The 103,528-nt window shown below is 34.8% G+C and carries 83 protein-coding genes and 3 tRNA genes (1 of these 86 only partly in view); 60 read left to right on the top strand and 26 right to left on the bottom strand.

Features of this window, described 5'->3' with window-relative positions; all coding sequences use genetic code 11:
- The first annotated feature begins 714 nt into the window (after nt 1-714).
- The 3 genes from CF599_RS01260 (at nt 715) to CF599_RS01250 (ending at nt 6,220) form a co-directional block, all read left to right on the top strand.
- Nucleotides 715-3,813: a TonB-dependent receptor gene (locus CF599_RS01260; RefSeq protein ID WP_121964227.1), complete on the top strand. Its 3,099-nt coding sequence runs from the start codon at nt 715-717 to the stop codon at nt 3,811-3,813.
- A gap of 12 nt (nt 3,814-3,825) precedes the next feature.
- Nucleotides 3,826-5,355: a RagB/SusD family nutrient uptake outer membrane protein gene (locus tag CF599_RS01255; protein ID WP_121964226.1), complete on the top strand. Its 1,530-nt coding sequence runs from the start codon at nt 3,826-3,828 to the stop codon at nt 5,353-5,355.
- 208 nt (nt 5,356-5,563) lie between these two features.
- Entirely contained in the window at nt 5,564-6,220 is a 657-nt protein-coding gene (locus tag CF599_RS01250) for a response regulator transcription factor (RefSeq protein WP_121964225.1), read from the top strand.
- 229 nt (nt 6,221-6,449) lie between these two features.
- On the opposite strand, the gene yihA is transcribed toward CF599_RS01250, so the two are convergent.
- Together yihA and CF599_RS01240 are read right to left on the bottom strand one after the other, a co-directional pair.
- Nucleotides 6,450-7,070, bottom strand: coding sequence for a ribosome biogenesis GTP-binding protein YihA/YsxC (gene yihA / locus CF599_RS01245; RefSeq protein ID WP_121964224.1), 621 nt, complete (start codon nt 7,068-7,070; stop codon nt 6,450-6,452).
- A 1-nt stretch (nt 7,071) separates the two neighbouring features.
- Complete coding sequence (locus tag CF599_RS01240) at nt 7,072-7,839, bottom strand: alpha/beta fold hydrolase (protein WP_121964223.1); 768 nt, start codon at nt 7,837-7,839, stop codon at nt 7,072-7,074.
- A 354-nt stretch (nt 7,840-8,193) separates the two neighbouring features.
- Between CF599_RS01240 and mraZ the strand changes: the two genes are divergently transcribed.
- The 26 genes from mraZ (at nt 8,194) to CF599_RS01110 (ending at nt 36,073) form a co-directional block, all read left to right on the top strand.
- A complete protein-coding gene (mraZ, locus tag CF599_RS01235) occupies nt 8,194-8,649 on the top strand; it encodes a division/cell wall cluster transcriptional repressor MraZ (RefSeq protein WP_121964222.1) in 456 nt (151 codons plus the stop codon).
- Nucleotides 8,642-9,553: a 16S rRNA (cytosine(1402)-N(4))-methyltransferase RsmH gene (gene rsmH, locus CF599_RS01230; protein WP_121964221.1), complete on the top strand. Its 912-nt coding sequence runs from the start codon at nt 8,642-8,644 to the stop codon at nt 9,551-9,553. Before mraZ ends, rsmH begins: the two co-directional genes overlap by 8 nt.
- Nucleotides 9,550-9,909 carry an FtsL-like putative cell division protein gene (locus tag CF599_RS01225; RefSeq protein ID WP_121964220.1) on the top strand — a complete coding sequence of 120 codons (360 nt, stop codon included), beginning with the start codon at nt 9,550-9,552 and terminating at the stop codon, nt 9,907-9,909. Before rsmH ends, CF599_RS01225 begins: the two co-directional genes overlap by 4 nt.
- Nucleotides 9,900-11,903, top strand: coding sequence for a penicillin-binding protein (locus CF599_RS01220; protein ID WP_121964219.1), 2,004 nt, complete (start codon nt 9,900-9,902; stop codon nt 11,901-11,903). The genes CF599_RS01225 and CF599_RS01220 overlap by 10 nt, the downstream gene beginning before the upstream one ends.
- Nucleotides 11,900-13,357 (top strand): UDP-N-acetylmuramoyl-L-alanyl-D-glutamate--2,6-diaminopimelate ligase, encoded by a 1,458-nt coding sequence (locus CF599_RS01215; RefSeq protein WP_121964218.1) that lies wholly within the window; start codon nt 11,900-11,902, stop codon nt 13,355-13,357. Before CF599_RS01220 ends, CF599_RS01215 begins: the two co-directional genes overlap by 4 nt.
- Nucleotides 13,358-13,375: 18 nt before the next feature.
- Nucleotides 13,376-14,587, top strand: a complete 1,212-nt coding sequence (mraY, locus tag CF599_RS01210) for a phospho-N-acetylmuramoyl-pentapeptide-transferase (protein ID WP_121964217.1) — start codon at nt 13,376-13,378, stop codon at nt 14,585-14,587.
- Between the two features lies 1 nt (nt 14,588).
- The gene (gene murD / locus CF599_RS01205) at nt 14,589-15,920 is read left to right on the top strand and encodes a UDP-N-acetylmuramoyl-L-alanine--D-glutamate ligase (RefSeq protein ID WP_121964216.1); all 1,332 of its coding nucleotides are present in this window, start codon (nt 14,589-14,591) and stop codon (nt 15,918-15,920) included.
- Between the two features lie 5 nt (nt 15,921-15,925).
- Nucleotides 15,926-17,161: an FtsW/RodA/SpoVE family cell cycle protein gene (locus CF599_RS01200; RefSeq protein ID WP_121964215.1), complete on the top strand. Its 1,236-nt coding sequence runs from the start codon at nt 15,926-15,928 to the stop codon at nt 17,159-17,161.
- 27 nt (nt 17,162-17,188) lie between these two features.
- Complete coding sequence (gene murG / locus CF599_RS01195; RefSeq protein ID WP_121964214.1) at nt 17,189-18,283, top strand: undecaprenyldiphospho-muramoylpentapeptide beta-N-acetylglucosaminyltransferase; 1,095 nt, start codon at nt 17,189-17,191, stop codon at nt 18,281-18,283.
- A gap of 2 nt (nt 18,284-18,285) precedes the next feature.
- Nucleotides 18,286-19,629, top strand: a complete 1,344-nt coding sequence (murC, locus tag CF599_RS01190; RefSeq protein ID WP_121964213.1) for a UDP-N-acetylmuramate--L-alanine ligase — start codon at nt 18,286-18,288, stop codon at nt 19,627-19,629.
- A 17-nt stretch (nt 19,630-19,646) separates the two neighbouring features.
- Nucleotides 19,647-20,384: a cell division protein FtsQ gene (locus tag CF599_RS01185; protein WP_121964212.1), complete on the top strand. Its 738-nt coding sequence runs from the start codon at nt 19,647-19,649 to the stop codon at nt 20,382-20,384.
- A gap of 10 nt (nt 20,385-20,394) precedes the next feature.
- A complete protein-coding gene (gene ftsA / locus CF599_RS01180) occupies nt 20,395-21,822 on the top strand; it encodes a cell division protein FtsA (RefSeq protein WP_121964235.1) in 1,428 nt (475 codons plus the stop codon).
- A gap of 13 nt (nt 21,823-21,835) precedes the next feature.
- Nucleotides 21,836-23,893, top strand: coding sequence for a cell division protein FtsZ (gene ftsZ / locus CF599_RS01175; RefSeq protein WP_121964234.1), 2,058 nt, complete (start codon nt 21,836-21,838; stop codon nt 23,891-23,893).
- A gap of 85 nt (nt 23,894-23,978) precedes the next feature.
- Complete coding sequence (locus CF599_RS01170; RefSeq protein WP_121964211.1) at nt 23,979-24,431, top strand: GatB/YqeY domain-containing protein; 453 nt, start codon at nt 23,979-23,981, stop codon at nt 24,429-24,431.
- 10 nt (nt 24,432-24,441) lie between these two features.
- A tRNA-Arg gene (locus tag CF599_RS01165) sits at nt 24,442-24,515 on the top strand.
- A 721-nt stretch (nt 24,516-25,236) separates the two neighbouring features.
- Entirely contained in the window at nt 25,237-25,656 is a 420-nt protein-coding gene (locus CF599_RS01160) for a CBS domain-containing protein (RefSeq protein WP_121964210.1), read from the top strand.
- Nucleotides 25,657-25,878: 222 nt separating this feature from the next.
- Nucleotides 25,879-26,343 (top strand): GAF domain-containing protein, encoded by a 465-nt coding sequence (locus tag CF599_RS01155; RefSeq protein WP_121964209.1) that lies wholly within the window; start codon nt 25,879-25,881, stop codon nt 26,341-26,343.
- Nucleotides 26,344-26,529: 186 nt separating this feature from the next.
- Complete coding sequence (gene rpsO, locus CF599_RS01150; protein WP_121964208.1) at nt 26,530-26,799, top strand: 30S ribosomal protein S15; 270 nt, start codon at nt 26,530-26,532, stop codon at nt 26,797-26,799.
- Between the two features lie 169 nt (nt 26,800-26,968).
- Nucleotides 26,969-29,125, top strand: a complete 2,157-nt coding sequence (locus CF599_RS01145; RefSeq protein WP_121964207.1) for a polyribonucleotide nucleotidyltransferase — start codon at nt 26,969-26,971, stop codon at nt 29,123-29,125.
- Between the two features lie 472 nt (nt 29,126-29,597).
- Nucleotides 29,598-30,983 carry an NAD(P)-binding domain-containing protein gene (locus tag CF599_RS01140; protein WP_121964206.1) on the top strand — a complete coding sequence of 462 codons (1,386 nt, stop codon included), beginning with the start codon at nt 29,598-29,600 and terminating at the stop codon, nt 30,981-30,983.
- Between the two features lie 185 nt (nt 30,984-31,168).
- Nucleotides 31,169-32,032, top strand: a complete 864-nt coding sequence (locus CF599_RS01135) for an RNA polymerase sigma factor RpoD/SigA (RefSeq protein ID WP_002987652.1) — start codon at nt 31,169-31,171, stop codon at nt 32,030-32,032.
- A gap of 69 nt (nt 32,033-32,101) precedes the next feature.
- Nucleotides 32,102-32,470: a hypothetical protein gene (locus CF599_RS01130; protein WP_121964205.1), complete on the top strand. Its 369-nt coding sequence runs from the start codon at nt 32,102-32,104 to the stop codon at nt 32,468-32,470.
- Between the two features lie 241 nt (nt 32,471-32,711).
- Nucleotides 32,712-33,584 carry an AraC family transcriptional regulator gene (locus tag CF599_RS01125; RefSeq protein WP_121964204.1) on the top strand — a complete coding sequence of 291 codons (873 nt, stop codon included), beginning with the start codon at nt 32,712-32,714 and terminating at the stop codon, nt 33,582-33,584.
- Nucleotides 33,585-33,683: 99 nt separating this feature from the next.
- Nucleotides 33,684-34,046, top strand: a complete 363-nt coding sequence (locus CF599_RS01120) for a hypothetical protein (RefSeq protein ID WP_143824781.1) — start codon at nt 33,684-33,686, stop codon at nt 34,044-34,046.
- Nucleotides 34,047-34,176: 130 nt separating this feature from the next.
- Complete coding sequence (locus CF599_RS01115) at nt 34,177-34,977, top strand: MbnP family protein (protein ID WP_121964202.1); 801 nt, start codon at nt 34,177-34,179, stop codon at nt 34,975-34,977.
- A gap of 61 nt (nt 34,978-35,038) precedes the next feature.
- Nucleotides 35,039-36,073: a cytochrome-c peroxidase gene (locus CF599_RS01110; RefSeq protein WP_254050213.1), complete on the top strand. Its 1,035-nt coding sequence runs from the start codon at nt 35,039-35,041 to the stop codon at nt 36,071-36,073.
- Between the two features lie 202 nt (nt 36,074-36,275).
- Here CF599_RS01110 and lysS read toward each other — a convergent pair whose 3' ends face one another.
- The gene (gene lysS, locus CF599_RS01105) at nt 36,276-37,976 is read right to left on the bottom strand and encodes a lysine--tRNA ligase (protein ID WP_121964200.1); all 1,701 of its coding nucleotides are present in this window, start codon (nt 37,974-37,976) and stop codon (nt 36,276-36,278) included.
- A gap of 188 nt (nt 37,977-38,164) precedes the next feature.
- Between lysS and CF599_RS01100 the strand changes: the two genes are divergently transcribed.
- The 3 genes from CF599_RS01100 to rpe all read left to right on the top strand — a co-directional run bounded on the left by CF599_RS01100 (nt 38,165) and on the right by rpe (nt 39,790).
- Nucleotides 38,165-38,329: a YqaE/Pmp3 family membrane protein gene (locus CF599_RS01100; protein ID WP_121964199.1), complete on the top strand. Its 165-nt coding sequence runs from the start codon at nt 38,165-38,167 to the stop codon at nt 38,327-38,329.
- 11 nt (nt 38,330-38,340) lie between these two features.
- Entirely contained in the window at nt 38,341-39,054 is a 714-nt protein-coding gene (lipB, locus tag CF599_RS01095) for a lipoyl(octanoyl) transferase LipB (RefSeq protein WP_121964198.1), read from the top strand.
- A 73-nt stretch (nt 39,055-39,127) separates the two neighbouring features.
- Entirely contained in the window at nt 39,128-39,790 is a 663-nt protein-coding gene (rpe, locus tag CF599_RS01090) for a ribulose-phosphate 3-epimerase (protein ID WP_121964197.1), read from the top strand.
- 122 nt (nt 39,791-39,912) lie between these two features.
- On the opposite strand, the gene groL is transcribed toward rpe, so the two are convergent.
- The 7 genes from groL to miaB all read right to left on the bottom strand — a co-directional run bounded on the left by groL (nt 39,913) and on the right by miaB (nt 46,856).
- Nucleotides 39,913-41,538 carry a chaperonin GroEL gene (groL, locus tag CF599_RS01085; protein WP_121964196.1) on the bottom strand — a complete coding sequence of 542 codons (1,626 nt, stop codon included), beginning with the start codon at nt 41,536-41,538 and terminating at the stop codon, nt 39,913-39,915.
- An 84-nt stretch (nt 41,539-41,622) separates the two neighbouring features.
- The gene (groES, locus tag CF599_RS01080; protein ID WP_121964195.1) at nt 41,623-41,898 is read right to left on the bottom strand and encodes a co-chaperone GroES; all 276 of its coding nucleotides are present in this window, start codon (nt 41,896-41,898) and stop codon (nt 41,623-41,625) included.
- 150 nt (nt 41,899-42,048) lie between these two features.
- Entirely contained in the window at nt 42,049-42,423 is a 375-nt protein-coding gene (gene secG, locus CF599_RS01075; RefSeq protein ID WP_121964194.1) for a preprotein translocase subunit SecG, read from the bottom strand.
- Nucleotides 42,424-42,428: 5 nt separating this feature from the next.
- The gene (locus tag CF599_RS01070; protein ID WP_121964193.1) at nt 42,429-43,568 is read right to left on the bottom strand and encodes a tetratricopeptide repeat protein; all 1,140 of its coding nucleotides are present in this window, start codon (nt 43,566-43,568) and stop codon (nt 42,429-42,431) included.
- A 20-nt stretch (nt 43,569-43,588) separates the two neighbouring features.
- Nucleotides 43,589-44,092: an LptE family protein gene (locus CF599_RS01065; RefSeq protein WP_121964192.1), complete on the bottom strand. Its 504-nt coding sequence runs from the start codon at nt 44,090-44,092 to the stop codon at nt 43,589-43,591.
- Between the two features lie 2 nt (nt 44,093-44,094).
- On the bottom strand, nt 44,095-45,384 hold the full coding sequence (locus tag CF599_RS01060) for a sigma-54-dependent Fis family transcriptional regulator (RefSeq protein WP_121964191.1): 1,290 nt from the start codon (nt 45,382-45,384) through the stop codon (nt 44,095-44,097).
- Between the two features lie 23 nt (nt 45,385-45,407).
- Nucleotides 45,408-46,856 carry a tRNA (N6-isopentenyl adenosine(37)-C2)-methylthiotransferase MiaB gene (miaB, locus tag CF599_RS01055; RefSeq protein WP_121964190.1) on the bottom strand — a complete coding sequence of 483 codons (1,449 nt, stop codon included), beginning with the start codon at nt 46,854-46,856 and terminating at the stop codon, nt 45,408-45,410.
- Between the two features lie 307 nt (nt 46,857-47,163).
- Between miaB and CF599_RS01050 the strand changes: the two genes are divergently transcribed.
- Nucleotides 47,164-47,730: a hypothetical protein gene (locus CF599_RS01050; RefSeq protein ID WP_121964189.1), complete on the top strand. Its 567-nt coding sequence runs from the start codon at nt 47,164-47,166 to the stop codon at nt 47,728-47,730.
- A 2-nt stretch (nt 47,731-47,732) separates the two neighbouring features.
- Nucleotides 47,733-48,287 carry a hypothetical protein gene (locus CF599_RS01045; protein WP_121964188.1) on the top strand — a complete coding sequence of 185 codons (555 nt, stop codon included), beginning with the start codon at nt 47,733-47,735 and terminating at the stop codon, nt 48,285-48,287.
- Between the two features lie 125 nt (nt 48,288-48,412).
- On the opposite strand, the gene CF599_RS01040 is transcribed toward CF599_RS01045, so the two are convergent.
- From CF599_RS01040 to CF599_RS01030, 3 genes are all read right to left on the bottom strand, one after another.
- Nucleotides 48,413-49,216 carry a helix-turn-helix domain-containing protein gene (locus tag CF599_RS01040; RefSeq protein WP_121964187.1) on the bottom strand — a complete coding sequence of 268 codons (804 nt, stop codon included), beginning with the start codon at nt 49,214-49,216 and terminating at the stop codon, nt 48,413-48,415.
- Nucleotides 49,217-49,218: 2 nt separating this feature from the next.
- The gene (locus tag CF599_RS01035) at nt 49,219-49,500 is read right to left on the bottom strand and encodes a putative quinol monooxygenase (RefSeq protein WP_121964186.1); all 282 of its coding nucleotides are present in this window, start codon (nt 49,498-49,500) and stop codon (nt 49,219-49,221) included.
- 133 nt (nt 49,501-49,633) lie between these two features.
- Complete coding sequence (locus tag CF599_RS01030) at nt 49,634-50,770, bottom strand: DUF6266 family protein (RefSeq protein WP_121964185.1); 1,137 nt, start codon at nt 50,768-50,770, stop codon at nt 49,634-49,636.
- A gap of 1,041 nt (nt 50,771-51,811) precedes the next feature.
- On the opposite strand from CF599_RS01030, the gene topA reads away from it, so the two are divergent.
- From topA to CF599_RS00990, 8 genes are all read left to right on the top strand, one after another.
- Nucleotides 51,812-54,346, top strand: coding sequence for a type I DNA topoisomerase (gene topA / locus CF599_RS01025; RefSeq protein ID WP_121964184.1), 2,535 nt, complete (start codon nt 51,812-51,814; stop codon nt 54,344-54,346).
- A gap of 6 nt (nt 54,347-54,352) precedes the next feature.
- Nucleotides 54,353-55,495: a formimidoylglutamase gene (locus tag CF599_RS01020; RefSeq protein WP_121964183.1), complete on the top strand. Its 1,143-nt coding sequence runs from the start codon at nt 54,353-54,355 to the stop codon at nt 55,493-55,495.
- Between the two features lie 119 nt (nt 55,496-55,614).
- Nucleotides 55,615-57,015, top strand: a complete 1,401-nt coding sequence (gene gldK, locus CF599_RS01015) for a gliding motility lipoprotein GldK (RefSeq protein WP_121964182.1) — start codon at nt 55,615-55,617, stop codon at nt 57,013-57,015.
- Between the two features lie 33 nt (nt 57,016-57,048).
- Nucleotides 57,049-57,720: a gliding motility protein GldL gene (gene gldL, locus CF599_RS01010; protein WP_121964181.1), complete on the top strand. Its 672-nt coding sequence runs from the start codon at nt 57,049-57,051 to the stop codon at nt 57,718-57,720.
- A gap of 28 nt (nt 57,721-57,748) precedes the next feature.
- Nucleotides 57,749-59,311, top strand: coding sequence for a gliding motility protein GldM (gldM, locus tag CF599_RS01005; protein ID WP_121964180.1), 1,563 nt, complete (start codon nt 57,749-57,751; stop codon nt 59,309-59,311).
- A 37-nt stretch (nt 59,312-59,348) separates the two neighbouring features.
- Nucleotides 59,349-60,236, top strand: a complete 888-nt coding sequence (gldN, locus tag CF599_RS01000; RefSeq protein ID WP_121964179.1) for a gliding motility protein GldN — start codon at nt 59,349-59,351, stop codon at nt 60,234-60,236.
- Between the two features lie 58 nt (nt 60,237-60,294).
- Nucleotides 60,295-61,356, top strand: coding sequence for an FAD-binding oxidoreductase (locus tag CF599_RS00995; protein WP_121964178.1), 1,062 nt, complete (start codon nt 60,295-60,297; stop codon nt 61,354-61,356).
- 12 nt (nt 61,357-61,368) lie between these two features.
- Nucleotides 61,369-63,282, top strand: a complete 1,914-nt coding sequence (locus CF599_RS00990) for an ABC-F family ATP-binding cassette domain-containing protein (RefSeq protein ID WP_121964177.1) — start codon at nt 61,369-61,371, stop codon at nt 63,280-63,282.
- A gap of 156 nt (nt 63,283-63,438) precedes the next feature.
- On the opposite strand, the gene CF599_RS00985 is transcribed toward CF599_RS00990, so the two are convergent.
- A tRNA-Met gene (locus CF599_RS00985) sits at nt 63,439-63,511 on the bottom strand.
- 309 nt (nt 63,512-63,820) lie between these two features.
- On the opposite strand from CF599_RS00985, the gene CF599_RS00980 reads away from it, so the two are divergent.
- Nucleotides 63,821-64,264 (top strand): hypothetical protein, encoded by a 444-nt coding sequence (locus CF599_RS00980; RefSeq protein ID WP_121964176.1) that lies wholly within the window; start codon nt 63,821-63,823, stop codon nt 64,262-64,264.
- A gap of 32 nt (nt 64,265-64,296) precedes the next feature.
- Here CF599_RS00980 and CF599_RS00975 read toward each other — a convergent pair whose 3' ends face one another.
- From CF599_RS00975 to CF599_RS00965, 3 genes are all read right to left on the bottom strand, one after another.
- Nucleotides 64,297-64,869 carry a hypothetical protein gene (locus CF599_RS00975; RefSeq protein ID WP_121964175.1) on the bottom strand — a complete coding sequence of 191 codons (573 nt, stop codon included), beginning with the start codon at nt 64,867-64,869 and terminating at the stop codon, nt 64,297-64,299.
- A 79-nt stretch (nt 64,870-64,948) separates the two neighbouring features.
- Nucleotides 64,949-65,021 (bottom strand) — tRNA-Met (locus tag CF599_RS00970).
- Between the two features lie 76 nt (nt 65,022-65,097).
- Nucleotides 65,098-65,754, bottom strand: coding sequence for a CatB-related O-acetyltransferase (locus CF599_RS00965; RefSeq protein WP_121964174.1), 657 nt, complete (start codon nt 65,752-65,754; stop codon nt 65,098-65,100).
- Nucleotides 65,755-65,912: 158 nt separating this feature from the next.
- Between CF599_RS00965 and era the strand changes: the two genes are divergently transcribed.
- From era to CF599_RS00950, 3 genes are all read left to right on the top strand, one after another.
- Entirely contained in the window at nt 65,913-66,800 is an 888-nt protein-coding gene (gene era, locus CF599_RS00960; RefSeq protein ID WP_121964173.1) for a GTPase Era, read from the top strand.
- Nucleotides 66,801-66,867: 67 nt separating this feature from the next.
- Complete coding sequence (der, locus tag CF599_RS00955) at nt 66,868-68,178, top strand: ribosome biogenesis GTPase Der (protein ID WP_121964172.1); 1,311 nt, start codon at nt 66,868-66,870, stop codon at nt 68,176-68,178.
- Between the two features lie 60 nt (nt 68,179-68,238).
- A complete protein-coding gene (locus tag CF599_RS00950) occupies nt 68,239-70,983 on the top strand; it encodes a TonB-dependent receptor (RefSeq protein WP_121964171.1) in 2,745 nt (914 codons plus the stop codon).
- Between the two features lie 268 nt (nt 70,984-71,251).
- On the opposite strand, the gene CF599_RS00945 is transcribed toward CF599_RS00950, so the two are convergent.
- Genes CF599_RS00945 through CF599_RS00925 form a run of 5 tightly spaced genes read right to left on the bottom strand, consistent with a single transcriptional unit; the run spans nt 71,252 to nt 74,437 of the window.
- Nucleotides 71,252-72,076, bottom strand: a complete 825-nt coding sequence (locus CF599_RS00945; RefSeq protein WP_121964170.1) for a YgcG family protein — start codon at nt 72,074-72,076, stop codon at nt 71,252-71,254.
- 6 nt (nt 72,077-72,082) lie between these two features.
- Nucleotides 72,083-72,523: a TPM domain-containing protein gene (locus tag CF599_RS00940; protein WP_121964169.1), complete on the bottom strand. Its 441-nt coding sequence runs from the start codon at nt 72,521-72,523 to the stop codon at nt 72,083-72,085.
- An 11-nt stretch (nt 72,524-72,534) separates the two neighbouring features.
- On the bottom strand, nt 72,535-73,119 hold the full coding sequence (locus CF599_RS00935; protein WP_121964168.1) for a LemA family protein: 585 nt from the start codon (nt 73,117-73,119) through the stop codon (nt 72,535-72,537).
- Between the two features lie 11 nt (nt 73,120-73,130).
- Nucleotides 73,131-73,460, bottom strand: coding sequence for a MerR family transcriptional regulator (locus CF599_RS00930; RefSeq protein ID WP_121964167.1), 330 nt, complete (start codon nt 73,458-73,460; stop codon nt 73,131-73,133).
- Nucleotides 73,460-74,437, bottom strand: coding sequence for a M23 family metallopeptidase (locus CF599_RS00925; RefSeq protein WP_121964166.1), 978 nt, complete (start codon nt 74,435-74,437; stop codon nt 73,460-73,462). Before CF599_RS00925 ends, CF599_RS00930 begins: the two co-directional genes overlap by 1 nt.
- Before the next feature lie 226 nt (nt 74,438-74,663).
- On the opposite strand from CF599_RS00925, the gene alaS reads away from it, so the two are divergent.
- The 3 genes from alaS (at nt 74,664) to CF599_RS00910 (ending at nt 79,104) form a co-directional block, all read left to right on the top strand.
- A complete protein-coding gene (gene alaS, locus CF599_RS00920; protein WP_121964165.1) occupies nt 74,664-77,291 on the top strand; it encodes an alanine--tRNA ligase in 2,628 nt (875 codons plus the stop codon).
- Nucleotides 77,292-77,512: 221 nt separating this feature from the next.
- On the top strand, nt 77,513-78,469 hold the full coding sequence (locus tag CF599_RS00915; protein ID WP_121964164.1) for a GSCFA domain-containing protein: 957 nt from the start codon (nt 77,513-77,515) through the stop codon (nt 78,467-78,469).
- A 2-nt stretch (nt 78,470-78,471) separates the two neighbouring features.
- Nucleotides 78,472-79,104: a DUF4230 domain-containing protein gene (locus CF599_RS00910; RefSeq protein WP_121964163.1), complete on the top strand. Its 633-nt coding sequence runs from the start codon at nt 78,472-78,474 to the stop codon at nt 79,102-79,104.
- Here CF599_RS00910 and CF599_RS00905 read toward each other — a convergent pair.
- The 3 genes from CF599_RS00905 to CF599_RS00895 form a co-directional block, all read right to left on the bottom strand.
- A complete protein-coding gene (locus CF599_RS00905; protein WP_121964162.1) occupies nt 79,099-80,850 on the bottom strand; it encodes an aromatic amino acid hydroxylase in 1,752 nt (583 codons plus the stop codon). The two genes, CF599_RS00910 and CF599_RS00905, sit on opposite strands and share 6 nt — an antisense overlap.
- 260 nt (nt 80,851-81,110) lie before the next feature.
- Nucleotides 81,111-81,668 carry a DUF4136 domain-containing protein gene (locus CF599_RS00900; RefSeq protein ID WP_121964161.1) on the bottom strand — a complete coding sequence of 186 codons (558 nt, stop codon included), beginning with the start codon at nt 81,666-81,668 and terminating at the stop codon, nt 81,111-81,113.
- A 19-nt stretch (nt 81,669-81,687) separates the two neighbouring features.
- Nucleotides 81,688-83,676: a urocanate hydratase gene (locus CF599_RS00895; protein ID WP_121964160.1), complete on the bottom strand. Its 1,989-nt coding sequence runs from the start codon at nt 83,674-83,676 to the stop codon at nt 81,688-81,690.
- A 180-nt stretch (nt 83,677-83,856) separates the two neighbouring features.
- Here CF599_RS00895 and CF599_RS00890 point away from each other — a divergent pair, with 180 nt between their 5' ends.
- The 4 genes from CF599_RS00890 to hemL all read left to right on the top strand — a co-directional run bounded on the left by CF599_RS00890 (nt 83,857) and on the right by hemL (nt 87,342).
- The gene (locus CF599_RS00890; protein ID WP_121964159.1) at nt 83,857-84,183 is read left to right on the top strand and encodes a hypothetical protein; all 327 of its coding nucleotides are present in this window, start codon (nt 83,857-83,859) and stop codon (nt 84,181-84,183) included.
- Nucleotides 84,183-85,064, top strand: a complete 882-nt coding sequence (locus tag CF599_RS00885; protein ID WP_121964158.1) for a 1-aminocyclopropane-1-carboxylate deaminase/D-cysteine desulfhydrase — start codon at nt 84,183-84,185, stop codon at nt 85,062-85,064. The genes CF599_RS00890 and CF599_RS00885 overlap by 1 nt, the downstream gene beginning before the upstream one ends.
- A gap of 78 nt (nt 85,065-85,142) precedes the next feature.
- Nucleotides 85,143-86,057 carry a glucosaminidase domain-containing protein gene (locus CF599_RS00880; protein WP_121964233.1) on the top strand — a complete coding sequence of 305 codons (915 nt, stop codon included), beginning with the start codon at nt 85,143-85,145 and terminating at the stop codon, nt 86,055-86,057.
- Between the two features lies 1 nt (nt 86,058).
- Nucleotides 86,059-87,342 carry a glutamate-1-semialdehyde 2,1-aminomutase gene (gene hemL / locus CF599_RS00875; protein WP_121964157.1) on the top strand — a complete coding sequence of 428 codons (1,284 nt, stop codon included), beginning with the start codon at nt 86,059-86,061 and terminating at the stop codon, nt 87,340-87,342.
- A gap of 260 nt (nt 87,343-87,602) precedes the next feature.
- Here the strand turns inward: hemL and CF599_RS00870 are convergent, their stop codons facing one another.
- Complete coding sequence (locus CF599_RS00870) at nt 87,603-88,202, bottom strand: ribonuclease HII (protein WP_121964156.1); 600 nt, start codon at nt 88,200-88,202, stop codon at nt 87,603-87,605.
- Between the two features lie 406 nt (nt 88,203-88,608).
- Between CF599_RS00870 and CF599_RS00865 the strand changes: the two genes are divergently transcribed.
- From CF599_RS00865 to CF599_RS00835, 7 genes are all read left to right on the top strand, one after another.
- Complete coding sequence (locus tag CF599_RS00865) at nt 88,609-91,755, top strand: TonB-dependent receptor (protein WP_121964155.1); 3,147 nt, start codon at nt 88,609-88,611, stop codon at nt 91,753-91,755.
- Between the two features lie 13 nt (nt 91,756-91,768).
- Nucleotides 91,769-93,343 carry a RagB/SusD family nutrient uptake outer membrane protein gene (locus CF599_RS00860; protein ID WP_121964154.1) on the top strand — a complete coding sequence of 525 codons (1,575 nt, stop codon included), beginning with the start codon at nt 91,769-91,771 and terminating at the stop codon, nt 93,341-93,343.
- Between the two features lie 79 nt (nt 93,344-93,422).
- Nucleotides 93,423-94,244: a hypothetical protein gene (locus tag CF599_RS19765; protein WP_254050212.1), complete on the top strand. Its 822-nt coding sequence runs from the start codon at nt 93,423-93,425 to the stop codon at nt 94,242-94,244.
- 287 nt (nt 94,245-94,531) lie between these two features.
- Nucleotides 94,532-97,657 carry a SusC/RagA family TonB-linked outer membrane protein gene (locus tag CF599_RS00850; RefSeq protein WP_121964153.1) on the top strand — a complete coding sequence of 1,042 codons (3,126 nt, stop codon included), beginning with the start codon at nt 94,532-94,534 and terminating at the stop codon, nt 97,655-97,657.
- 8 nt (nt 97,658-97,665) lie between these two features.
- Nucleotides 97,666-99,354, top strand: a complete 1,689-nt coding sequence (locus CF599_RS00845) for a SusD/RagB family nutrient-binding outer membrane lipoprotein (protein WP_121964152.1) — start codon at nt 97,666-97,668, stop codon at nt 99,352-99,354.
- Between the two features lie 676 nt (nt 99,355-100,030).
- Nucleotides 100,031-103,270, top strand: coding sequence for a SusC/RagA family TonB-linked outer membrane protein (locus tag CF599_RS00840; protein ID WP_121964151.1), 3,240 nt, complete (start codon nt 100,031-100,033; stop codon nt 103,268-103,270).
- Nucleotides 103,271-103,288: 18 nt separating this feature from the next.
- Nucleotides 103,289-103,528: the 5' end (the start) of a RagB/SusD family nutrient uptake outer membrane protein gene (locus CF599_RS00835; protein WP_121964150.1), read on the top strand. 1,284 nt of this gene lie beyond the right edge of the window; 240 of the gene's 1,524 nt are visible here — the first part of the coding sequence; the start codon lies at nt 103,289-103,291; its stop codon lies beyond the right edge, outside the window.

Here is a 103,528-nt window from a genome sequence, read left to right as displayed (position 1 = left end):
CTTCCTTCACTACCTTTTTAATGAATTCCTGATGATAGCGCTGTTTTACTTTTTTTTCTATTGACTTTTCCATTTCTTATGGGTATTTAAAACTGTACAGTTTTTTCAGGACGGGTCAGTCTGTATTACAGGTGTGTAAAATGCTTTTTTTACTAATATGATTATGTGTTTATTATTAATAATACAATAATAGCTGTACATTTTTTAGGGTTAGATTTTGATATTTTATGTTAGATAGGTTAAGGGGGACTTAAAATATACCATATACGTGGTATTTCAAGAATGTATGGATTCAAATACATTTGTATCACAAAAGCAGAGGATTTTATATCTAAATCTGTTGTGTATAATTATTGTTTGTTTTGTAAAGAAATATTCACATTAGACATTTCCTCTGCTTTGTTTTTCACTGAAAAGAGAAAATTATTTAAACCCCAATATTATGCAATCAATTGAACAAAAGCGAGAACTTAACGCTCGTAATTTTAGATTTACTGATTCGATTTCTTCTTTATACACTCAATCTTCGATGTGTATGTGTTGCTGTATGTAGCAATGTTTTTTAACAAAATATTTATATTGTGATAATTATAAATAATGATAATAATTCATTATTTAACACTTATATTGTCGCATTGTGTCACTAATATTTATATATTCGAACAAATCAAAAAACCATAAATAAGACTTAGTCTTTTATTTAACAAATCTTTTATGCAAAAAATTTACACAATCTTATTTGTGTTTGTAGGATTCCTTAACCTACAAGCGCAAGAAAAGCTCGTAACAGGAAATGTTACTGATGCTAATGGAACGCTACCAGGCGTTAGTGTTTTGATTCAGGGAAGTGATGAAGGTACCATGACTGACTTAGATGGAAAGTACTCCATTAAAGTTAATGAAGGTCAGGTGTTAGTATTCTCATTTATTGGATATAAGCCACAAAACATTATATATAAAGGACAAAGCTTGATTAATGTCGCTCTTAAAGATGAGAGTAATGAATTAGGAGAAGTGTTGATAACAGTACCTTATGGTACAGCCAATAAGAAGACTTATACTGGATCTGTAGGGGTAGTTAGTGCTAAATCAATTGAAAATGCACAAGTAAGTAATGTTACTAAAGCATTAGAAGGTACTGTGGCTGGGCTTCAATCATTTTCTCAAAGTGGTCAACCAGGATCTGAAGCTACTATTCGAATTCGTGGAGTGGGTTCGATTAATGCGAGTAGTAATCCTCTATTTGTAGTGGATGGCGTTCCTTATGAAGGAGGATTAAGCGCTATAGCTGCTTCTGACATTGAATCTATTACAGTGCTAAAGGATGCAACAGCGGCTACTCTATATGGATCGCGTGCTGCTAATGGAGTGGTAATGATTACTACCAAGAAAGGTAGAAAAGGAGAAGCGCCTCAGATAGAAATATCTGCTAAGTATGGTTTCTCTTCAAGAGCACGTAGTGATTATAAACAATTAAATACTGATCAATATATGGAATTGCAGTGGGAAGCACTACGCAATGGGTATATGGATAGTAAAAAAATGAGTGCTGCAGATGCTGCTGTAGAGGCTACTAGTCAGTTGGTTAATTCTGTGGGTATTAATCCTTATGGTTTAAATAATCCTAATCCAGTTGGTCTAGATGGAAAACTTAGAGCAGGGTTAAAACCATTATGGAATGATAGCTGGGATGACGCTTTAAGTCAAGATGCAAAGTTTACAGATATTAATTTGCGCGTAAGTGGAGGTGGAGATAAATCTAGATATTATGTATCTGGAGGATTTCTTAATGACCAAGGTTATATAATTGAATCTGGATTTAAGAGATTTAACTTAAGATCTAATATCGTTGTAGATGCGAAGGATTGGTTAGAGTTAGGTATGAATGTGTCTGCTTCTCATACAATACAGGATGCTCCAAAACAAGATGATAGTGCTATCTCAAATGTGGTAGGGTTTGCCCGAAGCCTTCCTTCATTTTATCCAGTTTATCAAAGAGATTTGACTACTGGGGAGTATTTAAAAGATCCTGAAACAGGAGAGAGAATGTATGATTTCGGGTTGTATAGAACAACTTCATATGCTAAATATAATTTAGCAGCGACTATGCCTCTAGATAAGGCACAAATAAAACGAGATGTAGCTACTTTTAGAACTTATGCACAAGCTAAGATTCTTGAAAATTTGAAGTATAAGACGTCGTTGAACGTCGATTATAGCAGTGTAAATAATCATAATGTTAGTAATCCAGAAGTTGGTCCTGGTGCATCAACCGGAGGGTCTGTTTCTAAGAGTAATGGAAGAAGGGTAGCTATGACGTTTAATAATGTCTTTAATTATGATTTAGAGTTTGGAGATAAACATTCTTTAGGTTTAATGGTAGGGCAAGAGTATTTCCAGAATGACTATTCTAACTTCGGTGGTGTACGTCAGCAGATTATAACTGTTGGTTTTGAAGATCCAGATACAGCTTCACGTTTAGTATCTTTCTATGGGAATTCTGATGCATATAAAATGTTGAGTTTCTTCGGTAGTGCAAATTATTCATATGATAAAAAGTATTTCTTATCAGCATCTTATCGTCGTGATGGTTCTTCTCGTTTTCACCCAGATAATAGATGGGGGGATTTTTGGTCAGTAGGTGCATCATGGAGAGTGATTGATGAAAAGTTTATGACTAAATACCGCGATAGCTGGTTGTCTAATTTATTAGTTAAAGCAAGTTATGGAGCTCAAGGGAATGATAATATTGGTAACTTATATGCTTATCAGGCTTTATATGATATTAAGAACTATAATGGAAATTCAGGATTAGTTACTTCAAGATTGGCTACACCTGAACTATCTTGGGAAACTAATCTAAATTTAAATATTGGTTTTGATTTTGGATTGTTTAATAATAGACTTACAGGTACAGTTGAATATTTTGAGCGTAAATCAAAAGACCTATTATTTTCTAGACAATTAGCACCATCACTTGGATTTAGTACATTACAGACTAATATTGGTGGAGTTAAAAATTATGGTTGGGAATTTACTGTAGATGGTTATCCTTTAGTAACAGAAGATTGGAAGATACATCTTGGTGCGAACTTAACAACATATAAAAATAAGATTACATCTCTTCCTTCACAAGAAATGTGGAATGGATCTAAGAAATGGATTCAATATGGTTCTGTATATGATTTTTATTTGCCAGAATGGGCTGGGGTAAATCAAGAAAATGGTAATGGACAGTGGTATGTTCAAAATCCTGACGGTTCTAAAACGATAACAGAAGACTATTCTTCTTTACAATCTAAAGATAAGGTTTATAAAGGTAATTCATTACCTGACGTAACAGGAGGTTTCTTAACTGAGGTTAACTATAAAGGTTGGCAGTTAACAGCCAATTTCTCTTATACAATAGGAGGAAAGATTTATAATGGAGATAAAACAGGATTATATAGACAAGCAGGAAATGGTAATACATGGAGTGCTGATATGTTAGATAGATGGACACCAGAGAATAAAGGTTCAGATATTGCAAGATTAACGACTAGTCCTGGTAGTTCTTGGACAAGTCAATCAGATAGATTTTTAGTGGATCGTTCTTTTTTAAAGTTAAAGAATCTAACGTTGACTTATAATTTACCTAAAGAATGGTTGAGAAAAATCAACTTAGGATCAGCAAGTATATTCTTCCAAGCAGAGAATTTATTTACATGGACAAAGGAGCAAGGAATGGATCCAGAACAAACATTTGATGGAACAACTTATTATAGATATCCGTCTATGAAGGTGATTTCGTTTGGATTAAATGTAAAACTTTAAAATTGACAGATTATGAAACGTAGATTTATAAAATATATATTAGGAGTAGTATTAATGTCAAGTACTTTGGTGTCTTGTGACTTAGATACTTCACCAACTACAGCATTAGAGGATACCAAAGTGTTCAAAACTACGGCTGGTAATGAGAAAGTATGGACAGGTTCTTGGGTGTATTTAATGGAGACTTTTAATAGTTTGGCAAATCCTGGATATGGCTCTTTTTTAAGAGCTAGTGATGCTATGGGGAACGATGCTGTATTGAATGGTAATTATGGTTTTGCAAGTCATTATAAATTCTCAGCTATTTATGGAAAGGGAGGGACTAATACTCTGAGTTGGGTAATGACTTATAAGGTTATTAATAATATGAATAATATTATTGATAAGATTGATGCTTCTGAAGGAAGTACAGTTGATAAAAAACGTATAAAAGGACAAGCTTTGGCATTACGTGGATTTATGTATCTACATTTAGCTTCTAGTTATGCTTATGCAATTGATCTAGATCCAGAGGCAAAAATCGCACCTATTTATTTAACACCAACTACAGCTAGCACTCAACCTAAACCTTTAGCTAGTGTAAGAGAGTTGTATAATCAGTCTGTTAAAGATTTAGAAGATGCTTATGGTATGATTCCTGATCTTACTGCTTATAGAAGAGGATCAGATAAATTCAAAATAGATCAACAAGTAGTTTTAGGTTTGTTATCAAGAGCTAATTTATATGCTCGTAATTGGGAAAAGGCTAAGAAATATTCTGATCTAGCTTTAACTAATAATGATAGATTGATGAATGAGGCAGAGTATAAAAGCGGATTTAATGATGCTGGTAATGTTGAATGGATTTGGGGGCATTTACAAACTCCAGAACAAAATGATGCTTCTTATCAGTTTCATTTTTTAGATACTACATCTCCTGATAGTTACTATTATAGCTTCAATGCAGATCCTCATTTTAGAGATTTGTTTGACGAAGGAGATTATAGAAAAAAGATGATGTATTGGGCGCCAAACCCTGCTATTAAAGAACCAACCGATAATGCAGCAGGTTATATGCGTTATGCTAAGTTTAAGTTTAGAATGCCAGAAGTAGCAGACATTGTGTTGATGAGAACAGCTGAGATTTATTTGATTAATGCTGAAGCTAAAGCTCAATTAGGTGATGCAGATGGGATAACAAAACTAAATCAATTAAAAGTAGCTCGTGGAGCTAAGATTATTAATGGTTTAGCAGGCAAAGATCTTTTAGAAGCTATTTATTTAGAAAGACGTAAAGAATTATTTGGAGAAGGTTTTGCTCTAGTAGATATTATTAGAAATCAAAAAGCTGTTGAGCGCAAACCTATTCCTGTAGGTATGACAATTCCTTATACGTATGAAAAAACAAATAAAGATGGTACTGTAACGAAAGTGACTGTTAATTTGAAAGCAAATGGACATAATGTTTTGAACTTTCCTGATAAAAGTGATTTTGTTGCTAATAGCAAATATTATTTATATCGTATTACAGATTCAGAATTAAATGAGAATCCTAATATTTAAGTTTCTCATTAAAGAGTAATTGATTAGTTAGCAGAAAAAGGAGTTTTCATTAGTTTGAAAGCTCCTTTTTTTAGTTCTATGTGTTAGAAATGTGTTGTTGTGTTACTTATGGGGTATAATAAGTGCCAAAAGTTGTGTATTTTTGTAAGAGAGCATTAAGGTAAATGACTTGTGATAATAGAAGTAATATTGAAAAATTGATAACTCGATGTTAAGTATAGGGATAGTAGAGAGTCAAGAGATAACGCGTTATGCATTAAAATCTTTGATTAAAGAGGTATATGAGTCGGAGGTAGATATAGTGGAGCTATGTGATTTAGGAGAGCTGAAAAGCTTCTTAATGAGAATACCTGATGCTTTAGTTATCGTGGACCCTTTTAGTCAATGCTTAGAGAAACAGAGTGAATTGTTAATTGCGCTCAGATTGCAGTTTAATAGGTCTACATGGTTGCTTTTCTTTAGTGAGTTGAATGAACAATGGCTTAAGCAGTTTTTAAGTAATCGCATATCTTCATTCAATATTGTTTTTCAAAATGATATGTTAGTTCATATTAGGGAGAGTATTGAGAAGACGATAAATAAGGAAGTGTATTTAGCTCCTTGGATACTAAGGAAGTTAGAAGAACATCAGGATAGTATACAAAAGGTAGAACAAATATTGACTAATGCTGAGCGTGAGATATTAAAAGAGATAGCTTCAGGTAAGATGACTAAAGAGATTGCTGCTGATCGGAACATTAGTAGTCATACTGTGATTACTCACCGTAAGAATATATTTAAGAAGCTTGGAGTTAGTAATGTTTACGATGCTACTCGCTATGCCATAAGAGCAGGTATTATTACTGTTAATGAATATTATATCTAATGTTCGTGAAAACTAAAATATGCCTTTGGGAGGAGTTATTTTTGGATGTTAGGGGAGTTGTTGCGGATTTAGTGCAGATTCCCTTGTATATACGGGGGGGTGAGCACGGATACTGCACGGATACTTCTCTGGGTGGGCAAAGAAATAGTAGGGGAATTGGATAATAACATAAAGGAATACTTTAGTATAGATACAAAAAAAAACTGCCCTAAGTAGGCAGTTTTTTGTATTATATAAAGTTTTGATTTTTGAACATCTCAACATTAATTTCTTCGATGTAATCTAGTACTTCATCTCTTCCTATTTTACCTTCAGCTGAAGTAATAAAACAAGGAGGCATCTCTTCCCAGTTATCAGCTAGCATCTTTTTTCTATAGTCAGCGATTAGTCCATTGACTTTTTGTTTACCTACTTTATCAGCTTTAGTAAAGATGATAGAGAATGGAACTTGTGTTTCACCTAAGTACTGCATGAATTCTAAGTCAATCTTCTGAGCTTCATGTCTTATATCTACAAGTACAAAGGCACTTACTAATTGCTGTCTTTTCTCAAAGTAGTCAGTAATAAACTTTTGGAATACAGCTTTAGTTTTCTTCGATACTTTAGCATATCCATATCCTGGTAAATCTACTAAGTACCAATTAGAGTTAATCTTAAAGTGGTTTATTAGTTGTGTTTTACCTGGTCTAGAAGAAGTCTTTGCTAAGTTCTTTTGGTTAGTAAGCATATTGATTAAAGAAGACTTACCTACATTAGATCTACCGATGAATGCGTATTCAGGGATAGGCTCATTAGGACACAACTTAGCGTCAGAGTTACTAACAATAAATTCAGCTGTATTTATTTTCATTTTATTTGATATTTCTTTTAATAAACCAATCGTTTAATAATACATTAAACTGATCAGGGTGTTCCATCATAGCAGCATGTCCACACTCTTCGATCCAATATAGATCAGAATCAGGTAGTAATTCGTTGAATTCTACAGCTACTTCAGGAGGAGTTACTTTATCGTTACGTCCCCAAATTAAACAAGTAGGAACTTTTATCTTTGGTAAATCTTTAGACATGTTATGTCGTATCGCGCTTTTAGCGATAGTAATAGTCTTGATTACTTTCATACGATCATTAACAGTAGCAAATACCTCGTCTACAAGTTCTTTGGTTGCTATTTCTGGATGAAAGAAAACATCTTCTGCTTTCTTCTTGATATATTCATAATCTCCACGCTTAGGATAACTGTCTCCCATAGCGCTTTCATATAAACCCGAGCTTCCTGTTAATATCATCGCTTGAAGATATTCAGGATACATCTTAGCAAAGTACAACGCAATATGTCCACCAAGAGAGTTTCCTAGTAGAATAACATTTTTATAGCCTCTTCTGTCGATAAAATCTTTTACAAATTTTGCGAACGCCTTTACATTTGTTTTTAAAATACTGTTAGTGTAAAGGGGAAGTTCTGGAAGAACTACTTTGTAACCTTTGTTTGGGAAGAAATTTGTAACACCATCAAAATTGCTCAGACCTCCCATTAATCCGTGTAAGATGACTATTGGTGTACCTTCACCAATCTCAATAAAACGGAATTTTCCATCTTCTTTTAAAGTTCGCTCCATGTAGTTTCTAAATGCGATTTTTAAATTCCCACAAATATACGCTTTTAAATATGAGAATATTTCTAAAAGGAGTAATAATTTAATGCTAAAGTGTTATTTTATTTGTTTCTGTTCTCTTTATTATAGCTTTTTTGACAAATTATTTAAGTTGAAAACGGTGATTAATTTGCCTAAAAAGCGTGATGGAAAAGGGTTTGGTAATTTAAAATTATAGGCTATAACTCAATAGATTACCCTATTTGCTTGAAATATTAGGTTTAGTATCTAAAACTTATCAACAAAGTGGGGAAAAGTGGTAAATTGTGGTAAAAAAATAACTACATTTGCTAAGATTATATTTATAGGAGTGCATTTATGGCAATAATCGGAACATATGAGTGTAAAATAGACGCCAAAGGAAGGGTGCTAGTACCTGCTTCGCTAAAGAAGCAGTTGCCTGGTATTGCTGATGGTTTTGTATTGAAGCGCTCTGTGTTTGAAAGTTGTTTAGAGTTGTGGCCTATGGCTGAATGGGAGAAAATGATGATTAAAATCGGAAAACTAAACCCATTTGATAAGAAGAATGATGCTTTTATTCGTCGTTTTATGGCGGGAGTAAAGAATGTTGAGATAGATGATGCAGGGCGTCTTTTGATAGCGAAAGATTTAATTGATTTTGCAAAAGTTAGCAAGGATATTGTTTTTTCGTCTAAGGTGAATATAATGGAAATATGGGATAAGAAGTTGTATGAGGCAACATTGGAAGGTGATGATTTTGATTTTGGTGAGTTGGCTCAGGACGTAATGAGTAATATTAATTTTGATGAGTAAAGAAGAATACGGATATCACAGACCCGTTTTGTTGACGGAAAGTATTGATGGATTAATAACAGATCCGAATGGAATTTATGTAGATGTTACTTTCGGCGGAGGGGGACACTCTAGAGAGATACTTAGTCGACTAGGTAGTGAGGGAAAATTGTTTGCTTTTGATCAAGATGAAGATGCGTTAGCAAATGCTATTGATGATCCGAGGTTTACTTTGATAAACCAAAACTTTAGATATTTAAAACGCTATTTGCGTTTTTATGGAGTGAATGAAGTGGATGGGGTGTTAGGAGACTTAGGTGTTTCGTCACATCAGTTTGATGTTCCGGAAAGAGGATTTTCTACTCGTTTTGACGGAGAGTTGGATATGAGAATGAGTCAAGCAGGTGATATATCTGCATATAATGTTGTGAATGAGTATGCAGAAGCTGATTTGAGAAACATGTTTTACATGTACGGTGAATTAAAGAATGCTGGTTCTCTTGCTAATGCAATAGTGAAAGCAAGAACTGAAGAACCAATAAAGAATACGGATGAATTGAAAGTAGTGTTGGCAAGATTTTTACCAGCTCACAAAAGCGCTAAGATCTTGGCACAAATTTATCAAGCAATTCGTATTGAGGTGAACCAAGAGATGGATGTATTAAAAGAAATGTTGATACAGAGTCTTGAAATATTAAAGCCAGAAGGGCGATTAAGTATTATATCGTATCATTCATTAGAGGATCGCTTAGTGAAGAGATTTATGAAGAACGGTATGTTTGAAGGAGAGCCTGAGAAAGATTTCTATGGGAGATTTGAAGTTCCAATGAAACAATTAGGTAAGTTGATAATACCAACTGATGAGGAACTTGCTATAAATAATAGAGCACGTTCTGCAAAATTGAGAATTGCTGAGAAAAAATGAAAAACAAAGTAAATAGTCCAGGTGATATAATTAAGGCTAAGATTCTCGTTAATGAGAACTCAGCTAAGACTTGGGCATTTATTATTTATATAATTATTTTGAGTTTATTGTTAATTGGTAATACACAGTCGTATGAGGCAAAAGTATTTAAGATTGCGAAGTTGACTCATGAAGTAAAGATGCTGCGTGCAGAATTTGTTGATACTAGATCTGAATTAATGGAATTGAAGATGGAGTCAACTATTACTAAGAACCTTGAGGAGGATGGAATTCTTCCTTCAGAAACACCAGCAACAAAGATTAAAGTAACTGAAGAAATAAAAACAGAAAGTAGTTGGGATAAGTTATGGCGCTAAATAATAAAAATATTTATGTGAATATATATCTTATCTCTGCGATGGTTTTATTATTCGCGGGAGGAATTATTTATCGCTTGATTCAAATTCAAGGGGTAGAGGGGAAAGAATTGAGAGCAAAAGCTCAAGATAAAACCAGAGTTAAGATAGAAGATATTCCTGCTAATAGAGGGAATGTGTATTCGTCAGATGGAAGTTTATTAGCGACTTCTGTTCCGGTCTTTGAAATTCGTTTTGATGGTTTAGCTCCAAGTGAGAAAGATTTTTATGGGAATGTAAAACCATTATCTGATTCATTAGGAGTGATGTTTAATAAGCCTTCTAGCTATTATGAGAATATGCTTAGAAAGGCTAGAAAGAATGGTAGTAGATATGTGTTTATAGCAAAAGATTTAAGTTATACACAATATGTACGAGTTAAGAATTTTCCATTGCTTAAAAGAGGTCCTTATAAAGGAGGACTGATTTCTTTGCAAAAAACAATACGACAACACCCAATAGGTAGAATTGCCCAACGTACTATAGGATATGAGAGAAAGAATGAGGATAATACATTCTCAAGGGTAGGTATAGAGGGAGCATTTACTTCTTATTTAAGCGGAGTAGACGGGCGTCGTAAGATGCAGAGTTTAGGTAAAGATCAATGGAAGCCTATTAATGATGAAAATGAGATAGAACCTATAGATGGACAAGATGTCGTATCAACTATAGATGTTTATATTCAAGATATAGCACACCATGCTTTATTAAAACAGTTAGAGTATTATAGTGCAGATCATGGATGTGTGGTAGTAATGGAAGTAGAGACTGGTGCTATAAGAGCTATTTCTAATTTAGGTAGAGCAGAAAGTGGTAATTATTATGAGACTATAAATTATGCGATTGGTGAAAAACATGAACCAGGGTCAACGTTTAAACTAGCTTCATTACTAGCGCTATTAGAAAAAGGTAAAAGCGATACAGCTAGAGTATATGATACTAATGAAGGAGTAGTGAAGTTTTATAATGCTCGAGTTCGTGACTCTAAATGGGGGGGATATGGTAAAATCTCTTTGGCTAGAGGTATAGAAGTTTCTTCTAATACAGTGATAACTCAGGCAGTAAATGAAGGGTTTAAGGATAAACCAAGTGAGTTTACTAATTATTTAGGATCACTGTGGATGGATAGAGCACTAGATATTCCGATAAAAGGAGGAGGAGTGCCACATATACCAAAACCAGGGAAAAAAGGATGGAGTGGATTAGCATTGCCTTGGATGGCTTTTGGATACGGAATTTCTATTACACCACTTCATACGATTACATTGTATAATGCAGTGGCAAATAATGGAGTAATGGTAAAACCAATGTTTGTATCAGAAGTCAAAGAGTTTAATAAAACAGTGGTTAAGTTTGAACCAGAGGTTTTAAACCCTCAGATAGCATCACCACAGGTTATTAAGCAAGTACAAGCTGTGTTGGCTAATGTGGTAAAGAAAGGTACTGGTAGAAAGTTAAGTTCTCCTAATTTCTCAATGGCAGGAAAGACAGGAACGGCTCAGGTAAATTATGGAAAAGGTAAGGGAAAGGATATGTATTATTCATCTTCTTTTGCGGGATATTTTCCTATAGATAATCCTAAGTACTCATGTATAGTTATTATACATAAACCAGATAGAACGAAGAGTTATTATGGAGCGGATGTTTCTGGACCAGTATTTAAACGTATTGCACAGAAGATTTATACAGATGTGCCTACGACGACTAGTTTAAGTAATATAGATGAAGTGCCATCAGATGTACGTACTAGTTATAAAGATTATTATGATAAGGTAAATGGTGACCTTGAAGTGATGCCTGATGTAAGGGGAATGTATGCTATGGACGCTGTCCCTTTATTAGAAAACTTAGGTTTAAAGGTAGAAATTAAAGGTATAGGTAAGATAAAAAACCAGTCTATAATAGCTGGTCAAAAAATAATTAGAAATCAAAAAGTAGTATTAGAACTATCGTGAAAAAGTTAAATGAGTTATTACAATCAGCAAAAATGAATTCTGTTATAGGAGGTGATTTAGACCTTACTATAGGGAAGATTGCATTTGATTCACGTGAGGTTTCAAGTGATACTTTATTTGTTGCTATTTCGGGTACAGTAGTTGATGGTCATGATTATATAAGTCAGGCGATTAAAGACGGAGCAAAAGCAGTTATCTGTGAGAAGATGCCAGAAGAGCTAGCAAAAGGTGTTACATATATATTAGTAGAAGATAGTAATAAAGCTCTTGCTGTAGTAGCTAGTAACTTTTATGACAATCCGTCTTCAAAGTTAAAGCTAGTAGGAGTAACAGGTACAAATGGGAAAACTACTATTGCTACCTTATTATATACCTTGTTTAAAAACTTAGGTTATCAAGCTGGGTTATTATCTACAGTGGTAATCAAAGTTGGAGATGTAGATTATAATGCAACACATACAACACCTGACTCATTAACTATAAATTATTATTTAAATGAGATGGTCGAGGCTGGATGTGAATATTGTTTTATGGAAGTGAGTTCTCATGGTATTGTGCAGATGCGTACACATAGTCTAGAGTTTGACGGAGGTATATTTACGAATCTGACACATGATCATTTAGATTACCATAAGACTTTCGCAGAGTATAGAAATGCGAAGAAAATGTTCTTTGATCAATTAAATAGTGATGCGTTTGCGATTACTAATGTGGATGATAAGAATGGTTTAATAATGACTCAGAATACAAAGGCAACTATTAAGACTTATGCTCTTAAGAATGTAGCTGATTATAAAGCAGAGGTATTAGAGAGTCAATTCTCGGGGATGTTAATGAAGATTAATCAACGTGAGATTTGGGTGCAACTAATAGGTTTATTTAATGCATCTAATTTATTAGCAGTCTATGGTGCTGCTGTACAATTAGGAGTAAGTGAAGAACAAGCACTAATAGAAGTTAGTAAATTAACAAGTGTAGCTGGAAGATTTCAATATGTGGTGTCTTCTAAGAAAGTTACTGCGATAGTTGATTATGCGCATACACCTGATGCTCTTAAAAATGTAATAGAGACTATTAATTCTATCCGTACCTATAATGAGCAGTTGATTACTGTAGTAGGATGTGGAGGAAATAGAGATAAAACAAAGAGACCGGAAATGGCACAGATAGCATCTGAGCTTAGTAACAAGGTCATATTTACTTCTGACAATCCTAGATTCGAAGAGCCAAGTGTTATTCTTGAAGAAATGGAAGCAGGAGTAGAACCTCAAAATACTATGAAAACAATCGTGGTAGAGGATCGTAAGCAGGCGATAAAGCTAGCTTGTCAACAGGCGGTACCTGGTGATATTATTTTAATCGCTGGTAAAGGACATGAGACTTACCAAGAGATTAAAGGTGTTAGAAATCATTTTAATGATTTAGAGATTGTAACTGAATTTTTAGAACAATAGATTAAGAGAGATTACAGTATGTTATATAATTTATTTGAATACTTAGATGAATATTTTAAAATTCCAGGCGCGGGAATGTTTCACTACATTACGTTTCGCTCTGGTATGGCAATGATTTTTTCGTTGCTGATATCAATCATCTATGGTAAGAAAATTATTAAGTTTTTACATAAGTTGCAAATAGGTGAAACCGTTCGTGAGCTTGGATTAGAAGGGCAAAAAGAGAAGTCAGGTACACCTACGATGGGAGGGATTATAATTATAGTAGCTACTTTAATTCCAGTATTATTATTTGCTAAACTGAATAATACCTATGTCTTGCTTTTATTGTTAACGACAGTATGGATGGGAGCGATAGGATTTTTAGATGATTATCTAAAAATGAAAAAGAAGGACAAAGAAGGATTAAAAGGAAGATTTAAAGTAATAGGACAGGTAGGGTTAGGGTTGATCGTAGGATCAGTACTTTATTTTAGTCCAAGTGTGACAGTACGTGAAATGCCTGCAAATCGTGTTCTAGTAGAAGAAGTAGCAAGCCGATATGATGTGAAATCAACAGCGACAACTATTCCTTTCTTAAAAGATAATGAGTTTGACTATTCTATTTTGATTAGTTGGCTTGGTGAAGGTGCAGAGAAGTATACTTGGTTAATATTTATACCTATCGTGATATTCATTGTTACAGCTGTGTCGAATGGAGCCAATCTTACAGATGGTATTGATGGACTAGCCGCCGGTACTTCTGCAATCTCAACATTTGTGTTGGGAATTTTTGCGTTTATTTCAGGTAACGTTGTTTTGTCAGGTTATTTGAATATTATGTATATCCCACATTCAGGTGAGATGACCGTCTTTATAGCTTCCTTTATGGGAGCGTTGATTGGATTCTTGTGGTATAATACTTATCCTGCTCAAGTGTTTATGGGAGATACAGGAAGTTTAACTATAGGAGGGATAATAGCTGTATTAGCTATCGCAGTGCGTAAGGAGTTAATCATACCTGTGTTATGTGGTATCTTTTTAGCGGAGAATTTGTCTGTGGTACTTCAAGTAGCATATTTTAAATATACTAAGAAAAGATATGGAGAGGGAAGAAGGATATTTTTAATGTCTCCTTTGCATCATCATTTTCAAAAAAAGGGATATCACGAAAGTAAGATTGTTACCCGATTTTGGATTATTGGAATATTGTTAGGGATTTTCTGTATTGTTTCTTTAAAGATAAGATAGTATGAAAGTGATAGTATTAGGTGCAGGAGAGAGTGGCGTAGGAACTGCTGTCTTAGCCAAGACCAAAGGGTATGATGTGTTTGTATCAGACTTTGGAGTGATTAGTGATAAATATAAAGCTATTCTTAACGAGTTTGATATTCGTTGGGAAGAAGAGAAGCATACAGAAGAAGAGATATTAAGTGGAAATATAGTAGTGAAAAGCCCTGGTATACCAGATAAAGTAGCTATTATTCAAAAAGTATTAGCAGCTGATATCGATGTAATATCAGAGATAGAGTTCGCATATACTTTCAATACAGAACCATCTGTAGCTATAACAGGTAGTAATGGGAAGACTACAACGACGATGCTAACGTATCATTTATTAAGTAAAGGAGGGTTAAACGTTGGTATAGGAGGAAATATTGGAGACAGTTATGCTAAGCAAGTAGCTGTACATCCTGAGAAATGTTTTGTTCTTGAGTTAAGTAGTTTTCAATTAGATGGCATACGAGAATATAGACCTCATATAGCTGTTATTACTAATATTAGCCCAGATCACTTAGATAGATATGATTATAAGTATGAAAATTATATCAATGCTAAGTTTAGGATTACGATGAATCAAACCAAAGAGGATTATCTAATCTATGATTATGATGATGTGGAGATTCAACGTTGGTTAACTAATAATAAAACTGCTGCTAAGAAAGTGCCTTTCTCTATTTCTAAAAAGTTAGAATATGGTGCTTATCTAGAAGGGCAAAATATTGTGGTAGCTATGGATAAGGAAACACTTATATTACCGATAAGCGAGCTTGGTGTTGAGGGGAAACACAACGTTAAAAATGCTATGGCTGCAACAGCTGTGGCTCAATTAAAGAGAATCAGAAAGCAAAGTATTCGTGAAAGTTTATCAGATTTTCAAGGAGCTGAGCATCGATTAGAAAAGGTAATGAAGGTTGAGAATGTTCAATATATCAATGATTCAAAAGCAACAAATATTAATGCAACATTCTTTGCTCTAGAAAGTATGAAGGCTCCCACTATATGGATTGTGGGCGGGGTGGATAAAGGAAATGATTATGATGAGTTAATGCCACTTGTTAGAGAGAAAGTAAAGAGTATTATTTGTTTAGGAGTCGATAACTCTAAAATCAAAGCTGCTTATGAAAGTGTTGTAGACAACTTGATTGAAGTACAAAGTATGGAAGATGCTGTAAAGATGGCTCAACGTTTTGCAGATAGTGGGGATACAGTATTATTATCACCTGCTTGTGCAAGTTTTGATTTGTTTAAAAATTATGAGGATAGAGGACTTCAGTTTAAAGCAGAAGTAAATAATCTATAAGAAAGATGAAAAAGTTAGTTGCAAATTTATATGGTGATAAACATATATGGACAGTGATATTTTTACTGGCCTTATTCTCGTTTGTGCCTGTTTATAGTGCAAGTACTAACTTAGTTTATACAATAGGTACGGGGAAGTCTACTTTCTCTTATCTATTAAAACATTTCGTTTATTTATCTATTAGTTTATTTTCTATGTACCTAGTACATAAGATGGACTATACTAAGTTTAGGAAATATATTATATACGGAATGCCTGTTGCTATTATTCTTCTATTTGTTACAATGTTCCAAGGAAGAACGATAGGTGGTGCTAATGCGAATAGATGGTTAGATTTATATTTTGTACAAATACAGCCTTCAGCGATTGCAGCTATTGTTTTGATTGGTTATGTGGCTCAGTACTTAGTGAGTATTCAGTCTAAACCATTTGTTTTTAAACAATCACTATATGAGTTATGGCTACCTGTAGTTGCGGTTTTGGCTCTTATTTTGCCTTCAAATTTTTCGACAGCAGCTATAATATTTGCTATGGTTCTTGGGTTGGCGTTCATAGGTAGATACCCTTGGAAGTATTTGTTTGGTATCTTGATGGGAGGAATTGTTATGGTGGGTATGTTTGTACTTTTAGCTAAAGCTTTTCCCGGTGCTATGCCTAACCGTGTTGATACATGGATAAGTCGTATAGATAGATATGCTAGTGCTGATAAGGCAGGTAAGGATTTATATCAAGTTGATAATGCAAAGATAGCAATCGCCTCGGGTGGACTATTTGGAAAAGGACCTGGAAAGAGTATCCAAAAGAACTTTTTACCTCAGTCTTCTTCCGATTTTATCTATGCGATTATTGTTGAAGAATATGGTATAGTAGGAGGGCTTTCTATTTTGTTTTTATATCTCTACCTTTTTTTTAGGTTCTTAATAGCAGCACATAAAGCACCTAGTATGTTTGGTAAATTACTCGTCATGGGACTAGGAATTTATTTCATATCCCAAGCGCTTATTAATATGGGAGTAGCAGTATCATTGTTACCTACTACGGGGCAGACACTACCTTTGATAAGTAGTGGAGGTACTTCAGTATGGATGACGTGTATTTCTCTCGGTGTTATTCTTAGTGTTACTAAGAAAGAGGAGGAATTAAGAGCACAAGAGTTGGAGAGAAAGGAAGAAGAGGATAGACTACAAGCTGAACTAAAGAGACAACTAGAGATCAGAAGTGAACAGGAATTAGTAGGTTAATAATTTAGGATTAAAGATAGTAAATTGATGAATCGCGCACCAAGAATTATATTAAGTGGAGGAGGTACAGGAGGACATATATATCCTGCGATAGCCATTGCAAATGAAATAAAGAGTAGATATCCTGATGCAGAGATTTTATTCGTAGGTGCAGAGAATAAGATGGAGATGCAGAAGGTTCCACAAGCTGGATATAAGATTGAAGGATTGTGGATATCAGGTATCCAAAGAAAGCTAACTGTTGACAACTTAGCATTTCCTTTTAAGCTTATAAGTAGTTTATGGAAGTCTAGTAAAATAATTAAGAAGTTTAAGCCAGATGTTGTTATTGGAACAGGTGGATTTGCGAGTGGAGCTGTTGTAAAAGTAGCAGCAGGAAAAGGAATACCAACCCTAATACAAGAACAAAACTCTTTTCCAGGAATAACCAATAAGTTGTTAGGAAAGAAGGCAAATAAGATATGTGTAGCTTATGACAATTTGGGAAGATTCTTTCCAGAGTCAAAGATTATAAAAACAGGTAATCCTGTGAGAAGTGATTTATTGAATGTGGGTTCTAATAAAGAAGAAGGGATTCTTTCTTTCGGATTAGATATGAATAGACCTATCCTTTTAGTATTAGGTGGAAGTCTAGGAGCACGTAGAATAAATCAATTAATAGAAGATAATTTAGAAGAGATTAGAAGAAAGAATATTCAGGTAATCTGGCAGTGTGGAAAACTTTATTACGATGAGTATAAAAAGTATCAGACAGAAGATGTACGAGTATTTGCTTTTATTGAAAAGATGAATCTAGCATATGGTATAGCAGATTATGTTATCTCTAGAGCAGGAGCTTCTTCTATTTCTGAGTTAGCATTAGTGGGAAAACCAGTGATATTTATCCCTTCTCCTAATGTTGCTGAAGATCATCAGACGAAAAATGCGATGAGCATTGTGAATGAAGAGGGGGCTATATTAATAAAAGAAGCTGAATTAAAAGAAAAGTTTCTATCAACGTTTAGTGCGTTAGTAGAGAATAAAGATTTACAGATGAAACTAGGAGCTAACTTTAGAAGGTTAGCGTTGCCAAATGCAACAAGTGATATTGTAGATCAAGTAGAAGCAATAATGAAGAAATAGTTATGGAATTAAATAAGATAAAGAGCGTTTTTTTTATAGGTATAGGTGGTATCGGTATGAGTGCCTTGGCTCGTTATTTTAAATTTTTAGGCAAAAATGTTGGTGGATATGATAAAACGCCTACTCAGTTAACAGATGAATTAGTAGAAGCAGGTATTGATATACACTTTGAGGATAATCTTGACCTAGTTGATGCGGTATATAAAGATAGGGAGACAACCTTAGTGGTAGTAACTCCTGCCATTCCAAAATCACATAGTGAATGGAATTATTATATAAATGAAGGGTTTGATATTCGTAAACGTTCTGAGGTTTTAGGATTAATAACGAAAGATACCTATTGCTTTGCAGTTGCTGGTACACATGGTAAAACGACTACAACTAGTATTCTAGGACACTTGTTGTTTCAAGCGAAAGTTGATGTTACTGCATTCGTTGGTGGAGTAGTTGAGAATTATCAGACGAATTTAATTGGAAGTGGTACTACTGTTACAGTAGTGGAAGCTGATGAGTTTGATCGTTCATTCTTAAGATTGTATCCTGATACAGCATGTATTACTTCTACAGAGGCTGACCATCTTGATATCTTTGGTACAGCAGAGGAGATGTTAGTTGCATTTAATGATTTTGCTAATAAAGTAGAAGATAAAACGAAGTTCTTTAAAACTGAATGTGTAGACTTAGATGGTATCAAAGTTGGATTCGGAGAAGACTGTAGTTATAAGATTGAGAATATTCGTATAGATAACGGTTGGTATATCTTTGATATAATAACACCAAAAGAAAGCATTGTAAATGTTCGTTTTGGATTGCCAGGAAGACATAATCTATCTAATGCTTTAGTTGCTTTTGCTATGGCATATACGTATGGAGTAGATCCAAAAGTACTAGTTGAAGGATTAGAGAGTTTTCAGGGGGTTAGAAGACGTTTCTCTTATAAGATAAGAAGAGATAACTTTATCTATATAGATGATTATGCACATCATCCTACAGAGATTTTAGCTGTAAGCCAAGCTGTGCATGAGTTATATGGAGATAAAAAGGTGGTGGCAGTATTTCAACCGCATTTATACAGTCGTACGAAAGACTTTATGAATGAGTTTGCTTCAGCGCTATCTACTTTTGAGCATGTAGTTCTTCTAGATATTTACCCTGCTAGAGAATTGCCTATTGAGGGAGTTACATCAGCAGCATTGCTAGAAGGAGTTACTTCTAAAGTTAAGGTCGTTCTACAGAAGGAAGAATTAGTTTCTTATTTAAAAGCATCGAATGCTGAGTTAGTATTAACGATAGGAGCGGGTGATTTAGGAGAAATGGTAGAGGATATAAAAAAAGGATTGGAATAAACTATAAAGATTAAGACGTGAAAAAGTTGTTTAAAAGTATAAAATGGTCAGATGTTCGCATATTGCTTATATGTGGATTGTTACTGTTTTTATATTCTTTTACAAATAAACGTAGTAATGAAAGGGAAGTGTCGGGTATCAGTGTTGTTTTTAAAGAAAGTGAAGAACACTTCGTAACTACTGAAGAAATTCGCAATTTGGTTAAAAATAAATTTCCAAAAATTTCCGAGATTAATAGAAGTGTTTTAGATTTGAATAATCTAGAGAAAAATGTACTGAAAAATGAATTAATCAGAAATGCAGATGTTTATTTGACAGTAGATAATAAGTTAATCGTTGATATTTGGCAAAAAAAAGCAATAGGAAGAGTCGTAGACGGTGATAAAAATTACTATCTTGATGAATTAGGAAAGAAGATGCCATTGTCATCAAATTTCTCGGACAGAGTCCCAATGGTGCAAGGGACAGTGAAAGCGAATAATGAGAGAGAAATCAAGGAAATACTTGAGTTAATAAACAAGGACGATTTTTTAAAAGAAGATATAACTGGTATTATAATAGAACCTAAGGGAACTTTAATGTTAGTGAGTCGTACTAATCGCTTTGATATTCTTTTTGGTGGGTTTGACGAGAAAGAATTAAAGCTACAGAATTACAAGGCTTTTGTACAGTATTTGAGAAGATCGAATATAGAGCAAGATGTGTACAAGTACATAAACCTTAAGTTTACCCAGCAAGTGGTATGCACTAAATAGAAAAATGAGTATGGAAAAAGAAAATATAGCTGTAGGTTTAGACATTGGGACAACTAAGATTGTCGCAATGATTGGAAAGAAGAACGAATACGGTAAACTAGAAATTTTAGGATTAGGTAAAGCTAAAAGTCTAGGAGTAAAAAGAGGTGTGGTTAATAATATAACACAGACTATTCAGTCTATTCAGAATGCTGTGACAGATGCTGAGTCTGCTGCAGGATATAAGATTAAGAATGTCGTGGTGGGTATAGCAGGACAACACATCCGAAGTATTCAACATAGTGATTACATAAGTAGAGATAATCCTGATGAAGTAATCGGCGATAAAGATATTGAGCAATTAATTACTCAAGTCCAAAAGCTAAGTATGCTTCCAGGTGAAGAAATTATACATGTACTTCCACAAGAATTCAAGATCGATGGGGAACCTGGTATTAAGGAGCCTATTGGGATGTATGGAAGTAGATTAGAAGCAGTATTTCATGTAGTAGTAGGTCAGGCAGCATTAATTAAGAATGCTGGTAGATGTATTAAAGATGCTGGATTAGAGCTTTCGGGGATCACCTTAGAGCCTTTAGCATCGGCAGAAGCTGTTTTAAGTCAAGAAGAAAAAGAAGCAGGAGTAGCGCTTATTGATATAGGAGGTGGTACAACTGATTTGGCAATTTTTAAAGATGGAATTATTCGTCATACAGCTGTAGTACCATTCGGAGGTAATGTTATCACAGAGGATATTAAAGAAGGATGTTCTATCATCGAGCGTCAGGCAGAGATTCTTAAAGTTAAGTTTGGTTCTGCATGGCCTGGTGAGAATAAAGATAATGAGATAGTATCTATACCTGGATTAAGAGGGAAAGAGCCTAAGGAAATATCTTTAAAGAATTTGTCAAAGATTATTCATGCTCGTGTAGAAGAGATTATTCAATTAGTATTCTCTGAAATTAAGAGTTATGGATATGAGAATCCACAGAAGAAATTGATAGCTGGTATTGTATTAACAGGAGGAGGCTCTGAGTTAAAACACATCAAGCAATTAGTAGAATATATCACTGGTATAGATACTCGTATAGGATATCCTAATGAGCATTTAGCAGGTGATTCAAGTTTAGAGATTTCTAGCCCACTATATGCTACAGCTGTAGGATTAGTGATGGAAAGCGAAAGACATCAATTTAAAGGAGCAGTATCTATCGCTGAGATAGTAAAAGAGACTAAAGCTCCAGAAGTGGTGGTTCCTGTAGTTAATCGCACAGAACCTGTGACACAAGATTCAACCGTGTCACATGATCCAGAAGAAACTATTAGCAATGAGAAAACTAATGTTTCTGAAGCACCAAAAGCAACTGAATTCAGATCGCCAACAGCGGAAAAATTTGAATCAAATTTCTTTGGTACTTTTTTTAGAAAAATAAAAGATTTTATTGAAAAGCAAGAATAAAAAGGCTACGTATATGGAGAATACAGATTTTGGAGGAATAAAGTTTGATTTACCTAAAAATCAATCAAACGTTATCAAAGTAATAGGTGTAGGGGGCGGTGGAAGTAACGCTATTAATCACATGTTCCAACAAGGGATAAAAGGTGTTGATTTTATAGTGTGTAATACTGACTCTCAAGCATTAGAAAATAGTGCAGTTCCTACTAAGATTCAGCTAGGTGTAAATCTTACTGAAGGACTAGGAGCAGGAGCTAATCCAGAAGTAGGCCAGCAGTCTGCTTTAGAAAGTATAGAGGAAATTGAGAAAATGCTTGATACAAATACTAAAATGGTATTTATCACAGCAGGTATGGGTGGTGGTACCGGAACAGGTGCTGCTCCAGTTATCGCTCAGTTATCTAAAGAACGTGATATCCTTACAGTAGGTATTGTGACTATTCCTTTCCAGTTTGAAGGAAAAGTTAGACAAGACCAAGCTTTAAAAGGTGTAGAGCGTTTGCGTAAGCAAGTTGATTCATTAGTTGTTATCAATAATAATAAGTTACGTGAAGTATATGGTAATTTAGGTTTCAAAGCCGGTTTCTCCAAAGCCGATGAAGTCTTATCTACTGCAGCGCGTGGGATAGCGGAAGTTATTACACACCACTATACTCAGAATATTGACTTAAAAGATGCTAAGACAGTATTATCTGATAGTGGTACAGCTATAATGGGATCTGCTACAGCTTCTGGTGAGACTAGAGCTAAGGCAGCTATTGTAGATGCATTAGATTCTCCATTGCTAAACGATAATAAGATTAGTGGTGCTAAGAATGTATTGTTGTTAATTGTTTCAGGTGTAAACGAAATCACAATCGATGAGATTGGTGAGATCAATGATCATATCCAGACTGAAGCAGGACATAATGCTAATATCATTATGGGGGTTGGTGAAGATGAGTCTTTAGGAGATGCTATCTCAGTAACTATTATTGCAACAGGTTTTAATATTGAACAACAAAAGAATATTGTTACTACTGGTGAACCAAATAGAATTATTCATGTATTAGAAGGTGATCAAAAAATCGAGCACAATCTATTACAAACTACGACTGTTGAATCTTTCGGATATTCTTCTCCAGATGAACCGTTATCAAAAGCATCTACAGTTATTACTTCTCCAGAAGAAGTAGTTGCTGAGACTGAAAAGATAACTGTACATCAATTAGAAGATTTTGATGACGAAGGGTATAATGAAGGAGATGATATGGATCCTATTGATGATGGTGGATTTTATATAAGCCCTACAGCTGAGACTACAGAGAAAGCTAGTGAAGCTAATGGATTAGATGTGTTTTTTGAGATTGTTACACCTGCAGAGGAAGTAAAAAAAAATACTAATATCTCAGAAGAACAGTTTTTAGCTAAAACTAAAGATATTCGCGATATTAATGTAGTTGATCCTGAGTTTGTTATTGCAAATGTTGCAAGACAGGTAGAAAATCAAGTTTCTCAGCATATACCAGTAAGTGCTCCTGTAGTATATCATCTGGAAGAGGAAGTAGTAGAGTCAAAAGCACAAGAAACATACGCTTATGAGACGAAAGTAGCTCATAATGTAAGCACACCTAAAGAAGAAGTGATTATGTTCTCTTTAGAGGATTATACAGATAAAGAGAGTGAATTAGCAGCAGCAAAACCAGTTAATAAACACCAAGATGCTATAGAGGATGAATTTAAGTTCTCTATTAAATCGGAGGAGATTACACCAGTAGTTGAAGCAACTGTTAGTACAATAGAAGAAGAAGACTTAGATGAAGTGAATCCTATTGAGATGAGCATCGAAGAGTTTACTTTAAAAAGTCGTGCTGCTGAACGTAGAAAGAAAATGAAAGAGTTTAATTACAAGTTCAACAATACGAATAGTCAATTGTCAGAATTAGAACGTGAGCCTGCATACAAAAGAAGTGGGGTTGATTTACGTGAAGCTGAGGATACGAATAATAAGTCTCGTATTTCTTTTGGATTAGACAGTAATAATGACGGTCAGTTGAGATCTAATAATTCATATTTACATGATAATGTAGATTAGTTATATTTTAACTAAAGATATAGAGCCCGAAAAACGTAGTTTTTCGGGCTTTTTTATATATTTGCAGAAAATAAAAATATTTGATATGAGTTTACAATCAAAGATAATGGATGCTATAAAAAATGCAATGAAAGCGAAGGATACAGTAGCTTTAGAAGCATTAAGAGCAGTAAAGTCTGAGTTATTACTAGCTCAAACTCAATCAGGAGCACAAACTGATCTTACTGAAGAGGAAGAGATTAAAATTCTTCAAAAATTAGTGAAGCAAAGAAAAGATAGTGCGAATATTTTTTCAGAGCAAGGTAGAAATGATTTAGCTGAACCAGAAATAGCTCAAGCTGCAATCATCGAACAATATTTGCCTGCACAATTATCAGAAGAAGAAGTTCAAAAAATAGTAGGTGAGATAATTAGTAATGGTGGTTTTAATGGCATGTCTTCTATGGGACAAGTGATGGGACTAGCATCTAAAGAATTAGCTGGTAAAGCTGATGGTAAAACAATCTCATCTGTAGTAAAGTCACTATTGTCTAAATAAGTGATTTATTGTCCGTGTAGTTCAACTGGATAGAATATCAGATTTCGGCTCTGAGGGTTGGGGGTTCGAACCCTCCCGCGGACGCAAAATATATGCGCTATTACCTTTTACTAGGTAGTAGCGTTTTTTGTTTTTAAGAACTTTACTTCTTTTGTTTTAAGAAGCAAAAGACAAAGAGTGCTTCCTGTCACTATATCCTTTAGTAGGATGTTTAAAAAACTGATATTGGGTAGAAGGAGAATAGCGGAAGAATACAATGAGTATTGTTGGGCAAAATCCTTGTTTACCCTACTATTGTCCTAGTATTGTCCTGGAAGTGTCCTAGGATCAAGCACTAACATTGGTATTCACTGGGATTAAGGGGTGTTTTATGTATACAGTGTTATTTGATTGTTTTTGGTAATCATCACTTTATCAGTTACTTGTGTTTTTTATGTCTAAAAAAAAAATATTTAAAAAAGTAGTTTGGAGATGTGTTAAGCTATCTAAAAGGAAGTATTTGTATGAAAAAGCATTATTTAGAGATGTTTAATTTTAAATTTTCTACTTGATATAAGTGTAAAACAGAAAAAATAATTTTAAAATTTGGAGACCATCACATACTAAAGGTGTTTTTTTTAGTGAATAAAAGTTTGTGAATTTATGTATTGTACTGAATCGTTTTGTATCTCTGAGTTTGAAAAGATTTTAGGGAATAATATTGCTGTATTTTATAGTAGAAAGAATAAAAATATAAAATCTGATAAATATCATATTTTTAGAAATAGTGATAGGGTACATTTGTACTAACAAAAAGAGTTATGATATGGGACAGAATGTTCAAGTTTCTAGTATTATGGCTTCAAAAATCGTCAAATTAAGTTTGACTGATTCTTTGGCAAATGCTGAAAAACTATTCAAAGAGTTTAATATTAAACATTTGCCTGTTGTGTCAGGAGGTAAGTTAGTCGGGATTTTAAGTTACACTGATTTAATTAGAATAAGTTTAGCAGAAACAGGGGGAGATAATGATGAAATTATTGATACCACTGTTTATAATATGTTCTCAATAGAACAAGTGATGATTAAAAATGTTGTGACGGTACAGGCAGAATGTACTATTAAGGAAGCAGCAGAAATAATTATCGCAAAAGGATTTAGATCATTACCTGTTATGGAGGGAGATTTGTTGGTAGGGATGCTTACTAGTACAGATTTGATAAAATACCTCATTAAACAGATATAATAAGGAATAAAAAAATTGCTATAAAAAAGATTAATTTTATTTTGTGGTTTGTGAGTTTGGCTACAAAATTACATATTGTTGTTTGAAAAAAGCATTAGGGGTGAGTTCTAATGCTTTTTTGTTTTTATACCTTTTTAGATTATGTACTTTGAATAATCTAGTTAAATATCTCTGATGTGTGTGTTGGATTATTATATTTGTTTTACTTTAAACATAACCAACATGAATGACACATATCAAAAACTTCTAATAGAGGTAAAAGAAATAGTTGGCTCTATTGAGCTTAGTAAAGATGAAAAATTAAAGAATATTTGTGTTCTTCTGAATGAAAAGATATCATACTATGACTGGGTTGGATTCTACTTCGCTGTTCCTGAGGAGAAAGTACTACATTTAGGTCCATACTCTGGTCCTGTGACTGATCATACTGTTATCCCTTTTGGGAAGGGGATCTGTGGACAGGTAGCTGTAAGTAATGAAACCTTTTTAGTAGATGATGTAACAGCTCAGGATAATTATATAGCATGTAGTATTACAGTCAAATCTGAAATAGTAGTTCCACTTTTTGTAAATGGAGTTAATATTGGACAAATAGACATTGATTCGAATACAATCAAGGCTTTTAATTCTGTCGATCAAATGTTCTTAGAGGCAGTAAATATTGAAGTGGCAAAATTATTTAATTAGTGAATTTATGTAAAAAGGTGTTAGTTTAGATATTAGATTTTGATAGTCAATTATATAGGCTTTATATTGTGATATTTAAAAAAGTGAAATATTTATAGTTGTATTTAGAAAAATAAATTTACCTTTGCCCTCGTAAAGACGGAGACACCGTATTTTATGCATAAAAATCATTAAATTAATATTTGCATGTATTTATCTAAAGAAAAGAAAGCTGAGATCTTCGCTAAACACGGAGGAAAAGCTGAAAACACTGGATCTGCTGAAGGACAAATCGCTTTGTTCACATTCAGAATTTCTCACTTAACTGAGCACTTAAAAAAGAATCGTCACGATTATAATACTGAGCGTTCATTAGTTCTTTTAGTTGGTAAAAGAAGAAGACTTCTTGACTACTTAAAGAATACTGAGATCAACAGATACCGTGAGATTATCAAAGAATTGAATATTAGAAAATAATCAATAGTAAAGAGGTGCCCTTGTGCGCCTCTTTTTCTTTTTAGCCTTTTTAGCAAAAAAAGTCTGGTTTTTCATTGGGTTTCATACAACTACACAACACACACAACACAACACACAATTATTAATGTCTCTCTTCGGAGAGACAGAAACCCTAAAGTATTAATTTATTATGATTCCTAAGGTAACTAAAGAAATTATCGATTTAGGAGATGGCCGTAGCATCTCTATCGAAACTGGAAAATTAGCGAAGCAAGCAGATGGATCTGTAGTTGTTCGTATGGGAGACTGTATGCTTTTAGCTACAGCTGTATCAGCGAGAACTGCAAACCCAGGTATTGACTTTCTTCCTTTAACTGTAGATTACAGAGAAAAATTTGCTGCTGCTGGACGTTTTCCAGGAGGCTTTTTTAAACGTGAGGCTCGTCCGAGTGATCAAGAGGTGTTAACAATGCGTTTAGTAGACCGTTGTTTACGTCCATTGTTCCCAGATGATTATCACGCTGAAACACAAGTTATGATTCAATTAATGTCTCATGACGAAAATGTAATGCCTGATGCATTAGCTGGTTTAGCTGCTTCTGCGGCTCTTGCTGTATCAGATATTCCATTCTATACTTCTATATCAGAAGTTAGAGTTGCTCGTGTAGACGGACAATTCATAATTAACCCTTCTAGAGCACAGTTAGATGTTTCTGATCTTGATATGATGATCGGAGCTTCTAAAGATTCTGTATGTATGGTAGAGGGTGAGATGAGAGAGATCTCTGAACAAGATATGATTGATGCAATTAAGTTTGCTCATGATGCTATTAAAGTACAAGTAGAAGCTCAAGAAAAAATGCGTGCTGCTTTAGGACTTACTTACCGTGAGTATGAACCAGAAGCTACTGATGCTGAAGTTGAGAAAATAGTTTATGATGCTGCTTATTCTAGATTATATGAAATAGCTTCTCATGCAAGTGGTAAAAGCGAGCGTGGTGAGAAATTCGCTGAAGTATATGAGGAAGTGAAAGCTTTGTTCTCTGAAGAAGATTTAGCTGAAAAAGCTGAACTAATCAGTACTTACTTTAAGAAAACTCAAAAAGTGGCTGTACGTAACCTTATTTTAGATCAAAATATTCGTCTTGATGGTCGTAAGACTACTGAGATTCGTCCTATTTGGAGTGAAGTAGATTACTTACCTTCTGTACATGGATCGTCTATCTTTACACGTGGAGAAACTCAAGCATTAGCAACGGTTACTTTAGGTACATCAAGAGATGCTAACATAATTGACTTGCCAAGTGAGCAAGGAGAGGATAGATTCTACTTACACTACAACTTCCCTCCATTCTCAACAGGTGAAGCAAGACCATTAAGAGGAACTTCTCGTAGAGAGGTAGGTCATGGTAACTTAGCACAACGTGCTTTGAAAAATATGATTCCTGCTGATTGTCCTTATACTATTCGTTTAGTATCTGAAGTATTAGAGTCTAACGGTTCGTCTTCTATGGCTACTGTTTGTGCTGGTACATTAGCATTAATGGACGCAGGTATCCAAATGGAGAAACCAGTTTCTGGTATTGCTATGGGATTAATCTCAGATTCAAAAACTGGACGTTGGGCTGTATTGTCTGATATCTTAGGGGATGAAGATCACTTAGGAGATATGGACTTTAAAGTTACTGGTACAAGAGATGGTATCACTGCATGTCAAATGGATATTAAAATCGATGGTTTAGCTTATGAAATCTTAGAGCAAGCTTTAAAACAAGCTCTTGATGGACGTTTGCATATCCTTGGATTATTAGAAGAAACTATCGCAGTTCCAAATGCTACAGTTAAACCTAAAGCTCCAAAAATTGTTACTGTTACAATTCCTAAAGAGTTCATCGGTGCTGTTATCGGACCTGGAGGTAAAAATATTCAAGCGCTTCAAGCTGAAACTGGAACTACTATCGTTATTAACGAAGAGGGAGATTTCGGTATTATTGAAATACTTGGTACTGATCCAGATGGTATGGCTAAAGCTATTGCTGCTATCGATAACACAACTTTCGCTCCTGTAGAGGGTGAGACTTACCATGTAAAAGTGGTTAAGATGCTTGACTTCGGTGCAGTTGTAGAATTCGTACCTGGTAAAGAGACATTACTTCACGTATCTGAGTTAGATTGGAAACGCATTGAGAACGTATCTGATGTGTTGAAAATGGGTGATTTACTTGATGTTAAATACATGGGTATTGATCCTAAAACAAAGAAAGCGAAAGTATCTCGTAAAGCTTTAATGCCTCGTCCTCCTAGAGAAGAGAAAAAAGACGACGCTCCAAAACAAGAAAATAAATAAGAGCAATCTTTTTATTATATAAGGACACCTGTGAAGGGTGTCCTTTTTTTTTGATCTAATTTATGTGATTAACAAGTACCCTCAGTTCTTGTTGAACTTATGAGTAGAGACTATTCTTCTTTATGGTATATCTTTATTTTAATCTGCTATTTGTTGTTATAATGCCACTTGCCTTATTTAGTTGTTTAGGATGTTTTTAGGTTAACTCATTAATTTTTATTATATTAGCTATTATGTTATAAGGAATGGCTCGCTTATTTATTACTAGCAGAGTGTTATCAGTTCTTATCCAATCTCAAGTAAGTTATACTTGATCTTATTTCAGCAATGAGTTTTGCTGTCTTTGTGTACCATTTTAAGTGGTGTATCTATTAATAGAGTATGTATATTATTCTATCTCGACTGAGTAATCAGTAAGAATCATTTTATTAATTTCTTCGTTTTTTAGCGAGGACAAAATCAGTGTGTAGTTATGTTAAATTTTAAAGTAGGAATTATTGGTGCTGGTCCGAGTGGATTAGCTATGTTACGTGCCTTTGAATCAGAACAAAAGAAAGGAAATCCTATTCCAGATATTAAGTGTTATGAAAAACAAGATAATTGGGGAGGAATGTGGAATTATACTTGGCGTACGGGAGTTGGTAAATATGGAGAACCACTTCATGGAAGTATGTACAAATATTTGTGGTCAAACGGTCCAAAGGAATGCTTAGAATTTGCTGATTATACTTTTATGGATCACTTTAAGCAACCTATATCATCATATCCCCCACGTGAGGTATTGTTTGATTATATAGAAGGACGTATTAAACAGAGTAAGGCAAGAGAGTTTATCAAGTTTAATACTGTTGCTAGGTGGGTAGATTATATAGAAGATAAGAAACAGTTTAGAGTTATTTTTGACGACTTAGTTAAGAATGAAACGTTTGAAGAGTTTTTTGATTATTTAGTTATTGGAACGGGGCATTTCTCGACACCTAATATGCCTTATTTTAAAGGGATAGATAGCTTCCCTGGAACAGTATTACATGCGCATGATTTTAGAGGAGCAGATCAGTTTAAGGACAAAGATATTTTATTAATCGGAAGTAGTTATTCGGCAGAGGATATCGGAGTGCAGTGTTTTAAACATGGAAGTAAATCTGTCACTATTTCTTATCGTACTATGCCTATAGGTGCCAAGTGGCCAAAGGGAATAGAAGAAAAACCTATTGTAACTCATTTTAAGGAAAATGTAGCTTATTTTAAGGATGGAACACATAAGGAATTTGATGCAGTAGTTTTATGTACAGGATACCAACATAAATTTCCTTTCTTACCTGACAATTTGCGCTTGAAAACCAAGAATAATTTATATCCAGATAATTTGTATAAGGGTGTTGTGTTTAATGAGAATGAACGTTTGTTATTTTTAGGAATGCAAGATCAATATTACACGTTTAATATGTTCGATACACAAGCTTGGTTTGCAAGAGACTATATGTTAGGACGTATAGCATTACCTACAAAAGAAGAGAGAAGCAAAGATATAGCAAAATGGGTTGACCTAGAGAAAACATCTGAGTCAGGAGAAGAGCATGTTGATTTTCAAACTGCTTATATTAAGGAATTAATGAATCTAACGGATTACCCTAGCTTTGATATTGACAAGGTGGCAGAGATGTTTAAGAGTTGGTTAATCGATAAGGAGACTAATATCTTAAATTACAGGGATAAAGTATATACTTCTGTGATGACCCAAGTTAGAGCTGAAGAGCATCATACTCCATGGATGAAAGAATTAGATGATAGTTTAGAGCGATACCTAGACGAGACAGAGGCGGATGAAGAAGAGTTGAGCAAGGTAAATTATTACTAATTAAAACGTTATAGTTTTTATAAATTATAGAAGTACTAGTTATATCTTAGTTTTTTGGTGTCTTTTTTGCATAGGAATACATAGGTTAAAAAATATTTTATAAATGTTTGTAACCTTTTAGTGATTGTTTACGTATAACATATGTGTGAGAAACACATCATAGCAAAAATAAGGATAGAAATAATATGAGACAACTTAAAATTACCAAGCAGGTAACTAATCGTGAGACGGCATCTCTAGATAAGTACTTGCAAGAAATTGGTAAAGTAGATTTAATTACTGCTGATGAAGAGGTTGAATTAGCGCAACGAATCAAAGCGGGTGACCAAAGAGCACTTGAGAAACTTACGAAAGCTAACTTGCGTTTCGTTGTATCAGTAGCTAAGCAGTATCAAAATCAAGGATTGACTTTACCGGATTTAATTAATGAGGGAAACTTAGGTCTAATCAAAGCAGCGCAACGTTTTGATGAAACTCGTGGTTTTAAATTCATTTCTTATGCGGTATGGTGGATTCGTCAATCTATTTTGTCTGCACTAGCAGAACAATCTCGTATCGTACGTTTACCGTTGAACAAGATTGGATCTATTAATAAAATTAATAAGATGTACGCTTTATTAGAACAATCTAATGAACGTCCACCTTCAGCAGAAGAGATCGCTGTAGAGTTAGATATGACTGTAAATGACGTTAAGGAGAGTATGAAAAACTCTGGACGTCACCTTTCGATGGATGCTCCATTAGTAGAGGGTGAGGATTCTAACTTATACGATGTACTTCGCTCAGGTGAATCACCAAACCCAGATAGAGAGTTAATTCACGAATCTCTTAGAACAGAAATCGAAAGAGCTTTAGAAACATTAACTCCTAGAGAAGCTGACGTAGTACGTCTATACTTCGGATTAGGTGATCAACATCCTATGACATTAGAAGAAATAGGAGAAACATTTGATCTTACAAGAGAGCGTGTAAGACAGATTAAAGAAAAAGCTATTCGCAGATTAAAGCATACATCTAGAAGTAAAATCTTAAAGACTTACTTAGGATAATAATTATAGAAAGCGTTACTATTTATAGTAACGCTTTTTTTATACCCTATTCAACTGTATATTTGTGATGTGAAAAAGTATTTATTTATCATAGTAACTTTATTAGTATTCAGACCAGTAGTACCTTTGGTAGACTACTTGCTTGACTATGAATATATATCTACAATACTGTGTGTAAATACTGATAAACCTGAGATGCACTGTAATGGACAGTGTTATCTAATGAAAGAATTGTCTAAAATAGCAAAGGAAGAACAACATAAAGATGGTGCAAAGAAAGTATGTAATATAGCTTTTGCATTAATGTATGTTGGGCAACTTCAGAGTTATGTGGCTAGTAGTGCTTCTGTGGCGCATTCTAATAAGATATTAGATCAATATAGTGATCTATATAGACAGTTACTTACTTATCGCGTTCTGCGTCCTCCTGTCGTTTAATTATCATTTATAGGATATTATTAGTACCACTTACTTTATGTATATGTGGTATATCTACTTATGTATAATATTATCTTAAACCTACAACTACCATTTACTGCGATAAATTATACTTTACATAGCTTCTATTAGCTCTAAAACTGCACTACAGTAGCTTTAATCACTAATTTTGCTCTGATTTGTACAATTCATTCTTGTTTAAATGTTATCTATAGATTTAAGGTATTAATTAAAGTTTCTTATGTCTAATAAGATTATAAAATCCTTTGGTATCAATTATTTTACGCAAGATCAGTCTTCCTTTGTCATTAATCATATTACTCATCTGAATGCAGATTACCCATTAGTGAAAGACAGTTTTAGAGCTAACTTTTACCTCGTTCTTGTGGTAACTAGAGGAGAGTATGTTGTTGGTATTAATGAATACGAGTATTCTGATTTAGGAGATAGTATTTATGTTATAAAACCTGGTGATATAGTACGCATGCGTTTTGGAAAGGATTGTAAAGGTACTTTTATTGGTTTTGAAGATTCATTCTTTTCACAGCGATACCATGAGAATGTATTGAAGTATTTTGACTTCTTTCAGTTGGATAGTATTCCACAACAGTTTATGACAAATGTAATAAGCGCAAAAATAAATATGCTGACAGATCTAATGCTTACAGAGTATGGTTCTGCACGAGTGTATCGCATTAAGGTACTGCGTTCTTATTTGAATATATTACTATGTGAGTTGCAGTACATGGAGGGAGTTACAGATGTTCTCCATATTGATTATAGCAAATCTTCATCTAACGACCGTATACTAGCGTTCTTAGATTTGATAGAATTGCACTTTAAGGATGCTAAGACGCCGTCATTTTATGCGGAGAAGTTATGTGTCACGCCTAATTATTTAAATAAACTATGTAAACAAGAGAGAGGAATAACTGCCGGTCAAGTAGTGCGCCAACGTATTATTATTGAGGCTAAACGGCTATTACAGTTTAGTTCTTTTAATATTAATGAGATAGCGAGGGAATTGAGTTTTGACAGCACTTCTTATTTTGTCACTTTCTTTAAAAAGCAGGAAGGAATTACTCCTGAAAGTTATAGAAAGTCATTTGCCTAGTTTAGTTATTTATGCTTTTTATTTTACGAAGAGTGATTATTAGTAGAATCAATCATTGTTTTGGTTATAGAGTTTTTTAGTCTTTAATATTTTTGTACTGTGAATAAATTATATATCATCATAGCGATTATTTTTATATTCCGCCCAGTTATGCCTGTGGTGGAGTATGTCGTTAATTATGATTATGTTGCTACAGTGCTATGTGAGAACGTTGATAAACCGGAGCTACAATGTAATGGTAAATGTCATGTTGCGCAAGAGCTAAAGCAAGTGTTAGAACACAAATCACCTATCAAGACAGAGAAAGTAGTAGTCGCGCTCGACTTTATTTCTACTTGTTTATATAGTTTAGGCAATGTTGATTTACCTGAACCTAGATTGCATGAAGGTATGTCATTATGGTATTCTAATATTTATTCTTATTTATTCAGTACAGTTGTACTTCAACCTCCCATTTTATAAGTTATTAGAGTAGGTAAAGCCTGCTTATTTTGTCTTAATAATAATGAGCTTTTAAGGCAATATGTTAGTCGTTCGAGAATATCGAACAGAGATAATATTGAATAATTTTAACTTATAAAAACGAATTACAATGAACAAATTTCTATCATATATCACACTGCTTTTAGCAACATCAATCACATTAACTTCTTGTAGTAGTGATGATAATAAAGGATCTGAAGAAGAATTAGTAGGAAAAAACACAGTGACATTAACTTTTGACCACAAGATGTTTGGGCAAGAGATGCAGTTTGGTACAGCATATAAGGCTAATGGGAATAACGAAGAGATTAACGCTGATTTCTTAAAGTATATCCTTAGTAATTTTCAATTAATTAATGACAAGGGAAAAGCGTTTACTTATCCTAAAGACAGTGGTTATTTCGTGATTGATTCAGAGACTAAAGATTATAAAGTAGTATTAAAAGATGTGCCTGCAGGTAGGTATGAAGCTATTAAGTTTGGAGTAGGAGTAGATCGTGAGAAGTTCTTAAAAGGACAAACTGATCAACAGGAGTTTTGGGATCTATGTAAGAAACACGATTTAACTTGGTCTTGGATTACAGGGTATAAGTTTATTAATTACCAAGGGGAATTTAAGAATGTAGATTTAACGAAGAGATTTTCTTTTCACATAGGAAGTCATGGTACAAGCCAAGATAATTATAGAGATACAACTATTAAAACAACAAATAAAATAGTTGTGAATGCTACTACAGCACCTAATGTGGTTATTAATGTAGAAGTATCAAAGATGCTTGATAGTACACATAAAATTATTTTGAAAGAGAAACCAATGATTATGGTGGACGCTGTAAATGCTCCTAAGATTATGGAAAATGCTATAACAATGTTTAGCATTGCAAAAGTTAATGCACAAAAAAGTTTATAATTTGATTAATCGTAGAGGGGAGTTAGTCAGCTTCTCTCTATTTTTTTAAATGTATCTGATTATGAAAAGAGTCGTATTAATAAGTATTTCTGTATTAGTTTTTGGATGCTCATCTGATGATAAGGCCTCTGATTTTACTGATGATGTAATTCAGTGGGTGAAACCAAGTAACTTCCCTGAGTTGGCTTATACATTTCAACACAATGAACTGAAGCACTCTCGTTTTGATTTAGGAAAGAAGTTGTTTCACGATGTGCGCTTGTCAGCTGATAATACGGTGTCTTGTGCGTCTTGTCACATAAAGGAACACGCATTCGCAGATACAGGTAAGGCATTCAGTATAGGGATAGATGGTTTATTAGGTAAGCGCAATGCTCCCGCTATACAGAATATGGTGTTTAATAAAGAGTACTTTTATGATGGAGCATCTAATAATTTAGAAATGGTACCGATTGTTCCTATTCACAATGAAATAGAGATGCGAGAAGAACTACCGACAATACTTAATAAGTTGCGTTTAGATGCCGAATACCAACAGTTGTTTAAGAAGGCTTATCAGGATGATAAAATGACTTCTACGAGCATGTTAAAGGCATTAGCGCAATATATGACGTTGCTGGTGTCAAGTAATTCTAAATATGATAAGTATATTCGAAAAGAAGAGGGGGGGAATCTAACTGATTTAGAGAAAAGAGGAATGCAGTTATTTAGACAAAACTGTGCTTCATGTCACAGCACTGACTTGTTTACAGATAATAGCTTTAGAAATAACGGAGTACCTGTCAATCTTGTGGTTAATGATAAAGGACGAGAAGAAGTATCCGGATTAGAAGAGGATAGATACAAGTTTAAGGTTAGTACAGTGCGAAATATAGCATTGACAGCTCCTTATATGCATGATGGTAGTTTGGTTACCTTAGAAGCTGTATTGGACTTTTATGCTTCAGGAATGAAAGATAGTCCTACACTTGATCCGTTATTTAGAAGGAAAGATGGAACAGTGGGAATACCAATGTCAGAGGAAGAAAAGAAAGCGATAATAGCCTTTCTACATACGCTTACGGATTATGAGTTTATTAATAACCCGAAGTTTTAAAGTATACCTCAAATCTGCAACTACCGATTACTACGAATTAATTCTACTTTACATAGCTTCGATTAGCTCTAAAACCACACTACAGTGTGCTTTAATCACTAACCTTACTCTGTTTTGTACAATTCATTCTCGTTTAAACGTTATCTGCAGATTTATGGGTATAAAAAAACGAGACTCATTGAGTCTCGTTTTTTATTATCTCTTAGTGTTGGTACACTACATATTTTAAGTCACCTTCTGTTTCTACTTTAGTTAAGTTATGAGAAGAAAGACCTTTCATTGCCTTATCCCATTTCTTACCACTTAAAGCAGCTTGTTCTTTTAGAGAACCAATCTCAACTTTGTTATCGTTGTTCTCTAATATCTGAATAATGATTTTCTCTTCATCTGTTAATTCTACTGAAGGAGCAGTCTTCTCTGGTCTCATTTGAGGGAAGAATAATACTTCTTGAATAGAAGGGTTGTTTGTTAAGAACATAATTAAACGGTCCATACCGATACCTAATCCTGATGTAGGAGGCATACCATACTCTAAAGCACGTAAGAAATCTTGGTCGATAAACATCGCTTCATCATCTCCACGGTCTCCTAAAGCCATTTGAGATTCAAAACGCTCTCTTTGGTCAATAGGGTCATTCAACTCAGAATATGCATTAGCAATCTCTTTACCACAAACCATTAATTCAAAACGCTCTGTTAGCTCAGGGTTATCTCTATGTAGTTTGGTTAATGGAGACATTTCTTTTGGATAGTCAGTAATGAAAGTAGGTTGGATATAGTTCCCCTCACATTTCTCTCCGAATATCTCGTCGATAAGTTTTCCTTTACCCATTGTTTCATCTACAGGAATACCCATACCTAAAGCAGCTACACGTATTTCTTCCTCTGTTTTACCAGTGATATCAAATCCTGTGAACTCTTTAATAGAGTCTGCCATAGTGATGCGCTTATAAGGAGCTTTGAAGTTAATCTCATGTTCTCCAAAAGTAGCATTAGTTGTACCATTAACAGCGATAGCACAGTGCTCTAATAGGCGTTCTGTGAAATCCATCATCCAGTTGTAATCTTTATAAGCTACATAGATTTCCATAGCTGTAAACTCTGGATTATGTGTTCTGTCCATTCCTTCGTTACGGAAGTTTTTAGAGAACTCATACACTCCGTCAAAACCACCAACGATAAGACGTTTTAAGTACAATTCATTAGCAATTCTCAAGTATAATGGAATATCTAAAGCATTGTGGTGTGTGATAAACGGACGAGCAGATGCTCCACCTGGGATAGACTGTAATACAGGAGTCTCTACTTCCATATATCCTGACTCGTTAAAGAAGTTACGCATTGCAGTAAACAACTTCGTACGTTTGATGAATATTTCTTTGTTGATTGGGTTAACCACTAAATCAACATAACGCATTCTGTAACGTAATTCTGGATCTGTAAAAGCATCAAACGTATTTCCTTCAGCATCTGTCTTAGGCAATGGAAGTGGGCGTAATGCTTTACTTAATAACTGTAAACCTTTTACACGTACTGTTTTTTCTCCTACTTGCGTAGTGAATAACTCTCCTTCTATACCTACGATATCTCCTAAGTCAATAAGTTTTTTGTAGATTTCATTGTATAATGTTTTATCCTCGTCTGGACAAAGCTCATCTCTGTTGATGTATAACTGAATCTTACCTTCGCTATCTTGGATAGTAGCGAAAGAAGCTTTTCCTTGTATTCTTGAAGACATTAATCTACCCGCAACGACAACCTTCTTACCTTCTTCGAAGTCGTTCTTTATCTGCTTCGACGTGTGGTCTACTGGAAATAGATTAGCAGGATAAGGATTCACACCAAGCTCTTGTAACTTGCTCAGTTTTTCTCTTCTGATGATTTCTTGTTCTGAAAGTTGCATAATAACTGTAAATTAATTTAAATGCAAATATAGTTAATCTTTGAAAATGCGACAATTACTATTTCTGATAAAACGACTTAATTTGCAATACTTTGTCTTAAAAGTGAATACGCACTATCATTTTAACTGTATAATAGGAGAGTTCAACGAAAAAATGTCGAAATTTGTATCATACAAAATATTTAGTCATGAGTTTAGGACGTGTACTTTTATCTATTATTTTACCGCCTTTAGCTGTATTAGATAAGGGCTGTGGATCTATATTGATTGTTTTTATCTTAACGTTATGTGGATGGGTACCTGGAGTGATTGCTGCATTAGTAATCCTTAACAATCCTAAATATAACAAATAACCAACATCACAATGAACAAACAAGTAAAGCTTATTGATTTAGGCGAGAAAGATTATAAAGATACTTGGGACTACCAAGAACAAATATTTCAATCTATTCTTGATGTTAAGATCAGAAATAGAAGAGAAGAACGAACAGATGCTACAGATAATTACTTTTTATTTGTGGAGCACCCTCATGTCTATACATTAGGTAAAAGTGGTGATGCACATAATATGCTTTTAAATGATGAACAATTAAAAGCAAAAGGGGCTACGTTCTATAAGATTAATAGAGGAGGAGATATCACTTATCACGGGCCTGGACAGGTAGTAGGATATCCTATCATTGATTTAGAGAACTTCTTTACGGATATACATAAGTATTTACGTCTTTTAGAAGAGACCATTATTTTAGTTCTACAAGATTATGGTGTAGAATCTAGTAGAAGTGAAGGAGAAACTGGAGTATGGCTAGGTGCTGGAACGCCATTTGCACGTAAGATCTGTGCGATGGGAGTTAGAGCTTCTAGATGGGTGACGATGCACGGTTTTGCTTTTAATGTAAATTCAGATTTAGGATACTTTGACAATATCATCCCTTGTGGAATACGAGGAAAGGGAGTTACTTCTCTGAATGTAGAGCTAGGAGTAGAGTATGTAGATGAGGATGAAGTAAGAGAGAAGATTATCAAGTATTTTTCTGAATTGTTTGAAGCACAAGTAATAAGACAAGAGTCTTTATAGACTATATTATATTACCCAATAGCCATGGCTGTTGGGTATTTTTTTTACCTTTGTACAAACACAACTCAATTATATGAAAAACACGATTATAGCACCGTCAGTATTGGCAGCAGACTTCGCTAATCTTCAGAGAGATATCGAAATGGTGAATAATAGCCAAGCAGACTGGTTCCATATTGATATTATGGATGGAGTATTCGTACCAAATATTTCTTTTGGTATGCCAGTATTAGCAGCGATTAATAAACATGCTAAGAAGACACTTGATGTGCATTTAATGATAGTAGATCCTGATCGTTATATCAAAACATTTAAAGACTTAGGAGCAGATATCCTTACTGTACATTATGAAGCATGTACACATCTGCACCGTACAGTTCAAGCGATTAAAGCAGAAGGAATGAAAGCGGGTGTAGCACTTAATCCTCATACTCCTGTAAGTGTATTAGAAGACATAATTCAAGATCTAGATTTAGTACTTATCATGAGTGTGAACCCTGGTTTTGGTGGTCAAAGCTTTATTGAGAATACCTATGATAAAGTACGCAAACTGAAAGCAATGATTAATGCTAAAGGTGCTAATGTAATGATAGAGATAGATGGTGGAGTGAATAATAAGAATGCTAAAGCCCTTGTAGATGCAGGAGTCGATGCATTAGTAGCGGGTAACTTTGTATTCAGTGCAGCTGATCCTATCGCAACTATCGCTGACTTAAAAGAAATCACTTCGAAGTAATAATATAAAAAAGGCTTAGAGTAGTAACTCTAGGCCTTTTTTATATTATTACTGGTAAAGTAAAAATAAGGGAGTACCACTATAAGTGATACTCCCTCTAATATTGAAATAAAGATTTGGTATTACATCATACCTGGCATACCACCACCCATAGGCATAGCAGCGCTATCATCTTTAATGTCTACTAATGCACATTCAGTGATTAAGATCATACCAGCTACAGAAGCAGCATTCTCTAATGCAACTCTTGTTACTTTCTTAGGATCGATAACACCTGCTTGAAGCATATCTACATACTCATTTGATTTAGCATTGTATCCGAAGTTGGCAGTACCTTCTGATACTTTAGCTACAACAACAGAACCTTCAAGACCTGCATTCTCTACGATAGTTCTTAGAGGAGATTCTACAGCTTTAGCGATGATAGAGATACCAGTCTCCTCATCAGCATTATCAGCTTTGATGTCTACTAGAGCGTTTTTAGCTCTTAATAAAGCAACACCTCCACCAGCTACGATACCTTCTTCTACAGCAGCTCTTGTTGCGTGAAGTGCATCATCTACGCGGTCTTTTTTCTCTTTCATCTCTACTTCAGAAGGAGCACCTACGTATAATACAGCTACACCACCAGCTAACTTAGCTAAACGTTCTTGTAACTTCTCTCTGTCATAGTCAGAAGTAGTAGTTTCCATTTGCGCTTTAATCTGGTTGATTCTATTTTTGATCATATCTACATCACCATCACCACTTACGATAGTAGTGTTGTCTTTGTCGATGTTAACTCTCTTACAAGTACCTAACATATCTAATGTAGTATTCTCTAATGTGTATCCTTGCTCTTCAGAGATAACTACACCACCTGTAAGGATAGCGATATCTTCTAACATAGCTTTTCTTCTATCACCAAAACCTGGAGCTTTAACAGCAGCGATTTTTAACGCTCCTCTTAATTTGTTCACTACTAATGTAGATAACGCTTCTCCATCAACGTCTTCAGCGATGATTAATAGAGGTTTACCAGACTGAGCGATTGGCTCTAATACAGGTAAAAGCTCTTTTAATGAAGAAACTTTCTTGTCATATAATAGGATGTATGGAGTGTCTAATTCAACTTCCATCTTCTCAGAGTTAGTTACAAAGTAAGGTGATAAATATCCTCTGTCAAATTGCATACCTTCTACTACGTCAACGTAAGTCTCAGTTCCTTTAGCTTCTTCTACAGTGATTACTCCTTCTTTACCTACTTTCTCAAATGCTTGAGCGATTAACTCACCGATGAAATCATCATTATTAGCAGAGATAGAAGCGATTTGTTTAATCTTATCCATAGAACCACCTACTTCTTGAGATTGTTTTCTCAAGTCTTCTACGATGATTTCTACAGCTTTATCTATACCGCGTTTTAAATCCATTGGATTAGCACCAGCAGCTACGTTTTTAAGTCCTTCTTTTACGATAGCTTGAGCTAATACAGTAGCAGTAGTAGTACCGTCACCAGCTAAGTCATTCGTTTTAGAAGCTACTTCTTTCACCATCTGAGCACCCATGTTCTCTAATGTATTCTCTAACTCAACTTCTTTAGCTACAGATACACCGTCTTTAGTCACAGTAGGAGCACCGAATGATTTACCGATGATTACGTTTCTACCTTTAGGTCCTAATGTTACTTTAACTGCATTTGCTAAAGCGTCAACTCCGCGTTTTAAACCTTCGCGTGCTTCAATGTCGAATTTAATATCTTTTGCCATTTTGTTCTTTTGGATTTTGTTATTATTGATTCAATTCTTAAACCAAGAATTGCTTTATACTATTTGGCTAACGCTGATTCTAAGTTAAACGATTGCTAGAATATCGTCTTCTCTCATGATTAAGTAATCTGTACCGTCTAATTTTAAGTCAGTACCTGCATATTTACCATATAATACAGTATCTCCTACTTTTACAGTCATGTCGTGATCTTTAGTACCATTTCCTACAGCTACTACAGTTCCTCTTTGTGGTTTCTCTTTTGCTGTATCAGGAATGAATAGACCTGAAGCAGTTTTAGTTTCAGCTGGTAATGGTTCAATAAGAACTCTATCTGCAAGTGGTTTAATATTTACTGCCATAGTTTTATAGTTTATGAAATTGAATTATTATTTTTAATTATTATAGATAATGAATTGTCATAAAGTGTGCCAAAGCAAAAAAGTGACAATATAGACAAAAAAAAATGCCAGCTTGACAGCCGGCATTTCGTGTATTTGTTAAAGCTAAACTTATTCAGCTTGATTTTGAGTTTCTTCAGTTGGAGTTGTTGTCTCCGTTGTTGTCACAGGAGCATCTTGTTTTGCAGGTACTTCTGTTGGTAATGGTTGAACTGGTACTGCGTTTGGATCTAATAATTTAGAATCTCCTGCAGCTCCACCATTGAAACTAGTAGATGATAATAGAATTAATACGATTAATGCTGCACCTAATGTCCAAGTACTTTTATCTAAGAAATCATTTGTGTTTTTAACCCCTCCTGCTACTGTAGATCCACCGAAAGATGAGTCTAAACCTCCACCTTTAGGATTCTGTACCATAATTACTACGATAAGTAAAAAACATACAATTGCGATTAAGATTAAAAATATTGTAAATGTGTTCATGGTGATTAACTATTATGTTGTTGTAACGCTTTTATATCTGATATTTGGTCTGCAAAGAAACTACTTTTTTCTGGATATTTCAAAATTAATATTTCATATGCTTGTATCGCTTTCTGATATTTCTTTTGCTCCAAGTAAATTTTAGCTAAAGTCTCTGTCATTAAACTACTGTTCTCTTGCACTGAAGTGTCGATGTTTACTGGGATTACAGTGGGTTTCTTAGTAGGAACTATCTTTGGATTTGTTTCTATAAATTTATCTATTAATTCTATTTTTTTTTGTTTTTCAATATCTGCATTTTGCTCAGATTCTGTTAAAATAGAATCATTTTCTCTGTCTATAGGCTTAATCTTAGATAATTGTAGCCACTCAGCGAAAGACATTTTCTCTTTATCATCGAAGTTTAAAGGAGCTCCTATCTCTAGTTTCTCTTCTAATAAGGTTATTTCGACCTTTGTCTGTTCCGCATCTTCACTTACAGAAGTAGTCGTATTGTCTTGAGTTATAGCTGTAGGTGTATCAGATACTTCTTCTTTAATAGGCGGATATAACTGTTGATTCTCGTGTATTGTTATAGATTGTAAAAGACTTTTAATAGCAGTTGAAGTTAGTTTTGGTTCAGCAATTTCCTTTTTAGGATCTTCTTCTAGCTCTATTTCTTCTACTAATACTTCTTTTTCTATGACTATAGGCTCCTCTATAATAACCTCTTCTACTGTAGTGTTGTCTATCGTACTAGATTCTTCTATTACTATATTATCTTCTTGTAAATGTGCGAAACTTGATGGCTCTAACGGTATATTCTCATTAGTAGTTATTTGAGTTTCTGTAGTAATTATTTCTTCTAATGCTACTTCTTTAGAGACTACTATTTCTTCAGTCTTAATCTGTAAAGGTTGATAAGTAATAAAGTCTGGTGAGATAATAAAATCAAACAGAATATCTCTATCAAGTGTATGTGCAGCAGTAGTCTTTAACTCTTGGTTATAGACATAACTTTTGTTTGCATATAAGCTTTTTAGATAAAGACTTCTCACAGACTGAAAGTACGGATACTGGTCTATAATAGCCTTTAGCTGAGTGCTCTCATCTCCTTTTATAAGCTGAGGTTGGCGAAGTAATATGTCTAATTCGTTTAGAGTCAAGTTGATTTGTTTTTAAATAATTACCATTTAGCAAGAGATTCATTGAATACATCTTGTGTGATGCGCTCATAGATAGTCTCAATAGCTGTATTAAGACTAGCTCCCATTAATTGTGTATTCGCATCGTAGTCATAGTAAAATGAAAATCTCTTCTCGAAGTCTTCATCAGGTTTTTTCTTATTAAAGAACCTTACGTTTACTGCGACATACAGTCTGTTTTGAGCAGCTCTTTGATCAGCTGTAGCTGTCATTGGGCTAATACGGTACTCTACTATTTCTCCTTCGTAGATTAAATCTGCATCTGTATTCGTAAGACTTAAACTAGTTTGGTTTTGAATCAAATCTTGTAGACTAGTAGTAAACGTTCTTTCAATACCTGGCTCTACTAATGGAGCATTGTTTTGAAATGAATTAACCTGAAAAGAGTCTGCATTAATTTTACCTGTTCCTGTAAAGTTATAATATTTACAGCTATTAAAAAATAGTGCTATAAATAATACTGCAAATAAATGTTTGATTCTCATAACTATAAGTCGTATTGTTTTATCTTTCTATACAGTGTTCTCTCTGATATATTTAATTCTTTAGCAGCCGCTTTACGCTTACCACTGTGTCTTTCTAATGCTCGCTTAATAAGCTTGATCTCTTGATTCTCTAAATTTAGAGGTTCATCATCTACTGTCTCTGCTTCAAGATATGTAGAAGTATCTTCATCATCATCTACTGTATCATGGAACATGAGGTTATTAGCTGTAGATAAATGACTTTCCATTTGGATAATATCAAGATCAGCTGTTGGTGGAGTCATTAATTCAGGTAATTCAGCTTTCTTCGTACCATAGATTTTTTGAATCAAGGTCTTGTTAGATTCTGACACAGTACCTTTGTCATGTTGTAATAGTTCTAATGTCAGTTTCTTTAGATCTGTTAGATCACTTTTCATATCAAACAATACTTTGTATAGTATCTCTCGTTCAGTGCTAAAATCCGAATCAGACTTAGGTGTGTTTATCACAGACGGCAGTTGTCTATCGTGATTAGGCAAGTATCCTTGTAATATAGATAAAGAAATCTCTCTATTTGTTTCTAATACAGATATCTGTTCAGCGACATTGCGCAGTTGACGGATATTACCATACCAACTATATCGCATTAGATAAGATGCTGCATCTGGCTCTAGCTTGATCGGTGGCATCTTATATTTATGTGAAAAGTCAGAAGCAAACTTTCTAAACAGTAAGTGGATATCTTCACCACGTTCTCTAAGAGGGGGTAATAGTATCTCTACTGTGCTTAGTCTGTAGTATAAATCTTCTCTAAATTTACCTTTATTAATCGCATCTACCATATTGACATTAGTAGCTGCGATGATGCGGATATCTGTCTTCTGAACTTTAGAAGAACCAACTTTAATAAACTCTCCGTTTTCTAATACACGTAATAATCTTACCTGTGTAGTTAATGGAAGTTCACCTACTTCATCTAAGAAGATAGTTCCTCCGTCAGCTTCTTCGAAGTAACCTTCACGGGTACCTATAGCACCCGTAAAAGCTCCTTTTTCGTGTCCGAATAGTTCACTATCTATCGTCCCTTCTGGAATAGCACCACAGTTAACAGCGATAAACTTACCGTGTTTGCGATGTGATAGTGAATGTATGATTTTAGGAATACTTTCTTTACCTACACCACTCTCTCCAGTGACTAATACTGATATATCAGTAGGAGCTACCTGTATAGCTTTCTCTAATGCGCGATTTAGTTTCACGTCATTACCGATAATCTCGAAGCGTTGTTTTATAACTTGAAGGTTTTCCATTTTTTTATTTTAAATATTGCTATTTACTCTTGCATAGAAGAGTATCCTACAGGCTTACCAATAAGTGTAGCTGATGTACAGTCAGTGATTTCTACCATGACGAAGTCACCTACTTTATAATTTTCTTTAGGGAAAATAACAGTAGTGTTCTGAGAGTTACGCCCAGACCATTCTTCTTCATTACGCTTAGAGGTTTTTTCTATTAGTACCTCTACTGTTAGACCTAAGAAACGTTCCATACGTTCAAGACCGATAGCACGTTGTACATCTATAATCTCACTTAGACGACGTTTTTTAACTTCTTCTGGTACATCATCCTCTAATTTACGAGCAGCTAGTGTACCTGGTCTCTCTGAGTAAGCGAACATATAACCGAAGTCATATCTTACGTGCTCTATAAGAGATAATGTATCTTGGTGATCCTCTTCTGTCTCCGTAGGGAAACCAGTGATGATATCCTGTGATAACGAAATATCTGGAATTAGTTCATAAATCTTATCTACTAATGCGATATATTCTTCTCTAGTATGCTGACGATTCATCTCTTGTAAGATACGTGTACTTCCAGACTGTACTGGTAAGTGGATGTAGTTACAGATATTGTCGTGCTTAGCTACCATCTCGATCACTTCGATATGCATATCTTGTGGATTAGATGTAGAGAAACGGAATCTCATCTTAGGGAACATAGTAGCACATTGATCTAATAGCTGAGCGAAGTCCACTGCAGTTGCTTTTTGCATCTCAGTAGCTTTCTCGAAGTCTTTCTTAAGACCTCCACCGAACCATACAAAGCTATCTACGTTCTGACCTAATAAAGTTACCTCTTTAAATCCGCGTTCTTTTAAATCTCTAATCTCTTCAATGATACTCTGTGGATCACGACTACGTTCACGACCTCTAGTGAATGGTACTACACAGAATGTACACATATTATCACATCCTCTAGTAATAGATACGAATGCCGTTACCCCATTACTCTGAAGACGTACAGGAGAGATATCACCATAAGTCTCGTCTTTAGACAAGATTACATTAATAGCATCTCTACCTTCTTCTACATCTTTCAGTAAGTTAGGAAGATCTTTATATGCATCTGGACCAACTACCATGTCCACGATTTTTTCCTCTTCTAAGAATTTAGCTTTTAAACGCTCAGCCATACATCCAAGAACTCCAACTTTCATCCCAGGATTCTTAGTCTTCATTTGGTTGTACTGAGTAAGGCGTTTACGCACAGTTTGTTCTGCTTTATCTCTGATCGAACATGTATTTACTAATACTAAATCAGCCTCTTCTAGTTTATCAGTTGTATTATATCCTTCGTTAGATAGGATAGAAGCTACAATCTCACTGTCAGAGAAATTCATTTGACAACCGTAGCTCTCGATGAATAGCTTCTTCTTGTTGTCTTGCTTTTGTTCTAATTGTAAGCTTGTACCTTGTTTATTTTCGTCAATTACCTTTTCCATAAGATACTTAAGGGTGTTTTACTTTAAGCTACAAAGATACTTTTTTTTCACTAACTGACAAGATGACAGCGAGTAAAAAGTAGGTGGTATTTTGTTGTTAGTTATCAGCGTAAAGGAATCTGTAATTAGTGAATTTTGTTAATAATATAGAAAGTAAAAGGTGTAGTATTCTTTGAATTGTGATATTGTTTATTTGCGATATATGTTGTTAATTTATACTGCTATTTGTTAAAATGATTTTACGTAATTTGATATTGTTGGCTATCTATCGCCACAATTTATTAGTGAATAATAATTTATATCTGAAATGGAAGAGAATAAAAGTTTTAAAGTAGATTATCTATTTTATAAAAGCACCGTTATTGGAATTTTAGGGTTAATAGTTGGCGTGATGCTAGTTACACTGTTGTACATAATAGGGGTGTGCGAGTATATTTTAGATGATATGGATTTAGGGGATTACTATAATTGGGTATTGATGTTGTTTTTATTGCCATATTTGGTAGTTGTTTTTTTGCTAGCTAGTAAGTGGTTGTTTCCGCAGATTAAGTTAAAACAGGTCGTAGCAGGGGATCAAACGATCTCTTTTTATAGAGTCGATAAAGTATTAAGTATGCGCTATGAAGACGTGACTAAAGTGGACGTGGCAGTGGATAAGTATGAAGGCGGGGATGCTATAATGAGGGTATCTACTTACTATTTTTATACGACTAAAGGTAATTATAGCTTAGTGATGGATTATAGCAAAGAAAAAACGATGTTATCAGACGAATTTCATCAAGTCATTAGAGCTAGACTGCGTATGGAGGAGTACAGTGTGAAACAGAATGGAGGTACTAATAAGTTCGTAAGGACATATAAGTTAAAATCATAGTTATGCAGAAGAGTGAATTTGTATTTAAAGGCAGTAAGAAGCTAAGTAATCTGTGGATGACTGTCGTCTCTATAGCATTGAGTTTTTTAGCGTTCTACGCTATTTCGTTTATTATAGAGCGTACTTATGGAGTATTTACAGTTAAGGAACTTCATCGCATAGTAGCGATAGGATATTTCGGTGTCTGTTATGGTATAGGGTATGGTATTGTTTCCCTATATGTAAAGATGAATCTGTCTGGAAAGTGGCAGATAGAAGTAGAGGGAGATAATGTACTTCTTAAGTTTAAGAGAGAACAATGGAGTATCAATGTCATGGATATAAAGAAACTATCTATCTCAGGTGAGAAGTATAATTTAGTAATGGATATAACTACTAATAGTGAGTCAATATCAATAGAGACAGAATGGGATAAGTCTGATAAGCAACAGAATGTAGCCATCTATGCTTTTGCTAATGTATTATGCCAAAAGGTAGATCAAGAACAATTAACAAGTGTCAATGGTATGCCTCTGATAGAAGGGGATAAAGTAGAAGTAAAGTATGTAGTGAATTAAAGATATGAATTTAAGTTATGAATAATAGAAAAGATGATTACTTATGTATCTCATAAAGCTTGTTTCCATAGTATATAAAGTAGATGTGTATAGCTTTCGTTTTCAAGATTTATAAATACTACAAACTACTCTATCCTCTTAAAATAAAAGTGTAACGAATGCTCTTTATGTGTCAGAACTTCTGTAGGAGATAAGTTAGAGTACGTCTTACAGTCTTTAATAAAATGAGACTGGTCATAATACCCACTGTCTAGCACAGTAGCTAAGTAGTCGCTATCAGTAGATAGAAATAACTTGCGCAGGGTGCTCTCAAATCGACTTACTACTTGAAACTTCTTAGGAGTAAAGCCAAACTCTTCTTTAAACTTGCGTTCGAAGTGGCGTGTACTCATCATAAGCTGTTTACTGATGTCAGTGATGCAGGTGTTATCGTGATTAGTGTATATTGTACGCATTGCTTGATCTAGAATGCTGTTCTTTTTTTGGTGTTTTAGAAGTTGAATGGAAAAGAACTCATTTAAGAGCTGTTCTCTGTGAGTGGTATCTTTAGCGTGATATAGCTGATCTATGAGTATATCGCCCTCTTCTTTCCACAAGTCCTGTACGGTTAGAAAGTTATTATTTAGCTCGTTAAAATTGATGTCACAGAAATGTCTAAAAGCACCGTGGTTAAAGCGAATAGCGATAAAATCAATGCTGCCTGCTGTACTAATATCCATATACTGACGAGGGCAGAGGATATGAGAGGTAGGTAATGAATGTTTATTAACAGAGAAAGAGGTGTCGAAATGTATATATACATCGACACCTGTACCTGCTACTAAAGGAAACATAGTAATTGTCTCTACTGAGGTAGTAGAGCTTCCCCAATAATATCTATTGATATAAGCTAATAGATTAGCTATAGGCTTACGGTGTGTTAATTGCATTGTTATTTTATAATTTCGATAATTGGGTCTTTAGCATAGGTATGACCTACTGCATTGATAAATGTATTAAAATGTGATGTCTGCGTATGAGCATCAAAACTAGCTTGATCTTTAAATTTCTCATTGAATACAAAATGAGTATCATCCTCTACATCTTGATATAAAGTATACGATATATTACCCGCTTCTAGTCTAGTGTGTTTGATTAATTCACTAGTTAGCGTTCTGAATTCATTGATGTATTCAGGTTTGATATAAAACTGTGCAACTACAAATTTTTCCATATTGATAAAGATAAGTTATTAATTAGAACAAATGTATTTCTTGTGAATATAGTACGATTGTAAAAATGCGACATATTTATAAAGTTGTATATATTTATCTCTTAGCAAGTGCATCTATAAAGTTCTGTTTTTTTCATTCCTTCTGCTCTTCTGTTATAGTGTAAAACTCTAGAATAGAACGCGGTTCATTATTCAGTTTTTCATCCATTTGATCCGTTTGTTCCTCATTTTCTGCTGTTTTAGCTTGCTTGATAATCTCTTTGTTTACTTTTCGGATATAGCCAGGTGGAGTCCACCTCTTCAATTCCCCTTCTTTTTCAGAGGTATCAGTGTGAGGTAAGGTATTGTTGTTTTTATTTGAAGATTTCTCTGAATCTATAGTTGGATTTAGCTCCGCAGTATGTACTTGATCAACTACCTGATTTTCTTTGAAAGGAGGTGTAAAAGGAGATATAGTTTCTACTTCAGTTTTTGATTCCACTTCTTCTATAAAGTTTTTAAGAGAGATATCTCTAGCTTGTTCTATAGGTATAACCTCAGAAAGTATCTGGTTTTCGTTCTCAGCTGTCTGTTTCCCGTTTTCTGCTTCCTGTTCTCTGTTCTCCGCTTCCTCTTCTATATTTTCTAATTCTAATATTCCGTGAAAGCAACTTGTACTATTAACACTGCCATCAACGGCTTTCCACATACTCCAAAAGTAAACAGTACCCTTGTCCCAATCAGGAGGTAGACTAAAATGAGCGTACTTATCTACGCGATTTCCCACATCAGATATGGCTACGAATTGATCCAAGGTCTCGTTATACAGCATCATTGTTAGTTTATCTGTATTAAGCGTAAGGGCATTAATCAACCCATTTTCCCATTGTACTTTAAACTTGCCTGTTTTTAGACGGTTGATCTTTTTGATTACTGCAGGAGCAAGGTTGCCGATAGATAATAAAGCCTCTTCTACTTTGATGTGTTGTTCTCCGTTAATTAAATTAATGCCTTGCGTCATAAGTCTAGAGATCATTTGCTCTTTACCTGTAATCCACTTTTTACCATTATGTACAGCAGGACAATTCGCATTGACAAAATCCTTGAATTTACTTGCAAATGTTGATACTAGGCTCATCTTATCCCATTGAAGCAATTGCTTCATTGTTGGTTTTTTTCTTGACTTACGTGGTTTAGCACGGATGTAATTTATTCCTCTCCATGTTGCTCCAACTACTGTTCCTACTTTGCCATTTACTGGACCTAGTATACCCTGTTTGATTTCTGCCATAACTTATTTTTTTTTGTTTTTTCGTGATGTTGTGATCTTGTTTTTTGTTGGGACGAATTGCAACTCGTCCATACTATTCCCTCTTTTCTAATATATAAAAATCTGAATGCCAAGTATATAATTGTTGAGAAAGTTTTATAGGCTGTTCAGCCCTTTGTAACTCTAGCTTGATGGCTGAATGCGAATTAAATAGGTGCTCAAAAAGAGTGAAATATTTCCTTTTTTAGTCAGATTTCTTCTTATGTCGATGACAATTGGACTTAAAAGTAATTGTTGTATTAGAGAAGAATAAGAGCAGAATAAAAGCAGGATTCTTGGATAAATAGCCTTTATGCCCTCTTATTGTCCTATCATTCTCCTATAATTGTCCTAGGATAGAGTATGATGGTAGATATGTACTGGGATGAGTGGAGGTCGGAGAGATTGGGGATAAATGTGTTTTATTTGTTAAGGTGTTGGTATATTGTGTTTTATGAATTTTGGTTTTAGAAAAAAATCGTAATTAAAGTATAATAGAGATAGATTTTATTAGCTGTGGATGAGATGGATTAATAAAAATAGTCTAACAGATGTGTGAAAAGATGTTTTTTATCTTCTTAATAGTGGTTATAAAAGAAAAAGTAAAAAAATAATTGGAATAGGCTTTAGATAGAAATAGAGAGTAAAGAGTGATACTTTCAGAATCATCGTTTGTTAAATACTACAAGGGGACTCTACTTCTTAATTCAGATCTGCTTATCTCTTATTTTAGGATTAAGAGAAGTATAAGTTGATTGTGATTAAAAGGTAGGATAAGTATGCACAATAATTAATATTTAATTTTTTTAGATAAATATTGTTAAATTGTTTTATCTTTTATTTTTGTTTGTAAAAAAAATTAAAATCTTGGTTTATTACTAGAATCTTGATTTATTTCACGCATAACTAGGTAATTATTGGACAAATTCTATGCGTGCATATTAGTTAAAACAAGTATTAATAAGAGGTGGCACGGATATATTCAAAAAAATCATATATTTTTGCTTCACAAAATAATGAAGTATGGCAAAGAATTTAGTGATTGTTGAGTCACCTGCAAAGGCAAAAACCATTGAAAAATTTTTAGGACAGGATTATCAGGTAGAATCTAGTTATGGGCACATAGCAGACTTACCTTCTAAAGAAATAGGAGTAGATGTAGAGAATAACTTTAGGCCTAAGTATGAAGTATCATCTGATAAGAAGGCGGTAGTTAAGAAGTTAAAGGATCTTGCGAAGAAAGCTGAAATGGTTTGGTTAGCATCCGATGAGGACCGTGAGGGAGAGGCTATTGCTTGGCACTTAGCGGAAGAACTAAATTTAAAGGATACAAATACTAAGCGTATTGTATTCCATGAGATTACAAAAAATGCGATATTAAAAGCGATAGATAATCCTCGTCAGATAGATTATAACTTAGTGAATGCTCAGCAAGCTAGACGTGTTTTAGACCGACTAGTAGGGTATGAACTTTCACCTATATTATGGAAGAAAGTTAAAGGTGGTCTATCAGCAGGGCGTGTGCAGTCTGTGGCTGTGCGTCTTATTGTGGAGAGAGAAAGAGAGATTAATGACTTTAAAGTAGAGTCATCTTATCATATATCAGCTGAGTTCAAAACAGCTGAAGGAAAAACATTAAAAGCTAAATTGCCTAAGAACTTTGCAACTGAGAAAGAAGCAAGAGATTTCTTAGCAGTTAATATAGGTGCAGCATACAGGGTAGCAGATTTAGAAACTAAACCTGCGAAAAAATCTCCTGCAGCACCATTTACAACTTCTACGCTTCAACAGGAAGCAGCTAGAAAACTTCACTATTCAGTAGGACAAACGATGATGTTAGCACAGCGTTTGTATGAGAGTGGGTTAATTACATATATGAGAACCGATAGTGTGAACCTATCAAAAGATGCAATGAGTGCGGCTGCGGCTGAAATCACGAAATCTTATGGTGCGGAATATTCTAAACCGCGTACTTATGTAACGAAAAGTAAAGGAGCTCAAGAGGCTCACGAGGCGATTCGTCCAACTAATATGGCTCTTCATAATGCTGCTGTAGATAGAGATCAAGCTCGTTTATATGACTTGATTTGGAAGAGAACGTTAGCTTCTCAGATGAGTGATGCTCAACTAGAAAGAACAAATGTACGTATCGAGGCAAACAAGTTTAAAGAACAATTTGTGGCGTCTGGAGAAGTATTGCTATTTGAAGGATTCTTAAAAGTATATTTAGAGGGACACGATGATGAGGATGAAGAAGTTGAAGGTATCTTACCATCATTAAAAGTAGGTGAAGGTTTAGATCAAAATGCTTTAGTAGCTACACAGCGTTTTACAAAACCTGCGGCTAGATATACAGAAGCTTCTCTAGTGAAGAAGATGGAGGAACTAGGTATCGGTAGACCGTCTACTTATGCACCTACTATCTCTACGATTATCGCTAGAACGTATGTAGAAAAAGGAGAGACAGAAGGAAAAGAGCGCAACTATAAGATGATGATGCTTAAAGGTGCTGAGGTGAAGGAGAAGGTGTTAGTAGAGAAGACTGGATCTGATAAAGGGAAACTAGTACCTACAGATATTGGGATGATCGTAAATGACTTCTTAGTAAAGAACTTTAAGACTATCTTAGATTATAACTTTACAGCTAAAGTAGAAGAGGATTTTGATGAGATCGCGGCAGGTAATGAAGACTGGGCGAAGATGATGAAAGAGTTTTATGACCACTTCCACCCTACAGTTAAAGATGTTGAAGAAAATGCAGAACGCGAATCAGGTGAACGTATTTTAGGAATTGACCCTAATTCAGGACGTACTGTATTAGTGCGTTTAGCTAAGTTCGGTCCTGTAGCTCAAATCGGTAATCCGGAGGATGAAGAAAAACAGTTCGCTAGCTTAGCTGCGGATCAGAATATAGGTACGATCACATTAGAAGAGGCTTTGGCTCTATTCTTGCTTCCTAAAAACTTAGGAGAGTATAATGGAGAAGAGATTGAAGTGAATAATGGTAGATTTGGTCCTTATGTAAGAGTTGGAAAAACGTTTATCTCGTTGCCAAAAGGTGAAGAACCAGGAGATGTAACATTAGAGAGAGCGATGGAATTGATCAAAGAGAAAGAGCAGGCAGATGCTCCTATCGCTACTTATCAAGGTCTAGCTGTTCAGAAAGGTGTTGGTCGTTTCGGTCCTTACTTAAAGTGGAATGGTATTTTTATCAACGTTAATAAGAAGTATAATTTTGATAATCTGTCTCAGGCAGATATTAATGAGTTGATAGAAGATAAAATTCAAAAGGAGAAGGATAAGGTCATTCACGACTGGGCAGAAGAAGGAATTAAGGTAGAGAAGGCTAGATGGGGACGTTCAGTTATTCTGAAAGGAAAAGTAAAAATAGAGTTGAGTAAAGATGTGGATGCGGCTGCATTATCTCTAGAAGAGGTAAAAGCAATGATAGAAGCTAAAACACCTGCTAAGAAGACTGCTGCTAAGAAAACAACAGCAACTAAAAAGGCAACTACAACTAAGAAAACTACGACAGCAAAAAAGACCACCAAAAAGTAATAAAGCATGATTTACGAATTGCTAAAACTGATAGATAAAGACCTAGTTAACTATATAGATGGTTTACAAAGTCAATGTATAGGAAAGAAAGTTACTTTTTTCTCGGGAGGAACTTTTGAGAACGAAGGACGCTATTCTATAGCTATTATCGGAGTTAATGATAATAGAGGAAATGCTGAAGGTATAAGTATCGTAGATGTTAGTAAAATACGCAAGGCGTGGTATTCATTATATCCGGGTAACTGGGGAGTGAATATCATCGATTTAGGAGATGTAGTAGCAGGAGAAAGATTAGAAGATACCTATTATTTAGTTAAGGCATTAGTGGCTGACTTGATTAGTCAAGGCGTAATCCCTGTTTTAGTAGGTGGATCTCAAGATATGACTTATGCGATGTATAGGGCTTATGATTCATTAGAACAATCGGTAAACCTTGTATCTATTGATGCGAAGTTAGATTTATCTAAGACAGAAGGGGATATTGCTAATAGCTATTTAACGCGTATTATAGTTGAAGAGCCAACTAATTTGTTTAACTTTTCAAATATTGGATATCAAACTTATTTTAATGCTCAAGAGGAAATAGATTTAATTTCTAGTTTGTATTTTGAAGCTTATAGAGTAGGAGAGATATCGAATAATATCAAATTAGCGGAGCCAGTTTTAAGAGATGCAGATATTGTAAGCATTGATATGACTGTAGTAAAATCGGGAGATTCAGGTAATTTTGATTTCTTCAATCCAAATGGATTTGACGGGAGAGAGATTTGTGCTTTAGCTCGATATAGTGGATTAAGTGATCGAGTTTCATCTTTTGGTATATTTAATTATAATAATAATAAGAATGAAACGTTATTAATAGCACAAATGCTTTGGTATTTTGTAGAGGGAGTTAATTATCGTTCGAATGAATACCCATTTGTGAGCAAGGCGAGTTATATGAAGTATATCGTGCCAGTAGAGGGATATGACGATTTAATCTTTTATAAGAGTGATGTCTCGGAACGTTGGTGGATAGAGGCTTCGATAGAAACTTTAGAGGCAGAAAGAAAGGTTTTGTTGCCATGTAGCTATGAAGATTATGAGTTGGCAATTAACCAAATCATACCTGAAAGATGGTGGCGAACAATAAAAAAGAGTGTAGTGTGAAATTAATTTAACAAAATTAAATATTTAGTTAAATTAATTTTTAGCTTTGTTTTGTGAAATAAAAGAAAAAAAATTACTTGTTACTATTTTATAGTAGTACTTAAAAAACCTAAAATTATATGAAGAAGATCATTACGTTAGGAGCAGTTTTGGCCTTGATGACCAGTTGTGGAACTGGAGATAAAGGAGAATTGATGCACGGTAACGAAGGGAAAAAATGGATGAGTGATAAGCCTCAGGGTATGTCTCTTATTCCAGGAGGAACTTTCACGATGGGTCAAGCAAATGAAGATTTCTTAGGAGCTCAGGATGCACCAACAAAAACAGTGACTATCGGTTCATTTTATATGGATGAAACGGAGATTTCAAATAACCAGTACCGTAAATTCGTGGATTGGGTAAAAGATTCGGTTATCCGTACTAAGTTAGCTGTTGCAGCTGATGAAATGGGAGTGGCTAAAGAAACAGGAGGTATCGGTGCATATGCATTTGTCGATGCTGAAGAGAATTTAGATAAAATGACACCTTACCAAAAGTATATGTATGAGAATTATTACAGCCTACAGGTTAGTGATGATATCTATGCAGGTCGTCGTTTAAATAAAAAAATACCTTTAGTTAAGGATACAAAGAAATATCCTGATGCTAACTACGTAGAAGTAATGGATTCATTATATATCCCATCTAGTGAGACATATAATGGAATGACTACTTTTGATAATTCTAAACTTAAGTTTAAATATTCTTATGTAGACGTAGATGCTGCAACTAAAGATGTAGCGAATGGAAGTAGAAATAAAAGAAGTCGTCACTTAAAGACAGAGACTTTATTAATCTATCCTGATACAACACGTTGGATTAAAGAATTCCAATATTCTTATAACGAACCAATGCACAATGATTATTTCTGGCACGAAGCTTTTGGAGATTATCCAGTAGTAGGAGTTAGTTGGAATCAAGCAAAAGCTTTTGCTGCTTGGAGATCAATGTATAAAAACATTCACTTAAAAGATAACAAACAAACACTTGAGATTAACGAATTCCGTTTACCAATGGAAAGTGAGTGGGAATATGCTGCTAGAGGTGGTCTAGAAGGAGCAATGTACCCATGGGGAGGTCCTTATGCAACTGATGAAAAAGGTTGTTTTATGGCTAACTTTAAACCAACTCGTTATGATTATGCAGCTGATGGTGCATTATATACAGCAAGTGTGCGTGCATACCCACCGAATGGATATAACTTATATAACATGGCAGGTAACGTAGCTGAGTGGACTAGTTCTACTTACGATCCTTCAAGTTATGATCACATGTCTGCATTGAAACCTAGAAATAGACCAAGTGATAGCCCATTAAAAGTAGTAAGAGGTGGTTCTTGGAGAGATCCAGCTTATTTCTTACAAGTAGCTACTCGTGATTCTGAGTATGCAGATTCAGCTAGAAGTTACATTGGATTTAGAACAGTACAATCAGTATCAGGTTCTTTATCACGTGTGAATCAAGCTAAAATGGCACGTTAATATATCTAACAAAAATAAGGAAGAAAAAAAGCTATGGCAATATTTAAAAAAGTGATGAACTTCTGTTATGGAATGGGAGCTTCAGTAGTTATCATCGGTGCATTATTTAAAATTACGCACATGGAGTTTGGTCCATTGAATGGTAATAATATGTTAACAATCGGTCTAGTAGTAGAAGCAATTATCTTTGCTATCTCTGCATTCGAATCAGTAGATGACGAACTAGATTGGTCAAAAGTTTATCCAGAATTAAAAGATGGACAAGCTAGAGAAGTGAAAGTAGCAAAACAAGCTGTAGTTGCTCCTGAACCTCAAGATACAGAAGGTGCTTTATCTAAGAAATTAGATCAAATGTTGAAAGATGCTAAGATTGACGGTGAGTTAATGAGTAGTTTAGGTAATAGTATCCGCAACTTCGAAGCTGCTTCTAAAGAGATGGCTCCTAGTGTGAATGCTGTAGCTTCAACACAAAAATATGCACAAGAAATGACATTAGCTGCTCAACAGTTAGAGTCTTTAAACAGTGTTTATAAAGTACAGTTAGAAAGTGCAACAGCTAATGCTGAGATCAATAAAGCTGTAGCAGAAAACAACGCTCAATTAAAAGAGCAAATGCAAGCATTAACAAACAATTTAGCGTCATTAAACAACGTTTATGGTGGAATGCTTTCTGCTATGGGTGGTGGGAATAGAAATGCTAATTAGTTTATAATTTTTAAAATATTATAAGGTAATGGCAAAACAAAAAATGACACCTAGACAGAAAATGATTAACCTTATGTACCTTGTGTTCATCGCGATGATGGCACTTCAGGTATCAACAGAGGTTTTATCAGCTTTCGGTGTAGTAAACGAAAAGTTTGAGGCTGCAAACGATGGTGCAAAGTCAAACAATGAAGGATTACTTGGTGCTTTAGAGAAAAAAGCTGAAGATAATCCTGCTCAATTTGCTGATCCTGCTAAAAAGGCAAAACAAGTTGAGAAAATCACGCAGGAGTTTTATGACTTCATTGGTGGATATAAGACGATGATTACTTCTAAATTTGAGAATGAACGTACTGAAAATGGTAAATTACCAGCTGAACGTATGGATAAATCTGATATCATTAATGATGCGTGGTTTACTGGAGATAAATACTCAAAAGAAGGAGAAGCTTTTATTGCGGGTATCAATAAGTATAAAAAAGCGCTTAATGATATCTTAGAGAAAGATGCTAAGTTCCAACCAATTGTTTTAGATTTAAACAATAAGTTTAATTTAGAGAATGTTAAAGATAGCCAAGGAAAAGATAGAGCATATTTGAACTATAATTTCTATGGTTTCCCAGCTATTGCTTCGTTGACTAAATTGTCAACTATGCAAAACGATGCTAAGATTGTAGAGGCAGAGATTTATAACAGTTTAATGGGGAATACGCTTAGTAAAGCGGCTTCTATGAAAAACTATGAAGCTATTGTGATCCCTGAGAAATCTGCGTTTTTCGCTGGTGAAACTTTTAAAGGTAAAGTTGTATTAGGTCGTTATGACAAATCAACAGTTCCTACTAAAGTTGTAGTTAACGGTCAAAATATTAATCTTGCAACAGCTTTAGACGGAGGTCAAGTAAGACTTGGGTTTGGAGTTGGTAATGTAGGTGAGCACCAAATAGGTGGTAAATTTACATTTATGGAAGATGGTAAACCTGTGGAGATTGATATTAAAGGAAACTACGTAGTAGTACCTAAACCTAACTCAGCTAATATTTCAGCTGATAAGATGAACGTTGTTTATCGTGGTGTATCTAACCCATTGACAATCTCTTTCGCTGGTATTTCTAATGATAAGGTTAGTGCTTCAGGAGCTGGATTAAGCAGCAACGGAGGTGGTAAATATACTTTAAGACCACAAGGAGGTAGAGAGGTGACTATTAATGTTACAGGAACTCTTCCTGATGGACAAAAAGTATCTGATAGCAAAGTATTCCGTATTAAAGATATCCCTTCACCAAGAGGTACTGTACGTGGAGAATTTAATGCTAAAGGACCTAAGTCAAACTTAGAAATTGTTACTATTGGAGCTAAGTTAGAAGATTTTGATTTTGATTTAAATCTTACAGTTACTAGTTTTGTAGTACAAGTTCCTGGGCAACCTAGTATCGTTGTTCCTGGTAATAAAATGAATGAGAGAGCGAAAGCAGCTATCCGTAAAGCTGATCTAGGATCAGTGGTAGTGATTTCAGATATTAAGGTGCGTTTAGAAGGTGCAGGAGACTATGCCTTGAAAAAAACATCACCGTGTACATTTGAGATTATGTAATTTCGCTTAAATTTATAAGAAGAAAATATTGAAGAATATGAACTGGAAAAACTTTTCACTATATATAGTGTTTACGCTGTTTTCAATAGCATCTTTCGCTCAAACGAATCTATTGAATGCTAAATCTGCTGCGGATATTGGTATTGTGCCAATCGAGCAAATTTTAATTAAAGCTGAAGGACCAATTCCTTATGGATTTGTTCGCGAGAAGGATATCTTATTTGGTATTAAAGTATGGGAGAACATTTCTTTAGCTGAGAAAGCAAATGAAATGTATCTATACCCTATCGATGAGTATTCATCTGAAGGGAAAAAACCTTTATTTCAAGTTTTAATTGATGGAATAAAATCAGGTGAAATTACTGAGGTATATGATGATAGTGATTTTAAAACTAAACGTACTTTAGCTGACATCGGAGATTCATTCTCTAGAGTTGATACAACAGACGCTGGTATTGAGTATAAAAATGCTGGAGAAGCAGTTCCTGAAGAGTATATTCAAAGAGTAGAGCTTAGAGCTTCTGATGTGAAAGAATATCACATTATGGGTATGTGGTTCTTTGATAGAAATGAAGGACAGTTAAAATATAGATTATTAGGTATAGCACCAGTAGTAGCTGATTTATATACTAAGGGATCTGCAAATGAGAATTACGTAGAGTTATTCTGGATCTTCTTTAGCGATGCTCGTAATGTGTTATTTGAGAACTATGCTTTCAATGCTAAGAACCCACTTAATCCGATCAACTTTGATCACTTGTTAAATTCAAGAAGATTTAGTGCTACTATTTATAAGGCAGATAATCAATATGGTAATCGTAAAATTGACGATTATATCAAGAATAATGATTTAAAACGTTTATTTGAGGGAGAAAGAATTAAAGAATTGATTCGAAACCTTGAAGATGATATGTGGAATTACTAATTTTGTAGTTTCTAATTTATTAAGCTCTTATCTATTAGATTAGGTAAGAGCTTTTTTAATGCTTATAGGTATGGTAGATTATATTGTAGTTGGAACTGGTTTGGCAGGTATCTGTTTTACTGAGAAACTTGCATCTGAGGGTAAGACCTTTGTTGTGATTGATAATGAGCAACGTTCTTCGTCTTTGATGGCGGGGGGGATGTATAATCCTGTTGTTCTAAAGCGTTTTACTGATGTTTGGAAAGTTGAGGAGCAGTTAGAGATAGCAATGCCTTTTTATGCTACTTTAGAACATAAACTAGGAGTTCAGTTTATGTTCGAGATGCCTTTATATAGAAGATTGTTATCAGTAGAAGAACAAAATAACTGGTTTCACGCAGCTGATAAACCTAATCTAGAGAAATTTCTGAAGCCTAAGTTAGTTAGAGAAGATGTAAATGGAGTGAAGTCTCCATTTGGCTTTGGAGAAGTAAGTTCAACAGGGTATGTAGAGACCAAAACGTTGATAGGAGCTTACAGAACGTATTTGTCTTCAATTGATAGCTATAGACAAGAGACATTTGATTATGATCAATTAAGTTATACTGAAGAAAGTGTTACTTATAAAGATATTGAGGCGAAGCATATTGTATTTGCTGAGGGATTTGGTATGTTGAATAACCCTTTCTTTAAAGATCTGCCACTTGACGGAACTAAAGGAGAAGTGTTATTGGTTAAGATTCCAAATCTAAATATAGACTTTATCCTTAAAGCTAATGTGTTCTTGATTCCTATTGGTGATGACTTGTATAAAGTTGGGGCTACTTATGATTGGGAGGACAAGTCTGATACACCTACAGAAGAAGGGTTAAAAGAGCTTATAGAAGGATTAAAAGACGTTGTGGAGTTAGACTTTGTAGTGGTAGCTCATAACGCTGGTGTGCGACCTACAGTTAAGGATCGTAGACCATTATTAGGAAGAAGTAGAGAATCAGCAAGAGTTCATGTTTTAAATGGACTGGGAACTAGAGGAGTTCTTTTAGGCCCTTTCTTAGCTGAGAAATTATATAATAATATTGAAAATGCTATGGCGTTAGAAGAGAATATCTCTATCCATAGATATAAGAAGTTTAAATTTTAGTACAATCTAAGTATGTTAAATATACACAATCTATCAGTTTCTTTTTCTGGTGAGTATTTATTTGAGAATGTGACATTCCGCATCGGCGCAGGTGACCGAGTGGGGTTAGTTGGGAAAAACGGAGCTGGTAAGTCCACTATGTTGAAATTATTATCAGGAGATTTAGAGCCTGATACGGGAAGTATGGCTATTGAGAAAGAGCTCCGTATCGGATTCTTAAGACAGGATATCGAATTTACACCTGGTAGAACTGTACTAGACGAAGCTTATCAAGCTTTCGTGGAGATCAAGAAAGTCGAGGCAGACCTTGAAAAAGTTAATATTGAATTAAACGAACGTACAGACTATGAGTCTGAAAGTTATAGTGAGTTAATCGAGAAACTAAGTGATTTGACTCACCGTTTTGAGATTATCGGAGGATATAACTATGTGGGTAACACAGAGCGTATCTTAATAGGTCTTGGTTTTAAACGTGAGGATTTTAATAATCAGACGGATACTTTCTCAGGAGGTTGGCGTATGCGTATCGAGTTAGCGAAGTTATTATTACAAGATAATGATTTGCTACTTCTGGATGAGCCGACGAACCACTTGGATATCGAGAGTATCATTTGGTTAGAGCAATTCTTAAAAGCTTATGCTGGAGCAGTAGTTATTATTTCTCACGATAAGATGTTCTTAGATAATGTAACTAACCGTACGATAGAAATATCATTAGGTAAGATATATGACTTTAATAAGCCGTATTCACAGTATTTAATACTACGAGAAGAGCTTCGTGAGATGCAATTAGCTTCTCAAAAGAATCAAGCAAAGAAGATAGAAGAGACTGAGAAACTTATCGAGAAGTTTAGATATAAAGCTACGAAGGCTTCTATGGCGCAATCTCTTATCAAGAAACTTGATAAAGTAGAGCGTATAGAAGTAGATGAGGATGATAATGCGGTAATGAATATCTCGTTTCCCGTAAGTATTGATCCAGGAAGAGTAGTTCTAGAGATTGATAAAGTAACGAAGCGTTATGGTGATAAAGTTATCTTTAAAGATATTGATTTATTAGTAGAGCGTGGAATTAAAGTAGCATTTGTAGGGCAGAATGGTCAAGGTAAATCTACGTTGATTAAAGCGATAATGGAGGAGTTTGAATATGATGGTACTATTAAGTTAGGACACAATGTTCAGTTAGGATACTTCGCACAGAATCAAGCAGACTACTTAGATGGTGAAAAAACTGTACTAGATACAATGTTAGATGCAGCTACTGATGGTAATCGTGTGAAAGTACGTGATATGTTAGGATCGTTCTTATTCAGAGGGGATGTTGTAGAGAAGAAGGTTAAAGTTCTTTCAGGAGGTGAGCGTAATAGACTTGCGTTATGTAAGATGTTACTTCTTCCTATCAATGTGTTGCTGATGGATGAGCCGACGAACCACTTGGATATTAAATCTAAGAACGTATTAAAGAAGGCACTAGAGAACTTTAAAGGAACTTTACTATTGGTATCTCACGACCGTGATTTCCTTCAGGGGTTAACACAGCTAGTTTATGAGTTTAAGGATCAAAAGATAAAGCAATACTTAGGTGATATCAATTACTTCCTAGAAGAGCGCAATGCACAGAATATGCGTGAGATCGAGAAAGTAACCGTTGCTCCGGTGGCTAAAGCTGTAGTAGTGGAGGAGAAGAAAGCGCCTGTGTCTTATGAAGATCAAAAGAAGCAAAAGACACTTCAAAATAGATTAAGTAAGATAGAGAGTGAAATAGCAGAACTTGAGAAGAAAGTAGCTAAAGATGATGAACGCCTAGCTGTAGACTATGAAAAGTTAATGGCTGATGCTAGTTTCTTTAGTGAATACGAGAAGAAGAAAACTAAGATAGATGCGTTAATGACTGAGTGGGAAGAGATTCAAGAGCAGTTATCGTAGATATAATAAATAGTAGAGCCGTTATAGACGGCTCTAGTTTTATCCAATAAAAAAAGGGATTACGTTAAGTAATCCCTTTTTTTATAAAATAGGCGTAATAAAGTTATATTATTTCAAGAAAAAACCACTTCATATTATGAAGTGGTTCTCACTTAGTAGCGGGAACAGGACTCGAACCTGTGACCTTTGGGTTATGAGCCCAACGAGCTGCCTACTGCTCTATCCCGCGCTATTGTGGTACAAATGTACAACCAATATTCGGTTTGACAAAATAGGGCAAGTTGCTATAATCTTACTAATCTACTTTGATTGTTAATATTTGTTTGGATAAAACAGCTTTTGTTTATGCTATTTTGTAGTGTTTTATTTCTTTAGTTATAATCTGTTTAGTGTGTTATGGTATATGTTAGTAGATAGGGTGTGTAAGTGTTGTTTGTTAATTATTAAATTTATTAGATTATTATTTTGTGATTTATTTAGTATTTTAGTCGCTGTAATAATCAATTTAGAACAATTAATATCGTCATTTTATCGACTTATGAAGAATATAGAAAGAACTTTCCAAATCATTAGTTACCTGCAATACCCGTTTATGTTATTGGCATTGTTCTATTGTGGCAAATCTATTTATGATAATTTTGCTTTAGGTATCAAAGATACCTTTCTACCAAATCTTAATACCGCCTTAATGTTAATTGGGATTGGAGTGAGTTTTTCTGCGTTGCAGGATTCAACGAAGACTCAGAATAATTTCTCAAAAAAGATATGGCAGAATAAAAAGAAAGGAGCTATAGCGTTGTTAGTGATGACTTGTATGGTTTTGTTCTTTTTCGTAGCAGGAGGGATTGGATATTTTACTGCGACGAGCAGTATTTTAGAAGAGATATCTATGGGGTTAATCGTCTTGGGTATTGGATATATGGGGTTGCTGAGTGTAGCGATAAATATGTATAAGTATCAACAAAGTTTACTTCAAGAATAGATTTATCGGGATTGGTCTTCTAATCTTATCAGTTAGTATTCGTCACTATGTAGTTCATATGAGTGGTAAATATCTGCAGTACATTCTTGTTGTTTAGGGATACGTGTGAAGATAAACTCAAGAGTGGGTTCCATATAACAAATGTTACTATTCTCAAGACTTGGTTGTTTAGTTTGCCCTCCAAGTATTTCTACTTTATACCATCCATTCTCTAATTCTATAGAAGGTTTATTCCTAATTGCTTCTATCGTGTCGTTAGTGAAGTTTTCTAATGCACGCCAAGAGTATAGATATACCTTGCCGCTTTCTATTTTAAGTATATAACTGCACTGTCTTACTTGAAGGTCATTTTCTTTATGAAGAAGTATAGGAGTGTCGTCTGACAGATTAAATATTATGGTATAAGGATAGTTGACTATGTTAGCAAGAGGGATTACTATACCTTCTGCTACCACGTTGTCCCCAATATCCGTTGTTGTGAAACTCTTGGCTAAGTTATCAGGAAGTTGATTTAAGTCTTTGTAGTTTTTTAAGGTGTGAAGATCCCCTAAAAGGAAGTATGATATTAACTCATTTAGAACTTCTCTGAATATGTAAACTTTCATAAGTAGGTGTATTGAGTTGGAAAGGTATAAAAGTTTATACAATAAAAAAAGCCACTTCGTTAAAAGTGGCTTGACTTAGTAGCGGGAACAGGACTCGAACCTGTGACCTTTGGGTTATGAGCCCAACGAGCTGCCTACTGCTCTATCCCGCGTTATTGTGGTGCAAATATAGAACGAATATTCGGAATTCACAAACTAGTTGCCTTAATATTTGATTGTTTTTTACAGTTATTTATTCTCTGAGGCTTGATTGTAGCTGTGATGAGCGTTAATTAGTGATTCAATGTCGTTGGAACATAGTTGTTTAAGTAACTTGTTTAGCTTCTCTTCAGGCCACTCATATATTTTTAAATCGATTAACTTTTTTGTTGTTTCTTCTGAGAATCGCTGTTTTATAGGTTTAGCTGGGTTACCTGCTACTATAGTATAAGGTTCCACATCCTTTATAACGACAGCTCCTGAGGCGATAATAGCGCCTTCACCTATCTTAATGCCTGGCATAATCATAGAACGCATCCCTAACCAAGCTCCATCACTGATAATTGTGTCTCCCTTAGCTTGATATGATTCTTGTATTGTCTCGATGAAGGGATATAAGCTAAACCAATCTGTACGATGTGTATTATTACCACCCATTAAGATTACTACTTCTGCCGCTATGCAGACGTGAGATCCTATATATAACTGATCAATATGCCATATAGGCTCCCAAGTCTGAAGACTATACTCATCTCCATATAAATATCTCACAACACTTTCCTCAAAGTTACCTGACCAAGCATTGCTATAATAACTTGTTGTTCCTTTAATATGTATGTTTGGATTCTTCACTGTTTCGTGTAGATATTCTACTTTAGACCAATGTTTATTATGCTCTTCTATCATAGTATTTACTCTTTATTTTTGTCCTTTTACTTATATGTTGCAATATATTCAATGAATATTTAAAACCTAAATATATATAAAGTGTTGTTATAAAGTTTATTTAATTTTTCCTATGTCATTGATATAAGCTACCTTTGCCACTGAAAAAATTAAATAATATGACGCATAAAGCTGGTTACGTTAACATTATTGGTAATCCAAATGTAGGTAAATCAACATTAATGAATGCCTTAGTAGGTGAGAGATTGTCTATCATTACTTCTAAAGCACAGACTACTAGACATAGAATATTAGGGATAGTAAACGGAGATGATTATCAAATCGTGTTTTCGGATACACCTGGTATAATTAAACCTGCATACGAATTACAAGAGTCAATGATGGACTTCGTTAAAACTGCTTTTGAGGATGCTGATATTTTAATTTATATGGTAGAGATAGGTGAGAAGGAATTAAAAGACGAGGATTTCTTTACTCGTATTAATAATTCTAAGGTACCTGTAATATTGTTGCTTAATAAGATTGACAAATCTAATCAAACTCAATTAGAAGAACAGATAGCACTATGGGGAGAGAAGGTTCCAAATGCTGAGATATTCCCGATATCTGCTTTAGAGAAGTTTAATACACAGGCGGTATATGAACGTATCATCGAGTTATTGCCAGAATCACCACCTTATTTCCCTAAAGATTCTCTTACTGATAAGGATGAGCGCTTCTTCGTAAATGAGATTATTCGTGAGAAGATATTGCTTAACTATGATAAGGAAGTACCATACGCAGTAGAGGTAGAGACAGAAGAGTTCTTAGAGGACGAGACTATTATACGTATCAGATCTGTGATTATGGTAGAGCGTGATAGCCAAAAAGGTATCATTATCGGTCATAAAGGTTCTGCACTTAAGCGTGTAGGTATCACGGCTAGAGAGGAGATGGAGAAGTTCTTCTTAAAGAAAGTTCACTTAGAGCTTTTTGTGAAGGTGAATAAAGATTGGAGATCTAACGACTATCAGTTACGTCGTTTCGGATATAACCAAAAGAAATAAGGAATAGTAAAATAATCAGTATAATATCGCATTGAAACACTAACTTTGCGACATATTTAAAATATTTATGAGTAGTATAGTAGCCATAGTTGGTAGACCAAACGTAGGAAAGTCAACCTTTTTTAATCGTTTGATTCAAAGAAGAGACGCCATCGTAGATTCGGTTAGTGGAGTGACACGTGATAGAAACTACGGCAAGTCGGAGTGGAACGGACGTGAGTTCTCAGTGATTGACACTGGAGGATACGTGAAAGGTTCTGACGATGTTTTTGAAGGAGAGATTAGACATCAAGTTACTCTAGCGATAGAGGAAGCGGATGTAATAATATTTGTAGTAGATGTAGAAGAAGGTATCACACCAATGGATGCTGAAGTAGCTCGTCTATTGCGCAAAGAGACTAAACCTGTATTAGTAGCTGTTAATAAAGTAGACAGTTCTAAACGTATGGATGATACTTACGAATTCTATAACTTAGGATTAGGTGAGGTATTCCCTATCGCTAGTATTAGTGGTAGTGGTACAGGAGATTTATTAGATGAAGTTATCAAAGCTTTACCACCAGAGGAAGAGAATATAGCAGATGAAGAAGAGTTACCACGTTTTTGTGTAGTAGGTCGTCCTAATGCTGGTAAATCTAGTTTTATCAATGCACTTATCGGTGAGGATCGTTATATCGTTACTGATATAGCTGGTACTACACGTGATGCTATTGATACGCGTTTTACTCAGTTTGGTTTTGACTTTAACTTAGTAGATACTGCGGGTATCCGTAGAAAAGCAAAAGTAAAAGAAGATCTTGAGTTCTATTCAGTAATGAGATCTGTGAGAGCTATCGAACACAGTGATGTATGTATCTTGATGATCGATGCTACACGTGGGTTCGAAGGACAAGATCAAAGTATATTCTGGTTAGCTGAGAAAAACAGAAAAGGTATCGTAATCCTTGTTAATAAATGGGATTTAGTTGATAAAGATACAATGACTGCTAAACAGTATGAAGATAGAATTCGCGAAGAAATAGCGCCATTTACAGATGTGCCTATTATATTTACGTCTACGATCACTAAACAACGTTTGTTAAAAGCGTTAGAAACTGCTGTAGAGGTATACCAAAATAGAAAAGCGAGAATTTCGACTTCTAAATTTAATGAAGCAATGTTGCCTGTAGTAGAGCACACGCCACCTCCAGCAATTAAAGGAAAATATATCAAGGTAAAATATTGTATGCAATTGCCTACACCTACGCCACAATTCGTATTTTTTGCTAACTTGCCACAATATATCAAAGACCCTTACAAACGATATATCGAGAATAAGTTAAGAGAAATGTACAACTTCAGTGGTGTGCCTATTGAGATTTATTTCCGTCAAAAATAGTAGATAATATATTTTATATAATCAAGCGGTCTTTGTGTACTAACATTGACCGCTTTTTTTATGAGAAAATTTCTGAGCTTACTTCTAGTAATATCCTTTGTGAATGTCTATTCACAAAGTACGGTGAATATGACTGGAACTGTACTAGATAGCCTTAAAAAGCCTATAGAGGTTGCAACAGTCTATCTTTCTAAAGAGCGTGATTCTACTCTAGTAGAATATACAATGACAGATGCTAAGGGGAACTTTAAACTAGCATTTAATAAAGTAAGTGAGCCTGCGATATTTAAAATTTCGATGGTAGGGTATAAAGATTTTACCAAGAAGTTTGATAAAGGAATATCAGAAGATATCGATCTCAAAACACTTATTTTAAGAGAATATGGCAACCAGCTAGATGAAGTAGTCATTGTAGCGGAGGCTCCGCCTATTCGCATAAAGAAAGATACCTTAGAGTTTAATGCTTCTTCTTTTAAGGTTCGCCCTGATGCTAATCTAGAAGAGCTCTTAAAGAATTTGCCTGGTGTACAACTTGATGAGAATAAGAAGATCACTGTCAATGGAAAACCTGTTAACGAGATATTAGTTAACGGCAAGCCTTTCTTTAATGAAGATGGAGCAGTTGCTCTAGAGAATCTTCCTGCTGAGATTATCAAGAAAGTGCAGATAACTGATAAGAAGACTAAGAAAGAGAAATTTACTGGTGAGAAAAGTCGATCTGACGATGCGAGTATTAATATTACCATAGACGAAGATAAGAATAAAGGGCATTTTGGAAGAGTTTCTGGTGGATATGGAACAGAAGATCATTATGAGAGTGGACTGTTCTTAAATACCTTTAATAAGCGTAGAAAAGTTAGCGTGATAGGTTCTGCTAATAATATTAATGCCGTAGGGTTCTCTATGGATAAGGTATTTGATAATATGCGTACAGGGCGTTCTCGTGGGGGATTAACGGAGTCGCGTATGTTTGGACTTAACTTTGTAGAGGATGTGTCTGATAAATTAAAGGTCAATGGTAGTTATGACTATAACTTCGCAGAGACTGAGCAGGCAAACAAATCTTCAAGCACTAAATTCTTGCCTTCAGGGCAGTTTAGTACTAATTCTAATTCGGCTTCATTAGGTGGGAACGAAGGACACAGGGGGAATCTGTCTGTCGACTACACAGGTGAGAAAGACGCCTTCTATTTTAGTCCAAATTTTAGTAAGGACCACACTTACTCTAATAGTAATAGTGATCAAATGTCTTTTGATGAGAATGGAGATAAACTGAATAGCAGTACATCGACTAACTCATCTAAGAGCAACTCTGTTAGTTTTGGTAGTTCAGCTCGCTATACTCGAAAACTTAAACAGAAAGGGCAATTTTTTAGTGTTGAGATGAATAATTCTAATCAAAACTCAACTAATGATGCATTGAGAGAATCGCTAACTCAGTTTTACCAATCTGATAAAGCAGATGACTGGCGTAGACAGTATAGACAGGATAATAGTACAACAGATAATTATGGTATCTCTGTAGAATTTACACAGCCTATCACAGATTCGTTAAGTATATCTGTAGGTACGGAGTGGAGTAGAAGACAGAGTATAAATGATCTCCAAGTATTTAATTACAATGAGAAAGAACAGGGATATACTGATTTGAATGTATTAGAAACAAATAGGTATACAACCATTGGTAACACTGTGTCGCCTTATGTGAATTTCGCTCTTAATAAGAATAAGTATAACATTAATGTGACTACGAATACCCAGATAGTTAAGAATACAGCTACGGCTCTATATAACGAGAAATGGTATAACTTAGATACACGTTATGTAAATCCGAATGTGAATGCGATGTTTAATTATCGCCTGTCTAAGGATAACAGTTTATTTGCTATCTATCGTTATGATGTGAGTTATCAGAGTGCTAATCAGCTCTTAGATATTACAGATATTTCTAATCCATTAAGCACTACGATAGGTAATCCTGATCTTAAACCGAGAGGACAGCATAATGCTAATATAAGTTATCGTTCATATAATTTCCAGACAAGAGCGGGGTATAGTATCTCGGGTAATGTGAGTATGTATGATAACAGTATCGTAGGCTCTGTGATCTATGATGAAGATAAGAAAGCAATCTCTACCTATAAGAATATTCAGGGTAATTATCAGTGGGGAATCACAGGAGATTGGTTTAAGAATAGCAAGTGGGGAGAGCACGCATTGAGATATGGTATTATGCTTAGATATAACCAGACAGTGAGTAATGGGTATATAGATGGGGCCACTTATACTGCTACTGGTAATACAATAGGTCCTCGTGTGTATCTAACGTATGATTATGGTGAATGGTTATCTATTAAACCTTCTTATAACTATAATCACAATACTACTAATTATACTAATTTCTCTGTGGATAAAGCGTCTAACTTCACGCATCGATTTAATATACAGACGACTTCATATTGGCCAAAGAAAGTTACTTTTGGTAACGACTTTGCTTATAATTTTAATTCTCAGATTGCTTCTGGTTTTAAGAAGGACTTCTATATGTGGAATATCAGCTTGGCGTATGACTTTTATAAAGATAAGTTTAGCGCAAAAGTAAAGGTATATGATGTGTTGAATCAGAATACAAGTAGTACGCGTACTATAGACCCCATGCAGATCGTAGATTCAGAGAGCTTAGTGCTTAAGCGATATGCGATGTTCTCTATAACGTATAAACTAAATGAGTTTGCAGGAACTAAAAATAAAGGCAATAAAGGGAGAATGGGAGGAAGTAGACCAATGAGAGCGATGAGTTATTAGATTGTAACAAATAATAGAATTAAATAAAACAAGAGGGTTATGACTGCAAAAACAGTTGTAATCCTCTTGTTTTTTTATTTGATGTTGAGTGAGTCCATGATGAGTCCATAGTGAGTCCATTAAAACAACCTTTTTAATGCTGTCAATATGGATGCACGATGTTGTTAATATGTAATGATTAGAAATGTACTAGTATAAAAAAAAGCAGGTAATATAAACTCTAGTTGAGAGCTATATTACCTGCTTATGTATTATTTGTTTAAAATGTTTACCAGCTACCGCTAGATCCTCCACCAGAGAATCCACCTCCGCCAAATCCGCCTCCGAAGCCACCGCCTCCTCCGCCGAATCCGCCACCACCGAAGCTACCTCCGCCTCTGCTGCTTCCACCGCCAAGGCTACTAAGTACTAAGATGTCAAGTAGGGTACCTGCTACATTGCGATTGCGATGATTACCACCGCCACCGCCTTTGTTATTTTTATTGCTAGCTATAATAGCGAATACGATCATAAAGATAATAACACCTAAACATAAAAGACCTCCTATGCTATTCTCTCCTTCTGAGCGAACATTCTTATCTGCTTGATAAGTTCCAGTTAGTAATTCGAATACTGCATCAGTACCTTTATCTAGTCCAGCGTAGTAGTCGTTTCTTTTAAATTCAGGGATAATGATGTTACGGATGATTTCTCCACCCTGCCCTGCAGTTATCTTATGTTCTACACCATAGCCTGGATAGATACCTATCTTGCGCTCTTTAGCAGCCATTAAGATTACAATACCATTGTCCTTGCCTTTTTGACCGATACCCCATTCCTGTCCCCATTTAGGACCTAGCATACCGATGTCTTCTCCTTTAAGAGAAGGAATGGTAATTAAGACTATTTGGGTAGAAGTAGAGTCGCTATATGCTATTAACTTTTGTTCTAATTGTTGTTTTTGATTAGCATCTAAGATTGTTGCATAGTCATAGACTGAAGTCTGAAACGATGGCTTCTCAGGTACATCAAATTGAGCATAAGTGAATTGTGATAACAGCAAGGCTATAATCACTAATACGAAATGATATGCTTTTAATATTAGCTTGATCATTGGTGTTTATGCTTTAGATATTTCGTTTGGTAATTCGTTTTTATTCTCGTCAGAAGAGGGGAAATGTTCTTTTAGTTGACTTCCTGCTTTAAGGATTCCATAGACTAGCCCTTGTTTAAACAGTCCTTGCTTAAAGTGGTTAATCACTAATTCTTTTGTTCCTTCCCAGAAATTCTCAACTTTGACTTTATCATCTATTCCTTGATCTCCTAATATCACGAAAGCTTTAGAGGTCGTACAGATATAGAATAACACACCATTTCTAGCAGCAGTTTTATCTATTCCTAGTTCGAAGAATACCTCTTGTGCTCTCTCATATGGAGGCTTTTTAGATGTAGTCTCGATGTGTACTCTTATTTCTCCAGAAGTGTTCTTCTCTGCTTGCGTTATTGCTAGCACGATTTCCTCTTCGTCTGTCTTGGTTAGATAGTCTCTTAGCCCGCTCATAGTTGATTAGATTAGAATTTTACTTCAGGTGCTTTCTCTGATCCAGCTTCAGCTTGGAAGAAAGGTCTTTCTTTGTACTCACTTAAGAACCATTTAGCAGGTACTTTTAATACATAACCATTGTATGCAGCTACTGCATCGTTAAAACGAGTACGTTGCGTTAAAATTTGGTTTTCAGTACTAGCTAGTTCGTCTTGAAGTTTTAAGAAGTTTTGATTTGTTTTAAGATCAGGGTACTTCTCTACAGTTACTAATAAACGACCTAAAGCACTAGATACTCCAGATTGTGCTTGTTGGAACTCTTGTAATTTCTCAGGAGTCATATTTGTTGGGTCTACAGTTACTGAAGTCGCTTTAGCACGCGCGTTTACTACAGCTTCTAATGTTGATTTTTCGAAGTCAGCAGCTCCTTTTACAGTACTCACTAAGTTACCGATAAGGTCTGTTCTACGTTGGTAAGCACCCTGTACATCAGCCCAAGATTTATCAGTAGCTTGTTTATATACTAATGCAGAGTTGTTATAGTTCATCGACATCATAAAATATCCTCCGATAAGGACAACTAATACGATAATAATAGGTAACGCTTTTTTCATTTCTTTTTTATTTAGAGTTCATTTTTAATACTTAATAATGTTGCTTTGATACCTTCTAACTTTTGAATGATCTCAAAGTTATCCATAATATCTTTAGCATTCTTTTTCATATGTTCTTTTGCCCCATCGAGTGTGAATCCCCTCTCTTTCACTAAGTGATAGATTAGTTGAAGGTTTTGCACGTCTTGTGGCGTGAACATACGATTGCCTTTAGCGTTCTTTCTAGGTTTGATAATATCAAATTCTTTCTCCCAGAATCGCAATAGTGAAGCATTAACATCAAATGCCTTCGCTAGTTCACCGATGCTATAATAGCGTTTATCAGGTAAGTTTAATTCCATTAGTCAAGAGATTGGTTTTCTTGGTTCGCCTCTTGCGATAGAAGTTCAAATTCTTTAGCAGAGATATCCCCATAGTAGTAATTAAGCGGGTTTACTACATTACCCTGATAGTGTACTTCATAGTGTAAGTGGGGTCCAGAACTACGTCCAGTACTTCCTACATATCCTATGATATCACCGCGTTTAACAGATTGACCTGGTTTCGCTTGGTATTTACTTAAGTGACCATATCGTGTTAGATATCCATATCCGTGGTCTACCTCTATTAGGTTACCATAACCCGATAGTTCATTATTCGCACGGATTACTTTACCGTTACCTGTCGCATATACAGGAGTTCCTAACTCAGCAGAGAAGTCCATACCAGAGTGAAACTTTTTGATCTTCGTAAATGGGTCACTTCGATATCCATATCCTGAAGCCATGCGCTTAAGATCTTCGTTTTTGACAGGTTGTATCGCTGGAATAGAAGAGAGGAACTCTTCTTTTTTCTTAGCGAGTGCGATGATATCATCTAGAGATTGCGACTGTATGGCAACCTGTTTTAGAAGTTTGTCCATCTTAGTGTTCGTCTCTGTCAGTAATCTTTCGTTGTTTAACCCTACGAAGGTACGGTATCTGTTAATTCCACCTAGACCTGACTTGCGTTGCTCATCAGGAATAGGAGCTGTGTTAAAGTAAGCTCTATATATATCGTTGTCACGTACCTCTAGTTCATCTAATACTTCAGTGATAAGATCAAGTTTCTTATTCAGAAGTGTATAGTTGGTTTTAAATTCAGCTATTTCTCTAGCTTGCTTCTTTTCTTTTGGAGTTTCTAGGATATTGCTGTTAATTAAAAAGAATAATCCCATAACGCCAAATATAGCAGCAGTCAGCATAAACAAGACAATATTACCTATCTGTTTAAACTTTTTAGGGCGTATTTTTAGAAACGCTAATTTTTCAGGGTCGTAATAATATTTTACCTTAGCCATATTTTTAAAAAAACACTATTTTTGCACTATCGTTTTTTGGTTCAATAAAGAAGTGCTATCATTGGTTAGCTAACAAATTTAAAAAATGTTTTCGTTATATTGATAGTTTAAGTACCAAAGAGAGTAAAATAAAATCGGGTTATTCGTTAATTTATAATATGTTTAACAAGTAAGCGAGTAACCTACTAATAAGAATTTAATAACAAGAATTTAGTTTCCAAAGGATATGAAATCACAAGAAATTCGTCAGAAGTTTTTAAGCTTTTTTGAAGAGAGAGGTCACATAATAGTACCTTCTGCGCCGATCGTTCTTAAAGACGATCCAACTTTAATGTTTAATAACTCTGGGATGGCCCAGTTTAAAGAATTTTTCTTAGGAAACGCCAAGCCTAAAAGTAACCGTATTACAGATACACAGAAGTGTCTTCGTGTATCAGGTAAACACAATGACTTAGAAGAGGTAGGTATCGATACATACCACCACACGATGTTTGAGATGTTAGGGAACTGGAGTTTCGGAGATTACTTTAAAGTAGAAGCTATTAATTGGGCTTGGGAATTATTAACTGAAGTATATAAAATCCCTAAAGATATATTATATGTTACGGTATTCGAAGGTAGTGAGGAAGAGAATGTTCCTTTCGACCAAGAAGCTTATGACATCTGGAGTGGTCTAATCGGTAAGGATCGTATCCTTATGGGTAATAAGAAAGACAACTTCTGGGAAATGGGAGATCAAGGACCTTGTGGACCTTGTACTGAGATACACGTAGATATCCGTAATGCTGATGAGAAAGCACTTATTCCTGGTCACGAACTAGTGAACGGTGATCACCCACAGGTAGTAGAGATATGGAACAACGTATTTATGGAGTTTAACCGTAAAGCGGATGGTTCATTAGAGAAACTTCCTGCTCAACACGTAGATACAGGTATGGGATTTGAGCGTCTATGTATGGTGCTTCAAGGTGTACAGTCTAATTATGATACAGATGTATTCTCTCCACTTATCGCTAAGGTATCTGAGCTAACAGGTGGTAAATACACAATGAAAGCTAAGGATGAGGAAGAAGAGAAGATAAATATCGCTATCCGTGTGATCGTTGACCATGTTAGAGCAGTAGCATTCGCTATCGCTGACGGACAGTTGCCTTCTAATGGAGGTGCAGGATATGTTATCCGTCGTATCTTACGTCGTGCTATTCGTTATGCATTTACTTTCTTAGATAAGAAAGAACCGTTTATCTATCAGTTAGTAGATGTACTAAGTGCACAGATGGGTGAGTTCTTCCCAGAAATCACAAGTCAAAAAGACTTAGTGAAGAACGTGATTAGAGAAGAAGAAGCTTCTTTCTTAAGAACGTTAGATCAAGGGTTGCACTTATTAGATAATGTAATCGCTCAGACAGAAGGTAAAGTAGTTTCAGGAGTGAAAGCTTTTGAATTATATGATACATTCGGATTCCCTATTGACTTAACAGCTCTTATCTTAAGAGAAAGAGGATTTGAGTTAGACGAGGCTGGATTTGACGCTGCGATGCTAGAACAAAAAACACGTTCTCGTGCAGCATCAGAGGTATCTACAGATGACTGGACTGTATTAGTACCAGGTAACGTAGAACAATTTGTAGGATATGATCAATTAGAGAACGAAGTAAAGATTACTCGTTTTAGAAAAATAGACAGTAAAAAAGACGGTAAGTTATTCCAAATCGTATTAGATGCTACTCCATTCTATCCAGAAGGAGGAGGTCAAGTAGGAGATAACGGAGTATTAGTATCTGCTAATGAAACTATTGAAGTTATCGATACAAAGAAAGAGAACAACTTAATCTTACATATCGTTAGAGAACTTCCTGCTAATGTAGAAGCTTCTTTAGTAGCTAAAGTAGATGTAGAGGCACGTAAGCAATCAATGGCTAACCACTCTGCAACTCACTTACTACACCAAGCATTACGCACTATATTAGGTACGCATGTAGAACAAAAAGGTTCATTAGTATCACCTACACACTTGCGTTTTGACTTCTCTCACTTTGCAAAAGTGACTGAGGAGGAACTAGCACAAGTAGAGGCTTTCGTGAATGATAGAATCCACGATCACTTGCCTTTAGTAGAACGTAGAAGTATCCCAATGGCTCAGGCTATTGCAGAAGGAGCTATGGCTTTATTCGGTGAAAAATACGGAGATGAAGTACGTGCTATTAAGTTTGGTGAGAGTATGGAACTATGTGGAGGTACTCACGTAACAAATACTAGTGATATCTGGCAGTTTAAAATAGTAAGTGAAGGAGCTGTAGCAGCTGGTATCCGTCGTATCGAGGCGATTACTAATAAAGGTGCTCGTCAGTTCTACACAGACCAAGAGATCTTGCTAAAAGAGATTAAGATGGTATTAAAGAATCCACAAGATACTTTAAAAGCTGTAGGAACTCTTCAAGATGAAAACGCGAAACTAAAGAAACAAATAGAGCAGTTATTAAAAGAGAAAGCTAAGAACTTAAAAGGAGACCTTAAAGGTCAAGTTCAAGAAGTAAATGGTATCTCTTTCTTAGCTGTAGAAGTTGATTTAGATGCTTCAGGTGCTAAAGATTTAGCGTATGAGTTAGGTAATGAATTCTCTAACTTATATGTAGTATTCGGAAGTGTAGCGAATGATAAACCGATGTTGACTTGCTATGTGTCTAAAGACGTAGTTGAGAATAAAGGTCTTAATGCTGGTACTATCGTACGTGAGCTAGGTAAGTACATCCAAGGTGGAGGTGGAGGACAGGCGTTCTTCGCTACTGCAGGAGGTAAGAACCCAGCAGGTATGGCAGAAGCTATAGCACACGCTAAAGATTACTTAAAATAGTATTGATATAGATAAAAAAAGATTCTCAACTGAGAATCTTTTTTTATACAACCTTAAATACGCAGAAAACGTTTAAACGAGAATAAATTATACAAAACAGAGTAAGATTAGTGATTAAAGCACACTGTAGTGTGGTTTAAGAGCTAATTGAAGCTATGTGAAGTAGAATTAATTCGCAGTAAATGGTAGTTGTGGATTTAAGGTTCAATAGATAGTTGGATATGAAGTTTAGTACAGTAGTGCCCATAAAAGTGGCAAAAGATAGAATTAAGTATGACGATAAGATCTTGTCTATGGGATCTTGTTTTGCTGTTAATATAAGTGATAAGCTTAAGAACTATCAGTTTCAGAGTGTAGTAAATCCATTCGGTATTCTATTTCACCCGATCGCGATAGAGCGTGTGATAGAATATGCTGTTAATGGACACGAGTTTACAAATGAAGATGTGTTCTGTCATAATGAAGTGTGGAGTAGCTTTATCGCCCATTCTGATTTGAATGAGTTAGACGAAGAGGATATTGTGACGAAACTAAATGTAAAGTTGTTTGACTTGCAGACTGCTCTAAGAGAGAGTACATTCTTATATATTACACTAGGTACGGCTTGGGTGTATGAGCACATAGAGTCAGGTATGGTAGTTGCTAATTGTCATAAAGTAGCTCAGAGTAACTTTAAGAAGAGATTACTTTCTTATGATGAGGTATGTGCTAGTCTATCTAATATTATTACATTAGTAAAGACAATCAACCCTACGATACAAATAGTCTTTACAGTATCTCCTGTGAGACATTTTAAAGATGGTATCATAGAGAATCAGAGAAGTAAATCAGTACTATTCACTGCACTTCACGATGTGTTAGATCAGCAGAGTGAGGGAACTGTAAATTACTTCCCGTCTTATGAGATCGTGATGGATGAGCTGAGAGATTACCGCTTTTATAAAGCAGATATGCTACACCCTAATGAGCTAGCAATAGATTATGTATGGGAGCGTTTTAATACTATTTGGATTCATCCAGATATGTATCCGATAATGCAAAAGGTAGATGATGTACAGAAAGGTTTAAATCACAGACCATTTAACCCTACGGCAGAGCAGCACTTAGCATTCTTAGATACATTAGTAGAGAAAATAGATTACTTGTTAGAGAAATATCCATTTATGAGTTTTAGATAATTATGAGAAAGTTGTTACGTGTAGTTTTCGGAATATTTGTAGTGCTCTTTTTTATGTTTTCAGGGGTAGTAGTGTATAACTACCTTTTTAAAGCAAAGAGCGATGATATGCAATATAACACTGCCTTGATCCAAGAGCAGTTAAAGAATGTGAGTAAATTAGTGGTGACAGAGGCTACTTTCTCTCAAGTGATGACTTATAAAGATCAACAGAAATATCTGATGAATCTAGTTTCTTTTGATAAAAAGGCTGTTGTAATCGTCAATGCTAAAGCGACAGTGTCTTATGATTTGAGTCAACTGAAGTATCAGATAGATGAGAAGAATAAGGTAGTACAGCTGTTATATATTCCAGAAGCGGAAGTGCAGATCTATCCAGATTATCAAATACTCGATGTAGAGCAGAGTACGTTTAATCCTTTTAAAGGGGATGATTATAACAAGATTAATGCGAAGGTTAAGAAAGACTTAGAAGCTAAAATAGAAAAGTCCACTTTAAAATCGAATGCAGAGAATCGACTTATAAGTGAACTTTCTAAAATATTAATAGTTACCCAAACTTTAGGATGGAAACTAGAGTATCAAGGTAATGTGATACAACAAGACAAAGACTTGGTCTTCGATATGGCTTTATAAGCTTTTATTGATTATCTCAATACCGTCTTTGATTAAATGAGCTACCTCAGGTCTGTTACTTTGAACAGATGTTAGGTGGCTCATTGCTTTTTCGGCTAATGCTGTATTAGAAGCCTTTTTAGCTAGTTCTAGTATTTCTACTGTCAACAACCAGTCAGCAGCATAATCTTCCTTTATAGTATCTAAAATAAGGTCTAGATTAGCAGCTTTATTTTCTTCTCTCGTAACTCTAACTTCTTGATATAAGCTCTCAAGCTTTATCTTCTTTTCGTCTCTCTTTGCTTTTATTGTTTGGCTAGAAGGGACGTGATTAATCAAATCAAAACTGTTATAATCTGCAGGTCCTGAGAACGCAGAGATTACATTAGCTCCAACAGCCATATCATACGTTCCCCATTCAGGTTGGAACAATACTTCATCACCGTGCTTTACTGTACAGTCGCTAAAGCTAATCAAGATAATCTTACCGTGTATGTTGCGAATACCAGTGATATTCGTTCCCGATACTGTGATACCTCCCTCGAACTCTAATGTTACAGGTTTGCCTTCGTATAGGTTATAAGCTTTTAAGTCTCTAGGACTCATATCTTCGATAGCTAAGTTGATTCCTTTTAGGCGACCTAATGCAGTCCCAAAACCATGAGGGTGAGTCTCGGTTCCGTGTCCTACTAATTCTTTCTCTCTATACGCTAATGCAGTAACACCAGTGGTTTGAACATAAGCAGGCTTGCCTTCGTGCTCGATAGCACGCGTGAATACACCTGAGATTTGTAACCCTGTGTTAAGTTCTATCGTTCCTAAAGCTTTAGAATCAATTAGTTTATTCACTCCCATTAACCCACCTTTGCGCAATGCCATTTTATTAGCGAACTCTTCTAGTACCTCGCTTAAGTAAGCGAAGTCAGGAGTTACATATAGCTGAGGTTGAAGTTTAGTGATGTCAAATCCTTGTGTAGCAGCTTCTATGCTGTACGGAAGTTTCTTCACGTTATCAGTCATACACCACGCACTCTCTCCGATAGAAGATAGTAATCCTGCACCATATATCTTAGGGTTATCAATTGTTCCAATAAGACCATACTCTACAGTCCACCAGTGAAGGTTACGTACTAATGCCATTTCAGAAGGAGCTTCTGTAATGCTTTGTAAATATTCTACTTGTTGTTCTGCTTTTGCTATTTCTTCTTCTGCTACACCTTCAGCTTCTTTAAGAATAGATAATAAACGTATCGCTTCGTAAATCTCGTAGTCTCTACCAGACGAAATAGCCTTACATCCTATCTCTCCGAACCGTCTTAAGTATTCTGCATATTCCGGGTTAGCGATAATAGGTGCGTGTCCTGCTCCTTCGTGTATAATATCCGGAGCGGGAGTATATTCTATATTTTCTAATTGTCTAATATCAGATGCAATAACAAGAACTTTATAAGCCTGAAACTCCATAAAGGCGTTCGGCGGTATAAAGCCATCTACTGCTACGGCAGCCCAGCCTATTTCTTTTAGTATTCTATTCATCCCATACATACTAGGGATGCTCTCGATAGAGATACCTGTTTTGGCTAAACCTTCAAGATATGATTCGTGTGCGACTTTAGATAGATAATCAACATTCTTGCGCATTACATACCTCCATACAGCTTGATTAATAGGTGTATAGTCTTGATAGCTTTGCGGTTTGATAAATTGTTTCAAATGTTGTGGTAATCTTTCGATCAAGTCGTTACTTTCATATTCTTGTGTTTTCATAAATGAAATTGTTATTGTTTGTTGTAAATATAACAAAAAGTATTAGTGATTAACAGCGATTATTTTTGGAATGTAGGAATTTTAAAAGAACTGCTCTTTGCAACAAGTATGTTAATAAGTGATGTTTAATGGTTGTTAGCGGGATAGGAATACAATATTTGGTATGCCTTATAAGCCATATTTACTGTTTATGAAATAGCAGATAAACGCAAAGGCTCGATTCAATCAGAATCGAGCCTTTGCTTTTTAGATCTTCTTAATTACTTCTTATCAAGAGTAGGAGGGAACTTCGCTAAGACTTTTTCGATAAAGTCATTGATACGTTGTTCTTTCTTCTCAGGTTTAGGAGATTTGTCTAAATATCCAGTACCTATACCTTGCCAAATTAATACTTTCTTGTTAGTATCTAGAATATCGATGTATAAAGTACCCTCGATAGACGTTGTTACTGTTGTATTATTAGGTCCCCAGTATGGTCCCCATCCCCATCCGTAGTATCCGTAAGGAGAATAGAAATTATTATTCGTTGTTACGTTTACTTGTTGCTTCGCTTTCGTAAAGATATTGATAACGAAGTCTGGGTTTTTATCTGTCTTAGTAAATCCTTTAGCTGTTAGATTATTATCTATTGCTGTTAAGATTCTCTTTTTGTCTAAGTCATTAACCTGAGCTTGGTCTATACCTTCTTTAAAGAAAGCGTATGTTTTGTATTGATTGAAGTCAACAGCTTTGTCATAGTCAGCTGTTACTCTGACGCTACTACATGATGTTACGAATAACATTAATAGTGCTAATGGTAATAATTTAATAGCCTTCATGAGTTTACTTTTTTAATTGTTATTTTAATAAGTTTTCATCTACTATGTTTGGTATAGTTACTTTTAAAAGAGGTTCTACTTCCATTGCTCTTTTAATGGCGAAAATCGCTTCATCATTACGAGCCCAACTTCTTCTCGCTATACCATTGTTTACATCCCAGAAGAGCATTGATTCTAGTCTCTTCTGTGCATCTAGAGTACCATCAAGTAACATGCCAAAACCTCCATTAATCACTTCTCCCCATCCTACACCGCCACCATTGTGTATAGATACCCACGTTGCACCTCTAAAACTGTCACCTATGACATTGTGTATTGCCATATCTGCAGTGAATTTAGAACCATCATATATATTAGAAGTTTCTCTGTATGGTGAGTCAGTACCTGATACATCGTGATGATCTCTACCTAATACGACAGGCCCAATCTTTCCTGCTTTAATAGCATCGTTAAATGCTCTAGCGATGTTTATACGGCCTTCAGCATCAGCATATAATATACGCGCTTGTGAACCAACGACAAGTTTGTTCTCCTGTGCACCTTTTATCCAGCGAATATTATCAGCCATCTGTTGTTGTATTTCTACAGGAGAGTTCTTAATCATCTCTTCTAATACTTCACACGCTATTTTATCTGTTTTCGCTAGATCCTCTGGATTACCAGAAGCACATACCCATCTAAATGGTCCGAATCCATAGTCAAAACACATAGGCCCCATAATATCTTGTACATAACTAGGATATTTAAAGTCTATACCGTTAGGTGCCATAATATCAGCACCTGCACGTGATGCTTCTAATAAAAATGCATTACCATAATCAAAGAAGTATGTTCCCTTAGCAGTGTGTTTATTGATTGCTGTAGCCTGACGTCTTAAAGATTCTTGTACTAATTCTTTAAATTTGACAGGGTTATTAGCCATTAGATCATTTGCTTCTTCAAAAGATACACCTACTGGGTAGTATCCACCAGCCCAAGGATTGTGTAATGAAGTCTGATCAGAACCTAAATCAATGTATAAATCAGCTTTATCAAACTCCTCCCATATCTCTACAGCATTACCTTGATAAGCGATAGATACTATTTCTTTATTTTCTTGTGCTTTTCTAACTCGTGCAATTAACGAGTTCATATCCGTCACTACTTCATCTACCCATCCCTGAGAGTGTCTAGTGTGTACTGCTTTAGGATTTACTTCTGCACAGACAGTGATACATCCAGCGATATTACCAGCTTTGGGCTGAGCACCACTCATACCTCCTAATCCTGAAGTAACGAATAATTTGCCAGCAAGACCTTCTCCATTCTTAGAAATCTTACGACCTCCGTTAAGCACAGTGATAGTGGTACCATGTACGATACCCTGTGGGCCGATATACATATAACTACCTGCGGTCATCTGACCGTACTGTGTTACACCTAATGCATTAAATTTCTCCCAATCATCAGGTTTAGAGTAGTTAGGTATCATCATTCCATTAGTAACTACTACACGTGGAGCATTCTTATGAGAAGGGAATAAACCCATCGGGTGACCTGAGTACATTACAAGTGTTTGCTCATCGGTCATTTCTCCTAGGTATTTCATCGTTAGTAAGTACTGTGCCCAGTTAGAGAATACAGCTCCATTACCACCATAAGTGATTAATTCATGTGGGTGTTGTGCTACTGCATAGTCTAAGTTGTTTTGAATCATTAACATGATGGCCTTAGCTTGTTGACATTGGCCAGGATACTCATTTATCGATCTTGCATACATCTTATAGTCTGGACGTAAGCGATACATGTATATTCTTCCATACTTCTCAAGTTCTTCTTTAAACTCAGGGATAAGTGTACTGTGATTCTCACTAGGAAAATAACGCAACGCATTTTTTAAAGCTAATATTTTCTCGTCATCTGACAATATTTCTTTTCGCTTAGGAGCGTGATTAATAGTAAGATCATACTCCTTTTTAGGAGGTAATACAGTGGGAATCCCTTGTAAAATATGTTCTTGAAAAGTCATGTTTGTGTTTTTTAGTTTGTTATTGATTTTTTATTTAAATACTATACAATTAGCAAAAATCATTAAGTACTTTTGCTAAGTTGTTGATTTATTACACGGAGTGTAATAAACAGATGGGAAGATAGTAATAAACTTGGAGAAAATTAATATCTCCTTTATTAAAAAGTTCTAAAAAAGAATATGGTGATTATTTGTAAATATTTAGTGCCTAAGGGATTTGAGGGAATTACTCTTTTTCCGTTTATTCTTTTAAAATCAGAGGATTGTAAGAAGAATGTTTATTTAGTTAATCATGAACGTATACATTTGCGCCAACAATTAGAATTATTGATAGTGTTTTTTTACGTTTGGTATGTGATTGATTTTATGAGACATTTCATATTGACTAAGAATACTAAGGAAGCTTATAAGCATATTTTGTTTGAAGTAGAAGCCTATAGTAATGAACACAATCTAACATATTTGAAGACAAGGAAGATTTATTCATTCTTAAGAAATAATACATAATGTTTGAGAACGAGAATGTGTATAATGAGCAATTAAAATTAGATTTGCCCAATGGTATAACTGTTTTTGTGAAGAGAGAAGATCTGTTGCACAATGAAGTATCAGGTAATAAGTTTAGAAAGCTTAAGTACAATATTTTAAAAGCTCAAGAGTTAGGATATAGTAAACTATTGACTTTCGGAGGAGCATATTCTAATCACATAGCGGCTACGGCAGCTGCTGGACGTATATGTGGAATAGAGACTATTGGCATTATCAGAGGAGATGAATTAGAAGATAATTACGTAGGAAATGAGACACTGACTAAAGCCGTGGAAGATGGAATGACATTAGGCTTTCTAAGTAGAACCGACTACCGATTAAAAGCTACACCTGAGATTATCGAACGTTTAGAATCTAAATATGGTGAGTTTTATCTTGTGCCTGAAGGCGGAACAAATGAAGAGGCTGTCAGAGGTACTGAGGAAATACTGAAACAGAATGATGAGGTGTTTGACTATGTGTGTACAGCTGTAGGAACAGGTGGAACTATAGCAGGTATAATAAACAGTTCTTTCGATAATCAGACAATTATTGGCTTTCCTGCTCTAAAAGGTGATTTTCTATATGAGGATATTCGTAAATTTGCCACTAAGAGTAATTGGGAATTGGTTTTAGAGTATCACTTTGGAGGATATGCGAAGTATAATGAAGAGTTGCTATCTTTTTTAAGGGAGCTATATAATCAGACAGGAGTGCTGTTTGACCCTATTTATAATGGCAAGATGATGTATGGATTAATGGAAGAAATAAAGAAAGGGAAGTTTAAAGAAGGAAGTAAAATACTTGTAATCCACACAGGAGGACTACAAGGTTGGAATGAGAAGATTAAAATTAAGTAATATCGATTTATGTTTAAAAGAGTCATTTTTTTTGTTTGTATTATGTTCGTTGTTAGCTGTGCTAGCAAGAAACCTCCAATGCCTAAGAGCAAGGCTTTAACAACTAGTAGATACCCCGCACCTACTGGGACTAAAGTAAAAGAGAAAGAATTGGTCTCTAAATCTGAATATCGATCACAACAGCAAAAAACTGAAGCTGATAAAAAGAAAGTCGAGAAGAAAGTAGAAAAGAAGAGAAATGACAGCGAGGTCTTAGAAGCGACATCAAGACTAAGTGTGACAAGTGATAACATACGCGAATATATCCTTAAGTATGAAGGGACAGCTAGGGAGAATATGTCGACTCACGGTATCCCTGCTAGTATAAAGTTGGCTCAAGGGGTATTAGAATCAGGTTCTGGACAAGGTACATTAAGTAGAAACGCCAATAACCACTTCGGTATTAAATGTCATCAGAATTGGGATGGAGAATCTGTACGTCATACTGATGATGCTCCAGATGAATGCTTTAGAAAGTATAATACAGTAGAAGAATCTTATAATGATCATTCACTTTTTTTGACTAATCGTGGGAGATATAGTGATTTGTTTCTACTAGATAAGGATGATTATGAAGGCTGGGCTAGAGGACTTAAGAATGCTGGGTATGCCACAGATCCTAAATATGCAGATAAATTGATTAGTTTGATAGAGCGCTATCAGTTATATGAGTATGATGCTCAAGTATTAAATAAGAAGTCTACTGGGCCAAGACCTAGAACAACTCCTACTTATACAGAGTCTACTAGTGTAGCCAGTACATCTAATAACAAATCTTCTTCTAAAAATACTACGACTACTTCAAAAAAGAAAGAAGCAGTACATATAGTAGCTAAAGGTGACACGCTGTATAATATATCAAAGAGATATAATCTAACTGTAGAACAATTACAGAAGATGAATAAATTGACAAATAACACAATATCAATAGGACAAACTTTAAAAATTAAATAATATGTTATACCAAAGAAGTAGTAAGCTTTTTGCAGAAGCTGAGAAAGTAATACCTGGTGGAGTGAATTCTCCTGTACGTGCTTTTAAATCTGTCGGAGGAACTCCTATCTTCGTTAAGGAAGCTAAAGGAGCATATTTATATGATGAGGATGGCAATAGACTAATAGACTATATTAACTCATGGGGACCAATGATCTTAGGGCATGCATATGAACCAGTAGTTAATGCAGTAATCGAAAAAGCAAAACTAGGAACTTCTTTTGGTATGCCAACAGAGATAGAGACACAGATAGCTGAGTTAGCTGTATCTATGGTTCCAAATATAGATAAAATTCGCTTTGTAAATTCAGGTACTGAGGCATGTATGAGTGCGGTACGTTTAGCTCGTGGATATACAGATAGAGAGAAGATAATTAAGTTTAAAGGATGTTACCACGGACACTCAGATTCATTCTTGATTTCTGCAGGTAGTGGAGCTGTAACTTTCGGATCTCCGAATAGCCCTGGTGTAACAGCAGGTACAGCTAAAGATACTTTATTAGCTACTTATAATGATTTAGCTAATGTAGCGTCTATCTTAGAAGCAAATAAAGGAGAAGTAGCTGCTATCATCGTAGAGCCAGTCGCTGGTAATATGGGGTGTGTACCTCCTGCTAAAGGATTTTTAGAAGGATTAAGAGCATTATGTGATACACATGGCACGCTATTAATATTCGATGAGGTAATGACTGGATTTCGTCTTGCTAAAGGTGGAGCACAGGAGTTATTTGGGGTAAATGCCGATATCGTTACATTTGGTAAAGTTATCGGAGGAGGTTTGCCAGTAGGAGCATTTGCTGCTCGTAATGACATTATGAATTACCTTGCTCCTGTAGGGCCAGTTTACCAAGCAGGAACATTATCAGGAAATCCTCTAGCGATGGCAGCAGGTCTAACTATGCTACAAGAGATTAATAAAGATGCAGAGTTGTTTAACCGCCTTGAGGAAAAAACAGCCTACTTAGAGAAAGGAATTAGAAAAGTATTAAGTGATAATAATGTGGCTTATACCATTAATAGAGTAGGATCTATGATTTCTGTATTCTTTGATGAGAGAGAAGTTGTGGATTTTGATACTGCTGGGTATGGTAATAATGATACATTTAAGAAGTTCTTCCATGGGCTATTAGCTGAGGGAGTATATATTGCACCTTCATCATATGAGACTTGGTTTATCACAGATGCACTGACTTATGAAGATTTAGATCACACGATTAATGCTGTGAACAAGATATTTGCTTTATAAGTAAAAAATTAAAGATATTTATGATTAAGGGCTGTTTCTGCTTATGTAGAAACAGCCCTTTTTATATGGTGTTTTTTGTTCTGGAATTTGGGTGGTCGGCTTGTGGTCGGCATATGATAGGCATGTGGTCGGCTTAAAAGTACTATAAAACTGCCTATCACTAGCCTATCATATTGGTATCATATACTGAGCATGTGGAAGTATATAGCAAAAAAAAACAGGAACTCATTGAGTTCCTGTTCGTATAGGGTGAATTCTAATTACAGTTCTAGCTTTAGCTGATCTGGCAATAGTTTAAACGACATTCTATGATATTTACATGGACCGTGTTTAACAATAGCTTCTCTATGTTCCTTTGTTGGATATCCTTTGTTTTTTTTCCAGTTATACATGGGGAATTCTTCGTGTATCTTATCCATATAGTCATCTCTGTACGTTTTGGCTAAGATAGAAGCAGCGGCTAAGCTAAGATATTTGGTATCTCCTTTGACAATACACTGATGAAGTAAGTCAGGGATAGGAGTGAAGCGGTTACCATCGATAATTAGGAATTCTGGTTTAGGATCAAGCTCTAGTACAGATAACGTCATTGCTTTAATCGAAGCGTGTAGGATATTTAGTTCTTCGATAACATCCTCATGCAAGTGTGTTACTTTATAGGTTAAAGCATTCTCTTCTATTAATTCTCTAAGTTTATATCTAGTTTTGGCTGTTATTTGTTTAGAGTCGTTTATTTCTTCATTTAGAAAACCTTGAGGAAGGATTACTGCAGCAGCTGTTACAGGGCCTGCAATACAGCCTCTGCCAGCTTCATCTGTTCCGGCTTCAAGAATATGTGTAGAATAGTTAGGTAGTAACATATAAAGTAAACTTTGTTATTATACAAAAGTAAGTATTTATATTGTTTATAAGTAAGGTAATGTTATCATAATATTGATGTGATAAGGTTCAATGTTTTGTTAAAAACAATGCTTTTTTTTGGCAGTGATTTTTGCAAACTCTTGTGGAATCTAGTTTGTATAGGTGTTGTGTTGTTAAAAAATAGTTTGTGTTTTTGTTTTTGTTAGTATATTCAATGATTTGTCTTGTAGTTTATGTTTTGTATTTGATTTTGTAAATTACATATAATTTAATTTTTGATTATATTTTGTAATTATAATTTATAATGTTAAGAATATGTTTTGTTAGTATAGTTAATAATGGTGCAGTAGGTTAGGTTATCTAATTACTTTTTTAGATTTGTGAACTAACTAATTCAATTTAATAATGATTTCTAAGTTAAGATGGACTTTGGCTCTGGTAGCAGGGCTAGCTGTGCAAACTTCTTTTGCACAAGATAAGACTCTATCTGGTGTAGTATCTGAAGGAGGACTTCCATTACCAGGGGTATCTGTGGTAATTAAAGGAACTCAAGAGGGAACTCAAACAGATCTAGATGGAAAGTATTCTTTAAAAGTTAAACCAGGAGACGTATTAGTATACTCTTTCATCGGTATGAACGATAAAGAATATAAAGTATCTACAGCAGGTAACTATAACGTAGCATTAGAAGCAGAAGATTCTATGCTAGAAGAGGTAGTAGTAACAGCTTATGGTACACAAAGTAAAACTTCTATTGCTGGTTCTATCGCGGTAGTTGATAGCAAACAAGTAAGAGATGTAGCAGCTGCTGATGTAACTCAAGGGTTAGTAGGAAAAGTAGCTGGGGTTCAGATTTCTAATAACAGTGGTGCGCCTGGTGATGGAGCTACTATTCGTTTTAGAGGTGTAGGATCAATTTCTGCTAGTTCTGAGCCGTTAATCGTAGTAGATGGTGTTCCTTTTAATGGTACATTAGCGTCAATTAATAATGCTGATATTGAGTCTATCTCTTTCTTAAAAGATGCTTCTGCAGCAGCTTTATATGGGAATAGAGGAGCAAATGGTGTTATCATCGTTACTTCTAAAAAAGGGCAAGCTGGAAAAACTAGAGTATCTGTTGATACTAAAGTAGGTATAGCGAGTGCTAATTTCCAAGATTATGATAAGATGAGTAGCCCTTCTAAATACTACGAATCTTACTATGGTGCATTACGTAACTCTTCTATGTTCCCAAAAAATCCAGCGGATGCAATGGGATTAGAAGCAGCATCTAGTTATGCGTCAAATAACTTAATTAAGAGTTTAGGATATAATATTTATAATGTGCCAAATGCGCAATTAATAGATCCTACTACTGGACGTATTAACCCTAATGCGGAGTTAATGTATCATGAGTTATATGATGACTACATGTTTAGAGATGGGTTATTCACTCAAAACAGTATCAGTGTTTCTGGTGGTACAGATAATACTACTTTCTTATTGTCTTTAGGACATGATAAGAATGAAGGTATCGTAGCTACAAATAACTATGAGAAAACTACAGGAAGATTAAATGTAAATACTCGTATTAACGAGACATTTAAACTTGGTGCTAGTGTGAATTATGCTCATATTGAAAATAAAAACCCACTAGGAGGAGATTATATTAGAGGTAATAATACTTCTTATTCTAACCCATTCTTCTGGTCTTCTAGAATCGCTCCTATTTACCCAGTACATGCTTACGATGCTAATGGTAGTATTATGAGAGATGCTAATGGAGGTGCTATTTATGATGATGGTTCTGGTAAATTTGCTCCTAATGTTAGACCTTATGGTGCAAACTCTAATCCATATGCTCAAGGATTAAATGATTACAGAAAAACGGTATCTGATCAATTATTTGGATCTGCATTTTTAGATGTTAAATTAGCTGCTGGATTAACATTTAAGTATGTAATCTCTGCTGACTTCCAAAATGATGTTTTACGTTATACTATGAACCCTACTTATGGTTCAGGTGTAGGAGTTAATGGGCGTGCTAATCAAAGAGATAGTAAAATGTTTGCTGTGACTAATCAACAGTTATTAAACTATAACAAATGGTTCGGTCAACATTCAGTAGATATCTTATTAGGACATGAGACTATGCATCGTACTAAAGATAACTTATATGTACAACGTACTAATATGTTACTTCCTGATAGCCCATTTATCAACCATGGAGCTGTACTTAAAACTGCAGAAGGTGGACAAGATAAATATGTATTAGAAGGATATTTTGCTAAACTTAACTACGGATATAATAATAAATATTTCGTTAACGCAAGTATTAGACGTGATGCTTCTTCTTATTTCCACCCAGATAATAAATGGGGAACTTTCTTCGGTGTAGGTGCTGCTTACGCAATCTCTTCTGAAGACTTTATGAAAGATATCAAATGGATTGATAACTTAAAACTTAAAGCAAGTTACGGTGAGCAAGGGAATGATAACTTAATGAGAGTTAACCCTTACCAAGATCAGTGGGCAGTATTCCCTACTTATGATCCAGATGCTCCAATCTCTATTGAGTTAGTGAACAAGGGAAATAAGAATATTACTTGGGAGAAAAACAAAAACTTTAATATTGGTTTTGAAGGTTCTTTCTTAAATGGACGTATTTCTGTTGATGCAGAGTATTTTGAAAGAAAAGTAGACGATATGTTATTCTTCGTTCCTCAATCTGCTACAACAGGAGTGTTAACTCAACCATTCAATGCAGGTAATATGAAAAATACAGGTGTTGAGGTAGGAATTAATGCAGCTTTAGTTCGTACTGAAGATTTTAAATTAAACTTTAATATCAACGCTACACACTATAAAAACAAAATTACTAAGTTACCTGATGGTCAAGAGAATATTGTAGATGGACAGTTTATTCGTAGAGAAGGTGGTTCTATCTATAACTATTACTTAAAAGAATATGTAGGTGTTAACCAAGAGAATGGTAATGCTCAGTTCGTTAGAATAGACGAGAAAACAGGAGAGCGTTCTATTACTGAAGATTGGAATAAGGCAACTTACCAAGATTTAGATAAATCTGCGTTACCTTCTGTATATGGTGGATTTGGATTAAATGCTGAATATAAAGGATTCGATTTAGGAGCTAACTTCGCTTACCAATTAGGTGGATATGGTTATGATACTAAATACACTGCTTTCTTTGCATTAAGACCAGGACAGAATTTACATAATGATTTTGGAAAAACTTGGGATCCAGTGACTAAACAAGGTTCTATGCCACGTGTAGATGTTACTGACCCTAGAAATGCTTATAGTGGTTCAACTTTAGCTTTAATAAAATCTGACTACTTAAGTTTACAAAATGTTACATTAGGATATACATTTACTAAAGATGTAACTTCTAAATTAGGTATTGATCGTTTACGCATCTACGGAATGGTAGATAACGTAGCATTATGGTCAAAACGTCAAGGATATGATCCACGTGTTAACTTAACTGGATTATCAGGTACAGGTTACCCATTATACAGAACGTTTGCATTCGGAGTTAATTTAAACTTTTAATTAGAGTCTAAACATGAAAAAAATTATATATAGCTCATTGTTATTAGGAGCAGTTCTGATGACATCTTGTGCTGAAGATTATACAGAAACTCAGCAAGGAACAAATTTCTCTAGTGAGCAAATCGAAGCAATGTTAGCTAACCCTGAGAAAGCAACAATTGCAATTAATGCAGCTGAACGCGGTAAAGAGCGTTCTAGAGCAATATCTGGTTTTGCAGAAGTTGGATCTCATGAGGATTTTGGGCAAAAGGCAGTTGATATTTATATGGATGCTATGAGTAACGACATGGTAATTCTTAGAAATGACTGGTTTGCGTATGCATATACTTACCAAGACCGTGTAGAAACAGGAAATACTGCTACAATTTATAACTATTTCGCTAAATCTATTGCTTTAACAGATAACGCGATTCAGTTATTAATGAAATCGGATAAGAACTATGCGAATACACCTATCTATGCTCGTTTATTAGCATTTAGAGGTTATGCATATTTATACCTTACTCAATTATATAGCCACGATGGGAAAAGTGTTCCATTTAGCTATGTTGATGAAAGTGGTGTAGAACACAGATCTGAATCTAGAATTTCAGTAGAGAAGATGAATGAAAATATCAAAAAAGAGTTAACTCAAGCTTTTGATATTTTAGAGAAAACAGCTTTTGTACGTTCAGACAAATCAGTTATAGATAAGAATGTAGTAGCGGGTATCTTATCTCGTTATAACTTATATATTAAGAATTGGTCAGAAGCACAGCGTTATGCATTAATCGCTATGGATAACAAAGCAGACTTTAATGATTTCTCAGTTGTTAATTCAGGTACATTTAGCCAATTAAATAACCAAGATTGGATGTGGGGTTACCCTATTGATGGTAGTAATACAGGTTTCTTTGCTTCTTACTTCTCTCATATGGATACATTCAACCAAGGTTATGGTAGAAGAGGTGCAACGACAAAAGGAATCGACAGACGTCTTTACGACGGTATGAATAGTACTGATAAACGTAAAAATGAGTGGTTTGCTGATGGAGTGAAAAAATATACTAGTAAATATTGGACTGTTAAAGATCCTATAGCTATACCTAAGTATGTGAATATGAAATTTAGAGATGACTCTAACTTCCAAGGTGATTATTTATATATGAGAAAAACAGAAATGTATTTCAACTATATGGAAGCAATGGCAGTTAATAACCCTGCACAAGCACAAGGTTTATTAGAGAAGTATATGACTAGTCGTGATGCTAAGTATAGTTTCGAAGGTAGAGATAAGTCTGGTAAAGAATTTGGTATGTCTCGTGAAACTCTTATGGATGAAATCCGTTTCCAAAAACGTATTGAGTTCTGGGGAGAAGGTTTTGCATTACTAGATATGAAACGTTGGGATTTAGGTTTACAACGTAAATATGGTAAAGCAATTCTAAATGATAAAAATGAAATTGTTAATGAAGGAACACTTTCTAATCATAGATATAATCCTGGATTATTTGATTTACCAGTTAGATCAAATAGCTTTATCTTACAGTTCCCACTGAATGAGATAAATGTTTATAGAGGAAGACTTGAACAAAACCCAGTAGAATAATTATAATGAAGAGGTTGTTTTTTAACAACCTCTTTTTTTTCGGTTTATTTTGTAAATTTGCAACTTTAAAAATTTAGTTATGAGAGGATTAAGAATATTGTCAGTTTTTGCTTTTATCGGGGCTACTATTGTTTCGTGTAGCAGTAGCGAAAAAGATCCATATAAACCAGATCCTAATAAAGGGGATTATGTAAAAGTGTCTAGCATGACTGTATCTAAAGATACTGTAAAAAGCGATTTATTAGAGGTAAGATATAATATCGATTATAATAGTATACTAAAAGCGAAAACTATTAAGGTTTATAGTGATATTAATGGATCTGTATCTTTACCAGAGAAAGCACCATTAATGTATATGTTCGAGTATAAAAAAGACGAGGGGCTTAATTCTATATCTATCGTAGAAAATGAAAATATGGGTATAGATGAGGATGTATATAGGTTAAACGCTAAATATAAGGGTGATGTATTAGAAAAATTAGAAAATGAAACCAAATCTAATTCTACGACATTTGAGTATTCGAGTGGTAATATAATTAAAGCAACAAAAGACAATAAATCATATACATATAGTTATGATAATAGAGGTAATCTTACGTCAGTGTCTGATGAGAGTGGTAAATTGTTCACTTACGAATATAGTAATGGCAATAATCCTTTTGTTCACAGTGAATTTAATTTGACTTTTGATTATATACCTGGAGGTGATTTGATTCGTTTCGTACAAGGAACTAAGAATGCGATGACTAAAGCGATTAATGAGAAAACACGTGAAGTGTATAGTTTTAAATATAAGTGGGATGAGTTTAATTATCCTACTGAGATGTTAGTGAAGGGAAAGGAAAGTGTACTATTGTTTAAGTTTGTAAATAGAATTATTAGTAGACCTGAAAGTAAATAAAAGTAAGCCTTAGAGATGATCTAGGGCTTTTTTTATACTTCTATGTTTGTATTAAGAATTGACTATATGTTTAGTCTGTAAAATAGGAAAGCTCTCATATCAATATGAGAGTTTTTTATGGACTAAGGCGAAATAGTAATAAAGTATTTAAATAGTTGTTTGTCAGGATTAAGATAATATCATTTAAATGTTTGAATTGTTTTGTTAATAGCTTAATGTTCTTTGATTAGTGTTAATTATTAGTTAACGATTTAGCTAGTTTTGGAGAACTAACTAATCAAAGTTTTATGAAGAAATCTAAACTAAATTGGTTTTATGCAGGTTTGCTTGTGCTTTCAGTACATTCAGGCTATGCGCAAAACAAAACACTTGCAGGTAAAGTAAGTGAAGGAGGGCTTCCCTTGCCTGGTGTGTCTGTGACAATACAAGGTACTAATGAAGGTACTCAGACTGATCTTGAGGGGAAATACTCTTTAAATGTAAAGAAGGGTGATACTCTTATTTATTCTTTCGTGGGAATGAAAGATATCAAGCACGTTGTAGGTGTGGAAGCTATGTACAATGTTACGATGTCAGGAGACGATGAAATGCTAGATGAAGTTGTTGTAACCGCTTTAGGTATTAAACGGGACAAGAAGAAATTAGGTTATTCTTCTCAAGAAGTAAAAGGAGATAATCTATCTGGTTCAGGACAAACAAATGCAGTTAATGCTCTTTCTGGAAATGTAGCAGGACTTCAAGTAACTGCTCCTTCTTCTATGGGGGGCTCTGCACGTATTGTATTGCGTGGAGTTAAATCTGTAACAGGAAATAATCAGCCTCTTATTGTAATTGATGGAGTGCCTCTAGATAATAGTAATTTTGCAGATGCAAATATGCAAAGAGGGTCTGGTGGGCGTGACTATGGAGATACTTCTGCGGATATAAATCCAGATGACATTGAATCAGTAACTGTTCTTAAAGGAGGTCCTGCTTCAGCTCTTTATGGAAATAGAGGTGGTAATGGTGTTATTATTTATACCACTAAGTCTGCTAAAAATGGACGTACTGATATCGAAGTAAATACAGGAATATCTTTCGAAAGGATTAATATAATGCCAAAACTACAAACTCAGTATGGAGGTGGTTCAGCTTCTACATTGCCTACAACTACTATTAATGGCAGAAAATATAACATCGCTGAATACAGTGTAGATGAAAGTTGGGGGGCTAAATTCGACGGGCAAAAGTACCTACCATGGTATGCTTTTGATCCTGAATTTGCAAATGATTATATGAAAGAAGTAGCCTGGGAGAAATCTAAAAATGATGTTAAGACTTTCTTTAATACAGGGATTTCACATAATCAATCAGTGGCAATTGGTAAGTCATATAAAGATAGCAATGTTAGAATGTCTTTTAGTAATAATGTTACAGAAGGGATTGTTCCTAATTCAAAACTACAACGTAATAATATTGCTATAAGTGCTTCTACTAAACTAACAGAAAAGTTAAAAGCAGAAACTAATTTTAATTATGTATATACCAAAGGATTTAATCGACCAGAAGTAGGCTATGGTGATAATTCAGTAGCTCAGAAGTTTTTTCAATGGGGTCAACGTCAATTAGATTTTAATAAGTTAAAAGATTACAAGTTAGCTAATGGAGCCCAACGTAGTTGGAATAGAAAAGATTGGGATAACTCTACACCTGCCTATTCGGATAATCCATATTGGACAATAAACGAGAATATATCAGAGGATAAAAGAAATAGAACTTATGGAAATATTAAACTTACCTATAGCTTCTCTGATAAACTGTATGCTGTAGGAACTGTTTATGGTGATAGCTATAGTTTCACAGTGGAAGAGAGGGTGGCTGTTGGTTCTCAGAAAATGTCTAAGTATAATTTTATGAAACGCAATGTTTCGGAGTATAACTATGAAGGACGTTTGCATTATGATGATCATTTTGGCGATTTTGGTATTAATGCCTTTTTAGGAATCAATAGAAGTGAGAAACGAAGAGATTATTTATATGGTACTACCGTAGGGGGGCTTGATATTGCTAATTTATACAACCTTAGCAATAGTAAGATGACTCCTAAAAGTGAGGGAGAAAAATTTCATTCACGTACTAATAGTGTTTTTGGCTCTGTTAGTATTAATTATAAGGAGTTCCTGTTCTTAGAAGGGACTGTTCGTACAGATTGGTTTTCTACAGTTAAGAAGTCCGTTACTTATCCTTCAGTAACAGGTACGTTCTTATTTTCTCAGTTAATGCAGGATGCAGATTGGTTGTCTTTTGGTAAAATTCGTTTAGGATGGGCTCAAGTAGGGAATGATACTGAACCTTATAGAACTGCTAATTATTATAGTTTAGATGGTCCCTTTAAAGGTGATCCAACTTACTCATTAAGTACTACAGCTAATAGTCCTGATTTAAAACCTGAATTAATGACCACTAAAGAAGTGGGGTTGGAAGCTGCATTTTTGAATAATAGAATAGGTTTTGAAGTTTCTTATTATGAGATTACAACGAAGGACTTAATTACACGTGTGCAGAATGATGCAGCAACAGGCTTCCCTTATCGATGGAAAAATGCAGGGGATATGAAAAATAAGGGGGTTGAAGCAACATTGAACCTGTCACCAATTAGAACAAAAGATTTCTCTTGGGATGTCTCATGGAATTTTTCTAAGAATAAAAATGAGTTGGTACGTTTAGATAAAGGAGTTGAATCTGTTGAGATTGCTCGTGCTCCATTTCAAGTTACTTTGCAAGGAAAAATAGGAGAAGCGTATGGGCAATTTTACGGTTATGATTATGTTTATGACAACAATGGAAACAAAGTAGTAGGCGATAATGGATTATATGTAAAGACTGAATCTATGCAAGCTTTAGGGACATATCTTCCTGATTATAATATGGGAATTAGAAATAGTTTTAAATACAAGAACTTTAATCTGGGAGTATTATTAGATATCCAAAAAGGAGGTAAATACTTTTCTACTTCACATATGTTTGGTATGTATTCTGGTATGTTAAAGGAATCTGCGGAAAATGACGTTCGTGAAAAAGGTATTGTCTTGAAGGGTGTTAAACAAGATGGTACTAAAAATGATATTGTTGCAAATGGTCAAGATTGGGCACAGAGTCATTATGGGGGTGTAGATGCACAAAATATTTTTGATGCGGATTATGTAAAGCTTCGAGAAGTTTCACTTGGATATGATTTGCCAACTAAATGGTTAGGACCTTTTAAAGGAATTACTATTTCTATGTATGGACGTAATTTGTTTACTTGGAATCTTGCTTGGAAAGGTATGGATCCAGAAATGGCATCTTATGGGAGTGGTAATGTTCAAGCAATAGAAGGAGCATCATTGCCTTCTACTAGAACTTACGGAATGAATGTTAAATTTAAATTCTAGTGATTATTATGAAAAAGTTTGTATATAAAGTGTCCTTTCTAGCATGTATTTTAGCATTCGTAAGTTGTGATAAAGACTTAGAAAGTATAAATGAGAATCCTAATAAAACAAAAGTGGTTCCTACAGGAGGATTGTTTAATGGAGCCAATAAAGCATTAATGACCAATACTCGTGGAGGATTTCCTTCAGGACGTATGGCATTACCATGGGTTCAATATTCTGCTCAAAGAAACTACACAGATGAAGATTTGTATCTATTCCGTCCAAGTGTAAATAATAGCCTGTATAGAGATGTATTTTTATCTACTAAAGCATATAAGGAGATTACAGACATAGTATCTAATCCTGAGAACGCAATAAAGGTAGCTACTTATGGTAATCCTAGTAATATGTTAGCAGCTGCCCGTATAATGTTGGTTTACTCTCAGCTCCAGGTTCTAGAAATTTATGGTGATGTACCATACTATTCTTTTGGTAGTAAAGATTCTGATTTTGAAGCAATGACTTTGGGGCTTGCGAATGAGAAGAACACTCCTAAATTGGCAACACAAGAGAAGATATATTTGGATATGTTAAACGAATTAAAGGTAGCTTCTGAAAGCATTGAGTTAGATAGTAAAATATTTGTTCAAGGTGATTTTATATTTAGAAGTTCAGTAAAAATGAAACGTTTTGCAAATTCTTTACGCCTAAAGATTGCTAATCGCGTTAAAGGGGTAAATTCTTTAAGTACTGTTGCAAAAGAACATATGAATGATGCCATTAAGAGCGGTGTTATGTTATCAAACGATGATACCGTTGGATTAGAATTTCAAAATGATCAAGTTAATCCAGCACCTTTTTATAAAGCAGCATTTATTGATAATAGGAATGATTTTTCACCAACTAATACTTTTGTAGAATTGTTAAAAGGAGAGGAGAAAATGGTAGGGAAAAGAAATCCTTTTAAGGGAATTGTTGACCCTCGTCTATTTAGAATGGTTGCTCCTAAAAGTCAGTTGCTAGATGTTAAACAGGCAGATGGTACTATAGTTAAGAAAGAAGTAACAGTTAGTTTTACATATAAAACAGATATACCAAGTATTCAATCTAACAACTCTGTAGATAGAACAGCAGAGTTTTATATTGGTTTGCCCATAGGTATACCTAGTAAATTCACTGGATCTCAGAAGGGATATGTTTCACAATTTTCTGGGAACATCTATAAAGCAGATTATATAGAGATTTTAATGGAGTATGCGGAAGTAGAATTTCTTCTTTCAGAATTTAAAGGTTGGGATGATACACATTACAAGAAAGGGATTGAAGCATCTATGCAACGATGGGGAGTAAATTCTAATGAGATTAATAAATACATTGCTAAAGTGCCTGCTGGTTCTGAAGAAAATGTTTTAACCCAGAAATACATTGCCTTGTATATGCAACCTTATGAAGCTTGGGCTGAGTATCGTAGAACTAAGTTTCCTAAGACTTTTCTACTACCAGGTGAAAGCCATGATTTAGTTGCTAAAGGGCCAAATGGAGAGACGAAGTATACTTTTAAACCACATGAGGCAGTTGATTACTTAAAAGATTTGCCTGAACGTATTACTTATCCTTCAGATATGGATCTTGTTAATAAGGCTAATAAAGAAGCTGCAGCAACTCGTATGGGAGGAGACAAAATGGATACAAAACTAATTTGGGCAAAAAAATAGTTAGCAATATAAGTGTAAAATAGAAGGCCATCTTAGGATGGCCTTTTTATTAGGGAAAAGCGCTTGAGCAAGAATCTAATAATTCTAATATAGGTGCTATTTTTGGAGATGGAACTTATGTATATACAGAGAATGTTTGGTGGGCTAAAGGAACGAGATCGTTTTTTATAACATTATTAAGAATAGGGTAGCTTAAATGCTATCCTCTTTTTATTTAGAATATTATTATGAATTATCTAGTAGTATTGTGGATCTGATTACTTGATCTATAAAGGAGTATTTTGGGTTTATGAGTAACTATTGAGGTTGTATGGTTTTTTTACTTAAGGATTAGGTGGGGTTGATGCTTTTTTTGTTCTTGTAATTTATAAATAAGGTTTTTATATTGAATTTTATAGAATTACGAGAGGTTAGTAAAATACTTATACTAAAATTAATGTTAATTTATATTTGATTAGTTTTAGTGTTTTTTTATAAAAATGTAATTTTAAGTTTTGTTTTTATTTATGTGGGTGATTAATTCGTTTTGTTTTGTTTGTTTTGTTGATAATAATTTATATTTACAGCCATAGATTTGTGTAATTTGTAATTTTAGTGAGTAAAAAAAACTAACAAAAAACAAAATATGTGAAATATTTTGTTAGATTTGTGAAACTAACTAATCAATGTGTTATTAATGAAGAAATCAAGACTTAATTGGTTTTATGCTGGTCTGCTAGTACTTTCAGTACATTCAGGTTACGCACAAAACAAGACACTTACAGGGGTTGTAAGTGAGGATGGTTTACCATTACCAGGAGTTTCTGTGACTATAAAAGGTACACAAGAGGGAGCTCAAACGGATTTAGATGGTAAGTATTCATTAAAAGTGAAACAAGGAGATGTTCTTGTTTTCAGTTTTATTGGAATGAAAGACGTTACTTATAAAGTAGGAGCTGCTACTATTTACAATGCAAATTTATCAGCAGATGATAATATCTTGGATGAAGTTATCGTTGTTGGATATGGTACAGCAACAAAGGAATCATTTACTGGTTCTGCTTCACAAATAAGTAGTAAAGAAATTGAGAAGAAGAATGTATCTAATGCGGTGTCTGCATTAGCTGGAGAAGCAGCCGGTGTACGTGTAATTACTACTAGTGGTCAGCCTGGTTCTGAACCAACAGTACGTATTCGTGGATTTGGTTCTGTAAATGGTAATAGAAGTCCTCTATATATTGTGGATGGAGTACCGTTTATGGGGAATGTTAGTGCAATTAATCCTTCTGATATTGGATCAATGACTGTATTGAAGGATGCTACAGCAACTGCTATTTATGGTTCTCGTGGAGCTAATGGTGTAATTATAATTAATACTAAGACTGGTAAAGGTAAAGACTCATATATTGAGGTAGATATTAAGACAGGAGTTAACTGGAGAGCATTACCTAAATATGATGTGATTACTTCACCTGAAGAATATATTGGCTATACTCATGAGTCTTTAAAGAATTTTGGTCAATACAGTTTAAAGTATGACGCAGCTAAGGCTCAAAAATTTGCTGACTCAAACTTATTTGGTGCACGTTATGGGATTCATCCTGGATATAATATGTGGAATGTAAGTAATGGAGCTGAGCTAATTGACCCTACTACAGGTAAGGTGCGTAGTGGAGTTACAAGAAAGTACGATCCAGAGAATTGGGAAGATTATGCTTTTAAGGCATCTCATCGTACAGAAGGGAATGTAACAATGGGAGGTTCTTCAGAGAAGAGTTCTTATTTTACTTCTCTTGGATATTTAAAGGATGAAGGATATTCTTTAAATTCTGATTATGAAAGAATTAGTGCTCGTGTGAATCTTCAACATAAACCAAAAGAATGGTTAGATGCTAAGATAAACATTGGATATGCACATTCAGAAAGTAATCAAAGTGGACAAAGTTCAGATTCAGGAAGTGTATTCTGGTTCACTGATAATATTCCGTCAATTTATCCTTTATTTCAAAGAGATGAAGACGGAAATAAAATTCCTGATGTATTAGGTGGCGGTGGATATGAATTTGATTATGGTGAGGTATATAACCGTGGTTTTGGTGCTTTTACTAATGCTTTAGGAGACGCTACTTATGGAAAGGATAAGAGAATTCGTGATGAAATGAATGCCAACGCTTCATTTGTAGTTGATTTATATGATGGGTTGACCTTTGAAACAAATATAGGTGGGCAGTTTTATAGTAGTACTAGAGATGTTGTTAATAGTATATTCTACGGATCTGCGGCTTCTATGGGAGGTTCTATTTACAAAGATAAAAGAGAATTATTTACTTATAACTGGACAAAAATGTTCCGTTATAAAAAATCTTTTGGAGCACACGGTATTGAGTTATTAGCAGCTCATGAGAATAGTACTTTTGAAAATAGAATTAACCAAATTAATAAAAATGGTTTAGCTTCAACAAGTGGTACTGAATTGAATAACGCAGCTAATAGTACACCAGCTTATGGTTGGACAGATAAGTATACGATGGAAAGTTACTTTGCTAAGGCAGGTTATGACTATGCTGGTAAGTACTTTGTAGATGCAATTATAAGAAGAGATGGTTCTTCGAAATTTAAAAATGAAAAATGGGGAACTTTTGGTTCTGTAGGATTATCGTGGGTTGTTTCACGTGAGAATTTTATGCAGAATCAAGAACTATTTTCTCATTTAAAAGTTAAAACTAGTTACGGTTTAACTGGGGATCAAACACCTTATGTTGTTATTGATGGAGTTAATCAGGAAGCATACCATCCAGGAGATAATTTATGGAAAGTCACTAATTACAATGGGAAATTAGCTATTTATGAAGATAGAATAGGTAATCCAGAGTTAACTTGGGAGAAGTCAAAAATGTTTCAAGCTGGAGTAGAATTTAGCTTAGGAAAATATTTAGATGTTAATGTGGATTATTATGATAAGAAAACTGATAATTTAGTTTTCGATCGTAAAGTTGGACCATCTGCTGGATATGAATCTATGACTGTAAATGGTGGAGGTTTAGTAAATAGAGGATTAGAGTTCAATGTGACAGGGCATTTATTAAAAACAAAAGATGCTTATATAGATTTGTCGATTAATGGTGAACATTTTTCTACTAATTTAACGAAAATGCCAATTGACCCAATGACGGGTAAACAGAAAACTGTTGATGTTGTTGGTGTAATGGGACGTGCAGCTGACCATTCATTAGGAGATTTTTATATGCGTGAATATGCAGGTGTTGATTCTAATACAGGTTTATCTCAATGGTATGTATATACTTATGAAAAAGACGGTCAAAGAAATACAGTTACATCTATGAGTGATTTCCTTGCTAAGAATCCTGAATATGAAGGAAAGTTAACTAAGGAAAAAACTAGTAACTATGGAGAGGCAACAGAATCTTTTGTTGGAAAATCTGCTATACCAAAACTAAGAGGAGGTATTAATTTAAGTGCAGGCTATAAAGGATGGGACTTAAGTGTTCAGATGCTTTACAGTATTGGAGGTTATGCTTATGATGGTAGTTATGCTAGCTTAATGGGAAGTGGAAAAGCTGGTGGTAATAATTGGCATAAAGATATTGCTGGACGTTGGCAGAACCCTGGAGATGTTACTGATATCCCAAGATTGTCTAATGGAGGAGATCCTAACGTAACAGCTACTTCTACACGTTTTTTAACTAAGGCGGATTACTTAAGTGTTAATAATATCAGAGTAGGATATACATTGCCAAAAACTTATGTAAAACAACTTGGTCTAGCTGATTTAAGTTTCTTTATATCTGGAGATAATTTGTTCTTGTTTACGAAACGTGATGGATTTAATCCATCTACACATGAATTTGGAACATCTAATACTTATAGATACCCTCCTTTAACAACCATCACAGGTGGTGTTAAGGTTAAATTTTAATCCTAAAGAAAATAAGAAATGAAAAAAGTTATAATGTTAGCTCTTGGGGCAGGATTGTTTTTAGGATCGTGTTCTAAGGATTATTTAGAAGTTAGTTCTACTAGAACTATGTCAAAGAGTGATATAGATAAAATCTCTCAAACTTCTCCTCACTTAAAGGATGCTTCTTTGTATGGTATTTATGCCTATAATATGACTGCTTATTCTGGAGGAACTACAGGTCATGATGATTTTGGGCAGAAAGGATATGATATTTAT

This window comes from Myroides sp. N17-2, from assembly GCF_002286775.1.
GTDB lineage: Bacteria > Bacteroidota > Bacteroidia > Flavobacteriales > Flavobacteriaceae > Flavobacterium.
The sequence above is the reverse complement of the archived record's forward strand: the minus strand, read 5'-3'. Positions and strand labels throughout refer to the sequence as shown.

What these genes read in the sequence shown, in the direction of transcription:
- groES (WP_121964195.1), bottom strand. Translation starts at nt 41,898, where the DNA reads ATGGCAGTAAATATTAAACCACTTGCAGATAGAGTTCTTATTGAACCA.
- CF599_RS19765 (WP_254050212.1), top strand. Translation starts at nt 93,423, where the DNA reads ATGAGAGGATTAAGAATATTGTCAGTTTTTGCTTTTATCGGGGCTACT.
- CF599_RS00975 (WP_121964175.1), bottom strand. Translation starts at nt 64,869, where the DNA reads ATGAAAGTTTACATATTCAGAGAAGTTCTAAATGAGTTAATATCATAC.
- CF599_RS00915 (WP_121964164.1), top strand. Translation starts at nt 77,513, where the DNA reads ATGAAGTTTAGTACAGTAGTGCCCATAAAAGTGGCAAAAGATAGAATT.
- CF599_RS00905 (WP_121964162.1), bottom strand. Translation starts at nt 80,850, where the DNA reads ATGAAAACACAAGAATATGAAAGTAACGACTTGATCGAAAGATTACCA.
- CF599_RS00845 (WP_121964152.1), top strand. Translation starts at nt 97,666, where the DNA reads ATGAAAAAGTTTGTATATAAAGTGTCCTTTCTAGCATGTATTTTAGCA.
- gldL (WP_121964181.1), top strand. Translation starts at nt 57,049, where the DNA reads ATGGCAATATTTAAAAAAGTGATGAACTTCTGTTATGGAATGGGAGCT.
- gldM (WP_121964180.1), top strand. Translation starts at nt 57,749, where the DNA reads ATGGCAAAACAAAAAATGACACCTAGACAGAAAATGATTAACCTTATG.
- CF599_RS00860 (WP_121964154.1), top strand. Translation starts at nt 91,769, where the DNA reads ATGAAAAAAATTATATATAGCTCATTGTTATTAGGAGCAGTTCTGATG.
- CF599_RS01160 (WP_121964210.1), top strand. Translation starts at nt 25,237, where the DNA reads ATGGGACAGAATGTTCAAGTTTCTAGTATTATGGCTTCAAAAATCGTC.
- rpe (WP_121964197.1), top strand. Translation starts at nt 39,128, where the DNA reads ATGAAAAACACGATTATAGCACCGTCAGTATTGGCAGCAGACTTCGCT.
- CF599_RS01155 (WP_121964209.1), top strand. Translation starts at nt 25,879, where the DNA reads ATGAATGACACATATCAAAAACTTCTAATAGAGGTAAAAGAAATAGTT.
- secG (WP_121964194.1), bottom strand. Translation starts at nt 42,423, where the DNA reads ATGAACACATTTACAATATTTTTAATCTTAATCGCAATTGTATGTTTT.
- CF599_RS01115 (WP_121964202.1), top strand. Translation starts at nt 34,177, where the DNA reads ATGAACAAATTTCTATCATATATCACACTGCTTTTAGCAACATCAATC.
- CF599_RS00935 (WP_121964168.1), bottom strand. Translation starts at nt 73,119, where the DNA reads ATGAAAAAAGCGTTACCTATTATTATCGTATTAGTTGTCCTTATCGGA.
- CF599_RS01065 (WP_121964192.1), bottom strand. Translation starts at nt 44,092, where the DNA reads ATGAGAATCAAACATTTATTTGCAGTATTATTTATAGCACTATTTTTT.
- CF599_RS00900 (WP_121964161.1), bottom strand. Translation starts at nt 81,668, where the DNA reads ATGAAGGCTATTAAATTATTACCATTAGCACTATTAATGTTATTCGTA.
- CF599_RS01170 (WP_121964211.1), top strand. Translation starts at nt 23,979, where the DNA reads ATGAGTTTACAATCAAAGATAATGGATGCTATAAAAAATGCAATGAAA.
- CF599_RS01050 (WP_121964189.1), top strand. Translation starts at nt 47,164, where the DNA reads ATGGAAGAGAATAAAAGTTTTAAAGTAGATTATCTATTTTATAAAAGC.
- CF599_RS00945 (WP_121964170.1), bottom strand. Translation starts at nt 72,076, where the DNA reads ATGATCAAGCTAATATTAAAAGCATATCATTTCGTATTAGTGATTATA.
- groL (WP_121964196.1), bottom strand. Translation starts at nt 41,538, where the DNA reads ATGGCAAAAGATATTAAATTCGACATTGAAGCACGCGAAGGTTTAAAA.
- murC (WP_121964213.1), top strand. Translation starts at nt 18,286, where the DNA reads ATGGAATTAAATAAGATAAAGAGCGTTTTTTTTATAGGTATAGGTGGT.
- CF599_RS00980 (WP_121964176.1), top strand. Translation starts at nt 63,821, where the DNA reads ATGAAGAATATAGAAAGAACTTTCCAAATCATTAGTTACCTGCAATAC.
- topA (WP_121964184.1), top strand. Translation starts at nt 51,812, where the DNA reads ATGGCAAAGAATTTAGTGATTGTTGAGTCACCTGCAAAGGCAAAAACC.
- CF599_RS01045 (WP_121964188.1), top strand. Translation starts at nt 47,733, where the DNA reads ATGCAGAAGAGTGAATTTGTATTTAAAGGCAGTAAGAAGCTAAGTAAT.
- CF599_RS00950 (WP_121964171.1), top strand. Translation starts at nt 68,239, where the DNA reads ATGAGAAAATTTCTGAGCTTACTTCTAGTAATATCCTTTGTGAATGTC.
- gldN (WP_121964179.1), top strand. Translation starts at nt 59,349, where the DNA reads ATGAACTGGAAAAACTTTTCACTATATATAGTGTTTACGCTGTTTTCA.
- gldK (WP_121964182.1), top strand. Translation starts at nt 55,615, where the DNA reads ATGAAGAAGATCATTACGTTAGGAGCAGTTTTGGCCTTGATGACCAGT.
- miaB (WP_121964190.1), bottom strand. Translation starts at nt 46,856, where the DNA reads ATGGAAAAGGTAATTGACGAAAATAAACAAGGTACAAGCTTACAATTA.
- CF599_RS01250 (WP_121964225.1), top strand. Translation starts at nt 5,564, where the DNA reads ATGTTAAGTATAGGGATAGTAGAGAGTCAAGAGATAACGCGTTATGCA.
- ftsA (WP_121964235.1), top strand. Translation starts at nt 20,395, where the DNA reads ATGGAAAAAGAAAATATAGCTGTAGGTTTAGACATTGGGACAACTAAG.
- CF599_RS00965 (WP_121964174.1), bottom strand. Translation starts at nt 65,754, where the DNA reads ATGATAGAAGAGCATAATAAACATTGGTCTAAAGTAGAATATCTACAC.
- CF599_RS00840 (WP_121964151.1), top strand. Translation starts at nt 100,031, where the DNA reads ATGAAGAAATCAAGACTTAATTGGTTTTATGCTGGTCTGCTAGTACTT.
- CF599_RS01200 (WP_121964215.1), top strand. Translation starts at nt 15,926, where the DNA reads ATGAAAAAGTTAGTTGCAAATTTATATGGTGATAAACATATATGGACA.
- der (WP_121964172.1), top strand. Translation starts at nt 66,868, where the DNA reads ATGAGTAGTATAGTAGCCATAGTTGGTAGACCAAACGTAGGAAAGTCA.
- CF599_RS01225 (WP_121964220.1), top strand. Translation starts at nt 9,550, where the DNA reads ATGAAAAACAAAGTAAATAGTCCAGGTGATATAATTAAGGCTAAGATT.
- hemL (WP_121964157.1), top strand. Translation starts at nt 86,059, where the DNA reads ATGTTATACCAAAGAAGTAGTAAGCTTTTTGCAGAAGCTGAGAAAGTA.
- CF599_RS01260 (WP_121964227.1), top strand. Translation starts at nt 715, where the DNA reads ATGCAAAAAATTTACACAATCTTATTTGTGTTTGTAGGATTCCTTAAC.
- CF599_RS00930 (WP_121964167.1), bottom strand. Translation starts at nt 73,460, where the DNA reads ATGGAATTAAACTTACCTGATAAACGCTATTATAGCATCGGTGAACTA.
- CF599_RS01110 (WP_254050213.1), top strand. Translation starts at nt 35,039, where the DNA reads ATGAAAAGAGTCGTATTAATAAGTATTTCTGTATTAGTTTTTGGATGC.
- rsmH (WP_121964221.1), top strand. Translation starts at nt 8,642, where the DNA reads ATGAGTAAAGAAGAATACGGATATCACAGACCCGTTTTGTTGACGGAA.
- rpsO (WP_121964208.1), top strand. Translation starts at nt 26,530, where the DNA reads ATGTATTTATCTAAAGAAAAGAAAGCTGAGATCTTCGCTAAACACGGA.
- CF599_RS01145 (WP_121964207.1), top strand. Translation starts at nt 26,969, where the DNA reads ATGATTCCTAAGGTAACTAAAGAAATTATCGATTTAGGAGATGGCCGT.
- CF599_RS01255 (WP_121964226.1), top strand. Translation starts at nt 3,826, where the DNA reads ATGAAACGTAGATTTATAAAATATATATTAGGAGTAGTATTAATGTCA.
- CF599_RS01030 (WP_121964185.1), bottom strand. Translation starts at nt 50,770, where the DNA reads ATGGCAGAAATCAAACAGGGTATACTAGGTCCAGTAAATGGCAAAGTA.
- CF599_RS01240 (WP_121964223.1), bottom strand. Translation starts at nt 7,839, where the DNA reads ATGGAGCGAACTTTAAAAGAAGATGGAAAATTCCGTTTTATTGAGATT.
- CF599_RS01140 (WP_121964206.1), top strand. Translation starts at nt 29,598, where the DNA reads ATGTTAAATTTTAAAGTAGGAATTATTGGTGCTGGTCCGAGTGGATTA.
- CF599_RS00895 (WP_121964160.1), bottom strand. Translation starts at nt 83,676, where the DNA reads ATGACTTTTCAAGAACATATTTTACAAGGGATTCCCACTGTATTACCT.
- CF599_RS01135 (WP_002987652.1), top strand. Translation starts at nt 31,169, where the DNA reads ATGAGACAACTTAAAATTACCAAGCAGGTAACTAATCGTGAGACGGCA.
- lipB (WP_121964198.1), top strand. Translation starts at nt 38,341, where the DNA reads ATGAACAAACAAGTAAAGCTTATTGATTTAGGCGAGAAAGATTATAAA.
- CF599_RS00940 (WP_121964169.1), bottom strand. Translation starts at nt 72,523, where the DNA reads ATGAGCGGGCTAAGAGACTATCTAACCAAGACAGACGAAGAGGAAATC.
- CF599_RS01220 (WP_121964219.1), top strand. Translation starts at nt 9,900, where the DNA reads ATGGCGCTAAATAATAAAAATATTTATGTGAATATATATCTTATCTCT.
- CF599_RS00885 (WP_121964158.1), top strand. Translation starts at nt 84,183, where the DNA reads ATGTTTGAGAACGAGAATGTGTATAATGAGCAATTAAAATTAGATTTG.
- CF599_RS01035 (WP_121964186.1), bottom strand. Translation starts at nt 49,500, where the DNA reads ATGGAAAAATTTGTAGTTGCACAGTTTTATATCAAACCTGAATACATC.
- CF599_RS00925 (WP_121964166.1), bottom strand. Translation starts at nt 74,437, where the DNA reads ATGGCTAAGGTAAAATATTATTACGACCCTGAAAAATTAGCGTTTCTA.
- CF599_RS01100 (WP_121964199.1), top strand. Translation starts at nt 38,165, where the DNA reads ATGAGTTTAGGACGTGTACTTTTATCTATTATTTTACCGCCTTTAGCT.
- CF599_RS00890 (WP_121964159.1), top strand. Translation starts at nt 83,857, where the DNA reads ATGGTGATTATTTGTAAATATTTAGTGCCTAAGGGATTTGAGGGAATT.
- CF599_RS00870 (WP_121964156.1), bottom strand. Translation starts at nt 88,202, where the DNA reads ATGTTACTACCTAACTATTCTACACATATTCTTGAAGCCGGAACAGAT.
- ftsZ (WP_121964234.1), top strand. Translation starts at nt 21,836, where the DNA reads ATGGAGAATACAGATTTTGGAGGAATAAAGTTTGATTTACCTAAAAAT.
- alaS (WP_121964165.1), top strand. Translation starts at nt 74,664, where the DNA reads ATGAAATCACAAGAAATTCGTCAGAAGTTTTTAAGCTTTTTTGAAGAG.
- lysS (WP_121964200.1), bottom strand. Translation starts at nt 37,976, where the DNA reads ATGCAACTTTCAGAACAAGAAATCATCAGAAGAGAAAAACTGAGCAAG.
- CF599_RS01060 (WP_121964191.1), bottom strand. Translation starts at nt 45,384, where the DNA reads ATGGAAAACCTTCAAGTTATAAAACAACGCTTCGAGATTATCGGTAAT.
- murG (WP_121964214.1), top strand. Translation starts at nt 17,189, where the DNA reads ATGAATCGCGCACCAAGAATTATATTAAGTGGAGGAGGTACAGGAGGA.
- CF599_RS01040 (WP_121964187.1), bottom strand. Translation starts at nt 49,216, where the DNA reads ATGCAATTAACACACCGTAAGCCTATAGCTAATCTATTAGCTTATATC.
- CF599_RS00990 (WP_121964177.1), top strand. Translation starts at nt 61,369, where the DNA reads ATGTTAAATATACACAATCTATCAGTTTCTTTTTCTGGTGAGTATTTA.
- yihA (WP_121964224.1), bottom strand. Translation starts at nt 7,070, where the DNA reads ATGAAAATAAATACAGCTGAATTTATTGTTAGTAACTCTGACGCTAAG.
- era (WP_121964173.1), top strand. Translation starts at nt 65,913, where the DNA reads ATGACGCATAAAGCTGGTTACGTTAACATTATTGGTAATCCAAATGTA.
- CF599_RS00995 (WP_121964178.1), top strand. Translation starts at nt 60,295, where the DNA reads ATGCTTATAGGTATGGTAGATTATATTGTAGTTGGAACTGGTTTGGCA.
- murD (WP_121964216.1), top strand. Translation starts at nt 14,589, where the DNA reads ATGAAAGTGATAGTATTAGGTGCAGGAGAGAGTGGCGTAGGAACTGCT.
- CF599_RS00880 (WP_121964233.1), top strand. Translation starts at nt 85,143, where the DNA reads ATGCCTAAGAGCAAGGCTTTAACAACTAGTAGATACCCCGCACCTACT.
- CF599_RS00865 (WP_121964155.1), top strand. Translation starts at nt 88,609, where the DNA reads ATGATTTCTAAGTTAAGATGGACTTTGGCTCTGGTAGCAGGGCTAGCT.
- CF599_RS01020 (WP_121964183.1), top strand. Translation starts at nt 54,353, where the DNA reads ATGATTTACGAATTGCTAAAACTGATAGATAAAGACCTAGTTAACTAT.
- CF599_RS00910 (WP_121964163.1), top strand. Translation starts at nt 78,472, where the DNA reads ATGAGAAAGTTGTTACGTGTAGTTTTCGGAATATTTGTAGTGCTCTTT.
- CF599_RS01125 (WP_121964204.1), top strand. Translation starts at nt 32,712, where the DNA reads ATGTCTAATAAGATTATAAAATCCTTTGGTATCAATTATTTTACGCAA.
- mraZ (WP_121964222.1), top strand. Translation starts at nt 8,194, where the DNA reads ATGGCAATAATCGGAACATATGAGTGTAAAATAGACGCCAAAGGAAGG.
- CF599_RS00850 (WP_121964153.1), top strand. Translation starts at nt 94,532, where the DNA reads ATGAAGAAATCTAAACTAAATTGGTTTTATGCAGGTTTGCTTGTGCTT.
- mraY (WP_121964217.1), top strand. Translation starts at nt 13,376, where the DNA reads ATGTTATATAATTTATTTGAATACTTAGATGAATATTTTAAAATTCCA.